The 112,623-nt window shown below is 60.0% G+C and carries 115 protein-coding genes, 3 tRNA genes and 2 pseudogenes; 95 read left to right on the top strand and 25 right to left on the bottom strand.

Annotated features, from left to right (window positions below; genetic code table 11):
- Window positions 1-47: 47 nt before the first annotated feature.
- From radA to mnmH, 3 genes are all read left to right on the top strand, one after another.
- Complete coding sequence (gene radA, locus ACUN9V_RS17190; protein WP_445512291.1) at window positions 48-1,427, top strand: DNA repair protein RadA; 1,380 nt, start codon at window positions 48-50, stop codon at window positions 1,425-1,427.
- 145 nt (window positions 1,428-1,572) lie between these two features.
- Entirely contained in the window at window positions 1,573-2,613 is a 1,041-nt protein-coding gene (gene selD, locus ACUN9V_RS17185; protein WP_445512290.1) for a selenide, water dikinase SelD, read from the top strand.
- A 56-nt stretch (window positions 2,614-2,669) separates the two neighbouring features.
- On the top strand, window positions 2,670-3,776 hold the full coding sequence (gene mnmH, locus ACUN9V_RS17180) for a tRNA 2-selenouridine(34) synthase MnmH (protein ID WP_445512296.1): 1,107 nt from the start codon (window positions 2,670-2,672) through the stop codon (window positions 3,774-3,776).
- Between the two features lie 21 nt (window positions 3,777-3,797).
- On the opposite strand, the gene ACUN9V_RS17175 is transcribed toward mnmH, so the two are convergent.
- Window positions 3,798-4,469, bottom strand: a complete 672-nt coding sequence (locus ACUN9V_RS17175) for a type 1 glutamine amidotransferase (RefSeq protein WP_445512289.1) — start codon at window positions 4,467-4,469, stop codon at window positions 3,798-3,800.
- A 59-nt stretch (window positions 4,470-4,528) separates the two neighbouring features.
- Here ACUN9V_RS17175 and ACUN9V_RS17170 point away from each other — a divergent pair, with 59 nt between their 5' ends.
- The 3 genes from ACUN9V_RS17170 (at window position 4,529) to ACUN9V_RS17160 (ending at window position 6,344) form a co-directional block, all read left to right on the top strand.
- Window positions 4,529-4,831, top strand: a complete 303-nt coding sequence (locus tag ACUN9V_RS17170) for an MGMT family protein (protein ID WP_075563482.1) — start codon at window positions 4,529-4,531, stop codon at window positions 4,829-4,831.
- Between the two features lie 7 nt (window positions 4,832-4,838).
- Window positions 4,839-5,429, top strand: coding sequence for a YjaG family protein (locus tag ACUN9V_RS17165; protein ID WP_445512288.1), 591 nt, complete (start codon window positions 4,839-4,841; stop codon window positions 5,427-5,429).
- Between the two features lie 105 nt (window positions 5,430-5,534).
- Entirely contained in the window at window positions 5,535-6,344 is an 810-nt protein-coding gene (locus ACUN9V_RS17160; RefSeq protein WP_445512287.1) for a DUF3298 domain-containing protein, read from the top strand.
- Window positions 6,345-6,471: 127 nt separating this feature from the next.
- Here the strand turns inward: ACUN9V_RS17160 and hisF are convergent, their stop codons facing one another.
- The 4 genes from hisF to hisB form a co-directional block, all read right to left on the bottom strand.
- On the bottom strand, window positions 6,472-7,245 hold the full coding sequence (gene hisF, locus ACUN9V_RS17155; protein ID WP_075563480.1) for an imidazole glycerol phosphate synthase subunit HisF: 774 nt from the start codon (window positions 7,243-7,245) through the stop codon (window positions 6,472-6,474).
- On the bottom strand, window positions 7,242-8,042 hold the full coding sequence (hisA, locus tag ACUN9V_RS17150) for a 1-(5-phosphoribosyl)-5-[(5-phosphoribosylamino)methylideneamino]imidazole-4-carboxamide isomerase (RefSeq protein WP_445512286.1): 801 nt from the start codon (window positions 8,040-8,042) through the stop codon (window positions 7,242-7,244). The genes hisF and hisA overlap by 4 nt, the downstream gene beginning before the upstream one ends.
- Before the next feature lie 71 nt (window positions 8,043-8,113).
- Entirely contained in the window at window positions 8,114-8,755 is a 642-nt protein-coding gene (gene hisH, locus ACUN9V_RS17145; RefSeq protein ID WP_075563478.1) for an imidazole glycerol phosphate synthase subunit HisH, read from the bottom strand.
- Window positions 8,756-8,795: 40 nt separating this feature from the next.
- Window positions 8,796-9,389 (bottom strand): imidazoleglycerol-phosphate dehydratase HisB, encoded by a 594-nt coding sequence (gene hisB, locus ACUN9V_RS17140; RefSeq protein ID WP_110693866.1) that lies wholly within the window; start codon window positions 9,387-9,389, stop codon window positions 8,796-8,798.
- A gap of 203 nt (window positions 9,390-9,592) precedes the next feature.
- Between hisB and ACUN9V_RS17135 the strand changes: the two genes are divergently transcribed.
- From ACUN9V_RS17135 to ACUN9V_RS16905, 47 genes are all read left to right on the top strand, one after another.
- Complete coding sequence (locus ACUN9V_RS17135; RefSeq protein WP_445512285.1) at window positions 9,593-12,025, top strand: AsmA family protein; 2,433 nt, start codon at window positions 9,593-9,595, stop codon at window positions 12,023-12,025.
- Window positions 12,026-12,136: 111 nt separating this feature from the next.
- Window positions 12,137-13,222: an A/G-specific adenine glycosylase gene (gene mutY / locus ACUN9V_RS17130; protein ID WP_445512284.1), complete on the top strand. Its 1,086-nt coding sequence runs from the start codon at window positions 12,137-12,139 to the stop codon at window positions 13,220-13,222.
- A gap of 12 nt (window positions 13,223-13,234) precedes the next feature.
- Window positions 13,235-13,507 carry an oxidative damage protection protein gene (locus ACUN9V_RS17125; protein ID WP_075563474.1) on the top strand — a complete coding sequence of 91 codons (273 nt, stop codon included), beginning with the start codon at window positions 13,235-13,237 and terminating at the stop codon, window positions 13,505-13,507.
- 92 nt (window positions 13,508-13,599) lie between these two features.
- Window positions 13,600-13,675 (top strand) — tRNA-Phe (locus tag ACUN9V_RS17120).
- Window positions 13,676-13,682: 7 nt separating this feature from the next.
- Window positions 13,683-13,757 (top strand) — tRNA-Gln (locus tag ACUN9V_RS17115).
- Between the two features lie 20 nt (window positions 13,758-13,777).
- Window positions 13,778-13,853 (top strand) — tRNA-Thr (locus ACUN9V_RS17110).
- 160 nt (window positions 13,854-14,013) lie between these two features.
- Window positions 14,014-14,904, top strand: a complete 891-nt coding sequence (locus ACUN9V_RS17105; RefSeq protein WP_075563473.1) for a ParA family protein — start codon at window positions 14,014-14,016, stop codon at window positions 14,902-14,904.
- Window positions 14,894-16,303, top strand: a complete 1,410-nt coding sequence (gene dnaB / locus ACUN9V_RS17100; RefSeq protein ID WP_075563472.1) for a replicative DNA helicase — start codon at window positions 14,894-14,896, stop codon at window positions 16,301-16,303. The genes ACUN9V_RS17105 and dnaB overlap by 11 nt, the downstream gene beginning before the upstream one ends.
- On the top strand, window positions 16,300-16,854 hold the full coding sequence (locus ACUN9V_RS17095) for a hypothetical protein (protein ID WP_445512283.1): 555 nt from the start codon (window positions 16,300-16,302) through the stop codon (window positions 16,852-16,854). The genes dnaB and ACUN9V_RS17095 overlap by 4 nt, the downstream gene beginning before the upstream one ends.
- The gene (locus ACUN9V_RS17090) at window positions 16,851-17,720 is read left to right on the top strand and encodes a DNA adenine methylase (protein WP_445512282.1); all 870 of its coding nucleotides are present in this window, start codon (window positions 16,851-16,853) and stop codon (window positions 17,718-17,720) included. The genes ACUN9V_RS17095 and ACUN9V_RS17090 overlap by 4 nt, the downstream gene beginning before the upstream one ends.
- Window positions 17,713-17,943 carry a type II toxin-antitoxin system HicA family toxin gene (locus tag ACUN9V_RS17085; protein ID WP_445512281.1) on the top strand — a complete coding sequence of 77 codons (231 nt, stop codon included), beginning with the start codon at window positions 17,713-17,715 and terminating at the stop codon, window positions 17,941-17,943. The genes ACUN9V_RS17090 and ACUN9V_RS17085 overlap by 8 nt, the downstream gene beginning before the upstream one ends.
- Window positions 17,940-18,653 (top strand): DUF2786 domain-containing protein, encoded by a 714-nt coding sequence (locus ACUN9V_RS17080; RefSeq protein ID WP_332780289.1) that lies wholly within the window; start codon window positions 17,940-17,942, stop codon window positions 18,651-18,653. The genes ACUN9V_RS17085 and ACUN9V_RS17080 overlap by 4 nt, the downstream gene beginning before the upstream one ends.
- The gene (locus ACUN9V_RS17075; protein WP_445512280.1) at window positions 18,622-19,119 is read left to right on the top strand and encodes a hypothetical protein; all 498 of its coding nucleotides are present in this window, start codon (window positions 18,622-18,624) and stop codon (window positions 19,117-19,119) included. Before ACUN9V_RS17080 ends, ACUN9V_RS17075 begins: the two co-directional genes overlap by 32 nt.
- A 5-nt stretch (window positions 19,120-19,124) precedes the next feature.
- Window positions 19,125-21,167, top strand: coding sequence for a ParB family protein (locus ACUN9V_RS17070; protein WP_445512279.1), 2,043 nt, complete (start codon window positions 19,125-19,127; stop codon window positions 21,165-21,167).
- Complete coding sequence (locus tag ACUN9V_RS17065) at window positions 21,167-21,778, top strand: DUF2857 domain-containing protein (RefSeq protein WP_087721101.1); 612 nt, start codon at window positions 21,167-21,169, stop codon at window positions 21,776-21,778. Before ACUN9V_RS17070 ends, ACUN9V_RS17065 begins: the two co-directional genes overlap by 1 nt.
- Complete coding sequence (locus ACUN9V_RS17060; RefSeq protein WP_445512278.1) at window positions 21,778-23,025, top strand: STY4528 family pathogenicity island replication protein; 1,248 nt, start codon at window positions 21,778-21,780, stop codon at window positions 23,023-23,025. The genes ACUN9V_RS17065 and ACUN9V_RS17060 overlap by 1 nt, the downstream gene beginning before the upstream one ends.
- Window positions 23,026-23,123: 98 nt before the next feature.
- A complete protein-coding gene (locus ACUN9V_RS17055; RefSeq protein ID WP_445512277.1) occupies window positions 23,124-23,891 on the top strand; it encodes a PFL_4669 family integrating conjugative element protein in 768 nt (255 codons plus the stop codon).
- Between the two features lie 178 nt (window positions 23,892-24,069).
- Window positions 24,070-24,516 (top strand): DUF3158 family protein, encoded by a 447-nt coding sequence (locus tag ACUN9V_RS17050; protein WP_246837770.1) that lies wholly within the window; start codon window positions 24,070-24,072, stop codon window positions 24,514-24,516.
- 110 nt (window positions 24,517-24,626) lie between these two features.
- Window positions 24,627-25,121 (top strand): single-stranded DNA-binding protein, encoded by a 495-nt coding sequence (locus ACUN9V_RS17045; RefSeq protein WP_445512276.1) that lies wholly within the window; start codon window positions 24,627-24,629, stop codon window positions 25,119-25,121.
- A gap of 56 nt (window positions 25,122-25,177) precedes the next feature.
- On the top strand, window positions 25,178-25,750 hold the full coding sequence (locus ACUN9V_RS17040; protein ID WP_445512275.1) for a hypothetical protein: 573 nt from the start codon (window positions 25,178-25,180) through the stop codon (window positions 25,748-25,750).
- 6 nt (window positions 25,751-25,756) lie between these two features.
- Entirely contained in the window at window positions 25,757-25,963 is a 207-nt protein-coding gene (locus tag ACUN9V_RS17035; protein WP_075563459.1) for a hypothetical protein, read from the top strand.
- Window positions 25,950-26,369 carry a hypothetical protein gene (locus ACUN9V_RS17030; RefSeq protein WP_087721068.1) on the top strand — a complete coding sequence of 140 codons (420 nt, stop codon included), beginning with the start codon at window positions 25,950-25,952 and terminating at the stop codon, window positions 26,367-26,369. The genes ACUN9V_RS17035 and ACUN9V_RS17030 overlap by 14 nt, the downstream gene beginning before the upstream one ends.
- A gap of 70 nt (window positions 26,370-26,439) precedes the next feature.
- Entirely contained in the window at window positions 26,440-28,473 is a 2,034-nt protein-coding gene (locus ACUN9V_RS17025; RefSeq protein ID WP_445512274.1) for a DNA topoisomerase III, read from the top strand.
- Window positions 28,474-28,576: 103 nt separating this feature from the next.
- Window positions 28,577-28,948, top strand: a complete 372-nt coding sequence (locus ACUN9V_RS17020; RefSeq protein WP_445512273.1) for a histone-like nucleoid-structuring protein, MvaT/MvaU family — start codon at window positions 28,577-28,579, stop codon at window positions 28,946-28,948.
- A gap of 863 nt (window positions 28,949-29,811) precedes the next feature.
- Window positions 29,812-30,348 (top strand): STY4534 family ICE replication protein, encoded by a 537-nt coding sequence (locus tag ACUN9V_RS17015; RefSeq protein ID WP_445512272.1) that lies wholly within the window; start codon window positions 29,812-29,814, stop codon window positions 30,346-30,348.
- Between the two features lie 89 nt (window positions 30,349-30,437).
- Window positions 30,438-30,728 carry a hypothetical protein gene (locus tag ACUN9V_RS17010; protein WP_445512271.1) on the top strand — a complete coding sequence of 97 codons (291 nt, stop codon included), beginning with the start codon at window positions 30,438-30,440 and terminating at the stop codon, window positions 30,726-30,728.
- Between the two features lie 298 nt (window positions 30,729-31,026).
- Entirely contained in the window at window positions 31,027-31,269 is a 243-nt protein-coding gene (locus ACUN9V_RS17005; protein ID WP_139313687.1) for a hypothetical protein, read from the top strand.
- A gap of 84 nt (window positions 31,270-31,353) precedes the next feature.
- Window positions 31,354-32,148, top strand: a complete 795-nt coding sequence (locus ACUN9V_RS17000) for a hypothetical protein (RefSeq protein ID WP_445512270.1) — start codon at window positions 31,354-31,356, stop codon at window positions 32,146-32,148.
- Between the two features lie 146 nt (window positions 32,149-32,294).
- A complete protein-coding gene (gene pilL2 / locus ACUN9V_RS16995; RefSeq protein ID WP_445512269.1) occupies window positions 32,295-32,921 on the top strand; it encodes a PFGI-1 class ICE element type IV pilus protein PilL2 in 627 nt (208 codons plus the stop codon).
- The gene (locus ACUN9V_RS16990) at window positions 32,911-33,816 is read left to right on the top strand and encodes a hypothetical protein (protein WP_445512268.1); all 906 of its coding nucleotides are present in this window, start codon (window positions 32,911-32,913) and stop codon (window positions 33,814-33,816) included. The genes pilL2 and ACUN9V_RS16990 overlap by 11 nt, the downstream gene beginning before the upstream one ends.
- Window positions 33,817-33,826: 10 nt before the next feature.
- Window positions 33,827-34,549, top strand: a complete 723-nt coding sequence (locus ACUN9V_RS16985; RefSeq protein ID WP_445512267.1) for a TIGR03759 family integrating conjugative element protein — start codon at window positions 33,827-33,829, stop codon at window positions 34,547-34,549.
- Between the two features lie 11 nt (window positions 34,550-34,560).
- Window positions 34,561-35,319 carry a hypothetical protein gene (locus tag ACUN9V_RS16980; RefSeq protein ID WP_445512266.1) on the top strand — a complete coding sequence of 253 codons (759 nt, stop codon included), beginning with the start codon at window positions 34,561-34,563 and terminating at the stop codon, window positions 35,317-35,319.
- Between the two features lie 75 nt (window positions 35,320-35,394).
- Window positions 35,395-35,901 (top strand): integrating conjugative element protein, encoded by a 507-nt coding sequence (locus ACUN9V_RS16975; protein WP_445512265.1) that lies wholly within the window; start codon window positions 35,395-35,397, stop codon window positions 35,899-35,901.
- Window positions 35,898-38,081 (top strand): type IV conjugative transfer system coupling protein TraD, encoded by a 2,184-nt coding sequence (traD, locus tag ACUN9V_RS16970; protein ID WP_445512264.1) that lies wholly within the window; start codon window positions 35,898-35,900, stop codon window positions 38,079-38,081. The genes ACUN9V_RS16975 and traD overlap by 4 nt, the downstream gene beginning before the upstream one ends.
- Entirely contained in the window at window positions 38,068-38,772 is a 705-nt protein-coding gene (locus ACUN9V_RS16965; protein ID WP_445512263.1) for a TIGR03747 family integrating conjugative element membrane protein, read from the top strand. Before traD ends, ACUN9V_RS16965 begins: the two co-directional genes overlap by 14 nt.
- A 1,141-nt stretch (window positions 38,773-39,913) precedes the next feature.
- On the top strand, window positions 39,914-40,261 hold the full coding sequence (locus ACUN9V_RS16960) for an integrative conjugative element protein, RAQPRD family (protein WP_445512262.1): 348 nt from the start codon (window positions 39,914-39,916) through the stop codon (window positions 40,259-40,261).
- Complete coding sequence (locus ACUN9V_RS16955) at window positions 40,261-40,494, top strand: TIGR03758 family integrating conjugative element protein (RefSeq protein WP_445512261.1); 234 nt, start codon at window positions 40,261-40,263, stop codon at window positions 40,492-40,494. Before ACUN9V_RS16960 ends, ACUN9V_RS16955 begins: the two co-directional genes overlap by 1 nt.
- A gap of 101 nt (window positions 40,495-40,595) precedes the next feature.
- Window positions 40,596-40,961: a DUF2976 domain-containing protein gene (locus ACUN9V_RS16950; RefSeq protein WP_445512260.1), complete on the top strand. Its 366-nt coding sequence runs from the start codon at window positions 40,596-40,598 to the stop codon at window positions 40,959-40,961.
- 15 nt (window positions 40,962-40,976) lie between these two features.
- A complete protein-coding gene (locus ACUN9V_RS16945; RefSeq protein WP_342595583.1) occupies window positions 40,977-41,399 on the top strand; it encodes a TIGR03750 family conjugal transfer protein in 423 nt (140 codons plus the stop codon).
- The gene (locus ACUN9V_RS16940) at window positions 41,389-42,084 is read left to right on the top strand and encodes a PFL_4703 family integrating conjugative element protein (protein ID WP_445512259.1); all 696 of its coding nucleotides are present in this window, start codon (window positions 41,389-41,391) and stop codon (window positions 42,082-42,084) included. Before ACUN9V_RS16945 ends, ACUN9V_RS16940 begins: the two co-directional genes overlap by 11 nt.
- Window positions 42,081-42,983, top strand: coding sequence for a TIGR03749 family integrating conjugative element protein (locus ACUN9V_RS16935; RefSeq protein WP_445512258.1), 903 nt, complete (start codon window positions 42,081-42,083; stop codon window positions 42,981-42,983). The genes ACUN9V_RS16940 and ACUN9V_RS16935 overlap by 4 nt, the downstream gene beginning before the upstream one ends.
- Complete coding sequence (locus tag ACUN9V_RS16930; protein ID WP_445512257.1) at window positions 42,980-44,473, top strand: TIGR03752 family integrating conjugative element protein; 1,494 nt, start codon at window positions 42,980-42,982, stop codon at window positions 44,471-44,473. The genes ACUN9V_RS16935 and ACUN9V_RS16930 overlap by 4 nt, the downstream gene beginning before the upstream one ends.
- Complete coding sequence (locus ACUN9V_RS16925; protein WP_445512256.1) at window positions 44,436-44,930, top strand: TIGR03751 family conjugal transfer lipoprotein; 495 nt, start codon at window positions 44,436-44,438, stop codon at window positions 44,928-44,930. Before ACUN9V_RS16930 ends, ACUN9V_RS16925 begins: the two co-directional genes overlap by 38 nt.
- The gene (locus tag ACUN9V_RS16920; protein ID WP_445512255.1) at window positions 44,930-47,884 is read left to right on the top strand and encodes a conjugative transfer ATPase; all 2,955 of its coding nucleotides are present in this window, start codon (window positions 44,930-44,932) and stop codon (window positions 47,882-47,884) included. The genes ACUN9V_RS16925 and ACUN9V_RS16920 overlap by 1 nt, the downstream gene beginning before the upstream one ends.
- Complete coding sequence (locus ACUN9V_RS16915; RefSeq protein ID WP_445512254.1) at window positions 47,881-48,462, top strand: DUF2726 domain-containing protein; 582 nt, start codon at window positions 47,881-47,883, stop codon at window positions 48,460-48,462. The genes ACUN9V_RS16920 and ACUN9V_RS16915 overlap by 4 nt, the downstream gene beginning before the upstream one ends.
- Entirely contained in the window at window positions 48,432-49,085 is a 654-nt protein-coding gene (locus ACUN9V_RS16910; RefSeq protein ID WP_445512253.1) for a hypothetical protein, read from the top strand. Before ACUN9V_RS16915 ends, ACUN9V_RS16910 begins: the two co-directional genes overlap by 31 nt.
- Entirely contained in the window at window positions 49,082-49,855 is a 774-nt protein-coding gene (locus ACUN9V_RS16905; RefSeq protein ID WP_445512252.1) for a DsbC family protein, read from the top strand. Before ACUN9V_RS16910 ends, ACUN9V_RS16905 begins: the two co-directional genes overlap by 4 nt.
- A 21-nt stretch (window positions 49,856-49,876) precedes the next feature.
- On the opposite strand, the gene ACUN9V_RS16900 is transcribed toward ACUN9V_RS16905, so the two are convergent.
- Window positions 49,877-50,299 (bottom strand): hypothetical protein, encoded by a 423-nt coding sequence (locus ACUN9V_RS16900; protein ID WP_445512251.1) that lies wholly within the window; start codon window positions 50,297-50,299, stop codon window positions 49,877-49,879.
- A 155-nt stretch (window positions 50,300-50,454) separates the two neighbouring features.
- Between ACUN9V_RS16900 and ACUN9V_RS16895 the strand changes: the two genes are divergently transcribed.
- From ACUN9V_RS16895 to ACUN9V_RS16875, 5 genes are read left to right on the top strand one after another with little or no spacing between them, the layout of a single operon-like run.
- Window positions 50,455-50,883, top strand: a complete 429-nt coding sequence (locus ACUN9V_RS16895) for a TIGR03757 family integrating conjugative element protein (RefSeq protein WP_445512250.1) — start codon at window positions 50,455-50,457, stop codon at window positions 50,881-50,883.
- Window positions 50,880-51,833, top strand: a complete 954-nt coding sequence (locus tag ACUN9V_RS16890) for a TIGR03756 family integrating conjugative element protein (protein ID WP_445512249.1) — start codon at window positions 50,880-50,882, stop codon at window positions 51,831-51,833. The genes ACUN9V_RS16895 and ACUN9V_RS16890 overlap by 4 nt, the downstream gene beginning before the upstream one ends.
- A 3-nt stretch (window positions 51,834-51,836) precedes the next feature.
- Window positions 51,837-53,261, top strand: a complete 1,425-nt coding sequence (locus tag ACUN9V_RS16885; RefSeq protein WP_445512248.1) for a hypothetical protein — start codon at window positions 51,837-51,839, stop codon at window positions 53,259-53,261.
- A 12-nt stretch (window positions 53,262-53,273) separates the two neighbouring features.
- Window positions 53,274-53,627 (top strand): hypothetical protein, encoded by a 354-nt coding sequence (locus ACUN9V_RS16880; RefSeq protein ID WP_445512247.1) that lies wholly within the window; start codon window positions 53,274-53,276, stop codon window positions 53,625-53,627.
- 1 nt (window position 53,628) lies between these two features.
- Window positions 53,629-55,131, top strand: a complete 1,503-nt coding sequence (locus ACUN9V_RS16875) for a conjugal transfer protein TraG N-terminal domain-containing protein (protein WP_445512246.1) — start codon at window positions 53,629-53,631, stop codon at window positions 55,129-55,131.
- A gap of 30 nt (window positions 55,132-55,161) precedes the next feature.
- On the opposite strand, the gene ACUN9V_RS16870 is transcribed toward ACUN9V_RS16875, so the two are convergent.
- Window positions 55,162-55,500 carry a hypothetical protein gene (locus ACUN9V_RS16870; protein WP_445512245.1) on the bottom strand — a complete coding sequence of 113 codons (339 nt, stop codon included), beginning with the start codon at window positions 55,498-55,500 and terminating at the stop codon, window positions 55,162-55,164.
- A gap of 341 nt (window positions 55,501-55,841) precedes the next feature.
- Between ACUN9V_RS16870 and ACUN9V_RS16865 the strand changes: the two genes are divergently transcribed.
- From ACUN9V_RS16865 to ACUN9V_RS16855, 3 genes are all read left to right on the top strand, one after another.
- A complete protein-coding gene (locus ACUN9V_RS16865) occupies window positions 55,842-56,243 on the top strand; it encodes an antitoxin Xre-like helix-turn-helix domain-containing protein (RefSeq protein WP_445512244.1) in 402 nt (133 codons plus the stop codon).
- Window positions 56,240-56,929 carry an RES family NAD+ phosphorylase gene (locus ACUN9V_RS16860; protein ID WP_445512243.1) on the top strand — a complete coding sequence of 230 codons (690 nt, stop codon included), beginning with the start codon at window positions 56,240-56,242 and terminating at the stop codon, window positions 56,927-56,929. The genes ACUN9V_RS16865 and ACUN9V_RS16860 overlap by 4 nt, the downstream gene beginning before the upstream one ends.
- 332 nt (window positions 56,930-57,261) lie before the next feature.
- Complete coding sequence (locus ACUN9V_RS16855) at window positions 57,262-58,215, top strand: hypothetical protein (protein ID WP_445512242.1); 954 nt, start codon at window positions 57,262-57,264, stop codon at window positions 58,213-58,215.
- Window positions 58,216-58,411: 196 nt separating this feature from the next.
- Here the strand turns inward: ACUN9V_RS16855 and ACUN9V_RS16850 are convergent, their stop codons facing one another.
- Window positions 58,412-61,036 carry an AAA family ATPase gene (locus tag ACUN9V_RS16850; RefSeq protein ID WP_445512241.1) on the bottom strand — a complete coding sequence of 875 codons (2,625 nt, stop codon included), beginning with the start codon at window positions 61,034-61,036 and terminating at the stop codon, window positions 58,412-58,414.
- A 705-nt stretch (window positions 61,037-61,741) separates the two neighbouring features.
- Between ACUN9V_RS16850 and ACUN9V_RS16845 the strand changes: the two genes are divergently transcribed.
- From ACUN9V_RS16845 to ACUN9V_RS16820, 6 genes are all read left to right on the top strand, one after another.
- Complete coding sequence (locus ACUN9V_RS16845; protein ID WP_445512240.1) at window positions 61,742-62,284, top strand: hypothetical protein; 543 nt, start codon at window positions 61,742-61,744, stop codon at window positions 62,282-62,284.
- Between the two features lie 85 nt (window positions 62,285-62,369).
- Window positions 62,370-62,768, top strand: coding sequence for a hypothetical protein (locus ACUN9V_RS16840; RefSeq protein WP_445512239.1), 399 nt, complete (start codon window positions 62,370-62,372; stop codon window positions 62,766-62,768).
- Window positions 62,769-62,876: 108 nt separating this feature from the next.
- Window positions 62,877-64,028 carry a DUF3275 family protein gene (locus ACUN9V_RS16835; RefSeq protein WP_445512238.1) on the top strand — a complete coding sequence of 384 codons (1,152 nt, stop codon included), beginning with the start codon at window positions 62,877-62,879 and terminating at the stop codon, window positions 64,026-64,028.
- Window positions 64,029-64,104: 76 nt separating this feature from the next.
- Window positions 64,105-64,701, top strand: a complete 597-nt coding sequence (locus ACUN9V_RS16830) for a hypothetical protein (RefSeq protein WP_445512237.1) — start codon at window positions 64,105-64,107, stop codon at window positions 64,699-64,701.
- A 15-nt stretch (window positions 64,702-64,716) separates the two neighbouring features.
- Complete coding sequence (locus ACUN9V_RS16825; protein WP_445512236.1) at window positions 64,717-65,895, top strand: DUF6094 domain-containing protein; 1,179 nt, start codon at window positions 64,717-64,719, stop codon at window positions 65,893-65,895.
- A gap of 90 nt (window positions 65,896-65,985) precedes the next feature.
- A complete protein-coding gene (locus ACUN9V_RS16820) occupies window positions 65,986-68,211 on the top strand; it encodes an SNF2-related protein (protein ID WP_445512235.1) in 2,226 nt (741 codons plus the stop codon).
- A gap of 39 nt (window positions 68,212-68,250) precedes the next feature.
- On the opposite strand, the gene ACUN9V_RS16815 is transcribed toward ACUN9V_RS16820, so the two are convergent.
- The 10 genes from ACUN9V_RS16815 to ACUN9V_RS16770 all read right to left on the bottom strand — a co-directional run bounded on the left by ACUN9V_RS16815 (window position 68,251) and on the right by ACUN9V_RS16770 (window position 77,203).
- Window positions 68,251-68,595, bottom strand: coding sequence for a YqaA family protein (locus ACUN9V_RS16815; protein WP_445512234.1), 345 nt, complete (start codon window positions 68,593-68,595; stop codon window positions 68,251-68,253).
- 249 nt (window positions 68,596-68,844) lie between these two features.
- Window positions 68,845-69,258: a hypothetical protein gene (locus ACUN9V_RS16810; protein WP_445512233.1), complete on the bottom strand. Its 414-nt coding sequence runs from the start codon at window positions 69,256-69,258 to the stop codon at window positions 68,845-68,847.
- A gap of 129 nt (window positions 69,259-69,387) precedes the next feature.
- The gene (locus ACUN9V_RS16805; protein ID WP_445512232.1) at window positions 69,388-70,116 is read right to left on the bottom strand and encodes a DUF4396 domain-containing protein; all 729 of its coding nucleotides are present in this window, start codon (window positions 70,114-70,116) and stop codon (window positions 69,388-69,390) included.
- 583 nt (window positions 70,117-70,699) lie between these two features.
- Window positions 70,700-71,254, bottom strand: coding sequence for a cytochrome b (locus ACUN9V_RS16800; RefSeq protein WP_445512231.1), 555 nt, complete (start codon window positions 71,252-71,254; stop codon window positions 70,700-70,702).
- A 33-nt stretch (window positions 71,255-71,287) separates the two neighbouring features.
- A complete protein-coding gene (locus tag ACUN9V_RS16795) occupies window positions 71,288-72,070 on the bottom strand; it encodes a copper resistance protein B (RefSeq protein ID WP_445512230.1) in 783 nt (260 codons plus the stop codon).
- Window positions 72,063-74,027, bottom strand: a complete 1,965-nt coding sequence (locus ACUN9V_RS16790) for a copper resistance system multicopper oxidase (protein ID WP_445512229.1) — start codon at window positions 74,025-74,027, stop codon at window positions 72,063-72,065. Before ACUN9V_RS16790 ends, ACUN9V_RS16795 begins: the two co-directional genes overlap by 8 nt.
- A gap of 60 nt (window positions 74,028-74,087) precedes the next feature.
- Window positions 74,088-74,597, bottom strand: a complete 510-nt coding sequence (locus ACUN9V_RS16785) for a cupredoxin domain-containing protein (protein ID WP_445512228.1) — start codon at window positions 74,595-74,597, stop codon at window positions 74,088-74,090.
- A 91-nt stretch (window positions 74,598-74,688) separates the two neighbouring features.
- Window positions 74,689-75,144, bottom strand: coding sequence for a DUF411 domain-containing protein (locus tag ACUN9V_RS16780; protein WP_445512227.1), 456 nt, complete (start codon window positions 75,142-75,144; stop codon window positions 74,689-74,691).
- Window positions 75,145-75,240: 96 nt separating this feature from the next.
- Window positions 75,241-76,392, bottom strand: coding sequence for an ATP-binding protein (locus ACUN9V_RS16775; RefSeq protein WP_445512226.1), 1,152 nt, complete (start codon window positions 76,390-76,392; stop codon window positions 75,241-75,243).
- Window positions 76,393-76,537: 145 nt separating this feature from the next.
- Window positions 76,538-77,203 carry a response regulator gene (locus ACUN9V_RS16770; protein WP_445512225.1) on the bottom strand — a complete coding sequence of 222 codons (666 nt, stop codon included), beginning with the start codon at window positions 77,201-77,203 and terminating at the stop codon, window positions 76,538-76,540.
- 593 nt (window positions 77,204-77,796) lie between these two features.
- Here ACUN9V_RS16770 and ACUN9V_RS16765 point away from each other — a divergent pair.
- From ACUN9V_RS16765 to ACUN9V_RS16710, 12 genes are all read left to right on the top strand, one after another.
- The gene (locus ACUN9V_RS16765) at window positions 77,797-78,036 is read left to right on the top strand and encodes an NADH-quinone oxidoreductase subunit A (RefSeq protein ID WP_246837775.1); all 240 of its coding nucleotides are present in this window, start codon (window positions 77,797-77,799) and stop codon (window positions 78,034-78,036) included.
- On the top strand, window positions 78,027-79,337 hold the full coding sequence (locus ACUN9V_RS16760; RefSeq protein ID WP_139313695.1) for a hypothetical protein: 1,311 nt from the start codon (window positions 78,027-78,029) through the stop codon (window positions 79,335-79,337). The genes ACUN9V_RS16765 and ACUN9V_RS16760 overlap by 10 nt, the downstream gene beginning before the upstream one ends.
- A complete protein-coding gene (locus ACUN9V_RS16755) occupies window positions 79,330-80,253 on the top strand; it encodes an NADH-quinone oxidoreductase subunit H (protein WP_445512224.1) in 924 nt (307 codons plus the stop codon). The genes ACUN9V_RS16760 and ACUN9V_RS16755 overlap by 8 nt, the downstream gene beginning before the upstream one ends.
- Complete coding sequence (locus ACUN9V_RS16750; protein WP_445512223.1) at window positions 80,253-80,885, top strand: NADH-quinone oxidoreductase subunit J; 633 nt, start codon at window positions 80,253-80,255, stop codon at window positions 80,883-80,885. Before ACUN9V_RS16755 ends, ACUN9V_RS16750 begins: the two co-directional genes overlap by 1 nt.
- Window positions 80,886-80,912: 27 nt before the next feature.
- Complete coding sequence (gene nuoK / locus ACUN9V_RS16745) at window positions 80,913-81,218, top strand: NADH-quinone oxidoreductase subunit NuoK (RefSeq protein ID WP_035413666.1); 306 nt, start codon at window positions 80,913-80,915, stop codon at window positions 81,216-81,218.
- Window positions 81,218-83,104, top strand: a complete 1,887-nt coding sequence (locus tag ACUN9V_RS16740) for an NADH-quinone oxidoreductase subunit 5 family protein (protein WP_445512222.1) — start codon at window positions 81,218-81,220, stop codon at window positions 83,102-83,104. The genes nuoK and ACUN9V_RS16740 overlap by 1 nt, the downstream gene beginning before the upstream one ends.
- Window positions 83,101-84,588 carry a complex I subunit 4 family protein gene (locus ACUN9V_RS16735; protein WP_445512221.1) on the top strand — a complete coding sequence of 496 codons (1,488 nt, stop codon included), beginning with the start codon at window positions 83,101-83,103 and terminating at the stop codon, window positions 84,586-84,588. The genes ACUN9V_RS16740 and ACUN9V_RS16735 overlap by 4 nt, the downstream gene beginning before the upstream one ends.
- On the top strand, window positions 84,588-85,997 hold the full coding sequence (locus tag ACUN9V_RS16730; protein WP_445512220.1) for an NADH-quinone oxidoreductase subunit N: 1,410 nt from the start codon (window positions 84,588-84,590) through the stop codon (window positions 85,995-85,997). The genes ACUN9V_RS16735 and ACUN9V_RS16730 overlap by 1 nt, the downstream gene beginning before the upstream one ends.
- 63 nt (window positions 85,998-86,060) lie before the next feature.
- Window positions 86,061-87,362 (top strand): ergothioneine biosynthesis protein EgtB, encoded by a 1,302-nt coding sequence (gene egtB, locus ACUN9V_RS16725; protein ID WP_445512219.1) that lies wholly within the window; start codon window positions 86,061-86,063, stop codon window positions 87,360-87,362.
- A 2-nt stretch (window positions 87,363-87,364) separates the two neighbouring features.
- Window positions 87,365-88,327: an L-histidine N(alpha)-methyltransferase gene (gene egtD / locus ACUN9V_RS16720; protein ID WP_445512218.1), complete on the top strand. Its 963-nt coding sequence runs from the start codon at window positions 87,365-87,367 to the stop codon at window positions 88,325-88,327.
- A gap of 631 nt (window positions 88,328-88,958) precedes the next feature.
- A complete protein-coding gene (locus ACUN9V_RS16715) occupies window positions 88,959-91,556 on the top strand; it encodes a heavy metal translocating P-type ATPase (RefSeq protein ID WP_342595548.1) in 2,598 nt (865 codons plus the stop codon).
- 50 nt (window positions 91,557-91,606) lie between these two features.
- On the top strand, window positions 91,607-92,365 hold the full coding sequence (locus ACUN9V_RS16710) for a ZIP family metal transporter (protein ID WP_071231949.1): 759 nt from the start codon (window positions 91,607-91,609) through the stop codon (window positions 92,363-92,365).
- Window positions 92,366-92,559: 194 nt separating this feature from the next.
- Here ACUN9V_RS16710 and ACUN9V_RS16705 read toward each other — a convergent pair whose 3' ends face one another.
- The gene (locus ACUN9V_RS16705) at window positions 92,560-93,996 is read right to left on the bottom strand and encodes a multicopper oxidase family protein (RefSeq protein WP_071231948.1); all 1,437 of its coding nucleotides are present in this window, start codon (window positions 93,994-93,996) and stop codon (window positions 92,560-92,562) included.
- A gap of 361 nt (window positions 93,997-94,357) precedes the next feature.
- On the opposite strand from ACUN9V_RS16705, the gene ACUN9V_RS16700 reads away from it, so the two are divergent.
- From ACUN9V_RS16700 to ACUN9V_RS16680, 5 genes are all read left to right on the top strand, one after another.
- Window positions 94,358-94,990 (top strand): peroxiredoxin, encoded by a 633-nt coding sequence (locus ACUN9V_RS16700; RefSeq protein WP_071231947.1) that lies wholly within the window; start codon window positions 94,358-94,360, stop codon window positions 94,988-94,990.
- A gap of 64 nt (window positions 94,991-95,054) precedes the next feature.
- Window positions 95,055-95,459 carry a heavy metal-responsive transcriptional regulator gene (locus tag ACUN9V_RS16695; protein ID WP_071231946.1) on the top strand — a complete coding sequence of 135 codons (405 nt, stop codon included), beginning with the start codon at window positions 95,055-95,057 and terminating at the stop codon, window positions 95,457-95,459.
- Window positions 95,460-95,548: 89 nt separating this feature from the next.
- Window positions 95,549-98,017, top strand: a complete 2,469-nt coding sequence (locus ACUN9V_RS16690; protein ID WP_445512217.1) for a heavy metal translocating P-type ATPase — start codon at window positions 95,549-95,551, stop codon at window positions 98,015-98,017.
- Window positions 98,018-98,176: 159 nt separating this feature from the next.
- Window positions 98,177-98,989: a prolipoprotein diacylglyceryl transferase gene (gene lgt / locus ACUN9V_RS16685; RefSeq protein WP_445512216.1), complete on the top strand. Its 813-nt coding sequence runs from the start codon at window positions 98,177-98,179 to the stop codon at window positions 98,987-98,989.
- Window positions 98,986-99,540: a protein-disulfide reductase DsbD domain-containing protein gene (locus ACUN9V_RS16680; RefSeq protein WP_425356044.1), complete on the top strand. Its 555-nt coding sequence runs from the start codon at window positions 98,986-98,988 to the stop codon at window positions 99,538-99,540. The genes lgt and ACUN9V_RS16680 overlap by 4 nt, the downstream gene beginning before the upstream one ends.
- On the opposite strand, the gene ACUN9V_RS16675 is transcribed toward ACUN9V_RS16680, so the two are convergent.
- Entirely contained in the window at window positions 99,432-100,097 is a 666-nt protein-coding gene (locus ACUN9V_RS16675; protein ID WP_342595544.1) for a class I SAM-dependent methyltransferase, read from the bottom strand. The genes ACUN9V_RS16680 and ACUN9V_RS16675 overlap by 109 nt on opposite strands.
- A 440-nt stretch (window positions 100,098-100,537) precedes the next feature.
- Between ACUN9V_RS16675 and ACUN9V_RS16670 the strand changes: the two genes are divergently transcribed.
- The 4 genes from ACUN9V_RS16670 to ACUN9V_RS16655 all read left to right on the top strand — a co-directional run bounded on the left by ACUN9V_RS16670 (window position 100,538) and on the right by ACUN9V_RS16655 (window position 102,976).
- Entirely contained in the window at window positions 100,538-100,783 is a 246-nt protein-coding gene (locus ACUN9V_RS16670) for a hypothetical protein (protein ID WP_342595543.1), read from the top strand.
- Window positions 100,784-100,878: 95 nt separating this feature from the next.
- On the top strand, window positions 100,879-101,319 hold the full coding sequence (locus ACUN9V_RS16665) for a DUF411 domain-containing protein (RefSeq protein WP_445512215.1): 441 nt from the start codon (window positions 100,879-100,881) through the stop codon (window positions 101,317-101,319).
- Between the two features lie 18 nt (window positions 101,320-101,337).
- Complete coding sequence (locus tag ACUN9V_RS16660) at window positions 101,338-101,901, top strand: TlpA family protein disulfide reductase (protein WP_445512214.1); 564 nt, start codon at window positions 101,338-101,340, stop codon at window positions 101,899-101,901.
- Window positions 101,902-102,232: 331 nt separating this feature from the next.
- Window positions 102,233-102,976 (top strand): cytochrome c biogenesis CcdA family protein, encoded by a 744-nt coding sequence (locus ACUN9V_RS16655; protein WP_445512213.1) that lies wholly within the window; start codon window positions 102,233-102,235, stop codon window positions 102,974-102,976.
- A 347-nt stretch (window positions 102,977-103,323) separates the two neighbouring features.
- Here the strand turns inward: ACUN9V_RS16655 and dmeF are convergent, their stop codons facing one another.
- The 4 genes and pseudogenes from dmeF to ACUN9V_RS16635 form a co-directional block, all read right to left on the bottom strand.
- Window positions 103,324-104,286 carry a CDF family Co(II)/Ni(II) efflux transporter DmeF gene (dmeF, locus tag ACUN9V_RS16650; protein ID WP_445512212.1) on the bottom strand — a complete coding sequence of 321 codons (963 nt, stop codon included), beginning with the start codon at window positions 104,284-104,286 and terminating at the stop codon, window positions 103,324-103,326.
- A gap of 90 nt (window positions 104,287-104,376) precedes the next feature.
- Window positions 104,377-104,706: pseudogene (locus ACUN9V_RS16645) on the bottom strand (YkvA family protein); the annotation flags it as partial.
- Between the two features lie 109 nt (window positions 104,707-104,815).
- Window positions 104,816-105,085 carry a metal/formaldehyde-sensitive transcriptional repressor gene (locus ACUN9V_RS16640; protein ID WP_071231934.1) on the bottom strand — a complete coding sequence of 90 codons (270 nt, stop codon included), beginning with the start codon at window positions 105,083-105,085 and terminating at the stop codon, window positions 104,816-104,818.
- Window positions 105,086-105,352: 267 nt separating this feature from the next.
- Window positions 105,353-105,523 (bottom strand): annotated as a pseudogene (locus tag ACUN9V_RS16635) (Na+/H+ antiporter NhaA); the annotation flags it as partial.
- A 237-nt stretch (window positions 105,524-105,760) separates the two neighbouring features.
- Here ACUN9V_RS16635 and ACUN9V_RS16630 point away from each other — a divergent pair.
- The 5 genes from ACUN9V_RS16630 (at window position 105,761) to ACUN9V_RS16610 (ending at window position 109,387) form a co-directional block, all read left to right on the top strand.
- A complete protein-coding gene (locus ACUN9V_RS16630) occupies window positions 105,761-106,111 on the top strand; it encodes an ArsR/SmtB family transcription factor (protein WP_071231933.1) in 351 nt (116 codons plus the stop codon).
- A gap of 7 nt (window positions 106,112-106,118) precedes the next feature.
- Complete coding sequence (arsC, locus tag ACUN9V_RS16625; protein ID WP_071231932.1) at window positions 106,119-106,535, top strand: arsenate reductase (glutaredoxin); 417 nt, start codon at window positions 106,119-106,121, stop codon at window positions 106,533-106,535.
- Window positions 106,528-107,280: an arsenical resistance protein ArsH gene (gene arsH, locus ACUN9V_RS16620; RefSeq protein ID WP_247643265.1), complete on the top strand. Its 753-nt coding sequence runs from the start codon at window positions 106,528-106,530 to the stop codon at window positions 107,278-107,280. The genes arsC and arsH overlap by 8 nt, the downstream gene beginning before the upstream one ends.
- A 70-nt stretch (window positions 107,281-107,350) precedes the next feature.
- On the top strand, window positions 107,351-108,661 hold the full coding sequence (locus tag ACUN9V_RS16615) for an arsenic transporter (protein WP_071231931.1): 1,311 nt from the start codon (window positions 107,351-107,353) through the stop codon (window positions 108,659-108,661).
- A 63-nt stretch (window positions 108,662-108,724) separates the two neighbouring features.
- Window positions 108,725-109,387: an NADPH-dependent FMN reductase gene (locus ACUN9V_RS16610; RefSeq protein WP_071231930.1), complete on the top strand. Its 663-nt coding sequence runs from the start codon at window positions 108,725-108,727 to the stop codon at window positions 109,385-109,387.
- Window positions 109,388-109,444: 57 nt separating this feature from the next.
- Here ACUN9V_RS16610 and ACUN9V_RS16605 read toward each other — a convergent pair whose 3' ends face one another.
- Window positions 109,445-109,804, bottom strand: a complete 360-nt coding sequence (locus ACUN9V_RS16605; protein ID WP_247643264.1) for a hypothetical protein — start codon at window positions 109,802-109,804, stop codon at window positions 109,445-109,447.
- A 291-nt stretch (window positions 109,805-110,095) separates the two neighbouring features.
- Here ACUN9V_RS16605 and mobH point away from each other — a divergent pair, with 291 nt between their 5' ends.
- Both mobH and ACUN9V_RS16595 read left to right on the top strand, forming a co-directional pair.
- The gene (gene mobH / locus ACUN9V_RS16600; RefSeq protein WP_075563524.1) at window positions 110,096-111,889 is read left to right on the top strand and encodes a MobH family relaxase; all 1,794 of its coding nucleotides are present in this window, start codon (window positions 110,096-110,098) and stop codon (window positions 111,887-111,889) included.
- Complete coding sequence (locus tag ACUN9V_RS16595) at window positions 111,882-112,577, top strand: tyrosine-type recombinase/integrase (protein ID WP_445512211.1); 696 nt, start codon at window positions 111,882-111,884, stop codon at window positions 112,575-112,577. Before mobH ends, ACUN9V_RS16595 begins: the two co-directional genes overlap by 8 nt.
- Window positions 112,578-112,623: the final 46 nt, after the last annotated feature.

The raw sequence follows: 112,623 nt of genomic DNA, 5'->3' as shown, positions 1-112,623 counted from the left end.
ATACGCATCACGCTGACTTCTATTGAACCTGATGGAGACCGCCGCGCGTGGCAAAAGCGAAAAGCGCTTTCGTCTGCACCGAATGCGGTGCGGATTACAGCAAATGGCAGGGGCAGTGCAGCAACTGCCGTGAATGGAACACCCTTAGCGAAGTTCGGCTTGGCGCCGCCCGGCCCGGTGCGGCGACGACATCCGGCGGCGGGTCACGGGGCGGCTACTCGGGGGCACTCTCGCGGGAAGTCGTCGATCTTTCCGGCGTCGATCTCACCGAGGTGCCGCGTTTCAGCACCACGTTCGAGGAGTTCGATCGCGTACTCGGCGGCGGCCTGGTGCCCGGCTCGGCGGTGCTGCTGGGCGGCCATCCCGGGGCCGGCAAGTCGACGTTGCTGCTGCAGACCGCCTGCCGTCTGGCCCAGAGCAAGCGTGTCCTCTATGTCACCGGTGAAGAGTCGCTCTCCCAGGTGGCGATGCGCGCCCACCGCCTGCAGCTGCCGACGCAAGGTCTCAAGATGCTCGCTGAGACCAGCATCGAAACGCTGCTGGCCGTGTCCGAGCGCGAGCACCCCGAGGTGCTGATCATCGACTCCATCCAGACCATGCATCTGGAGGATATCGGTTCGGCCCCCGGCGGCGTCGCTCAGGTGCGGGAATCGGCGGCGGCGCTGACGCGCTTCGCCAAGCAGAGCAACACCGTGCTGATGCTGGTCGGCCATGTCACCAAAGATGGCTCGCTGGCCGGTCCCAAGGTGCTCGAGCACATGATCGATGCCTCGCTGCTGCTCGAGGGCGGCAGCGACTCCCGCTTCCGCACTCTGCGCGGCCAGAAAAACCGCTTCGGCGCGATCAACGAGCTCGGCGTGTTCGCGATGGTCGAACTCGGCCTCAAGGAGGTCAAGAATCCCAGTGCGATCTTCCTCTCGAGGAGCGAAGAGCTCGCCTCCGGTAGCCTGGTCATGGTGGTGTGGGAAGGCACGCGTCCGATTCTGGTCGAGGTACAGGCGCTGCTCGACGAATCCGCGCTGGGCAATCCGCGCCGCGTGGCGGTAGGGATCGACCACAATCGCCTGGCGATGCTGCTGGCCGTGCTGCACAAGCATGGTGGGCTGTTTACCGGTGACCAGGACGTCTTCCTCAACGTCGTGGGCGGGGTCAAAGTGCTTGAGACCAGTGCGGATCTCGCGGTGCTGCTGGCCGTGGTCTCCAGTCTTCAGAATCGGCCGCTGCCGCGGGAGCTGGTGGTGTTCGGCGAAGTGGGGCTATCCGGCGAGATTCGACCGGTCCCCAGCGGCCAGGAACGCATCGTCGAAGCCGCCAAGCATGGTTTCACGCGCGCCATCGTGCCGCGGGGCAACGCGCCCAAGAAGGCGCCCGCCGGGATGCAGGTGGTGGCGGTCGATAAACTGTCCGAGGCGCTGGAAGCGTTATGACCGCGGAGCGCTCTCGCCTCTTGTCATCCGGTAAGTCCGATCAAGCTATCACAGGCGCTGAGTCTCGTCGCCGCGTCGGTTAAACTGTCCGGCAATGATCGATATCACCCGTAATATCTCCAGCCATGGGACGAGGAGCCAGACCATGAGTGCCATTCGCCTGACGCAATACAGCCATGGGGCCGGCTGCGGCTGCAAGATCGCCCCCGACGTGCTCGATCGGATCCTCGCCAAGGCAGGCCCCGGCACCAGCAGCAAGCAGCTGATCGTCGGCAACCAGGGCCGTGAAGATGCCGCCGTCTACGATCTCGGCGATGGCCGCGGGCTGATCTCCACCACCGATTTTTTCATGCCGATCGTCGACGATCCGTTCGACTTCGGCCGTATCGCCGCCACCAACGCCATCAGCGACGTCTACGCCATGGGCGGCAAGCCGATCATGGCGCTGGGCATTCTCGGCTGGCCGCTGGACAAGCTGCCGGCGGAAATCGCCGGCGACGTCATGTCCGGTGCCCAGGCCGTCTGTCGCGAGCTGGGTGTCGCCCTGGCAGGCGGCCACTCGATCGACGCGCCGGAGCCGATCTTCGGGCTTTCGGTCAACGGCCTGGTCGATCTCGACGATCTCAAGCTCAATAGCGGCGCCAAGCCGGGCGACCTGCTGTATCTGACCAAACCGCTGGGCGTCGGCTTGCTGACCACGGCCGAAAAACAGGGGCTGCTGAAAGCCGGGCATCACGGTCTGGCGCGCGAGACGATGCTGATCGCTAACGACATCGGCGTCGAACTGGCCAAGATTCAGGGCGTGCACGCCATGACCGACGTCACCGGTTTCGGTCTGGCCGGTCACCTGAGCGAAGTGTGCGCCGCCAGTGGCGTCGAGGCGTGGGTCGATTTCGCCAAGCTACCCAAGCTCGCCGAAGCCGAAGCCTATCGTCGCCAGGGCGCGGTGCCCGGCGGCACCGGGCGCAACCGCGAAGCGATCGGCAAGGCGCTGCCGGAAATGGACGCCGCGCACTGGCAATGGCTGTGCGATCCGCAAACCTCCGGCGGGCTGCTGCTGGCGGTGGATCCCGCGTGGGCGGATGACGTCGAACGCGTCGGCCGCCAGCACCGGCTCAAGCTGGAAGCCTTCGGCGAGTGCGTCAGCAAACGCGATGGTCCCGGCCTGATCGAGGTGCGCGGTTGAAAGACGATCTGAAGAGCGGTGCGAAAGGCGGTGCGAAGGACGATGCGCAGGGTGATGTGAGAGAGCCGCATGAACTGATCGACGCCGATCTGGCGCTGCTGGATCGACCGTTGATCGACGTGCGGGCGCCGATCGAGTTCGCGGCCGGTGCCTTGCCGGGCGCGATCAATCTGCCATTGATGGACGACGACGAGCGCCGGGAAGTCGGCATTCGCTACAAACACGCCGGCCAGGCTTCCGCCGTCGAGCTCGGCAACGATCTGGTCTCCGGCGATCATCGGGAATCGCGTCTGATCGCCTGGGAGCAGGCGATCGCGGCGGCGCCGGATAGCGTGATCTACTGTTTCCGGGGCGGCATGCGCTCGAAAATCTCGCAGCAATGGCTCGCCGAGCGTGGCTTGTCATTGCCGCGAATTCGTGGCGGCTGGAAGGCGATGCGCAACCGGCTGATCGAGGCGCTCGAAGCCCATAGTCAGGCGCCCCTGCTGCTGGTCGCCGGCCTCACTGGCTGCGCCAAGACGGCGCTGATCAACTCGCTCGACGCCGGCGTCGATCTGGAAGGGCACGCACGTCACAAGGGCTCGGCCTTCGGTCAGCATCCGATGGTCGGTCCGTCGCAGATCGATTTCGAACACGGCCTGACGCTGGATCTGATGCGCCTGCCCAGGGCGCGCGTGGTCGAGGATGAATCGCAGCGTATCGGTCGTCTGGCGATCCCGGCCACTTTCTGGCAGTCGATGAAGGCCGCGCCCTGTATCCGCGTGGAGATGCCGCTGGAATGGCGCCTCGAGCAGATCCGCAAGGATTACATCGAGGATCTGAGCACGATCTACCATCGCGACTACGGCTCGCATCTGGGCGAGGTGCTGTTTCGCAAGCAGCTCTCGGGCGCCTTGAAGCGGCTCGGCAAGCGCCTGGGCGGCGAACGGCTGGCGCGGCTGATGGAGGCCCAGCAGCGGGCATTCTCGGCTCAGGGCCAGGGCAACGTGCAGGCGCACGACGCGTGGCTGGCGCCGCTGCTGCAGGAGTACTACGACCCGATGTATCGTCATCAGCTGGAGCGTCACCAGCTCGAGGGCCAGTCTCGACCGACACTGCATGTCGGCGACTGGGATAGTTGCCTGGCGGTGGCCCGGGACTGGGAGCGCGAGCACGCCGGCTAGCCGGTCCTGGATGAAACGGAATTACCGGTCTTCGAGCCACTGGGTCATGATTCGGTCCAGCAGCGCCGCCTGACGGTCGAAGCGTTTCGGGTCGCGCAGAACCTCGTCACGGCTCTGCACGTAGGGTGATTCACCGGCCGGTGGCGGAGCGTGATCGTAAAGCGCTGCGCTATCTCGAGCCGTCAGCTCCAGGTGGCACTGAAGCGCAACGACACGCCCCAGATCCCAGGCGAACCCCTGGACCGGGCCGGCCGGGGTGCTGCCCAAGGGCAGAGAGCCATCCGGCAAACCGAAGATGTCGCGATGCCAGAGCAGCGCCTCGAAGGTTTCCGGCAGATCGAAGGGGCTCTCATCGGCCAGTGTCAGCGGCTGCCAGCCAATCTCCGGCTGTACCGCGGATGAGACGATGGCGCCGAGCGCCTCGGCGATCAAACCTGCGCCGAAGCCGATGCCCAGCACCGGCTTGTTGCTCTTCAGGGCGCGGTCGGTCAGCTTGCGTTCACGCTTGAGTAGCCCTGCATCGGGCGGCCCGAAAGCGTCGAGCAATACCAGTGCGTCGCAATTGGCCAGAGGCGGCGGCAGTTCGCCCTCGTCCAGTCGACAGTGATTGTGGCTATGCCCCATGCCGGTGAGCCAGTCCGCCATGCGGGCCGGGCCAAACAACGGGCTATGCTGGAGAAAATAGATATGCATGATGGGTTCACCATGGGGATGACCGGATCGCTCCACAAGCGTGAAACGGAGTTTTAGCGATGGCCATTCGTGCCCAGATCCTCGAGCAGATCTACACCATCGTGGCGCAGATACCGCCGGGTCGTGTTACCACCTACGGTCGGATTGCCCAGATGACGGAAGGTGCCACGGCGCGTCTGGTCGGCACGGCCATGCGGCAACTGCCGACCGGGCACGACTTGCCCTGGTACCGGGTGATCGGCGCCAGCCGACGAATCGCGGACCACGGCGGCGCCCAGCGCCAGCACGAAAAATTACGCGCGGAGGGCATCGTTTTCGATGCCAGTGGTCGCGTACCGACGCATTTAATGTGGCCCGAATGAGGAATTCATGACCCAGCCCACGGCTAGTTTCAACGCCAGACTGCGCCAGCTCGACACGCGCCGGCAGATCGCATTCATGGCCGCGCTGAGCGAGCGCCTGGTACCCAACTATGTGCTCTATGCCGGTATGAGCGGTCAGGGGAACCCAACCGTACTGAACAATGTGCTGGACCTGGTATGGGAGCGGCTCAAGGTCCCCTCGGCGAAGATCGACTTCGACAAGCAAGCCGAGAAGCTGGCCGAGGTCGAGCCGCCGGAAGCCGACGACAGCTTCGGTGCGCGGCGGGCGACGGAGAGCGTCATGGCGCTGACCACGCTACTCGATACCCTGCGCGGTGAGGCCCCGGAGGCGGCGCTGGAGGTCAGCCGGGTCTCGCGCAATGGGGTGCGCGCCTATGTCGAGATGACCGAGGGCGGCGAGGACGCCGAACGTCTCGATGCACTGTTCCGCGAGCATGGGCTGACGCAGGATGAGCACGATTTCCAGGATGCCGTGCTCGAAGCGCTCGAGGCCGATCCCAGGCTCGGCGATCTTGCGGCCCTGCGTGCGTTGGGCCGCAACCAGGGAGTCAGCAACCTGGGGCTAAGTCTCGACTGACCCTTCGTATCAACCGGCTGTGGATAAATTGGCTACGCTGAGGGACGAGAAAGGTCGACTGCGGCACGGAGCAGTGCGCAGGAATAACGTTCAAGGAGGAGCAACATGCAAAGACGCTGGTGGGTGAGTAGCACGATGCGGGGAACCCTGGCGCTGGGAACCCTAGCACTGGGAACTGCAGTGCTGTTGGCGGGTTGTCAGAGCCTGCCGGGCTGGGGGAGTGATCCATTGCGCGCCGAGCCGGTAGTGAAGAGCGTGCACGAGCCCGACTGCGAAGGTGCCAACTGCGCCAACGTCAATGCCGCTTATCTGCGTTTCCCCGATTCGCCGCAACTTTCCGCCGAACTCGAGCGACGCCTGTTCGGGCTGGCCAGCGGGCTGAGCGATAGTCCCGATGGCAACGCCATAGGGCAGGCGACTTCGTTCGATGTGTTTGCCGATCAGGTGTTCGCGGCCTCGCGCAGTGCTCGCCGGAGTGTCCCGGAGATGCCCGGCTTCGAAGCCGACCTCAAGGCCGAGGTGGTGGCGGATCACGATGATCTGCTGGTCATCGAGCTCGATGGCTACCTGTATAGCGGTGGCGCTCACGGCATGCCGTTGACCTCCTACATGGTAATCGAGCGCAATACACAGCGGGTTGTGGACCTCGATGACATGCTGTTGCCGGGACAGCGTCCGGCCTATGAGGCCGCTCTCGAGCGCGCCCACCGGCGCTGGCTCCAGACCGATCAGGCATCCGGATTGTCCGAGTTGCAGTGGCCGTTTACGACATCCGATAATGCGGCACCGCTGAACGAAGGTCTGGCGATCAAGTATCAGGTCTATGATCTGGCGCCATACGCCGTGGGCCAGCCGACGTTGATGATTCCCTACGCGGAACTCGAAGGGGTCGTGAAGCCGCAGTACTTGCCCTGATGCCCACCTGGCGTGACGTATGACCATCGCCAGGCGGCCAGCACTTTCGGCATTGCCGACTCGTAAACGAGACCGCCGCGCCTTGAACAGGGCGCGGCGGTCTGGTTACGGGCATCCGGATTCGGCTTTATAGCCGCATTTCGATGCCATGTTCGGCCATGTAGCGCTTGGCGTCGGGAATCGTGTATTCACCGAAGTGGAAGATGCTGGCGGCGAGGACCGCATCGGCACCGCCTTCCTTGACCCCGGCCACCAGGTGGTCGAGATTGCCGACGCCGCCGGAAGCGATCACCGGCACCTCGACCGCATCGCTGATCGCGCGGGTCACGCCGAGATCGAACCCCACCTTGGTGCCGTCGCGGTCCATGCTGGTCAGCAGCAGCTCGCCGGCGCCGTACTCGACCATCTTGCGCGCCCAGTCCACCGCATCCAGCCCGGTGGGGCGTCGCCCGCCGTGGGTGAAGATCTCCCAGCGCGGCGGTTCGCCTTCGGCGCTGACCTTCTTGGCGTCGATCGCCACCACAATGCACTGGCTGCCGAAGCGCTCGGCGGCTTCGCGCACGAAGTCCGGATTGGTGACGGCGGCGGTGTTGATCGAGACCTTGTCCGCCCCGGCATTGAGCATGGTGCGGATATCCTCGCAGCGACGGATGCCGCCGCCCACGGTCAGCGGGATGAACACCTCGCCGGCGATGCGCTCGACCATCTCGACGGTGGTATCGCGGTCTTCGTGGCTGGCGGTAATGTCGAGAAAGGTGATCTCGTCGGCGCCCTGCTGGTTGTAGCGCTTGGCGATCTCGACCGGGTCGCCGGCGTCGCGGATTCCGACGAAATTGACGCCCTTGACCACGCGGCCGGCGTCGACGTCGAGACACGGGATGATGCGTTTGGCCAGTGTCATGAGACATCTCCCTTGGCGGCGCCAATCCGGTCGGCCCCGATCGAATCACCCTGAACCGAATCGCCCCGAATCGAATCACTTAGCGCCTGAGCCTCGGCCACATCGAGCGAGCCTTCGTAGATGGCACGGCCGGTGATGGCACCGATGATGCCGCTGTCGGCAACCTGGGCCAGCGCGCGGATATCCTCCAGGTCGGTCACGCCGCCGGAGGCGATCACCGGCAGGCCGCCGTCACGGGCGAGCTGCGCGGTGGCCTCGACGTTGACGCCCTGCATCATGCCGTCGCGGGCAATGTCGGTGTAGACGATCGAGGAGACGCCATCGTCGGCAAAGCGCCTGGCCAGATCCACGGCCTTGACCGTCGAGACCTCGGCCCAGCCGTCGGTGGCGACGAAGCCGTCGCGGGCATCCAGGCCGACGATCACGTGGCCGGGAAACCGGCGACACATCTCGCCGACGAAATCCGGCTCCTTGACCGCCTTGGTGCCGATGATCACGTAGCTGACGCCGGCGGCGAGATAGTGCTCGATGGTCTCCGCGCTACGGATACCGCCGCCGATCTGGATCGGCAGGTCCGGGAAGGCGCGGGCGATGGCGGTAACGGCTTCGCCATTGACCGGCTTGCCCTCGAAGGCGCCATTGAGATCGACCAGATGTAGCCGACGCGCGCCGGCCTCGACCCAGCGTGCGGCCATCGCCACCGGGTCGTCGCCGTAGGACGTGGCGTCGTCCATGCGGCCCTGCTTGAGGCGCACGCACTGGCCGTCCTTGAGATCGATGGCGGGAATTACCAGCATGGTTTCGAGTCCTTTGAGTCAGTCAGGTGCCGTCTGAAAAGCCGGCGCGGCAGCCACTTTTCGGATGATGCCTAGGGCGCCCAGTTGACGAAATTTTCCAGCAATTGCAGGCCGTCCTTGGCGCTCTTCTCCGGATGGAACTGGACGGCGAAGACGGTACCGCGACCGGTGACCACATGGGCGTCGATGCCGGCGTATTCGGTCGACCCGAAGACATCCTGGTCATTGTCGGCTTCGACGTAGTAGCTGTGCACGAAGTAGAACCGCGCGCCGTCCTCGATGCCATTCCAGAGCGGATGTTGGTGATGCTGCGTCACTCGATTCCAGCCCATGTGCGGCACCTTGAGGCGCTCGCCCTCGGGCGTGGTCAGCTTATGCCCGAAACGACGTACCTTGCCGGGGAGAAAGCTCAGACAGTCGACACCGCCGTTCTCCTCGCTGCGATCGAACAGCATCTGCTGACCGACGCAGATACCCAGCAGCGGCTTGGCCTGCTCTTCGAGCAGATCCTTGACCAGGCCTTCGAGTTCGGTGCGCTGCAATTCGCCCATACAGTCGCGAATCGCGCCCTGTCCGGGCAGTACCAGGCGCGAGGCACCGCGAATCGAACGCGGATCGCGGGTCACCATGACGTTTTCATGGGTGACGTGCTCGAGCGCCTTGGCCACGGAGTGCAGGTTGCCCATTCCGTAATCGATCACGGCGATCGTCATTGCGGTTCCCTCGCTGATTCGGTGGTATCGATGGACGGTATCACAGACTGCCTTTGGTCGACGGCATCTGGCCGGCCATGCGTGGATCTTCCTCGACGGCGGCGCGCAGTGCCCGGCCGAACGCCTTGAATATGGTTTCCGCCTGATGGTGAGCGTTGAAGCCCTTGAGGTTGTCGATATGCAGCGTGACTTGGGCGTGGTTGACGAAGCCCTGGAAGAACTCCCAGAAAAGCTGGGTATCCAGCCGACCGATAGTCGCCCGGGTGAATTCGACATCCATGAACAGGCCGGAACGGCCGGAGAAATCGATCACCACGCGGGACAGCGCTTCGTCGAGCGGCACATAGGCATGGCCGTAACGACGGATGCCGCGCTTGTCGCCGATCGCCTGGGCGAATGCCTGGCCGAGCGTGATGCCGAGATCCTCGACGGTATGGTGCTCGTCGATCTCGAGATCGCCCTTGGCGTCGATCGTCAGATCGAGCATGCCGTGGCGAGCCACCTGATCCAGCATGTGATCGAGGAAGGGAACGCCGGTCTGGCAATCCAGGCGGCCGCTGCCGTCCAGGTTCACCGTGACCGTGATCTGGGTCTCGTTGGTGTTGCGTGACACCGTGGCAATGCGCTCGGACATGCGGGGGGAGTCTCCCGATACGGTTGGCGAGAATCCGCCATTATAGTGAATCGGGCCCGGCATCCGCTACAATGGCAGCGTTTATCGAGCGGCCATCATCGTATCGCCATCGGGTCCGGTCTAAATGGTCGCTTCAAGATGCTGGCGTGCACCACTTGCCGTCCGCAGGTGGCTGTCGATGGCCGCGCACAGGGAGGATTCGAATGAAGGGGCTGTTCAGAGCGTTGCTGGCGGCAGTCGGGGTGCTGGGGATTCTTGTCGTGGTGGCGGTGGTTTATATCACCACGTTCTTCGACCCGAATGACCTCAAGCCGCGCCTGATCGAGGCGGTTCGCAATCAAAGCGGCCTCGAGCTGCGACTCGACGGGCCGCTATCCTGGTCTTTCTATCCGCGCATCGGTGTCAGCGTCAAGGATGCCGAGGCTTGGCTCCCCGCCCAGTCCCCGGACGACGCGCCCTTCGTCGGCTTCGACAATGCCGAAGTCAGCGTGGCTTTTACGCCGTTGCTGACTGGAGACGTCTCCATCGACGGCCTGATTCTCGACGGCATGCGCCTCAATCTGGCCCGCGATACGCAGGGCCAGGGCAACTGGCAGGCGCTGCTGGATCGGCTGGCCGAGAACGACAACGCTGACGGCTCGAGCGCCGAAGCACAGACGGAACAGCCAGCCCAGACGGAAAAGCCGGCGCTGGCGGAGAAATCCGCGCCAGCGAAATCTGAGAAAAAGGGCCCGGGCCTGAAGCAGGGCGACGATCAGGCGGTGGCGTTCGACATCGCCAGTATCCAGGTCTCCAACAGCCAGGTGAATTACGTCGACCGCCAGAAGTCGCTGGATATCACCCTGTCTAACCTCGGCCTGCAGAGCCGCAACGTCAGCCCCCAGGCGTCGTTCCCGGTGCAGCTCTCGTTCGATGTCGACGGGCGCCAGCCGAACCTCAACGGCAATGTGCAGTTCAAGAGCCAGATGCGCATGGATCTCGGCGCCAAGCGTTACTCTTTCGAGAACGTGACGCTCGATGGCAAGGCCCAGATGCCGGCGCTGGCCGAGCAGGCGCAGACGCTCAACCTGAAGGTCGCCACGCTCGTCGCCGATACCCAGGCGAAGCAGTACCGCGCCGACGGGATCAAGCTCGGTGCTTCGCTCTACCACTCCGCCATGCAGGAAACGCCGCTGTCGCTGGATCTGCAGGGCAATGCCGTGGCCGATCTCGAGGCCCAAACCGCCACGCTCAACGACGTTTCCCTGAGCGGAGACGATGGCCTGGATCTCGACGGCAGCGTGAATATCACGCGGCTGGACGACGCGCCTCGCTACCAGGGACGAATGGAGCTGGCGCCGCTGTCGATTCGAGACTGGCTGACCCGATTCGGCGTCGACGTGAACAGCGCCGACGACAAGGTACTTACCGCATTCTCGATGAGCGGGCCGTTTTCCGGCGACGCGCAGCACATCGATTTCGACGATCTGCAGATGACGCTGGACGACACGCAGCTGCGTGGCTCGCTGGGCGCCGCGTTCGACGGTCAGGCGCTGAATTTCGACCTTGCCGGAGACAAGCTCGATCTGGACCGTTATCTGGCGCCGCGGGCGCAGGGTGCCGGCGAGGATGTGCAGAGTGACGACGCCAAGGACACCGCCTGGCTCTCGACGCTCGGCATCGCGCCGGCACTGGCGGCAGCGGAGGGAGCCGAGCTGCTGCCCGTCGATTGGCTGGCGGGGCTCAAGCAGGAAGGGCACCTGACGCTCGACTCTCTCAAGGTCAAGGGCATCGACTTGAGCGGCGTCGCACTGACCACCAGCGGCAGCGGCGGGCGCCAGCGCATCGATTCCCTCGACGCCAGCCTCTATGACGGCTCGCTGCAGGCTTCCAGCGCCCTGGACCTGCGACAGCCGCCGATCAAGCTCTCCTTCACCGAACGCATGAACGGTGTTGATATCGCGCCACTGTATCAGGGCTTCAGCGGCAAGACGTCGCCGCTGCGCGGCAAGCTCAACCTCCAGGGCGACTTCGATTCGCGCACCAATACTGCCGAAGGTCTCAAGCAGAACCTCGACGGTCAGGCCGCGCTGCGGATCGACGACGGCGCGATGCTCGACGTCAACGTGTCGCGTCAGCTTTGCACGGCCGTGGCGACCCTGGAAGGCCGTGAATCGACCCGCGAGTGGAGCGAGGACACCGCCTTCGACCGCCTGCAGGCCAGCGTGACGATCGACAACGGCGTGGTACACAACGACGATCTCGACATCGCCATCCCGGGCATCGACGTGACCGGCAAGGGCGACGTCAATCTGGTGACCAATCGCCTCGACTACCGTGCCGCGGCGCGCTTCACCGATACCGCCGACGAGGCGGCCTGCGGGGTCAACCCGCGGCTGGCCAAGGTCGACTTCCCGATCCGCTGTCAGGGCAGTCTGAACGATGCGCCGGGCCAATGGTGCGGATTCGACCGCGAGGCGTTCCAGAGTTCGCTCGGCGAGCTTGCCAAGGACGAAGCCAAGCGCAAAGCCGGTGATCGCGTCGACGAGGAACTCGACAAGCAGCTCGACGACGAGACCCGCCAGAAGATCGACGACAAGCTGGGAGAGGGCGCGGCCGACAAGATCGGCAACAAGATTCGCGATCTATTCCAGTAAACCCGGGCAAAGGCCAGTCTCGGCGCCGACGCAATGTCGGCGCCGTTTCATTCGATCCGCTTTCCTCACCCAGATTTTTCGCTGAGTCCCATCATTCATAAGAGGTGTCGTTTGGCAGAAATAGCGCTCTCGGCCGAGGCCTTTCGTCAGCGCGTGTTCGACTGGTTCGACGCTCATGGGCGCAAGTCGTTGCCGTGGCAGTACGACAAGACGGCTTATCGGGTCTGGGTGTCGGAAATCATGCTGCAGCAGACCCAGGTCACTACCGTCATCCCCTATTTCGAACGTTTCATGGCGCGGTTCCCGGACGTTCAGACGCTGGCGGATGCGCCCCAGGACGATGTGCTGCACCTGTGGACCGGGCTCGGTTACTACGCCCGGGCGCGTAACCTGCACAAGGCCGCCAAGGTCGTCGTCGACGAGCACGATGGCGAGTTCCCGACCCACGATCTCGAGGCGATGACCGCCTTGCCGGGGATCGGGCGCTCCACGGCTGGCGCGATCGTCAGCATCAGTACCGGCCAGCGTGCCGCGATTCTCGATGGCAACGTCAAACGCGTGCTGGCCCGCCTGCATGCGGTAGAGGGCTGGCCGGGCAGGAGCGACGTTCTGGCAAGGCTATGGGCGCTGGCGGAGCGCTATACCCCGGAAGAGCGACTGCCCGATTACACCCAGGCGATGATGGATCTCGGCGCCATGATCTGCACGCGCGGCAAGCCGAGCTGCCTGCTGTGCCCGTTCGAGGATGTCTGTGCGGCGCACGCCCAGGGCGAGGAGCGCCGCTACCCCGGTTCCAAGCCCAAGCGCGAGTTGCCGACGCGCCAGACTCAGATGTTACTGTTGCGGGACGACGCGGGACGGGTGCTGCTCGAAAGACGCCCGCCCAGCGGCCTGTGGGGCGGCCTGTGGGGCTTTCCGCAGTTCGATGGCGACGATGAGCTGCACGAGTGGCTGGAACGGCACTGTCGGGGCGTACACCTCGAATCCGCCTGGCGACCGTTCACCCACACATTCACCCATTTCCGGCTGGAGATCACGCCCCGGCCGGCGCGACTCCCGGATCGGAACGCCGTTACCGCCGTGGCGGAATCGAATCGCCAATGGGTCGACCCCGCCGAGCCCGCCAACGTCGGCCTGGCCGCGCCGGTCAAAACCCTGTTGGCGACACTGGCCCAGACCCACGCACTCAACGCATGACAGGAGGTTTACATGGTGCAGACCGTATTCTGCCGTAAATACCAGCAGGAGCTCGAAGCTCTGGCGTTCCCGCCGCTGCCCGGCCCCAAGGGCCAGGAAATCCAGCAGACCGTCTCCAAGCGCGCCTGGGAGGAGTGGCAGGCCCAACAGACCCGGCTGATCAACGAGAAGCATCTCAACATGCTGGACCCGGAATCACGGGCGTATCTGATGGCCCAGATGAACCGTTTTTTCGACAACGAAGAAACCGATCACGCCGAGGGCTACGTACCGCCCAGCCAGTGATTTTTCGATGTCGCGAAGGGAGCTCATCTTTTTGAAATAAAAAGGCTTGACCCCAAAACGGCTTGCTGGTTAAATGCGTCCCCGTTGGCGAAGGCCAGATAGCTCAGTCGGTAGAGCAGGGGATTGAAAATCCCCGTGTCGGCGGTTCGATTCCGTCTCTGGCCACCATCAATGCTGGGGCATCGCCAAGTGGTAAGGCACCGCTTTTTGGTAGCGGTATGCGCAGGTTCGAATCCTGCTGCCCCAGCCATCGCTAACGTCTCTATGCTCGCCGACATAGCTCAGTTGGTAGAGCAACTGACTTGTAATCAGTAGGTCCCGGGTTCGACTCCTGGTGTCGGCACCAGAGCTTAGAGATGGTGGAATAGCTGAATTGCGATGAGCAGGTCCGGGGTAAACACCTTGGCACCTGCATCAGCGAAAGCCTCAGCATCATGTAGCCTCGAAAATCGTCCCGCCCAGCATCTATTGCACTCATTCCGCTTACCACTGGATGAGGTGCAGTTATGCGTGTTTCAGCAACGGTTTGCTCCAAGGGCGGCGTCGGCAAGACGACCACGACGGCCAACCTCGGCGGTCTCCTGGCAGATGCCGGTCTCCGGGTTCTCCTCATAGATCTGGATTCCCAGCCAACCCTCTCTTCCTACTACGAGCTGTCACAGCCGGCCCCCGGCGGTGTGTACGAGCTACTCGCGACAGAGCTGGTCGACCTCGACCAGATCATCTCTCATACCGCTGTCTCCAATCTCGACATCATCGTCTCCAACGACTATCGGAATCAGTTGCAGCAGCTGTTGCTCAACGCCCCGAATGGTCGCTTCCGCCTGATCGACCTCCTCGATCGCTTCGCCGATCGCTATGACGCCATCCTCATCGATACCCAGGGCGCGCGCTCAGTGATTCTCGAGATGGCCGTCATGGCCGCCGATCGGCTGATCTCTCCCATCGTTCCCGAACTGCTCACCGCCCGCGAATTCGTGCGCGGCACTCAGGGCATGCTCAACGAGCTACGCGAGCTGGCACGTTATACCCGTTTCGAGGTGCCGCCGGTCTCCATCCTGCTCAACAAGATGACCGACCAGCTCCGTGATGCCCGTGACATCGCCGACAGCATTCGCACCATGTATGCCGAGGTAGAAGATCACGGCATCAGCGTGCTCGAGACGCCGCTGGTCAATCTCTCCGCTTACCGTTCGGCCGCGCTCCAGGGCTTGCCCGTCCATCGGGTCGAGCCGCGAAAGCCCTACAGTCGCAAGGCGCCGGCCTGCGCCGATCAGCTCAAGGCAGTGGCCATTGATCTCTATCCCGAGTGGGCCGACGCCATCCACGCGGTAGGCGCTGTCATCTCCAACGGTAAATCCGGCACCGGGAAATCGGGGGTGGGCCATGTCCATTGAGACCCAATCCCCTGCACCCGTCGGGGCAGAAGCCATGGGGCTTCTGCCGCCGCACAGTATCGAGGGTGAGCAGTCCACGCTTGGCGCGTTGATGCTCGACAACACGAAGTGGGAGGACATCTGCGAGATCGTCGACGCGTCAGCGTTCTATCACTATCCGCATCGGCTGATCTTCAAGGCGATGGAAGAGCTTTCCCATGATGAGAAGCCGCTCGATGTCGTGACACTCTCCGAGCTGCTCGAGCGCGATGGTCATATCGAGACCTGTGGGGGTCTGCCCTATCTGGCCGAGCTGGCTCGCAACACGCCTTCAGCGACGAATGTTGTCGCCTATGCGGGCATCGTACGAGAGCATCAGCGCCGTCGTCAGTTGGCCAACATGGGCCGCGACCTCTGCCAGCGGGCGCTGGATGGACAGCAACTCAGCCAGGCATTGATCGAGGCCACTGAACACCAGCTGTTCGCGTTGGCCGAGAACCGGCAAGGCAAGGAGACCGGCATACGTCACGCCTTGACGGCGGCGATCGATACTATCGACCGCGCTTTCAATGCCAAGGACGGCATCACCGGCACGCCGACTGGCTACAAGGATCTCGACGAACTCACTTGCGGCTGGCAGGACTCCGACTTGATCGTCATCGCCGGTCGCCCCTCGATGGGCAAGACCACGCTGGGCATGAACCTCGTCGAGAATGCGCTGGTCGCCACGGCCGGTCGCACCGAGCTGGCCACCGCGCCGATCTTCGTCTTCTCGCTCGAGATGCCCGAGGAGCAGTTGATGCTGCGTCTCATGGCCAGCATGGGGCGTCTGGATTTGAGCAAGCTGCGCTCAGGCCAGCTCGATGACGGTGGCTGGGAAAAGCTGACCTCGGCCACGAACCGCATACTCGGCTTCGAGGAACGTCTGTTCGTCGATGACTCCAGCGGCATCTCCGCGACCTCTCTCAAGTCACGCGCCCGCCGGCTGGTGCGCCGCCACGGCAAGCCCGCCCTGATCCTGATCGACTATCTGCAGCTGCTTGAGGAGCCAGGCTCCGAGAACCGCAACAACGAAATCTCTGCGATTTCTCGCATCCTCAAGGCTACTGCCAAGGATCTCAACTGCCCGGTGGTGGCGCTTTCGCAACTCAACCGCACGCTGGAGAACCGTCCCAACAAACGTCCCTGCATGGCCGATCTGCGCGACTCCGGCGCGATCGAGCAGGATGCCGATGTCATCGGGTTCGTCTATCGCGACGAGGTCTATAACCCCGACAACCCTGACAACAAGGGACTCGCCGAGCTGATCATCGGCAAGCAGCGCAACGGGCCTACCGGCGCGGTGCATTTGACGTTCGTAGGCTCGAGCACGCGGTTCGAGTCGTTGGCGTGGAAGCAGGTACAGGAGGGACGGTCATGAGCTTCATTACCACCCACTCAGGCCACTCTGTTCACATGGCCAGCCCAACGCCACGGATGATCGACCCCGTGGACATCGGACGCTCACTGAGCCGCATCTGCCGATTCGGCGGGCATACCCGTCAGCATTACAGCGTCGCGCAGCACTGTGTGCTCGCGAGCCAGTTCGTGCCTGCCGAACATCAGCTTACGGCCTTGATGCACGACGCCACCGAAGCCTATATCGGGGACATGGTGTCGCCGCTGAAAGCGCTGATGCCGGAGTTCAAGCGTATCGAAGGTCGGTTTTGGGCAGCGATTGCAGAGCGTTTCGGGCTCCCCGGTGCCATGGATCCCTGCATTAAGAAGATCGACCTGATCCTGCTCGCAACGGAACGCCGGGACTTGCTGTGCGAAGGGGATTCCTGGGATTGCCTAGAAGGGGTGGTACCACTGCCAATGCGCACCCAGCCCTGGTCGATGGATCATGCCTTTGGGCAATGGATGGCGCGTTATGAATATCTAGCTTCTCAGCGAGAGGCAGAGGTGGAGTTCAGGAGGGTCGCGTCATGACAGTGAGGATTCCTCTGATGCGCTACCACGGCGGCAAGTTCCGTCTGGCCCCGTGGATCATGGCGCACTTTCCTCCAATCTCCGCCTTCGATGTCTACGTCGAGTCCTTTGGTGGCGCTGCAGGTGTCCTCCTGCAGAAGCCGCGCAACTACGCCGAGGTCTACAACGATCTGGATGGCGATGTCGTCAATCTGTTCGAGGTGCTGCGCAGTTCCGAGCAGCGCCAGTGCCTCATTGAACAGATCGCGCTCACCCCCTATGCGCGTGTCGAGTTCGAGCGTGCTTGGGACGACACCCCGGATCCGGTAGAGCGCGCTCGACGGCTGCTGATCCGTGCCCACATGGGCTTTGGTTCCGCCGGCGCGACCCGAGGCAATTCCGGCTTCCGCACCGATACCCGACGTGCCCACGGCACGACACAGCATCACTGGCAGCGGTTGCCGACCGTGATTGGTCTGGTGGCCGAGCGGCTGTCGGGTGTGCTGATCGAGAACCGCGACGCCCTGACCGTCATCGCCCAGCATGACTCCCCGCGCACGCTTCACTACGTCGATCCCCCTTATCTCGAGGAGACCCGAGAGAAGGGGCATCGGCGCGTTTACAGCCATGAGCTGAGCGACCAGCGTCACATTGAATTGCTAGAGCGCCTCCGGCTCGCTCAGGGCTACGTGATTCTCTCCGGCTACGACGCCGACCTCTATCGTGACGTGCTCAGGGGTTGGCGCATGGCTCGACGGCATGTGCAGGCATCGGCCCAGCGTGGTTCTGGGCAGCGTACCGAGTGTCTGTGGCTAAATCCGCGGGCGGCGGAATGGGCCGGTCAGATGGAACTCAATCTTCCCTACCAGGAGGTGGCCCATGTCTGACGCACTGCCGATTCGCTGCTCGACGCGCGCCCTGAAGCGCGTGGTGCGTTATGCCGTGACTCATGGCTGGATTGTCGAACGCACCCGTGGCGGCCACGTTCGCTTCATCAAGCCGGGCTGCCCGCCCGTGTTCACCGGATTTTCACCCAGCGACGCACGAGCCGAGAAGAACGTGCTGGCACGGCTGCGCCGGATGGAGCGACAAGAGGAGGACGAAGCATGATTCCCGATCGCATTCTTCGCAAGATCGAGCGCTGCCTGGCGCTGTCACGCTCGGCCAATGAGCACGAAGCTGGTACGGCGCTGCGCCAGGCGCAGCACCTCATGGACGAGTACGGCGTCAGCGAGATCGACGTAGCGGCGTCAACCATCGACCGGGTGGTCGTCAAGTCGCCGACCGGACGCAAGCCACCGCGCTGGCTCGACCATCTGGCCACCTTGGTCAACGCCGCCTTCGGCACCGCCACCATCTACGAGCCCCGGCCGGCGTTCGAAGGCTGGCATGGCTACTTCGCCTTCCTGGGCGAGGCGAGTCAGGTGCGCATCGCGGCCTATGCCTTCGAGGTGCTCCAGCGTCAGCTGATCGCCGATCGCAAGGCCTTCCTGAACGGCATGAACAAGCGCGCGAAACGCATCACCAAGATTCGCCGGGCCGATGCCTATGCCCTGGCATGGGTTGCGGGCGCGTTCGAACACATCGTGCCGGTGGAGAAGACAGAGGAGGCCATCGTGGGGATCGAGCACTTCCAACAGCGCTTCTATCCCCAGCTCGAGGCGATGAACGCCATCGATCGCGGTCAACGCCGTGACGATCGGCGAGCGATGGCCAGAGGTTATGCCGCCGGCCGCAATGCGCGCCTGCACAGCGGCGTCGATCGTGATCAATATAAGGAGCTGCCCCATGGCCGAGATCTATTCCTTTCCGGCGCGTGAGGCCACTGGCCAGGGCATGGAGCGGTATCTGCAGGGGCGAGAGTGTCTGGCCCTGGGTCTGCTCGATCCGTTCGCCGGGTGGTTAGAAACGCTGGACACCTGGTTCGACGCTCATCTCCAGGCGCACAACAAGCGCAACGACGCGCTGCGCGCGTTGCTCGCCGATACCTGGCTGGTGTTCCACATGGCGTGCGACCAGACCAGCCGACTCGAGATGCAGCCGCATCACAGCCTGCGTTGGTCGCAGCTCCAGTATTTCGACCTCAGCGATTTCGAGCTGCTGGTGATCGTCAACGACAACTTGCTTGATCTACGTCGCGGTCTGCTGGCGCTGTGCCAGCAGTATCCGCCGAAGACTCGCAGCGATCTAAGCCTCCAAGGGCTCACGCAAAGCATCGGTCGTTTAAACGAGCAGTTGAACCATTTCTTCGATTCTGAAGGCTGCGACTCGCGGCAGCCGGAGTGAACCTCATGAGTAAACCATCCGTTACCCCTGATCAGATCACGGCGAAGCTGAACCAGCCAGGACCGGCGCTCAGGAGTCAGCCCACCGACCGGCTGCCGGCGCCGACCCGCGAGCAGGCTATGTCGTTGACGTTGGATCAGCTGCGTCCCTATGACCGCAACCCGCGTACTCACCACAATCCGAAGTACGAGGAGATCAAGGATTCGATCCGTGCCGTTGGGCTCAAGCAGAAACTGACCGTCACTCAACGACCGGGCGATGATCGCTATATGATCTCCGACGGCGGCAATACCCGCCTGATGATCCTCAACGAGCTGTACCAGGAGACTGACGACAAACAGTTCTACCACCAGGATTGCCACTTCATCCCGTGGCAGGGCGAGATCAACGTGCTAGCCGGGCACTTGGCCGAGAACGATAACCGGGGCCAGCTCAGTTGGATCGAGCGGGCACGTGGCATCTACGAGGCCAAGCGCATGATCGAGGAGGACGCTGGCGAGACCATCTCCCAGCGTGAGTTGACCAAGCGGCTGCGCGCACTGGGTTACACAATCAGCCAAAGCAATATCTCGAAGATGCTCTATAGCATTGAGCACTTTCTGCCGACCCTGCCGCTGACCCTGGACGCCGGCATGGGCCGTCCTCAGATCGAGAAGCTGATCTCCTATCGTCAGTTCTGCGACGAGTGCTGGACCCGGTGCGCCGACTACTGGGTCGAACACGCCGACGATCTCGGCGAGGGCGAGCCGTGGGCCAGCAACGTCGTCGACAGCAACTTCGCCCAGGCCTGGCATGAGGAGATGGCGCAGCTCGATCACGAGGGCCAAACCGAGTTTCGCTGGAACATCGTCGAGGATCGCCTCAAGGGCATGCTCAACGAGCACACCGGACTGCACTTCAACCCCATCGACATGGCCTGGAAGAACTGGTTCACCGTGCGCAAGTACGCCCGGGCGGCGACGGAAGACGAGCGCGCCGACATTTGGACCACGGTCGACAGCGAACTGGAACGCCTGCGTCATCCCCAGGAGCGCCACCTCTACCCGCCGAAACCGGACACCTCCCAGGGTGGCTTGTCATCCGGCAAGTCGCCGGGTTCACCTTCGCTGCCATCAACCTCTAAAGCTTCTCAGGGCGCCGGTCAGTCAGCCGATGGCGAGGGTGATTCCGATCCGAATGATCTGATGTTCGGCGATGGCCAGACCGATCTCGACACCTCGCCGGCACCGTTGCCCACCGAACGCGGCGTGCCGGAATCCGGCGGCGCGGGTGAGTCTGTTGCCATGAAGCAGATGCGCGCCCAGCTTGAACAGCTCGAGCAGCGCAATGCCGCACTCGAGGCCCAGACTCAACGGACGCCGGCGGCACCGCAAGGGTTTGGCGCTGGTGAAGATGACAACGATGGCCTCGGCGGACTGCTGGATACCGACGGCCTTCTACAGGAACACACACCTCAGCCCACTCGCTCTCCCGAGGAGCAGGCCACGATCGCTGCCGATCTGACACTCTCGCCTCACCGTGAAACCGAGGGGCATCGCCAGTTGCGTCACTGGCAGGCGAAGGAGCACGGCGAGGAAGCGATCGACTTCGAAGCGGCGGCGCTCAAGAGCGTGCCGCTCCAGGACGGCGGCCGCATTGCCCCGATCACCGATCTCTGGCACGTCCCGACCTGGCGTCGCAACGCCCAGGATCTGCGCATGCAGATCGGCGAGGTGGTTCAGCTGCTAGCCAGATGGGCGGGAATCGAGGTGAGCGGATCCAGCGAGGTAATCCGCCTCAATGCCCGCGACGGTCTCGGCTATGAACTCGGTCCCCTCGAGGGGGCTCCCAGCCGGCGTGCTCAGCTCGTCTGGCAACTGCTCGCCGGCCTCGAGGGCAACATCGACCCGGTGATGCCAAGTGATATCTCATTGTTGGGTGAGCTGGTGGGCAGTCACGGTAACGACACCGACGTGCGCTTTCCCGATGGTCTTTTCGTTCGTGTGTTCTGGCTGACCCGGTTAATCCGGGTCTTGCGTGACGGTCTCGATGCAGAGGGGGATTCGTGATGGCAACACCGCAACTCAATCATGCGCTGTTCAACCAGGCGCTGGTTCTGATCCGCGAGGGTGACATGCGTCGCGCCCGGGCGCTGGGTTTTCGCGATGACGAGCTGCAGAGTCTCAGTCGCCTGCGGGCCAGCGAGATCGAATCCCTGATCAATGAGTTTCCGGGCGTGGCCCGGTTCGAGCTGGATCACGACACGTTCAAGGCGGCATTGCGCCGTGTCGATCGCGACCAGGATCGCGACGGGCTGGTCGATCACTGTATTCGTCACGGGGCTAGCGTGCAGATGCTGGCTACCTTCTTTGGCCTGACCCCGAATGACTGCTCAGCGCGACGTACCCTGCTAGGCGTGCCGAGCCGACAGGGGCGACTGCCCATGCCGGAGGAGAAGGTCGAACACGAAGCCTATCATCGCTGGCAGACCATCTCCGACGATCCGGCCAGTCCTGGTGCCGTGGAAGACATTCGCGGCATGCTGGTACTAGCAGAGGAGGTCGAGCTGCCCCTAGCCGTGATCTGGACGCTGATCAAACAGTGGACCCTACCGGAGCAGGCGCGTCAGCAGAGCCTACCTGCCGAGGACGAGGGCGCGGTGCGTGAAGGGGTGGCGTGATGAAACATTTTGACGCGCTCATCGGGCGCGCCGCGTCATCCCTGACCCAACGCCGAGGCCAAGCCGCCTCGGCGTCGAGCGTTCAGGAAGACGCTCTGGACGGCCTACTGTTCATGGGCAATCCCCATGAAACTGTTCCTCGAGCGCTGCTGCTCGATCAGCGGCTGGGCGCGGTCGACGTGCTGGGCTGGCAGATGATCCGGCTACTGTCGAATGCCGATCGCACCACGGCATTCCCTACTTACGACGAACTGGAGCCATTGCTGCGCTCCGGCGCGAATCGCAAGGCGTCACGCAAGACCGTGGCGCGGGTCATCGCGATCCTCAGACTGACCCGCTGGATGACGCTGGGTATGAAAGCGCGCAACACCGACAACGGCCGCATGATCGGCAACGTCTACGTGCTGCATGACGAGCCGCTGGCACCAGCCGAGTCGCTGTCGCTCGATGCCGAATACATTGAGTACGTCATCCGCTGTACTCGTCACCACAACCGCGACGTCGCCGAGGTGGCTCAGCTGGTGCGAGACGAGCTGGCCGAAAGCGGTGTGCTCGAGATGCCGTCCCGATTGGAGGTTATCGATCAGCGTGCCCAGCGGCAGAGCCGTGCCGAGTTTCCAGCGGAAACTCAGGCAACGCCCGCCCAGTTTCCGGCGGAAATTCAGGGCAATTCGCCCGGCTTTCAGCGGAAACTTGGGCAGTTTCCCGAGGCCAACGACCCCAGTTTCCAGCGGAAACTCATGCGTGAATCAGCTACTTACGACACAGTTCCCGATGCATCCGGTCCTACAGTACGTAGTTATACAAACAGTGTGTGTAAAACCACCGCGCGCGAGCGGGACGCCGCCTCGCTGATCTGGAGCTGGCCGCTCGAACTGACTGCCGACGAGCGTGAATCGGTCACGTTCCTGCTAACGGGGTTGTCGACCGACATGCAGCAGGCGGTGATCGACGAAGCCGCCGGTCGGGTCGACGCCGGTAAGGTGAAGAACACCCTGGGGTTCCTGCACACTCTGGCGAAGCGTGCCGCCTCGGACAATTTTCAGCTGACGCGCTACGGACGCGGCGTTGCCGATAAGCGGCGTGACAATGTGGAAACGAGTGCCGAACTGAGCCGGGTCGTCACCTCGCCGGTCGTGCCGATGCCAACGCCGTCATCGACTGCTGAGCCGGAACCGCAGCCAATCTCGGCGGAGACCGAACAAGCGCGAGAGCAGATGTTCAAGCGACTGGGGCTACGGCGCTAGAAACCCTTGCGATCGCGTTTAACGTTTTCGATAGGGCGACGCTCGTCGAGCCTTGATGCTGGCATCCCATCCAGTGCATCGACGATTCAGGAGTGATTATGGCCAGCGCTGAGCCCCGTGTAGGGCAGCTACGCAGCAAAATCGAGATGACTCTGCATACCTATCCGGCAGTGCTTGCCTGGCACGGACGCGGTGTCGAAAGCGGCAAGCCACAGGTGGTCGGTCTTAAACAGTTTCTGTCGCTCACCGGACGTGTCCATCAGGCAGCAGGCCGGGACGATCCCTACGCCGACAGCTGGCTGCTCATGCTCGAGGAGAAGATCGACGAGACCCGACAATCGCTCCATCAACTGGAAAAGCGAGTGAGCCAGGTTCTAAAGCAGATCCCGGAGGGGCTCGATGTCAGCCGCAACGTCAGCCAGCAACCGTTCGTGAGCCCCGTGTTCACCGGAGGTCAGATGGGCTGGCAGGCGGTCATGCTGCTGATGCAGTACGACAGCATCGTTCGCGATGTGCTGCTGGCCCATCACATTGGACTGCTGGGCAACAAGCAGCGTGGCGCGATGATTCGCGATCAGGGCGGCCACGCCCTGCGATCGCTATGTTACGCGCCGGTCAAGTTTCCGGGGTTCAGCGGGGCGACGCGTGATGACTTCGCAGCCAATAACGCCAAGGCCCGAAACGCTCTCGAGAAGTACGGCGAGCTACCGCAGGACATCTTTGAAGGGGCGCGCCGCAGTGAGTTTGCACCGACGATCCGACGCCAGGGAGCCGAGCTGGCCGGCAGTGATCAGGATCACAAGCTCGAAGGCGCGGATCTGGACGACGCTCAGTTGCTGCCCCAGCTCGGAGAATCCGAGGACTAATGCTGCAAGGTGATGCCGGGGGAATCACTCCACCAAGAGCAGGTTAGGGTGATTCCACTGTAATCACTCCACCAAGAGCAGATCAGGGTGATTCCACTGTAATCACTCCGCCAATAGCAGGTTAGGGTGTTGGGGCGGCCAGTATCTGCAACGAATACAAGATGGGACCGTGAGCGCGATGACTGCACTGGAACAGCGTCAGGACTTTGCACTGAATCAGTACGCAAAGGGCCTTTTAAAACCCTTTAAGGGTAAGGGGGAGATGATCCGATTTCGGGACGAGCTAGACGTGGAGTGTCGGCGGATGTGGCAAGAGGCAGCGGACTTCGCCAACCATTACAACCGAACCGTGGTCCAGGCAGGTCTCTGGCTGAAGCCTCACAACAACAGTGGTGGGCGCGTTCGCGCAGTGCAGTGGCGAGACAAGGCGCAGACCCAGATGGGACGACGCTTGCTCGAAGCCGTGCTCCAGTTCGGCGATATATCGGTGGGGATGAAGCGTCAACTGGTCGAGATCGAGACCGAGCGCGCGATCTTCAATGCCAAAGTTGCGGCGGCGACTCGACAGGTCGATCGCCTAAATCGCCTGCTGAGCGATCTCGGCGAGATCGAGGCCATGGTCTGACATCTGCAACGGTCCGGAATAGTTCGCAACCGGCCTTAACGTTTCTCGCTGACGTCCTTTGCCGCTCCCGGCCACTGTAGTCGGGCATACATTCGATTCAGGAGATTCAGATGAGCACGCATTTCATGGGCGAGGGGAACATTGGTTCGGATCCAGAAGTGAAAATGTTTTCCCCCAATGGCAATCAGCCATCGCGTGGCGTCATGCGACTGAACGTCCGATTCGATAATCCGGTGCCGACCGATACCGGCAACGTCGACAAGGGTGGCTTCTGGGCGAACGTCGAGATATGGCATCGCGATGTCGAGCAATGGGCTCGGCTGTATCAGAAGGGACTGCGCGTCATGGTATCGGGCCGAATGGTGCTGGACGAATGGCGGGACGGAGGAGGTAATAACCGGTCGCAGTTCAAGGTGCAGGCCGTACGCATCGGCATCCTGCCTTTCCGCGTCACCCAGGTTCAGCTCGAGCCGGCACAGGGCCAGCAAGCGCCACGGCAGCCTTCATCGTCCCAGGCTCCGCAACAGGGAGCTTATCCTAAAGCCGCTGGACCGGAAGGTGAATGGGATAACCCGGCGGGGTCTGATCCGAGCTATTCGGAATGAGCGGGCTCGCTGACTCGAAGGAAGGCTCTATCATCAAACAGACAAGGAGTGCTGGGATGAAGCACTGGGTGATGGCAGTGGGGATGGTGGCACTGGCAGGCTGCGCGGCGCAGGATCATTACTACTCGAACGGCGTCTGCGTGACCTGTTTTAATAATCCGGTGACGGGTGAGCCGCTGAACTACGATCCCAGCGAGACGCCGCAGGAAGTGGCAACCAATGCCGAGGGAGAAACGGCCGATGCGACAAGTCTGGGTAGCCAGAGCGGATCGGTCGACATCGATTCCCGTGTCGACGTCGATACCGCTTACGCTCGGATCAAGTCGGCGATGGGGTTCCGATCCCCTAATGACTTCGAGAGTCCGGAGAGCACCACTGCAAAAATGCAGATGGGCGATATAGCCTGGAAGCACGACCGCACCCCGGGGGCCTACTACAATCTCGGTGATTACGGACGGCAGACCGTTGGAGGGACACGATACTCGATCCTGCAGCGGGTTCAGATCGAGAAGAGTGGCGCGGGCTCGCGCATCCACTACAGTTGGGCACCGGCTGACAAGCGAACTCTATTCGATGGCAATGCCATGGAGTCTGCGCTGACACAGCGTCTCAAGGCCGCGTTAGACTGATTGCTCATGCCCAACATCTTCACCATCAAGGATGGTTGGAGCCTGGATGAACAGCTGGGCAACATGCTCCGGGAACTCGACGATACGCAGGCGACTGGCCGTGTCGTCGAGTTTCGTATTCAGCTCAGAGCGCTGATGCGAGAGTACGGTATCAGCGCCGATACGATCGTCGAATGGATCGACCTGGGGATGCTCAAGGATGAAAGAGACTGAGGCAGCGGTCTATCAACGGTTCTTCATTCGCCCGCGCCTGGGACATCGCCCGCTGATCGAGTCGGACATTCAGGCTGTCATCGACGGTGCGGTCACATGTCGTTTCGCCCCCGATGGCACGTTGCTCAAACCGACCATTCTCAAGCCCGGTCAGGGGCGTTACCTGATCCCCATGCGCTGGCTCAGCGGTGAGGTCATCACCATCGATAACGCCTCCACGGCGCAGTGGTTCTGGCTCGATGCTGACATTCCGTTCAATGGACCGTTGGCTCAGCGAATGGCCCTGGCGCTGACACGACACTCTGAGATCGCCTGTGTGGCCGAAGACAACACGCGCGGTGCTGCCCATGGCAATGCGGAAGCCTGGATCATCGACGACGCGCATTATCTGCTCCAGCTCGATTAACATTCCCAGCTGAATCCCCTGATCCAGCTCGTCACGCTGAGGCCATACACATTCTGTGAGGCCCGGTGTCATGTCTCGATTGTTCCTCTGCGAAAAACCCTCTCAGGCGCGCGATATTGGTGCGGTCCTGGGGGCAACCCGTAAAGCCAATGGCTGTCTGCAGGGCGATGGCGTCGTCGTCACCTGGGCCTTTGGTCATCTCCTCGAACAGGTCCCTCCCGAAGCCTACGATCCGGCGCTCAAGCGCTGGTCATTAGACACGCTGCCGATCCGGCCGACGCAGTGGAAGAACACGGTGCGCAAGGATGCCGGCAAGCAGTTCAAGGTGATTCAGGGGCTGCTCAAGCAGTGCAGCGAGGTGATCGTCTCCACCGACGCCGATCGGGAGGGCGAGACCATCGGGCGCGAGATCCTCGACGCTTGTCGCTACCAGGGCCGCGTCTCCCGCCTCTGGCTGTCGGCGCTGGATGAAGCGTCGATTCGCAAGGCCCTGAGCAACATCCGCCCTGGGGAGTCGACCTGGCCGCTGTACCAGGCGGGCCTGGGTCGTTCCCGTGCGGACTGGCTGGTTGGCATGAATCTGACTCGTGCGTTTTCGGTGCTGGCTCAGCAACAGGGCCATCAGGGCGTGTTGTCGGTGGGCCGCGTACAGACGCCGACGCTGGCTCTGGTCGTGAGACGGGATCAGGAGATCGCTAGCTTTGTGCCCAAGCCGTTCTGGGATGTGGTGGCGAACCTACAGGCGCAGGGTGGTCCGTTCCAGGCGAAGTGGCTGCCTGCCAACGCTGACTGGCTCGACGAGGAAGGCCGTTGCATCAATCAAGAGGCGGCGCGGACGATCGCGGCCCGGTGCCAGAGCGGCCAGGCCACGGTGGCGTCCGTCGAGACATCGCGCAAGCGTGAGGCCCAGCCACTGGTCATGGACCTCGGCACGCTGCAGCAGGAGTGCTCGAAGCGTTTCGGCTTCGGCGCCCAGCAGGTGCTCGACATCGCCCAGTCCCTCTACGAGACCCACAAGGCCACGAGCTATCCGCGTACCGACTGCCGCTACCTGCCGACGTCGATGCTGTCCGAGGTCGGGACCGTCGTGACGGCGCTCCTGTATTCGGAGGAGAAGCTCGCGCCGGTTATCGAGCGCCTGGATCAGAATTTCCAAAGCCGAGTCTGGAACGACAGCAAGATCACGGCCCACCACGGGATCATTCCCACCACGGCACCCTGCCGGATCGAGCGAATGAGCGAAGAAGAGTTCCGGGTCTACGATCTCGTCCGTCGCCATTATCTGGCGCAGTTCTTGCCCGCCCATGAGTACGACCAGACCGATGCGCGTCTGGATCTCGTTGGTGAGACGTTCGTGGCCTCGGGACGACAGGTGCGGGTCGAGGGCTGGAAAGCGCTATTCCCCCGAGGGAAGGGCAAAGGGCAGGACGGTGATGACGAGGAGGAGGAAGCGTCCGGCGCGCAGGCGCTCCCGCCTCTCCGTCAGGGGGAAAGCTGTACGGTCGTGGATCTCCTGGTGAAGGATCGCCAGACCCAGCCGCCGAAGCCATTCGCTGAAGGCACGTTGATCTCGGCGATGAAGAACGCGGCCCGATTCGTCACTGACGAACGTCTGCGCGCTAGGCTGCGAGAGAGCGCCGGTATTGGCACAGAGGCGACTCGTGCCGGCATCATCGAGATACTGCTCAAGCGAGGGTTCATTCGCAAGAAGGGGCGTACGATCGTTTCGACCCCGGTGGGGCAGGGGCTGATCGCGGCGCTACCGCCGCAGATCAGCAACCCTGGGATGACCGCATTGTGGGAACAGGCGCTGGACCAGGTGGCCGAGGGGACAATGACGCTGGATGATTTCATGGAGCGACAGAGCATGCTGCTCGATAAGCTTATTGAGATCGCGCTCCAGCAGCCTCAGTTGAATCTGCCCGAGGCACCCGGCGAAACCTGTCCCAAGTGTCAGGCGAAAATGCGCCAGCGCAAGAGCAGCAATGGCCCCTTCTGGTCATGCTCCCGCTATCCCGAGTGCGATGGAACAAAGGCAATTTTGAAAACAACGCGTCGTCATGGCACGAAGCAAACAGTGAAAAGAAAAAGGAACTCCAATTGAATAACGTTGTATATGAATACCATGTTTTCAACTATCAGAGCATTTGATGTTTACCGTGGTATAATTCTTGTCGTTTAAATCGATAAATGTGAGGTTATGACCAGTGTCGTTATTGAGTGAGTACACGAAGAAAGAGCAACTACTCAAGCAGCTTTCGGAAGAACTCAAAGTCTTGGAAAGCGATCAACGCTTGAAGAACGAGCTCGAGTTCAAAGGCAAGCTCGAAGCACTGATGGCGGAGTATGACAAGAAGGCGAAAGACGTTATCGATTTATTATCGCCGGATGACACTCGTTATGTGCCTCAGTCGTCAACAGCAAATGGGCGGCGAAAGCGAAAGCTGAAGATCTACAAGAATCCCAACACCGGAGAGGTGATCGAGACCCGTGGTGGGAATCATAAAGCACTCAAGGCCTGGAAGGATGAGCATGGCAGTGAAACCGTTGAGGGTTGGGTAGTTCGCGAAGAGCAATGAGGTTAACCGCGGCGTGACAAGGCATGCCAGCCTCGGCACACGACTTGATGAAGCGGGAGGACTAACTGATAATGGTCAGGCACCCCGTTGCCAACTGACGGTTATCAGTTGGTCCCTTTGGACTCTCCTTGGGTCCGAACCCAAAGCGCAAACACCTGGTGAGAATGCGCACCCCTTCGCAAGGCTCTCTTGCACTACATTGGCGTGTATGCGGGTTCCAGGTTCCCTATGTTTCAGGTCGACCGGTCGTCGACCCCTTCTTCAAGCCCATCTCGACCGGCCAGCGAGTCATTTTTTCAAAGGATGACTCGCTGGCCGGTTGGACTTTGTTTCACTGTGGCGGCGCCCACCGCCTGACCCCTGGGCTCCCTTTGTGCGGGGATCCGCGCACAATCGTATCGGTCCAACGCCATGATTCGGGACCGGATGCAGTGGCAATCGAACCATGACTACGAGGGGCATGGCCGATGGCCGGCATGATGGCTAATTTCATACTTGCTACCCAAACCGGTATCGGTAGCCGACTGGACGCGCAGTTCTGGTCCTCAATCCCAAGGCGAGGCGGCGATGTGTTCGCTGCCTCGGCTTGCGATTGACGATCGATGATAGGGGGTTGACGCCGTGAAAAAGTGGCGCAATCCTGTCGATGTAAGCCGCTGGTCACTGACGGTCATCAGTGACGCCTTTTTGCCTTCGGGCAATTCCCGAAGCCGTTAACGCATCCCGAGAGACGGCGCTCACCTGAGCTGGATGCCACTTCCGAATTCTCGGCCTCGCGCCGAACCACCCATCCGGGGGAACACTTTCCCGGATGGGATGGTGTGTCTCCTGGAGTCCTACGACTCGATCCAAGGAGTAACACCATGTCCAACTCGACCGATAATCAGTTCTTCGACCTTCACATTACTGGCGTTGGCTATGTCAATCGGATCCGCAAGATCACGCCCAAGCGTGGCGAAGCCTTCTGGGCTTGCGACATATCCGCGTTGAATGGTCCTGCCAATGATGTTGAATATCGCCGTTTCGACTGCCGCGTTAGCGGTGCCAAAGCGGAAAAGCTGGTCAAGAAATTTGCCGCAACCGTGGCCGATCGCAAGGAGAAGGGTACCAACGAGCCCAAGATCCTGATCGGCTTCAAGCTCGGCGACCTCTATCCCGATCTGTTCACGCGGACCAAGGGTGATCGCGCTGGCGAAACAGCCGTGAGCCTCAAGGCGCGTCTACTGTTCGTCAATTGGGCCAAGGTGGATGGCGACAAGGTTTATGAATCGCCACGGCGTGACGAAACCCCATCAATCGATATCAGTGCCCAGGCTGACGATACAGCGTCGCAGGGAACCGGTGTGCCTGCCCAACCCGCCGTCAGCGGATCGGTCGGTGCCGCCGAAGCGGTCGTCTGATTCCACCTCAACCACCTCACCATCCGGGAAAGCGTTAGCTTCCCGGGGGTGTGGTTTAACCCACCCGCTCGCAGGGAGATCTCTCCCTCATGGGCGACATCTCTCTTGCAGCATTGACTGGAGATGTCATGTCCTACTCTTCTCGACTTCGCATCGCTCGCGCGATATTTGACGCGGCTGATCGAATCAGCAGCAGTATTACCGCTGCGTGCGTTGTTGCAGCTCTTCTGGGTCCAGCACTCAAGACACAGCCCGACGGCTATCTCACTGCTTTCGTGGCAGGTGCGATTTTTCTCGTCCTGACCCTGATCGCTGGGATTGCCAAAGGCATGCTAGACTCACTGATAACCAAGGCCGAAACCGATGGAGGTGATGCCTGATGGACTCTGCAAACCTGCTGTTGGGTACAATTTTTGTCGTGCTGACCGTATCGATGACGGTTGCTGGTGGTTATGCCTATACCGTCCATCGCAAGCTGGAAGCGCGACGGAAACGCTGACACAGGCCGATCCTTACATGTCATGAGCTGCCTCCTTCGGGAGGCAGTTTTCGTTCCAGCGGGATAAACCTCCCGGAACCCTTCAAAACAGCTCCGTCGTCAGACGGACTTAACGTTTCTTCTCCCACCCGGGGCCATTTCCCGGTGGGATGGCTCCATTCCTTCAAGGAGCCATCGACATGAAACCGTACTGCTTGCAACCGGGGTCCGCCGGTGATTCTCACAGTGTCTATGAGGGCAATCCAGCCTGGCCAGCGTGTCCGATGGGGCATTTGCGCCCGGCTTTCGACATCGAGCGTGACTACGGCCACGGTCCCTGGATCGTGTTCGACACGTTGGGGCGGCCCTTTTCCGGTGACTCACCGGAGACGGCGCTCGATGCCTTCACCACTCGTCCAATGACGCGGGTCACGCTGACCTGAGCGTCTTCTCAACCCACTCACCCAATCGGGGCCACGCCCCGAGGGGGTGGCTCCGATCACACCGATACACAGAGGAGCGATCCCATGAGTGATTGCCTGGATTATCAGCTTTCCAATGAAGACATTGGCGTCATCTTAGCGGGTCTGAGGTTGCTTCAACGCACCGCCGAGGGAGACGTGTCTGATTGGGATATTCCCGACGAGATAAAAGAGCTTGCCGGCGAGAGCCTGGATGCCGAAAACGTCGATCGGTTACGCGAGCGACTCAACTTAGGTGGCTCTTCGAATGAAAGCGACGAGGATGAACGTGACGTTCTGATAAAGCGGGTACGAGCGGAGCTTTCGCGTCCGGAGTGGGACTCCGACACGGCTGCCAATTTGGCAACGGCGCTAGCCGATGCCGGATGGCCGACCTTTTTCCCTGAGCATGAGGGGTGGTGTCTCGACGTCGAGGATGGAGTTTACGTCGTCATCGCTCGAGAAGACGGTCCGTTCCGGTCCAATGCTGAAGTCATGAAGTCGATTGCGCTTCAATTCGCCAGTGGTAGCCGATGGCATGGCCAAGTGTTGGACACGATCGGTATGACAGCATGCGGACAGGGTTTGCCACTGATGAAAATCGTCGGCTTAGGACCCACCTCGATCGACGTGATGGTATGCAACGAATTCAGGCCCGAGAGCTGTCTCGAGATCGGTTACCGACCGGATCCGTTTGCGCCTAGCTCGTGGTCGATATTCAGTCGAGATCCGGCTACCGGGGAAGCCAGCTGGGTTGCAGACAAGAAGGATTGTCGTAGTGCCTTGGCATTTTCTGCCGATCAACTGGGCGTGACCATCAACGAAGAGGTCGTTGCAACGTTCTCCAAATACTTCCAGTGATCTGAATTCTGAACGTCCTACGGGGCGTTTTTTTTGGCCCGTCGAAAGCGTCACGAGCGCAATTAACATTTCCCGTCGCGAGTGCGGTTGGCCTTCGGCACGGTGATTACGATCATTCAGGTTCCCCGCGCGCGAGGCCAAGCTCGATGTATCCCTACCAGAAAACCCGTGTCATTCCCTTAGCATTCCTGATTGCGCTCACCGCTGGGTGCGCCCATCAGCAGCAGGCACCGCAGCCGAGCGAGAGCGAACGCCTAGCTGCCGACTATCCCAACGCCGACAAGATGACTATCGCTCGAGGCGATGGGGCGGGTCAGTCCCGCGTGGTGGCGACCGGGTTGGATCAGCCCTCGCACGAGGTCGAGCCGGACGTCTACCGCAATCGCGATGCGTCTCGAGTCGAGGTGATGCGGGGCGGGCGCTATGCCCTGGTCACGGCCAATGCCACGTTGCAACAGCGCAATCTACTCGAACAGACCGTCAATATCTCGATCCCCGCGTCGATGACCCCATCCGTTGAGGATGGGTTGCGCTACACCCTGCAGCATACCGGCTACAGCCTCTGCGCTCCTCAGGAAGAACCCCAAGAATTGCTCTATAGCCGGCCACTGCCAGCGGCGCACTTCCGCCTGGGTCCGATGCCGCTTCGCGAGGCGCTTCAGGTGCTCGCCGGCAGTGCTTTCGAGGTCCAGACCGACCCCATCGCGCGGACCATCTGCTACCAGGTGCGCGACCAGCGTCTAATCGAGGAGAAGACCGGCCATGACGGATGAACGCCAGACTCACGGAGATTCCGGCGAGCCGAAACAGGAATCCCACCTGGGAACGCCGATCGACTCGGACGCCGGACGTCGTGAGCCCTCATTCTCCCATCACGATGATGTCGGTGAGCAGGGCCCCGGGGACGCCCATCGCGAGGGTGCCATTGACGAGGAGCCAGGCTACACGCCCTATGTGGAGCGGCGCAGACGCTGGAGCCCGTTGCGTCTGGCATTGCTGGTGCTGGGTGCTGTCATCATCTTGGCCGTTGTCTATCTCGTCGTCTTTGTCGACAGTGAGCCGGAGGGTCCGACTGTGGAATCTCGCCTGCAGTCACAGCAGCAGGTCATCGATCAGCTGCGTGTGCGCATCGAGGAACTGCAGAGCGGTCAGGACGAACGCCGTAGTCAGACCGAGGGTACCAGCAACCGCCTCGGCGAGATCTACTCTCGCATGGACGATCTCGAGGCACGTCGCCAGACATCTCCGCTGCAGGCGCTGCCCGAGCGTCTTCAAGCGCTTTCCGATCGGGTCGATGAGCTGTCCAGCTCCGTGGACGTGCGATTCAGTGCCGCGCAGGAGGAGGAGCAGTCGCTCGAGGCGTCAATCGAGGAGGTGCGCAAACTGCGGGCGAATCAGAAGACCAGTGCCCAGCAGAGTCAGCTCAAGCGTCAACGTCAGGTCCGTCGAGAGCCCGAGCCGCCGTCACCGCCATTTTCGGTGTCGGGCGTCGAGTTGCGCGGTGGGCGCAGCTATCTCGCCGTGGCATCTGGGGCCGCAGGGCGCTTGAGCGATCTGCGCCTGATAGGTGAAGGGCAGAGCATCGGGCAGTGGCACCTCTCGTCGATCGAGAGCCACTCGGCGGCGTTCACCATCAACGGCCAGACCGTGGTCGTCCCGGTTCCTTGAGGAGAGACCCATGATGATGATTCGTGACCGACGCTTGGGCATTGCGCTCCTGCTGTTCGCTGCCTTACCGGTCTGGGCGCAAGAGGGGCAGGAGAGCGAGTCGACTCGGATCGATCAGACACGGGTCGAGCAGAGCAGCCAGCGGGCTGCCGAAGCCTGGGGCCTGAACCAGCAGGAGTATCAACGCTACGAGTCAATCATGGAGGGGCCGCGTGGAACCTGGTCCCCCAACCTGGATCCGCTGATCGCGCTGGGCCTGGAAGCGCGTAGCCAAGCCGAGCGCCAGAAGTACGCCGAGAAGCTGGTCGAGACCGAGCGTGCCCGCGTCGAAGCGGAACTCGCGTTCCAGCGCGCCTACGACGACGCCTGGCAGCGGCTCTATCCCAACGACATGCCGGTCAACTCGTTCACCACGAAAGGGGGCGAGGACGCGCCGCAATCGGTATTCGGCAATAACCCGTCAACGTCCAGCCAGCGCCTGAATGTGGTGGTGGCTACCGAGGGCTGCAGCCAGTGTGAGACCACCGTGAAGCGGCTACTGAGCACCGGCGCGGCCATGGACATCTGGGTCGTGGATTCCAACGGCAACGATGACCGCATCCGCAGCTGGGCGGCCGAGATGGGCATTCCGCCGGCGAAGGTTCGCGCCGGCACGATCACGCTCAACCATGGCGGCTCGCTGAACGTCGACAGCAGCGATCTGCCGCGCGTTGCGCCGAGGGTTGACCCATGATCCCTCGGGGGTTGAAAGCAGCGACAACTGGGCTGGTCGCGGTGCTGGTCGTCGGGATCGCGCACGCCGGGCAACCCGACATTCCGTCCGCTTACGTGGTCGCCGCCGAGGACCATGGCGTGCCGCCGGCGGTGCTGTACGCGGTGGCCAGCGCCGAGTCGGTGGTCAGCCTCAATGCCGGACGTCGTCCCTGGCCCTGGACGTTGAACGTCGCTGGCAAGTCGATGCGTTTCGGCGATCGGGGCTCGGCTTGCCAGGCGCTCACCGATGCGCTCGAGACAACGAAGATCGTCGACGTCGGGATCGCCCAATTGAACGTGCGCTGGCAGCCACAACTGTTTGGTGACGGCCAGCGTTTCGCGGATCCCTGCGAAGGCCTCGACCCCTACGCCAATCTCGATGAAGCGGCGGCGCTGATTCGTCACCATTTCGACGAGGCCGGCGACTGGTTGATCGCGGCGGGGCGCTATCACCGTCCGGCAGGCGGTCGTCCTGCCGAGCGATATCGGGCCGTGGTCAGCGAGGAGCTAGCCCGACTCGGCGCGTCTCCGTCTCTCGAAGCGGCGTCGCCGGCACTGATGGCTGCGCGCCAGACACCCGCCCTGAAGCGTGCTCATCGACCTGCCGTATCGTCGGTCGTGAGCACCACCGCAGCCGCGACGGATGAGGCGTTGACGTGGGTTACGCCGAGCCCACGGACACCAGAATCCGACGTCACCTGGGTGACGCCCGAGCAGCGGCCCTGGATGGCTGAAGTCGCGATTCGATAGGAGACCTCGATGAAAAAATCACTCTGCCTCAGCCTGCTAACGGGATGCGCAGTGACGCTCATGTCGATAGCAGCAATGGCACAAGCCCCCGTCGAGCGACCGCCGGGGCTGCCTCAACTGATGGTGGTTGCCGACCACGGTGGTGAATCCGCGCGACCCTATTACGTGGCCATCAAGGGCGCGGGGGTCGACGAGGAAGAGGGCTATGCGACCCAGTTAGGCGGAACACCACGTCCGTCCCGCCCCTACGGGGAGCAAGACATGCTGCCGCTCGAGAGCGAGCAGCTGACCCCCGGCACCGTGGCGCCGCGTCAGCTGGATCTGCCCGGCGGATTTACGCCGATCTTTTTGATTGGCGATGACGATCTGTCCCGGCAGTGGCTCGCCCAGCGTGGTGACATCCTGCGCGAGATGAACGCGGTGGGGTTGGTCGTGCAGGTCCGGGACGAGCAGGCTTTGCAGGCGCTTCGCAACGCCGCCCAGGGGCTCGAACTGCGGCCAGTGTCCGGCGATGGCCTGGCCGAGCGGCTGGGACTTCGTCACTACCCTACGCTGATCAGTCAGCGAGGTATCGAGCAATGAGCAGCAACCATCCCCTCGAATCTCTCCTGCGGCCCGCGGTCGAGCTTTACACCGTCTGGATCTGCGCCGGGTGCGCGGTCTTGTGTATCTGGGCGCCCTGGTCGCTCGCACTGGCGCCAAGTGTGGGCATTACCATGGCGGGCGGTTTTGCGGCGTTCGGGGCCTGGCGCTTTCGTCAGGCATGGACCGTGCTGCGCTATCGCCGCAACATGCGCCGTCTGCCGCGCTTCGCGCTGCCGGCGCGCAAGGTGCCGTTGAGCCGCCGTAGCCTCTGGCTGGGTAAGGGTTTCAAATGGGACGCCCAGCATACCCAACGCCTGCATGAAGCAGCGCAGCCCGGGGCCAAGAGCTACGTCCTGCCGAGTCCCTGGTATCAGCGAGCGCGCCGGCTGGAACAGTCGATGGAAGGCGGCGCTGTTGGCCAGCATATCGCGGCGCTGCTGCGGTGGGACTCTTTCCTGAACCCAGTGAGGCCGCTGCCGCCGGTGGGCGGGCGTCCCGCGCTGCATGCCGTCGAGTGGAGAGAGCACGACGTCTGGATGCCGCTGGGCGAGCGGGTGGGGCACACCCTGGTCGAGGGGACGACTCGCGTGGGCAAGACGCGCCTGGCCGAGATCCTGATCACCCAGGACATTCGCCGTGGCGACATCACCATCTGCTTCGACCCCAAGGGCGATGCGGACCTGATGATACGCATGTATGCCGAGGCGCAGAAGGCTGGTCGCGGCGACGAATTCTATATATTTCATTTGGGTTGGCCGGACGTGTCATGCCGCTACAACGCTGTGGGGCGTTTCTCGCGGCTCTCCGAGGTATCGACACGCGTGACAGGCCAACTCTCCGGCGAAGGCAACTCTGCTGCGTTTCGGCAGTTCGCCTGGCGCTTCGTCAACATCGTCGCTCGGGCGCGCCACGCCCTGGGCGAGCGGCCAAGCTACGGTCAGATCCTGGCCGACGTGGTGAACATCGATGCGCTGCTGATGCAGTACGTCCAGGAGACGCTGGAACAGCAGATGCCAGGCTCGAACCAACAGATCACGGAGATCGAGGGCAAGCTCAATGACCGCAATATGCCGCGCAATATGGTGGGGCGTCACAAGCGGGTTGTGGCGATCGTCCAATACCTGCAACAGCCCGAAGTCATCGAGACACTGACCGATCCTGTCCTGGATGGTCTGCTGTCGGCGGTACGTTACGACAAGACCTACTTTGACAAGATTGTGGCCTCGCTGTTGCCGCTGCTCGAGAAGCTAACAAGCGGCAAGATCGCGGAGCTGCTGTCACCGGACTACAACGACATTGAGGACGAGCGCCCGATCATCGACTGGCAGCAGATCATTCGCAAGAAGGGGGTGGTCTACGTCGGGCTCGACGCGCTCTCCGACTTCGAAGTCGCGCAGGCCGTTGGCAATAGCATGTTCGCTGACATCGTGTCGGTGGCCGGTCACATCTACAAGTTTGGCTCCGAGGATGGGTTGCCGGGGCAGGGCGGGAGCCATAAACAGCCCATCAACCTGCATTGTGATGAGTTCAACGAACTGATGGGCGACGAGTTCATCCCACTGATCAACAAGGGCGGCGGTGCCGGCATCCAAGTAACGGCCTACACCCAGACGCTGTCGGACATTGAGGCGCGTATCGGTTCCCCGGCCAAGGCGGGTCAGGTGGTGGGCAACTTCAATAACCTGATCATGCTGCGTGTACGCGAGGAGCGCACCGCGCGGCTGCTCACCGATCAGCTCGCCAAGGTCAACGTGGCGACCCGGCTGATGGTCTCGATGGCCAGCGATAACGCTGACGTCAATTCCGATCAGGACTTCAGCTCCTCAGCCGGCGATCGTATTGGTACCGAGTCGGTGGAAATGCTGACCTCCAACGACGTGATCAACCTGCCCAAGGGCCAAGCGTTCGCGCTGCTTGAAGGCGGGCAGCTGTGGAAGATCCGCATGCCGCTGCCGTTGCCGGACAAGACCGAGGACGTGCCGAAGGACGTGGCGGACATTGCCGCGCGAATGCGAGCGAAGTACGCGACGGGCGATCAGTGGTGGGAAGGGGTCATGCCGCCGCCGATCCACGTGGATTTCAGCGTGCTGGCGAGCCGTCAGGATGCATCCGATCGCCACGGTGGTGGCAGCATGTCTCATGGCGAGGCCGGGGAGGTGAACGATGGCGAGGGATGACGCGCCGGCGCAGCGCGCCGAGAAAAAACGCAGTGGCCTCATCGGCACGCTGCTGAAGTTGCCGTTCACGCTTATTGCCATCGTCGTGGTCTCGATCTTCTGCTCGATCGTGATCGAGTGGGTGGGAATCTACTTCGGCTGGTTCAGTCAGACGGGATCGGACCACGCCTATCAGACCATGCTTTCCGAGATGGGCTATCTGGACAGCCAGTTCACTCGCTCGCTATTGGTCTCGGCACCCATGGAGTTTGCCAATCGGATCGTGGACACCTGCTATCAGTGGTTGTTCGTGAAGTCGGGGATTGCCGCATGGGCCGAGTCGGGTAGCGATTCGGAAGGCTGGATCGACGTGATCAAGACCTATCTGCAGGCGGGTATGTACGTCACCCTGATGACACTGACGCGTTGCGTCATCCTGATCCTGACCTCACCGCTGTTCATACTGGCCGCCCTGGTCGGCTTCATCGACGGGCTGGTGAGCCGGGATCTGCGCCGCTTTGGCGCGGGGCGCGAGTCGGCGTTCATCTACCATCACGCCAAGCGGATGGTGACACCGATTTTCTTGGCCGGCTGGCTGATCTACCTGTCATTGCCGTTCTCGATCCACCCGAATTTGTTCTTGCTGCCGTGCGCGCTGCTGTTCGGGCTGATGATCGCCATCGCGACATCAAGCTTCAAGAAGTATCTATAGCCTTGATTTTAATGTGGAATTTTTTCCTTTAATTAGTCACCCTATATAAGGATTTTTCACAAAATGGACTTGAAATGGAAGATTCGTCGCTATACTCGCTGATGGCTGCGCTAGCTACCTGCTTACTTGTTTTAGTAGGTTTAGCGCAAATTGCGCTAATGGCCTCGCAGAGAAAACAGCAACGTCTGGTGTTCGTAGAGTTTTTTGGTGATAGGTGGCGGGATTCCCAAAGAAGTTGGGAGGTGGTCGTGTTCATCGGGAGAGAACGAGGGGAATACTACCAAGTCGCTGATAAAGTTCGGTTGACCGCGATCGATGACGTAGTTCAAAGCTATTCTTCGAGTAGGAGAGATACCCAGTGTGTTCTTGCTTTGCAATCCGTGTGCAATTTGCTAGCCGACGTCTGTCTAAAGATAATGCAGGGACAGGTCCAGGTTGGCGATGTGTATCCAATATTTGGTACGGAAGTTTTGAGGCAAGGTAGACCTCTCAGGGCCTTGCTTGATAACGAGAGCTCCCTGTGGAGATACGGGAGAATAGGCCCCGATGACGAAGAAATGCGGCATCTCAATGTAAGAGATAGTTTGCAGACTTGGCTCATTTATCATGACGGGGTGAGAAGAAGGTGTTTGATTTTAATAGATTTGCTTTGGGCTGAAGCCGTCCGGCTTGAAGATCTACCTCCCGCAGAAATGAAGCAAGCGGCGGATGTCAAGAAGCAAACGGGTGTAAGAAATAGAAGTAGGCTGAAATTTGAGATTATGCGGCTAAGGGGAACGTTATCTTTTCTTGCTGCTTGGAAGCTGGCTTTTTTCTTGAAGTACTCAGAGTACCGCTCTTTCTTAGGCTTACGGGGTGTGAATAAAAAAAGGTTGAGTGTTCTGGAGAAAGAGTGGACCGACCGTCTCCTTAGACGGCGATGATCGCAAGCTAATGAACAGTCCATAAGCATGCCCGCAACCAAGTTTCTCTCTAGCTAAGTCGAAGTTTTACGAACTCTCTCCCGGCTAACAGCCGGGGTGCCCACTGCAATTTTCTTCCAAGAATACCCACCTGTTTCGCTTAACGTTTTCGGCTGATCCCTGCGTGAGTTGCCTCGACCATGAGGCCATGTCGTCACCACTCACGACGGGACTCAACCATGACGGTGCGCCAACGTTTTTCCCTCTTCTCTCTGTTCACGAGCCTCGTGCTGTCCAGCGGCCTGTCGGCACCTGTACAGGCCGATGACATCGACGAGATTCAGCGCCGCGATCTGGCGCTCATCCAGACCCAGATCGAGCAGATCAAGGTCATGGTCGATCGCATCAATGCGAGGCAGCAAAACGCGGATCCCGAGTCCACGCGGATCTACTTCGATATCCCGCGTCTGCGCGATGACTTGCACGCCATCACCAGCGGCATCGATGCCTATCTCGCGCCGGACCGTCTGCTGCCACGCCAGCCCCAGGCGCTAGATGGCGACTACCTCGAGGACCGGGGGCAGTAATGGCTGTTTCGACCAGCACCGCCTTCGAAGCCGGCGCGGGCGCAAGCCCCGATACCGTCTACCTACTGATCGCCAGCGTCGGCTGCGCGCTCGCCATTCTATGGCTCACCTGGCTGACTATCAGCGCCTGGCGCGGCTGGACGGGCGGCCGCTTCGGCGAGTGGATCATGACCTGGAGCTTCATCCGGGGCGTGATGGTCGTGGTGATTCTTTTCTGGCTGCTTCTGCGGTAGCGGGCGCAGCAGAACGCCCCATCCGGGGCAATGCCGGCCACCCACGCCATGGTGGGCGGATGGCAAGCAACCCCAGCAAGTGACCCAAGGAGAATCGAGCGATGAAATCCTTCATGAACCTCTTCCGCCGCGCCCGAGGCGCGTTCGCGCCATCCGCTGCCGTCCTCATGGCCTTGCCCTCGGTGGCCATGGCTGCACTACCGCAGCAGGAGAGCATTACCGAGGGTGCCGACGGCGATCTCTTCGGCACCATCCAGGGGGTGGGGCAGGAAGGCTTCAGCCTGGGCTTCATTGCCTTGGCGGCGTTCGCCATCCTCGTCTACATCGTCGGCCTCATCTGGGCCTTCAACGAGTCCAAGAAACGCGGGGAGTGGAGTGTGCTTGGGGCCGTGCTCGGCTTCGGCGTTCTCATGATCGTGGTCGTCATCTGGCTGGCGAACTACGGCGACCCGATCATGGGCGGCTGAGGGAGACGTCGGACCATGACCATCGAGTTCATTCCCTCTCGTCTGAACGCCACGCCCGTGGTTTTTCGCGGCATGACCGGCAAGGAGCTGGTGATCTGTGCCGCGTCGGGACTGGTGTTCTTCATTCCCGTCGGGATCGTCGGCTGGGCGATCGTGGGCATGGGGGCCATGGTTCCGACCTGCATGTTCCTGGGCGCGGCCCTGTTCCTGTGGTTCGGCGGCACTTTCATGCGCCGCCTGCGACGGGGCCGTCCCACCTCCTGGGTCTACCGCCGCATTCAATGGCAGCTCGAGACGTTCGGGATTCCGGTACCCGGGGGTAGTGAGTTGATCCAGAAATCGATTCGCTGGCGAATTCGCCGCGATCCGGTGCGACGCCCGGTAGTGAAGAAATCCCGTCGTCGCCAGCGTCATCAGGGGGGCCATCATGAGTCGTAAGCGCCATGCCTTGTCGGCGCGCGACGCGCACATTACGTCGCTGCGCGCCGCGATCGGCATTCTCGTCTTGGTCTGCGCCGGGCTTTTCTGGGGCTGGAAGACCGCGCCGGACCGGCTGACGGTCTACACGCCTCCCGATCTGCGCACGGGCAGCACGCGCGAGTGGTGGAAAGTTCCCGAGCCCAACATCTACACCTTCGCCGTCTACGTCTGGCAGACCATCAACCGCTGGCCGGCCAACGGCGAGGCCGACTACAAGCGCAATATCAACGCCTACAGCACCTTCCTGACACCGGCCTGCAAGAACTATCTCCAAAACGAGTACGAGCAGCGCCGCTCCCGTGGCGAACTCAAGGGGCGAGTCAGGGGCATCTACGAAATCCCGGGTCGCGGGTTCCAGAACGCGTCGCCCAACGGACCCGGCGGTGTGCGGGTGATCGATCGCGATCACTGGATCGCCACCCTCGATATGGGCGTCAGCGAGTCCTATGCCGGCACGTCCGTCAGGGACGCCTACGTCCGCTATCCCGTCTACGTGAGTCGTGTGGACAACGATCCCGACAGCAATCCTTGGGGTCTGCAGATTGGTTCCAGTGAAGGCTGTTTCGCCGGCGTGCCTCAGCGACTGGGATATGCCGACGACGATAGCGACGCCGATTCATCCAGCGAGGTAGCCCAGCCATGAACCCACTGTCGATCATTCGCCACGGCATCGTCCTGTTGGCGCTTCTCGTGGCGACCCAGGCGCAGGCTGTCGAGATCCTGCACTGGGATCGCAAGCCACTTCCCATCGACCTGCCTGTAGGCAGCGAGCGTGTCATCGTGCTCGATCGTAATGTCCGGGTCGGGCTGCCGCATGAGATCGCCGGTGCCGATACGCTGCGCGTGCAGAGTGCCGGCGGCGCGATCTATCTCAAGGCCAACAAGCCGTTCGATACGCAGCGAGTGCGCATTCAGGACGTCGAAACCAATGAGGTGGTCCTGTTCGATTTGACCGCCAAGGAGAGCGGTGCCAGCGACGAGGAGATCCAGGTAGTCTTCCCGGGTGGCGAATCCGCCGACGCCAGCGATAGGGCCTCTGCCGCCTCCTCGTCGTCCGGCAAGGCCGAGCGGCAGGCCGGTGAGGCGGCGCAGGCTCACACGCCGGTACCGGTAGTGCTGACCCGCTACGCGGCGCAGTCGCTTTACGCGCCGACCCGCACCCTCGAGCCCGTCCGGGGCATCAATCGCGTGGCAATGCGCTTACCCGAGCGTATGCCGTCGCTGCTGCCATCGCTGCCGGTCACGCCCACGCCCATGGCCGCGTGGAAGCTCAACGGCTGGGTGGTCACGGCGGTCCGACTCTCGAATCGCGACCCGTCGCGCGCCTTCGAACTCGATCCGCGCTGGCTGCAGGGCGATCTATACAGCGCGACCTTCATGCACCCGACGCTCGGTCAGCGCGGCAGCGTCAGGGATACCACGACCGCGTTCATCGTGACGCGTGGGCAGCCTTTGGCGCAGGCCCTGCCGCTCTCCGATTCGGCAGACGGTGGCACGTCCACATCCTTCGAAGACGGCATCCGGGTAGGAGGTGACTCATGAAGCTGCAGGGCAACGGCCTGTTGAAGGTACTCGTGCCGCTGTTTCTGGCGCTGGCGTTGGCCATCGTCGTGATGTGGCCGAGTTCGGATTCGGATCGGCCGACACAGCAGGGTTCGCTCGACAAGAAGGATCCTTCGCTGACGCTCAGTCAGGACGAACTCAAAGCGCTGGGCATCGAGGGGGACACGCCGGAGGACACCGTGGCCACCCTGGTGGGCCAGACGCGGGCGATGCGCGAGGACATGAACCGGATTCTCGATGCCAACGACAAGCTGCGCGAACAGAATCAGGAGCTGGCCGAGCGTAACGATAATGTGGATGGGCGTATCCGCAGTGCCTTGCGCGACCAGCAGCATGGGTTCACGCAAGAGCGTCGACAGAATCAGAGCTTGCTCAACAACCTCCAGGGCCAGATCCGCAACCTCAAGGACGGCTTCACCGGCGACGAAGAAGAGAGCGGTGATGACGACATGCCGATCGGGCTCGGTCTCGAGGGCGGCGGTGGCCCTACCGGCAGCTATGGCGGGGGCGGCAACCTGGCGTGGGTCGAGCCGATGGATCAGCGTCAGGATACCGGGCGTGCCAACTCGCGCCGCGACGAGGGGCCGGCGTTCCCGACCTCTTTCAAGGCGGCGGCGAGCGATGTCGGTGACGCGGCCTCCCGTGCCAATAGCGCGATCAAGGCGAGCGCTACCGGCCAGCCGGACGAGGCTACGGTCGAGCCGATCTACACCATCCCCGAGAACTCGACTCTGATGGGCTCGCTGGCGATGACGGCGCTACTGGGACGAGTGCCGGTCGATGGCACGGTCAACGATCCCTATCCGTTCAAGGTGATGATCGGTAAGGACAACCTCACGGCCAACGGCATCGAGCTGCCCGAAGTGCAGGCCGCCGTCGCCAGTGGCACGGCGACCGGCGACTGGACGCTCTCCTGCGTACGCGGAAACATCACCAGTCTCACCTTCGTGTTCGAGGACGGCACGATCCGTACCGTGCCCTCACCGGAAGACGTCAACCAGGGCGGTGGCGGTAACGACAACCGCAGCAACCAGAACCAGACCATCGGTGGCGGGGACGCCATCGGCTGGATCAGCGACCAGGCGGGTCTTCCCTGCATCAGCGGCATGCGCCGCAGCAATGCACAGCAGTATCTCGGCACCCAGGGGCTGCTGACGGCCGCCGGCGCTGGCGCGGCAACGATGCTCTCCGACGACGACTCGACCTCGATCACTTCGTTCGGCAGCGACGGCTCGATCTCCCAGGCCATGAGCGGTAACCAGGCCGTGGGCCAGATCCTGAGCCAGGGCGTCAACGACATGAGCGAGTGGGTCAACAAGCTCTACGGCGAAGCGTTCGCAGCGGTCTATGTCCCCCCGGGGCAGAACGTGGCCATCCACATCAACAAGCAGCTGCCGATCGATTACGAGACCGAAGGGAGGAAGGTGCGCTATGACACGTCAACCGCAACCACAGTCGGGCTCGACTGAGCGCCGCGCGACGGCGCGAGTCGCGATCGCCGCGCTGGGATTGATCAGCATCGCGCTGCTGTCGGGCTGTGCGACCTCCAAGCCCGAGCTGATGCCGACCAACGGCATGACCATGCAGGAGCTCTGGGAGCAGGGTTCCACGGTCGGTGGCGAAAGCCACCATACCGGTAGCCTGGGTCAGCGTGCGGTGGACGACGCTCGCGGTGCGCTTCGCCGCCCGATCGGAGACGGCGAGATGCGAGCCGAGCAGACGCGCTATACCCGGGATGCGGCCAACGAGATTTACAGTCAATTTTCGCGCCTGCCCAATCCCGATCTGGTGATGTTCGTCTATCCCCATCTCGCCGGCGGCGAGTCGGTGCCGGTCCCGGGCTACTCAACGGTGTTCCCACTCTACAACAAGCCGCAATACGCCATGCCCGGGGAGGGTGCGCGACCGGCAGGGAGGACGCGCTGATGTCGTTCAATGCGCTCATGAACCGCTGGTTCGGCAATGCCGGCCAGCCTGACTTCGAAGCGGTAGGGGATCATCCCGACACACCACGCGGCGGGCGTTCGACATCGGTGCCGCGCGGAAAGCCGATCACTGAACGCGACGTCGACAAGCTCTACGAGCGTGCGCCGTCGTTCGCCAACTATTTGCCATTCATCGAATACCTGCCGTCGTCGCAGAGCTTTCTGATGGATGACTGCCGCTCGGTGGGGATCGTGGCAGAGATCGTGCCGCTGGCGACGGAAGGGCGCTCCGAGGAATGGTTAACCGCCAAGCGCGACCTGATCGAGGGGGCGTTCCAGGACGCGCTCCCGCAGCACGACAACTCGCCCTGGGTGGCGCAGATATATGCCCAGGATGAGGTCGACTACCGCGACATCATGGAGCGCCTGAAAGCCTATATCGACTGTCCGGACCCGGAGTCGACCCGGACATCCAGCGGCCTGTTGGAGACGGCCTACACCCAGGAGTGGCTGGGACAGTTCGAGCGCCATCTAAAGTCGATCTCCCAAGAAGGCGGCGTCTTCCACGACGACGTCGTGACACAGACCCATTGGAAGGGCCAGACACGTCGCACGCGGCTGGTACTCTATCGTCGCCTCAACAAGCAGGCCCAGTCCGGGCGCGGGCAACCGCTGACGCCGGAGGAGGAGGCCAACATGGTCTACGACCGGCTGGCCTCGGCGCTGGAGGGTGTGGGCCTGACGCTGCGCCGCTACGACGGACGCGATTTCCATCGTTGGATGGTCGTGTGGCTCAACCCGCGACCGGCGATGTCGCCCGAGGATCCGCAGGCGTTCTACGACCTGGTGGAGTATCCCGGCGACGATAACCTGCCGTATGACTACGACCTGGGCGGTGACGTGCTGTTCAAGGCCCCTGAGTCCGACGCGGACAAGGGTCTCTGGTACTTCGATGGCCTGCCGCACCGCTGCCTGGTCGTCGATGAGCTGCGCCGGCGTCCCGACATCGGGCATATCACCGGTGAGGTCAAACGCCAGGGGAGCAAATCCAAGGTTTCCAACGCGTTGATGGACGTGCTTCCCGAGGGGACGGTCATGGTGCTGACCATCGTCGCGTCTCCCCAGGAACCGCTCGAGGACCACATCAACCGGCTCAAGGACAAGGCCCACGGCGACAGCGTGCTCGCGGTCAGCGTGCGCCGCGATTGCGAGAAGGCCAAGGAATTCATGGCCGAGCGTCATTACCTGTACCAGTCGTCGCTGGTGTTCTACGTGCGTGGAGAAGACGAAACGGATCTGCGCCAGAAGTGCCAAGCGCTGAGCACCAAGCTGTATCAGTCGAGCCTGAAACCCGTGGAGCCGGAAGACGAGATCGCTTCGCTCAATACCTATCTGCGCTGGATGCCGATGGCGTTCGATCCCGACAAGGACGCGCGCAACCGCTGGTATACGGCCTACAACTACGTCCAGCATCTGGCTAACCTGAGCCCGTTTTTCGGGCGTGCCCGGGGCACCGGCCGTCCGGGCCTGACGATGTTCAACCGGGGCGGTGAAACCCTTTCCTTCGATCCCTTCCATCTGGCCGATCGCGAGAAAAACGCCCACGCGTTCATTAGCGGGCCGACCGGAGCGGGTAAGTCGGCGTCACTCACCGCCATGTGCGCTCAGCTCATGGCGGTACGCCGGCCGCGCCTGTTCATTCTGGAGGTCGGCAACAGCTTCGGGCTGCTCGCCGACTACTTCGAGCGCAATGGCCTGAGCGTCAACAAGGTCAAGCTGTCGCCCGGATCCGGCGTGTCACTGGCCCCGTTCCTGGAAGCCCATCGACTGCTCGAGGACGAGCACGCTCGCCGCCGCGCTGCCGAAGACGCCGAGGCGCGTGCCCGAGGAGAAAGCGTCGACGACGCGTTGCCGGCACCGATCGAGGACGAAGACGAGGAGGAGAGCCTCGACGAGGACAAGCGCGATCTGCTCGGCGAGATGGAGATTACCGCGCGGCTGATGGTCACCGGCGGCGAGGAGGAGGAAGAGCGCCGCTTTCGGCGTGCCGACCGGCGCATGGTACGCGATGCCATCATGCGCGCCGCGCGCCTGACCTTCGAGGAGGGGCGGCCGTGCAAGACCGAAGACGTGCGAGAAGCGTTCTTCGCGATCTCCCGCGACCCCGACGTCCACGAGGAAACCCAACGCCGTGCCAACGAGATGGGCATGAACATCGGGCTGTTCTGCGATGGTTTCGATGGCGAGGTGTTCAACTCCACCGGCGAGCCCTGGCCGGAGTGCGACGTGACGCTGGTCGACCTGGCAACCTATGCCCGCGAGGGCTACGGCGCGCAACTGGCCCTGTCGGTCATCTCGATCACCAACATGATCACCAATCTGGCCGAGCGCACCCAGTACGACGGTCGCCACATCGTCCAGATCATCGACGAGAGCCACGTCGTGACGGTCAATCCGCTGCTGAGCCCGTTCTTCGTCAAGGTCGGCAAGATGGGCCGCAAGCTCATGTACTGGCTGTGGTTCGCCACTCAAAACGTGGAGGATTTTCCCGCCGCCGCCGAGAAACTGCTCAACATGATCGAGTTCTGGATCTGTCTAGTGATGCCGCCCGACGAGGTTCAGAAGATCAAGCGCTTCAAGTCGCTGTCGCCAGCACAGGAGGAGCTGCTGCTGTCAGCCTCGAAGATCTCTAAGAAGTACACCGAGGGCGTGGTGCTCTCCTCGACGGTGGAATCGCTGTTCCGCGTGGTCCAGCCGAGCCTGTATCTTGCGCTCTCCGGTACCGAAGGGGACGAGAAGAAGGCGCGGCGCAGCATCATGCTCGAGAATCGTTGCTCCGAGCTGGAGGCGGCGATTTACATCGCCAAGGAAATGGATGCCAAACGCGGCTTCATCGACGAAGCCGCGTTCGAGTCCTGTGGCCTGCCTCCGCGGGACGAGGACGTCGCGGTATGAGCCAAAGCGGCATCAACGAAGTGATGAGCCTTGTCGGCGTGGTCGTATTGGGGCTACTGGCACTCGGGGTCATCGGCGCGGTTCTCACGAAACTGTCCGTCCGCCGTGGTCGCTCGCTCCCCTATGTAGTGCAAACCTCCCTCAACACACCCGCCGAGCAGGCATTCCTGGGGGCCGTTCAGCGCGCCGTGGGTTCGACGTCGCTGATCGCCTGCAAGGTCCGCATCGCCGACGTACTCCAAGTGCGCTTTCGCAAGCGTCACGGACGCGATCAGCGTTGGTGGCGTTACTTCCGTTTGATCAGCGCCAAGCACGTCGATCTCGTGCTATGCGAGCCACGCGGTGGGCGCATCCTCGCCGCGATCGAACTCGACGATCGCAGTCATCGCCGTGGCGATCGCAAGCGTCGCGACCGTTTCGTGGACCGGGCCTTTGCCTCGGCGGGGGTGCCGCTTCTGCGTTTCGCGGCCAGCGGCCGCTACGACGCTCACGAGATTCATGAACGCCTGGCGACTTACCTCACGACCTCGGAAGAAGGATCGGTTATATGCCCCAACCCCAGATCGACAACGCGATGAGCCTTGACGCGCGAGAGCGAACACTGCACCTGCTCCCGGTCCTGCAGGTCGACCCTTTCGATGGCGTCGCGCTCGAGGACGTTGCGCTATCGGTATCGGTGAGCTGGCTCGAGGAGCCCATTGTCCCCCAGACAGGCTGGACCCTCCGTCAGCCTTACCCCAACCGGCTCTACTTCGTGGGAGGATCCGCTGACTGTCATTTGGGTCACTTCATCACGCTGCCGGACGGGCAGCAGGCAGGCGAAGTCACCTTCCACTGGGCAGTGGATGTATCGGCGTTGCCCCCCGGACATTTCCAGATCACGCATCGGCTCGACCTGACGTTCGACGAGGGGGAGGGCCGCACCTGGTCGATGGATGTCGCCAACTGGTGGTGCCACAGCGAGTTCGCCACCGAGGAACATGCGATGCCTGAGATCGGGCGCAATCGGTTCTCCCGACTCAAGCGGCAGGGGATTTCGCCGACCCGGCGTGCGCATGTCAGTGAGGCGTTGCGGGACGGGTGTCGCTACCTCGACATCCACGAATCGCTCTCACTGCCGGCGATCACCCTGAATGACTGCTGGACCATCGACACCTATGGCGGAGACGCCGTCCACGCATGCCTGGAGGCGCTGAGATGAAATTTACCACTCTGGGATGTGCCGTTGGGCTGAACCTGGTGTCGGCGGTACCGGCACTGGCCACCGACATCCCGGTCCCTGACGTCTTGGATGCGACCCCGCCAGCAGCGCTGCAGGAACTGGTGATCAACGGTCAACCCGTCACTCCGGAGTCGATCCGTCGCGTCGACCTCGAGGGGCCAATCTACGAGGTGAGACTGCGCAACGGCGACACCTTCTACAGTGATGCCCAGGGGCGTCACATGGTCGTGGGTAGCCTCTACGACAACGCCCCCGAGGGGCTCGTCAACGTCACCGAGCAGCATGACCGTCAGGATCGGCTGGACCAACTGGATGCCATTCCGGAAGGTGGTACTGTGAACTATCCCGCCCAGGGCGAAGAGATCGGGCGCATCACCGTCTTCACCGATACGACCTGTCCCTATTGTCAGAGGCTACATCAGGACATTGATCAGCTGACACAGGCCGGTGTCGCCGTGCGTTATGTGCCATTCCCGCGCGCCGGCAGCCACTCTCCAGCTGCCAATCAGCTGGCTCAGGTGCTCTGTTCAGAATCACCCAACGATGCCATGACCCGTGCGTTTCATGGCGAAGCCCTTGCGTCCAGACCGTCGAAGAGTTGTCAGTCAGCCGTCGATGACGGGCTTCAGTTGGGACAGCGATTTGGAATGCAGGGAACGCCCTCGATCGTGCTGCCGAATGGCGAGATGGGCGAGGGCTACGTACCCGCGCAGCAGCTGATTAGGGAGGTTAAAAGGGAAATTCAATGATCCAAGCAACCATCGGTTCGTTTATAACAGTGTTTTTAGGTTTATTACTGCCATCGCAAAGTTTACCAGCATGGCGGTCTGGAATAGGGCGAAAATCAATGCACCCAACAGCGTATATCGCCTTTCTTGAGATAGGGCTTTGAGGAACCCACCAAACCAGTCTAATGACTTTGGTCCTCTCGCCTTATGATAAGGAAGTATGGACTCTGGGGTTGGGTTTTTGATGATGCTATCGATGAATCGCCAGTGATTCAGAATCATTGCGCAAACTGTTAAAAATAGAAATATGATTGCTGGGATTGTTGCTATAATATGAAAGGGCCGAGTTGCAGAGAATAAAGACAATGCTAACAGTATCGAAGTTGTTAGGAAGTTATTCAAGAAAGGGAATATCGACTCGATAAATTTCTCTCGATCAAAAAGGTCCAAAGTTTCTTTTGCCATCGTAATTTTCCACGTGTTATTAAAAATCTCATGTGATGTTATGAAGACGTCGGTATCACGTCAAAAACCCTATCCGATTGACTTAACATTCTCTACTGCCTCCCAGCCCCTCGCCCGGTAAACCTGTCTGCTGATACCGCCGTGGGAGCCGATGCATGTCCTTCGCCCATCAGCTGCGGCCAGGCGCCGTGTTGCTATCAATCTGCCTGCTGGCCTGGAGCCACAATGCCTCCGCCGGCGTTGAGGTGTTCACAACCGCCGGTGAGCCGGTCGTCAACGTGCCCAGCTCTGCCGCCGTGGTCGAGCTGGATGCGCCGGCGCGTCTCGACGCTCGGCTGTCGCAGAATCTTCCCGCTGATCCCTCACGCGCGAAGCAGGTGCTGCAAGCACGCATGAACGATCCCGAGTGGCAGCGAACGCTCCAGGACTATGGCCAGCTCTATCAGGGTGTGGCCCGCGCCTGGATGCTAGGCGTCGAGACGGTGCCGGCGGTCGTGGTCGACAGCCGGTATGTCGTGTACGGCGAGCCGGACGTCGAGCGCGCGCTCGAGGAGATCGAGCAGGCGAGGGGAGATCAACGATGATGCGTTCCCTCACCACGCTGCCGGTGGCCATTGCCTTTGCGCTGTTGGTTGGGCTGGCCAGCATGACGAGCGCACCGCGCGTGCAGGCGATCACCACGCCTGAGATCCTGCAGTCGTCGATGAGCACGCAGTGCCTCGACTACCAAGTCATAGGCATGTGCGCCTGGCTTCACTGCTCGGCCTGGGGTTGTACGGTGCGCACTTCGATCCGTGTCAAGCACTACATTCCCGAGCTGGTCGTGAGCGCCTACGAAAACACCGGCGATAACCCCTGGACCGAGATCGCGATGCTGCCACCACCGACGGGCGACGCCCTGGGCGGCGGGTCCGCACGGGAGTCGGTCGCGCAGCAGCACTCGAATACGCATTTCAAGAACGTGGATGTGATCGGCCATCCCTCGGAGCTGTTCTACCAGTTCGCCAGCGGTTTCGGCTGGTTCTGTAAAAGCAACTCGCAGCCGCTCATGCCGTACTTCATCTCCACGCTCGATGCGCTGGCCTGGCGATCGGGCGTGCCGGAGATGGCCTACCCCGAGGCACTGACACCGGGCATGCGCGAGATGGGTGACGTCGGCGATCTGTGGAGCCCGATCTACCCACGTAGCGGCTTCGTCTCCCAGACCCACGATTACAAGGTCGCCGCATCGGCGGCGCAGCGTGCCGCCGATGTCGTGACCCGCAGCGGTCAGCCCCACGTCTACCAGCCGCTCGTCGCACGCAATTCTCCCAGCAGCGGCATCTGGGGGCCGGATCCCGTCAAGGAAGGCAATCCCGAGACCCACGAATGGCAGGAGCTGGCCCCCAACATGCGCATGTCCTGCTCGACCTTCCCCGATGGTGGCGAGAACGATCAGCTGCAGGATCCGGGCGACTATGCGTGGGCGCTGTGGCGACCCTATCGCTGTTGCAAGAAACGGGGCCAGGAACTGCTGTACTTCACCGGAGAGTAAGCCATGAAACGAACACTACTTCCTCTGACCCTCTCGGTGACCCTGGCGACACCGATGCTGGCTCAGGCGCAATCGGCGGACAGCCTCTACTACGACATCGGTGGTGCCGCCCCCTTCGGCGCCTCGGCGGGGCTCAGCCACAGTCCGCGCATGACCGGCATGGGCGTCAGCTGGGACGTCAATGCGACCTGCGGCAATTTCGACGTGGGGTCGACGGTGAGCAATCAGCTCAACGGTGTCACCAACGGATTCCAGAACATGATGGGCAGCGTGGTCTCCAACGCCACCGGTGCGGTGGCCAGCCTGCCGGCGATGATCATCCAGCGATCCAACCCTGCGCTCTACGATCTGTTGACCAATGGTGTCATGCAGGGGCGGCTCGATTTCGACAAGTCAAAGCTCTCCTGCCAGCGTATGTCAGAGCAACTGGCCGATGCCACGGTCGGCGGCCAGATGCAACAGGGCGCGATGGCCGAAAACTGGCGGGACATCGCGGCCGGCAACACCGATGCGGTCGCGGCCCAGGAGGAAGCCGAGGCGCAGGCCGGCAACGCCGGCCGGACCTGGGTGGGTGGCCAGAAACGCGGCGGCAGTGGCCAGCAGCCGATGCGCGTGGTCGAGGACACGGCCAAGGCGGGCTACAACCTGCTTTATGGCCGCACCGATCCGACGAGCGACGAGTCGGTATCCGGTGGCGGCGATGGTTGGGGATCGGCCGCAACCTCGAGCGGGGATTGGGTCGGCGGCGGTGGTATCGCCGGCGGCAACGGCGGTTCAGACAGCAGCGGCAACGACTGTCAGGGCGGCATGTGTACCGTTTGGGGTTCACCGAGCGATGCCGCCGAGTGGACCAAGAAGATCGTCGGCGACACCGAGCTGCGTTCCTGTGATGGCTGCGAGAAATCGGAGACCATCGCGGGCACTGGGCTGATCCGCGAACTCGAGGAGGAGCAGAGCAATATCCACGAGACCCTCGTCGGGATGATCAATGGTGGTGAGATTACCCAGTCGAAGCTCAACGACGTCTCTGCAGGCAACGGCCTGGCCGTGTCGCGTGGCGTGATCGAGTCCCTGCGTACCGACCCGCAGGGACCGCTGCTGGCTCAGCGTTTGTCCAGCGAGATGGCACTGGCCCGAACACTGACCAAGTCGATGTGGGCGCGGCGCGCGCTGATCGCCGGGTCCAGCGATCCTGGCATCGAAAACAATCCCGAAGGCATTACTGCGCTGGATCGCAAGGTAGACGCCTTCAACCGCGACATCGAACTGCTGCAGAGCGAGATGGAGATCCGCAAATCGCTGGCCAGCAGCGCCGCGATGTCGGCCCTCCGCCGAGCCTCCAATCGGGCAAGCGGCTCGGTGCAAGACGAGTTCAGCACGCCACGTAGCCAGCTGGACGGTCGCGGCGCGCCCGTCGACACCGAGTAAGGGGGAGCGGTGATGTCGATGCTCAAACGCCACCCCCTCCTTCTGGGTCTGGTCGGATTGGTGGCTGCGTTCATCGCCGGCGGTGTGGTCGTCTCCGTGGGCATGCGGCTCTACGGTGGCATTCAGGAATTTCGGGTGGCGCTGGGAGAGCATCGCGCCTGGCTGCTGATCTGGCGTCTGGCCTTCTACGGCACGCTCGCCTATTTCTGGATCCGCTATGGTCGCCGACGCCTCCTCGAGCGCGTCGCCGAGGATCGCGACGGCGGCGAACAGGGGCGGCTGCTCCTGCGCAAACTCGAGCGCATGATCCTGATCGTCGTCGTGCTGATTGAGGGATACAACCTGTTCATCTGGTGGGGAGTCTGACATGGCGACGTTTGCGGTCAATGACTATATGGAAGGCACCATGCTCACTCTGGGGTGGGTGGTGAACAATGGTATCTGGGATGCCCTGACCACTACCGGCATCGCGGTGGTGCCGTTCATCGCGCTCGTCGCCGGCGAATGGTTCCGGGCACGCCAGGAGGGCGACGACGAAGGGAACAAGGGCGTGCTCTCGCTCAACCGGATCGAGTCTCGCCTCTACGTCATGCTGCTGGTGCTGGCTTTCACCTGCGTGCCGGTGTTCACACTCAACGTGGATCCAGTGAACGTGAACCAGGAGCATGCCGATCAGTGCGGCACGGTCATGATGTCGTCCGGGCAATGGGGCGAGTCGACCATGACGTCGATCGACGGCCAGCAGGCAAGGGTGCCCATGTGGTGGGCGCTGACGCATTCGATCTCCAAGGGGATCACCAATGTCGCGGTCTCGAAGATCCCCTGCTCGACGGATTATCAGTCCGTGCGCACGGCCCTCGATCTGACCTCGATCTCCGACCCCGGGCTAAAGCGTGAAGTGGGCGAGTTCCAACTGGCGTGCTTCGGCCCGGCACGCAACAAGCTGTTCCAGAGCGGGACGAGCCTGGATCAAGCGGCAAGCGAGGACGTCGACTGGATCGGATCGGACTACTTCCTCGATACCGCCGGATACTACGACAGCTTCTACGCACCCCGACCGATGCCAGGCTTTCCCTACCAGGCGAGTCGGGACGAAGCGCGACCGAGTACCGGTCCTGGGGATCCTGGCTATCCTAGTTGCCGGGAATGGTGGAGCGATAGCTCTGAGGGGATTGCCGCACGGCTTGTCGACCAGGTCGACACCACGCTCTGGTCGCGCATGCAAAGTTTCTTCCCGACGGGATCGTCCCCCGAGGAGTACATGATCCGTCGGATGGTGAGTCCACGCTCGGGCGCGGCCAACGGCAACACTGAGCAGGCCTCGATCGGCTATCGCAGTCTCGATGGCGGGATCACCGATGATGTTTCGTCAACTGCCGCCATGGTCGGGAATGCCCTCGGAACCATCCCGTTCCAGGCGGGTATGGATAGCCTGAGACAGTCACTGCCGATGATCCAGGGCATCATGCTGATGGCCATCATCATCTGCCTGCCGTTCGTCTCGGTGGCCTCGGGCTATTCGGTGAAGGTCGCAGGACTTGCGATGTTCGGCCTATTCGGATTGTTCTTCCTGACGTTCTGGTGGGAACTGGCCCGATGGCTCGACTCGCACCTAATCGATCTCATGTACGGCAGTGATGCCGCCAAAATGAGCTGGCTGGCCGGCGTGGAGAACGCCAATGACAAGATGGTGCTACGGTTCGTGAACGGAATGATGTTTGTAGTGCTACCCGGACTATGGGTAGGTGTTATGGGATGGGCCGGCGCAGGCGCGGGGAATGCAATATCGAGTGGGATGAATCAGGCCACGAAGCCCGGTCGCGAAGCTGGCAGCAAGGCAGCGGATAAGGTCCAGAGTAAGGCAACGTGATACGAAAGAGGGTCGTCAATGACGGCCCTCTTAATCTTCGACCTCTACCCCAAATGAATCGTAGTAGTCACCGAAGTATGTGTTTGTGCGACTGTCGTTCAAATTAGCTTCTGGTGGAGCAAATGCAGGTCGATCATGATTGCCATCAGAGTGCTTGGACGATTCTCCCAGAGTCCGCAACAGCCCCTGAGACTCGTTGGTCCCAAACAGTAAGGCAGACGTGAACGCTGCAGAACCCTTGGCCAGCTTTCTTGCTTGGACCTTGCCACGCCGTCCAGACGTCGGCTGGTCTGCATTGTCGCCAGATGCCTCACGAGCGCGGAAGAGTTCTCGTGCGTTGTCGTTCCAGAGCCAGTTTTTGAGACTCATGAGAGCCTCCATTTGGTTGTGGAGCTATAGCTTTACAGTAGCGCCGTCGCTGTTCTAGTGCAATTTTCTATATGCCTATACACGTGTCTTACTTGCATCTATCTCGTCGCCCTAGCGTTATGGTGCCACGATGCCTGTTCTTGTTCCGAAACGAGCCTATCAGCACCTTTGATTACCAGACTGCGGAGCAGTTGGTCAGCGATGGCCGCAGCGAAGATCTGCTGCGTTACATCCGAGCCCTGCAGGCTGGGGTTGTTGGGTGATCGAGCCAGATGTCCGGTCTGGATCCTAAGAAACAATAGTATTATTATTGTGTCTTGGGACTCAGGAGGGTATCGCCAATGGCCATCGCAACACATCCTGCAGCGAACAAGACTCGCGACACAGCGGGCCTGCGCGCAGCGATCCGTATCCTGGAAAACTGGGGAGCGACTCAGGAGCAGGGTGTAGAAGTACTTCGGATCTCACGCAGCACCTACAATCGCGCGAAGAGATCAGAGCCGGGTTGGGAAGCCACCATCGACCGCGATCAGCTGACTCGGATCAGCATGGTCTTGAACATTCATGCGGCGCTACGAACCGTCTTTGAGAACCCCGCGAACCTCTACGGTTTCATGACCATGCCCAATCACAATCAATGGTTCGAAGGCCGTACGCCGCTCGACACCATGATCAGCGGCGGTTTTCCTGGATTGTATGAAACCTTCAAGCGGATTGACGGCTTGCGAGGCGCTCAGTGGTGAACCTCGATCCGCTCCCGATCCGCCCCGATGCAGTGTGTCGGGCATATCGGTTGGTGAGCTCCAAGTTTCCTCCGATAAGCCTTTTCGACGATGTCGCGGACGAGCAGGAGTTCGAGGCGCTGCATGAGCTACAGGCACTGACCAACCCTAGGATGCTGGCCGAAGCCGGTGACCTGCGGCTCGTTCCCAGGGAGGAAATCCCGTTTGGCATACCAGGATGCTCGTATGCCGTTGCCCCTTTTACTCACGTCAATCCTGAGGGATCGCGCTTCAGCGATGGTAGCTTCGGCATCTTGTATTTGGCGGATAGCATGGATACTGCCATCGCCGAAGTGCACTACCATCAGGAGGCCTACTGGAGCAATGTGCCCGACTTGCAGTACGAGCGATTCGTCTTCCGCGGGCTGGTCTGCGAGTTCTCGGAAGCCGAGCTTATCGACCTTTGTCAGCTACCGGTGACCGATCCGATCTTCGCACCGGACGATTACATCGCTAGTCGTGCGCTGGGCACTGCGGTCAAACAGAAGCAGGCGCCAGGCCTCAGGTATCACTCCGTCAGGCACGCTGGAGCACATTGTTGGGGACTCATGACACCCCGCCCCGTTCGCTCAATCATCCAGTCCACCCACCTGGAAATGATCTGGAGCGATGGCATTGTCGCCGTGAATGAAGTGAGCCAACCCTAGAAGTCGCTTTCTCGAGGGAAAGGGGAAAGGGCCCGCCAAAAAGGCAGGAAGGGAAGGGGGAGTAAGGGGAAGGGGCTTACCCGTCTGTTTGCCAGGGGAAAACCCAAAAGGCTGGACGAGGGAAAGGGCCGAGCGGGGAAAAGGCCAAAAGGCTGCTCTTACACTGGTAGCTCCGTCCCGGACCGGTTTTCCCTCTCTGTCAAAAAGAAGCAGGTCTACCCCAACGACAGCTATCGGCCAAAAGCGGACATCGGTGCAAGTGGCTCTCATATCAGATAACTTGACTGAGTAACTAGTAAAAGTCGACCTCCAACGAAGCCAAGGTGGCGCATATGACAGACGATGTTGTTAAGCCAAATGCACTCTTCGAAGCAGAAGACGACTGCGTGCTGCCACCTGACCATCCGGTTCCTGCCGAAATCCTTCGTCGCTACTCGGTTGAACGCGATCCGTTCGCCGAGCAAGACATTGCTGACTATGTCCATAGTCAAGCGCGTGACGAGATTGTCACTCACGTAGAGCGCGTGAAGCGCGAGGTCGTGATGGGCGAGTCATACGAGATGTGGGACGTGACTACTGACCAAGGCAGGTGGTGGGTCATCACGAACCCTACTAACCTCTATTCGCAGCAGCACTTTCCGAGTCTGGACTACACACTTTCGTTCCATGTTGGGCTAATGGCGAGAGTTCGTAGCCGCTCGGGTTCGCCCGACGGAAACGACCCGACACCTTTTGATGAGGTTTTGAGAAGATTTGAACAAGCGAGCGAAAGCTTTGGGCATGCGATCGAAGTTGAGGACTTGCAGGCTGTCGGGATGCTTCTACGCGAGGGCCTAATCTCACTTACTACCGCAGTGCACCGACGGGTTGTCCTGCCTCAGGGTGTGGAAGTCCCGCAAGTCGCTAACTTCGTAAGCTGGGCGGATACGCTCCTGAATGTTCTATGTGGCGGCGGAAGTAACGAACGCCTGCGCCAGTATCTGAAGGGTCAAGCCAAGGAAACATGGCAACTCGTGAACTGGCTAACACATTCCCGAAGCGCGGACAAGGTAGCAACAGAGATTGCGGTAAGCGGTTGCGAAGCTACGCTGCGCACGTTCATTCAACTTCTGCAACGTCAAAGAACGGGAAGGATGGAAGAATGCCCTTCCTGTCGGTCAAGAAACATCCGTACCTATTTCGATATCGACATCCCGCCAGATGGCGATTACTTCCTCAGTTGCGGTGCGTGCGACTGGCACAACCATCCGAATGTAACGATGGACTCCGATAGCGAAGAAGTTTGATTCCCCGCAAGAGATGCCATGCTGCCCGACGTCCGCCTTGGGTCACATTCGGCCAATGGCGGTCGCTCGCCGAAGCCCGCTTCCGACCTCAAGAGGACTACGATCAGAGTTCATCCCAGTGACGTTTTCGAATCGTTAGAAATAGAGCGGCATGCTCCAGAGTATCTTTCGCATGAAGTGTAGTGAGACCATCCAATCATCGTTTGATTAGCGTTTCCAACGCTGTGTCCAACTCCCTGACAGATTCGACAATTGTCCGTACGGTCGCACGATCGAATTCATGGTCACGCTGCGAGTCGTGAACACCGCTGTTGAGGTAACCCCACTCGATGCTTCCCGCACCGACGCCTAGCAGTTGGTCGAGTGTGGTCACGACATCAGTAGCGCCGTCGTGATGACTTGCGATGCGGCCAATAGCCGACCTCAGCTTGACGCATTTGTTGTTCAGTTCCCACGGCGAGCGTGGTCCTCCGAGCTTGAGCTCGATGCGGCCATCCGCGCGCCGACCTAGCCAGGTCCAGATACGATCGGTGAGGCTCTCCAACGCCGGCCGTGCCTGACGCAGCGCCTCGCGCTTCTCGTCGTATGCCAATGCCTGCTGAGCCAGCAGAACATAATTCTTTGCCGGCGGGTTGCTATCAACACGGAGTTCATGCTCTCCGTAATGCGGCAAGAACTTGTAGCGCTTGATGGCTGTCGCGCGCCGCGCACCCAGTTCCTGCTGAATGCGATGTAAGAACTCCTCGGCGTGGGAGGTCAGAATGACCTGCTTGCCATCCAGCAGACCATCCTCAAAGAAAGTACGCCAGATGCCATCACGGTGCTCATCGTCGATGGCATTGACGACGTCATCGAAGATGACCACGGGGCAACCCTGCGCGATGTTCTTGGCCAGTAGAATCGCCAAGCCCAAGCACTTGATGTGTCCTTCACTGAAGACGATCAGCGCATCATACCTCACGCTCGGTTCGCCAACGAATTCCACTTCGATCTTGCCGTTCTCTGCCACAGGCAGCCACAGCGCATGCAGCAGACCGCCGGGAGGATCACGGCGATTGAATGAGTTGTAAAGATCTCGGGCCTGTTCCCCCAGCCCCTGTAGCAGCATTCCCGGCAGCGCGGCCAGGTAGCTCTGAATCTCTGGCAGAAACCCCTCATAAGCGGTCTTGATCCGCTGGTGGTGCATGACCACCGGCTCTTCTGCCTCAACGGCCTGGATCAGTTCGTGGTTCGCCTCGTCGAACTGAGCAACGGTCTGCTGGGCTGCTGCCAGTTCCTGGTCGGCTGTCGTTCGCATTGTCCGAAGCCGTTCGATCTCTAACCGATGCTGGTCAAGCGTGACTCGCTCTTGGGCCAGCTCTGCGCGCTGATTATGAACTCCGCGGGCATGCGAATCGAAGCGTTCGATGATCTCGGCGATCCGCAGTAGACCGTTCCAAGCATGCCGCTCACCGTCGACCCACGCGTTTAGCCAGTCGCCCGCAGAGGCCGGAGGCAGCTGAGGCAGGCCAGCAGCTTGCAACTCTGCTGAACAAACGTTGGTAGCAGCCGCAACCACGCGCCGCATCTCTTCCCAAAGCGATCGCACTGCCTCGCTTAACTGTACCCGAAGGCTGGCTTCGTGCTGCTGAAGGGCGGCCAGTTGTTCAAGCTGCTCCAGACCTGCGCGCGCTTTGGCGAAAGGGTCTTGCGCCACAGCGGCCAGCCCTGTCCCGCAGGCAGGACACGCCGTAGCTCCATCGGCCAAGGCCAACACCGCCTCATAAAGCTTGGCGTACTGTACTTCACCGGCGCGGGCTGCGAGCTGAACGGACGACTCGTGCCACAGGCCCTGAAGGCGGTAGGCCTCTGCTAGCGGTGCCTGCAGCCGGGCCTGGGTCACTTCGTGGATGGTAGGCGGAACCGCATCAAGCTGATCTTGCACATACGGCAGCCGTCCTTGTTGTTGCGAAGTTCCTAGCAGCCAGTCAACGCAAGCCTGATACGTCGCACCCGGCGACATGCGCTGTGCTAAATCGCGCTCTTGGCCTTCGACTCCTGTGATCTTTTGTTGGTAAGCAGCAATCACCTGTTCGGAATTTGCCAGCAGTAGGCGACGCTGTGCCAGTTGTGACGCTTGGACCCCGACAAGCATCAGGTTTTGATCGAGCGATGGATTGAAGCCACGTACGAATTCGCTGAACTGATCCACACCGAACAAGGTTGCGATGAGTTGCCGCTGATCGCCCGGGGTCCGTGCTGCAATGCGAGCGAAATCGTCGAGGCGGTTTTTTTCGATGAAGCAGAAGCGGTACTCCGACTCGTCCGGCTGCACGACCTCGACTTCTTCTGGTCCCCTAGCCGACAGCATCGGCGTGACATGGCGACGCAGGCGGGCGTTGTTACAGTAGGTGCGCTGGTCCACCCGTTTGACCTGCGCTTCGCTGATGGAGCCGAGCATCGCCACTTCCAGTGCTTCGCAGAAACTGCTCTTGCCGGTACCGTTGGCACCGTAGACTAGGGTGATGTCATGGCTGAGATCGAATGTTTCCTGCCGCATGAACCCGCGAAATGGCCCCACCACAAGCTGGTGCAGGCGTCCGAAAGCTGGTCCGGCTTCAAGCCCGTGAGCATTTTCGTTGTACGTAACAGGCATTTGCGCCAGATGCGCCACGGCCAGCGGCGCGAGGCGCGTTGACCGCCCGCGACGTGCGGCGCCGACCTCGGCAAGTGACTGCAGATGGTTAAGCACCAAGTGCGCGAGCTGGCGCACGTCGTCATGCACTTCTTGCTGCGCCAGGTGTGAGAGGAAGCGGTGGTACTCCGAATAAATGCTTGCCATGCAGTCCTCTCTCAATAGAACGACGCCTTCGATCAGGCGTCGGGCTTGGTCATCGTCGATGGCAGTGGCTTTCGCCCTTTTGGAACTGCTGCTCAGGGTTCAGCAGGTCGAAGCCGGTGTAACCGCTTTCGTCGATTCGAAAGCATTCCACCTACAAGTTCCGTCATGCGGCCGGAAGAATTCATCAGATAAGACAGCTAGAGACGGGCCCAAGGCTGCAAGCTGTTTCTCAGCAGCTTTGCCAATTTGTCGGACGTCCGCTTTGGGCCGAAAGCGGCCTCAGCTGATGCAGATCGTCAGCCCATAGCATCTGATGGCCAACCAGCCCTATATTCTTTGCCGAATATTAAGAATGTAAATAAATGTTTGCTCAAGTGCCAGTCACTTAGACTATCGACTCAGCCAAAGGGCGTGCTTGATATCCAGCGAGGGCAGGGCGGAGCTAGCTGGATTACTGGCTCTTGCAGCTCCTTGTCCAGTCCGGCTATCCTCAAGATGCAAGCCGCTGGTCACTGACGGTCATCAGTGACGCCTTTTGCCTTCGGGCAATTCCCGAAGCCGTTAACGCATCCCGAAAGACGGCGCTCATCTGAGCTGGATGCCACTTCCGAATACTCGGCCTCGCGCCGAACCACCCATCCGGGAAATCACTTTCCCCGGATGGGAATGGTGTATCTCCCGGACCCGATCCACTGGAGCTGCACCATGAATCCTTTCCAAGGCTCTCGAGCCCTGCTGTTCTCCGTTCTGATTCCGCTCATGCTGCCACAGGTCATTCCTGATCCACTCCGATGGATCTGGCTGACGCTGGTCGCCTTGGTGGTGCTAAAGCGCCTTGGCCTCATCAGCTTTGGCTTTGGCTTCGGCAGCGGTGCGGCCGGCAATGAGAATGAAGCGTTAGGTTCCGTCAAGACGGGATCGACCTCTCATCGCCGTGGCGCGACACACGAGGGAGAGATCGTTGCCCATGGCAGCGCGCCCTATCAGTTCGACGAGGCCAACCGCCTCAGCTACTACATCACGCTGCGGCCCGAGCGTGGTGACGACAAGACCGTGTGGGGGATCGATCTCAAGCGCGTGGCGCGAGAGACCCCGCTGGCTGTTGGCGATGCCGTGGCGCTCGAGTTTCTCGGGCGTGAAGCGGTCGTCGTCAAGGAGCCGGTTCGCAATGACCAGGGCAAGGTCGTGGATCACCATCAGGTGAACACGCACCGTCATACCTGGAAGGCACACGTTCTGCCGGCATAAACCAAGCGGTATCCACCCATGGGGAAGTTTCCTTCTCCCTGGGGCGAGGTGCTTCCCCTTTTTTCGTTCTTAAGGAGAAGCCCCCATGAATCGCAACACGCACAACGCCAACGTCCGTATCGATCTCACCGCCAAGGCGCAACGTCTGGGGCTTTGCCCCGATCGTCGCGACGTGATGGTGCAGATGGAGCAGCCCCTCATCAACGAGGTGGTCGCGCTGTTCGAGACGGCAGGCACATCGCATCCGGCTCTTGAGGACCTGCACTGGATCGAACGCCTCGATGCGTTTCTGGCGCAGGCTCGAGACGAGCTGATAAAGGCGCCTGCAGGAAGCCGGTCGCTCGATCTCGACATGCCGGCACCGCATCGCACTGGTGGCTTACTGCTACCGCTGTTCGTCGGTGTCCATGTCGAGCTGGAGCATCAGCTTGGCAAGCAGGCGCTGGTGTTCTCACTGTCCGGACGTGATCGTCTGGCTGCCTGAATACACGCTATTCCACCCATAAGCCCGTTTCGATGGGCTTTTCTCTTCCACCCCGACCGGGATTCGCTCCCGGTGGGGCATCTCGGTCGTCATCATGAGGTTTCGACGATGGCCGACATCTACCAGGCAATCACTGATCGGATTCTGGAAAGTCTTGAGCAGGGGCACTTGCCCGGTATCGGGCAGCCCTGGGATCCGTCCCGCCGAACGCCACTCATACCCTGTAACGCCGTCTCCGGTCGCCAGTACAGCGGCATCAATGTGCCTCTGCTCTGGGACATGGCCGATAAGCGGGGATTTTCACAGGACCGCTGGCTCACCTTTCGCCAAGCGAAAGAGGCCGGGGGCACAGTACGCAAGGGTGAGAAAAGCACTCTCGCGTGCTTCTACAAACCCATGAAGCGCGAGATCGTCGATGACGCCGGCGAACCCGTGCTGGACGAGGAGGGCAATCCTAGGGAGAAGCATTTCGCCATCCTGCGGGGATTCAATCTCTTCAATGTGGACCAGTGTGACGGTCTGCCCGGTGAGATCACGAATCCGCCGGCGACGTCGGTCGAGGGATTCGACAGCGTGGATGCGCTGGACGACTTCATCGACGACTGTGGCATCAAGGTCACGCACTCGCTGGATCGCGAGATCGCAGGGTATTACCCCCGGCAGGACAGGGTATTGATGCCCGCGAAGGAGCGATTCCACGACGGGGATAGCTACTACAGCGTGGCACTGCATGAACTCACCCATGCCACCGGGCACGAATCGCGCCTGGCACGCATTGGGATCACTGACCCCGAGCCGTTCGGTTCCGAACGCTACGCGCTCGAGGAGCTGGTCGCGCAGCTGGGCTCGGCCTTTCTGTGCGGACACTTCGGTATTCGCAACGAGGCATTCGACGCTGCCTACATCGCCAGTTGGATCGGCGTATTGAAGGCGGATAAGAAGGCCATCTTTCGCGCCACCGGCGCGGCACGTCTGGCAGCGGAATTCCTGAAGCAGACGCATCAGGAAAACCGCACGCCGGCATCGACGGATCAACCGCAAGAGGAGAGCGCCAAGGCCACATCGAAGCGCCGACCGCAGGCGGACGATCAGGACATCGAGCTGTTCGGGCACCAATGGCCGCTGGGCGATAGCGTCAAGCTGGATCCCACGGTCGACCGGGGCACCTTCCGTGCCCAGGTCGTTCGCCTGAAGCAGATGGGCTACGCCTTCGATGCCACGTCACAAACCTGGACCTATTCGGCTGCGGCAGCGGCTTGAATCTGACACTCAACCCTCGGGGGCGATGACTGCCCCTCGGGGGTAGCTTGCCCCCATTCTGTTTGATGGAGGCAGCATGTCAACTACAACTCCGCTCTGGCGTCTCGAAGAGGCGCCAGAGCTTTTTCTGGACAGCTACGTCGCCGATGGCGACCACGCGGTCTTTCTGTCCCTATGGGGGCGAGATACCGCCATTCACGAACTGATGGCAAAGCTGACCCTGCCGATCGCCGAAGGCGGCTGGAACGGGATCACGCTGCAGCGGGACGATCAGACGGTCGCCCTGCATCTGGATCGCGATCGCCTGGCGAAGCGGACGACGCGGACCTATCGGCAGACGCGGTTCGGCAGCCTGCTGAACCTCTGGCTGTTCGACCAGCGCTGTCAGGATCCCGATCGGGCCAACCGTCAGTGCTACGCCATCTTCAACGAGCGCGACTCTCGTCAGGACAAGAGCGCGATGCTCTGGTCACGTCTGCGGGATCTCGCCGCGTTTCCACTGCTCGATCACTGGCGACCCATGGTCGTTCAGCTGCTCCTCGAGCACGGTGCGATACGCATGCTCGATCGAACGTCTGAGCGCCTGTCCGGCGTCTGGATCGATCTCTCACTGACCAACGTCCAGGACGCTATTGGTCAGCTCATCCACTCCGGCGATCTCGCCACGCAATGAACCCGGGAGGCCATCATGGCTCTGATGTTTCCGCGACTGGCGCGCAACTTCGCCAAGAACGGCTACTACCCAACCGACGAGGACACGATCGAACGTGTCCTCCAGGCACTGGGCACCTCGCATGACCAGCGGGTGCGCATTCTGGATCCGTGCGCCGGCGAAGGGCACGCGATTCTGGAAAGCGCTCACCGGCTGGGCCGGGAACGAACTGATGCCTATGGCATCGAGTACGATCTCGAGCGCGCGCGCCACATGCAGCGCCTGGTCGATGTCGGCATCCAGTCGGACTTGATGGACACCGTCATCTCGCCGCGCTCGTTCGGCATGATGTTCTTCAACCCACCCTACGGCGATCTCGTCAGCGAAACCGGCGGCAGCAAGGGGTATGCCGGCAAGGGCCGGCAGCGGCTGGAAAAGCTGTTCTACCAGCGCTGTGTCCACCTGCTGCAGTACGGCGGGATCATGGTGATGATCGTGCCGCACTACGTCTTCGACGATGAGCTGTCGAGCTGGGTCAGCCAACACTTCGATCGCGTCACTGCGTTCGAGGCCGCGGTCGATACCTTCAAGCAGGTCGTCATCTTTGGCGTTCGCACGAAGCGCAATGCACTACTGGCCAATGATAGGGCCAAAACGATCAGGAAGATGTTGCAGCAAATCGGGCTGGGAGAGTTCAAGCCCGAGCCGCTGCCATCGATCTGGTGTGATGGTCTTTATGACGTGCCGCCGGCGATCGGCAGCGCGCCACACTGCTACCGCGTGTCGCTGGAACCCGAGCAGCTGGAGCAGGAGATCGATCAGCTGGGCGGGCTATGGCCCGATTTCAACCTCGCGTTCTGGACCGATGGGGTTACACAACGACGTCCGCTGCGCCGGCTTTCGAGCTGGCACCTCGCGCTGTCGCTGGCAGCGGGAGGCATATCGGGCATCGTGACCTCGCGGTCGGGACGTCAACTGGTCGTGAAGGGCGACACCTTCAAGGAGAAGTGCTCGAAGGTCGAGTTCGACGAAGACGCCGATGGCAACATCAGCGAGCGTCGGATTCTGACCGATCGTTTCGTGCCGGCCATCATGGCCTGGGACGTGACGCCGGACTCTCCCGACAAGGGTCGACTGTTCAAGATCACCTCGACGCCGGCGCAGGATGCTCCGGCACAATCTGAATCTACCGACTCGGACGCCGAGACGGCATAACCAAACAAGCTCGCCCCAGGGCGAGCCAACCCCTACGGGCAGAATACCGCCCGTAGGGGCGTGTTCTGTCCGTTTTCTTTGGAGATGGACATGAACATGCCATGCACAGCACCGGATAACGTCATCGCGCTCAACGATTTCATCGATGAGTTCGGCGACGGACTTCTGGATACGCTCAACAACACCTACCCGCCGGTCTACGATGGACGGGCCAACCCTGCTCGCCAGGCGGTGATGGGCGGCCTGGCGCGACAGCCATTCGACGCCCAGGCGGAAGTCGTCCAGGCGATCTGTGCCTTGCTGCTCGATCAGAACGAGCGTGCCGGCGTGATCAACGCCGAGATGGGGACCGGCAAGACCATGATGGCGATCGCCGTCGCCGCCGTGATGGCGACCGAAGGCTATCGTCGATCGTTGATCGTGTCTCCGCCGCACCTGGTCTACAAGTGGCGGCGCGAGATCCTCGAGACGGTGCCCGAAGCTCGGGTATGGGTACTCAACGGACCGGATACGCTGGCGAAGCTGCTCAAACTGCGCGAGCAGTTGGGGCCGCCAGACGATGGCTGGCCGGAGTTCTTCGTGCTGGGTCGCGTGCGGATGCGGATGGGGTTCCATTGGGTACCGGTGGCCACCCCGAAGCGTACCATTGCCGGTCGCCTCGCCGCGTGTCCGGATTGCGGCCGCATGATCCTCGACAACGACAATGAGCCGATTCGGTTCGAGTTGTTTCAGCAGACCGAGCGTCAGCAGTCGTGCGCGGGATGCGGTGGCCAGCTCTGGACACTCATACGACAGCGGCAGCCCGAAGGGGATGCCCGCCATCGTTCGGTGCTCAAGGCGCTGCAGCGCATTCCGACGATCGGCAAGGTGACATCGGAGAAGCTGATCGACCAGTTCGGCGAGGCGTTTCTCTCGTCGATGCTTGCCGACAACGTGCACGAGTTCATCAACCTGATGGACGAGAACGGCGACCTGGTGTTCAACGATCGACAGGCGACGAGAATGGAGCGGGCGATGGCGAATATCGAGTTCGGTTTCGGTGAGGGCGGTTTCCAGCCGAGCGAATTCGTGAAGCGCTACCTGCCCGATCAGTTCTTCGACCTGCTGATCGTCGACGAGGGGCATGAGTACAAGAACGCAGGATCGGCCCAAGGCCAGGCCATGGGAGTTCTGGCAGCGAAGGCACGCAAGACGCTTTTGCTGACCGGCACGCTGATGGGCGGCTACGCCGACGACCTGTTCTATCTGCTCTTCCGGATCCTGACGCCGGTGATGATCGAGGACGGCTACCGTCCCCAGCGTAACTCTCTGGGAGCGGCCTCCATGGCCTTCATGCGCGAGCACGGTGTTCTCAAGGACATCTACTCGGAGCGCGAGGGCGCTGGACACAAGACGGCGAAGGGCCGGAAAACCTCGGTGCGCACGGTGAAAGCACCAGGCTTCGGCCCCAAGGGCATACTGCGCTACGTGTTGCCCTTCACCGTCTTTCTCAAGCTCAAGGACATCGGTGGCGATGTACTGCCACCGTATGACGAGGAGTTCGTGGAAGTCCCGATGTCGTCCGGCCAGGCCAGCGCCTATGAGAGGCTCTCTAGAGAGCTGACACAGGCGTTGAAAGAGGCGCTGGCACGCAAGGACACCACACTGCTGGGCGTGGTGCTCAACGTGTTGCTGGCGTGGCCTGACTGCTGCTTTCGGCCGGAGGCGGTCAAGCACCCGCGCTCGCGGGAGCTGATCAGCTTCGCGAAGTCGATCTTTGACGAGACGTCGACGATGCCCAAGGAGGACGAGCTGGTTGAACTATGCCGGTCGGAGAAGGCCGAGGACCGCAAGGTGCTGGTCTACTCCACCTACACTGGCAAGCGCGACACGACGAGTCGCCTGAAGCGGGTGCTCGAGCAGGCGGGGCTGAAGGCGGCCGTGCTGCGCTCGAGCGTCGATACCAGTCGGCGCGAGGACTGGATCGCGGATCAGGTCGAGAAGGGGATCGATGTACTGATCACCAACCCGGAACTGGTAAAGACCGGCTTGGATCTTCTCGACTTTCCGACGATCGCGTTCATGCAGACGGGCTGGAACGTCTACACGCTGCAGCAGGCGGCGCGGCGTTCCTGGCGTATCGGTCAGCACCGGGCGGTGCGTGTGCTGTTCTTCGGCTACGCCGAGACGTCACAGATCGCCTGTCTGCGGCTGATGGCCAGCAAGATCGCCGTGGCACAGAGCACGTCCGGGGACATCCCCGAGTCTGGGCTGGATTCGCTCAATAGCGATGGCGAGTCGGTCGAGATGGAGCTGGCCCGTCAGTTGGTCGCTTGACGTTCACATTGACCTCAACCCAACCCCTCTTCGGAGGGGTCACGTTGTTGCAATAGCTGCGATTACGAGGTAGCGCAGACCTTTGGCAAATGTGACGATCAAAAGGAAACTCCAAAGAGGTTCACGCATGAAGCCCGCTACTATAGTTAAGGGATCACCAATGACTGGCAGCCAACTTAGCACAAGAATCCATCGTCCATGGCGTAGATAGACAGCTCGGGTCTTATCAAGTTTTTCTTTTTTACATGGGAACCATCGTCTATGGCTATACTGGTCTATGTGGCGACCTATGTACCAATTGATAGCGGAGCCAAGCACATTTCCTAATGTTGCGACCAGTAGCAAAATTGGGGTGAGGTATTTATTTGAAAATAACATGGCCATAAGCACTACCTCTGATTGCATTGGCAGTAGTGTTGCTGCCCCCAAAGCCGTAAAAAAAAGGCCGAGATAGCTGGTTATTTCAAATATAATAGTTGCTCCATATGTCGTCTTGGAAAAGCCGGTGCTGTATCATAAATAATTTGTGTTGTTTTCTCTAAGGGCAGGTTGTTTTTTCAATAATGTAAGCCGGGCATTTTTAATGCCAGACCCTTCTGGAGCCTGGCGAAAATGCTTTTGACTTTTTAGACGCTATTTGATGCCCATGTGGATATTGTAACGATTGTCAGAATCGTTAACGCTACCAAGAGACGATCCTTTTATATCCAAGTAATAGGTTCCGGGGTCCACACTTTCATTGAGTGTGAAGTGCCCTTTGCTGTCAGAATCTTTAGCAAGAAGTTGGCCAGAAGGCGAGTACAAAGAGGCTTCTATGGCCATCGTCCGATTTGATTCGCTCGCAAGATGTTCACTGCTCAAATACAGTTGTCCTGTTCTGGCGACGGGAATCTGATAGCGGACTGGGCTACCTCCCAGTTGCTGAGAAGATGAGACGCCCTCTTTGAGTATTTTGCCTTCGGCTTCTTCGTGTCCCGGTGCAGCAAAAACCGGAGCGGTAGCGGCTACCGCAATTGCTAGGATCAACACTTTGATTCTGCTTTTCATGATATACTCCTAAATGATTGGTGCAGTACAAGTGTGTGCGATGAGCCTGAAAAAAAGCTGAATCATTATCTTGTTTTTCACTCCGCTGTTGCTTGGTGATTAAATAATATTGTTATGCGGAGGCTACATTTATCCTTTGATTTCGAGCTTTATTAGCCACCAGTTGACCGGATATGAGATGATAAAACCAAAAGCCATGGCGACTTGTATCATAAACCAAAATTCAATTGTATTAATCCGCAATGGATGGCCCAAGACTGAAGGAAAGAGGTAAAAATGGGCGAAGGCCATGAACCCATACACCCCCACTTGCCAAAAAGTTAGGGGCAAAAAGTCAGCTTTTATCGCTTGGATGATACCATTGCCAAATGAAGAGTTACGCGTCTTTTGGATAGTGAGGTATTGAAATGATATCGCTAGCAAAAAAGCTAAGAAATAACTCAATATCCATACTGAAAATATTTCCTTATCAAATAGTGTTTGCCAGCCTAACCAAATGGAAATCGATGGAAAAAGTGATATCAAGGCTATGGCAGCTATATCGCCGAGCACGCAGCCACTGCCACATTGCAAGGTCCCTTTTGCCACCTTGAGAGGGAAGGAGGTATAACGATCATATGAAGGTTTGTCGTTATTTGCTATTGTCCTTAGAGGAGCTTTTCGCGCTGCTAAAGGATCATTTTTTCGGTAGAGAACAATAGTTAATAAATGACCTAAAAACGAGAAGGTTTGCCAGATATGATTCATGAGGCTGATATTGCGTGGGTACCTTCGCACGACCATGATGATATAGATAACGCACAAAATACCTAGTGCAACAGAAAGCCAGGAAAGAGCCGTAGGCCAGTGTGGTATCATGTGTACTACCTTTTAGTGCTTAAATTCCTAGCTGCTGCCTGTTGAGCCCAAAAGACTTAATTGAGTAAGCAGGCTCGTTATTGCCATCGGCATGCGAATTGGCGTCCATAAATTATCAGTATCGTTATCTGGTTCTCGATAGGGGCTAAGTATTGCTTTTGCACTATTGCATGCTTGAATTTACATTTGTCTATTTGTGTTGCCTTGAATACTTGGGTGCGTCCTAGGTGTTCATAAATAGGACCATGAGTACGATAAGCAAGAAGCAAGGATAAGAGTAAGCTTGCTGCATCTGTTCTGCGTAAGGAAGCCATCTTCTATTTTGGCATCTTTGTGCTCCAATAATGCCTTGTTCTTACGTCCGAAGAAAGAGCTACAATGCTCACTTATTAACATTCGATAAAATATGGTTTTGTTGGTTGATGTCGATGCCACCCCTGGTTTTTTCTGGGCTCATAAGATATCTCTTGGTGATCGATGACGTGGGTCGAAACTGACGCGCCGTTATCGAAAATATACACAAGTTGAATGAAAGCCATCGGATTCATGTCGTACAGCCTATTCTCAGCCTAGATGATGAAGTTTAGCCTTGTCGGCGGCCAGCCATGCGGGCAAGAATCCCGTCACGCCGTATTAGCCCGTGCCAAAGAAGTGCCATGCCAGCATGAACAACAATCAGCGTCAGCAGGGTCCAACCAAGCCAGACATGCCACTGGCGAGCTATCATCATGCGACCGCTTTCGGGGCTGCTGCCATCGAATAGAGGTATGCCAAATGGCGTGAATGGCTGGCCGCCGAGCCATGTCATGTAGAGCCCGAGAGCCGGTATTCCCAGCATAAGCAGATAGAGCAGCAGATGAGACATTACGGCTGTGCGCGCCAGTCCACCGGTATGAGTCGGGCGGTGGGGTAGGCTGATTAGAGCCCAAAGCGCTCGAGCCATAATCAGCCCCATCAGTAGCGTTCCTAGTGGCCGATGAGTCGAAAGCCAAGCCTGTATCCATTGCGAGTGCCCCCATAATACCTTGGCCGTCATACCGCCCAGTTGCCATAGCAACAGAGCACCAATACCCCAGTGTAGCCAGCGGCTGATTCGACCGTAGTAAGCAGGTGTATCCCTCCATGGAAAAGATGACATCGTGATCCTCCCTTAATGTATAACTTTGGACTTTTAGTACCAGGCGCGCAGACCCATTACCAAGGCAGTTGTTGACTCATCATCATCGTAATTACGTTCGTAGCTAACCCCCACGTATGGGCTTAGCTCCCTCATCAGGTCGTAGCGCAGACGAAGACCGATCTCACTACTGTTAAAACCGCGCTCAATGTCGTACTCGGGAACATCCTGGAAAGATGCTGAGAGCTCCAGTCGTGGTTGCAGGATCAATCGCTGAGTGAGTAGCATCTCGTATTCGAACTCGGCGCTTGCACTGACATCACCTTCGTCACTGAGATATAGCGCAGTATCGGTTTCCAGCAGCAGCGGCACCAAACCCTGGAAGCCCACGACCGCGAAGCGTCGGTCGGGATCAGGGTTGAAGCTCTGGCGTACGCCGGCCTGCAAGTTCCAGAAAGGTGAGACCAGGCGACTATAGAGTAGCTGTAGATCACTACTCTCGGGGCTTCCACCGTTGATTGGTCCCTCTCCCTCGCTTTTCCACCAGAATCGGTTGATATCGTTACCGATCCAGCCCTGGGCGTCCCATAGCCAGGCATTGGGCGCGCCGTTGCTATCTCGGTATTCGAATCGGTCGATCAGTATTTGGCTGAATACCGCGTCGTCATGTACCGGTTCGTTCCATTCGGTGGGAGAGCCGCTACGAGCATTCAGGGGCTCTTCGGGAACGACATCGTCTACATTGGCACGACCGTGATGGTCGCCGAAGGCGACGGAGGGCAGCCAGAGAGCTGCGATCAAAAATGCACCACAGTGAATGAGTTTGTTGTTAAACATTATCGAATGCCTCCGCCGGGGCTACCCGTACCACCCGGAACATCCCGGCATCCATGTGGTATAGCAGATGGCAGTGGAACGCCCAGCGTCCTGGTTCATCGGCAGTGAACAACAGCGAAGCACGTGAGGCGGGTAGTACGCTGAGGGTGTGCTTGAATGGGAGATAATCTCCCTGGCCGTTTTCCAGTTCCATGAACATGCCATGTAAGTGGATGGGGTGTTCCATCATGGTGTCATTGACCAGGATCAGACGAATGCGCTCACCCAGCACGATGTCGATCGGCGTGGATTCGGAGTATGTCAGGCCATCGAACGACCACATGTAGCGATCCATATTGCCGGTCAGGTGTAACTCGATGTTCCGCGAGGGCGCCCGCCGGTCGCGCATTGGTTTGACGTTGCGCAGCTGCGTGTAAGTGAGTACACGATGGTCGACAGCCTCTAGCCCGGTACCTGGCTCATCGAGGCGGTCGCGTTGCACCTCGGCGACGTTGAAGTTGCCGGGCCCATGGCCGCCGGGCTCATGGCGCGCCACGACCGGCCCGGGATCGCCTGCACCCATGCCCGCCATCCCGGCCATGGCTCCGCGTCCGCCGTCTTGGTTCATACTCGACATGGTGCTGTGATTCATGCCCGACATGGCACCATCGTTCATGCCACCCATGGCGCCGTGTCCATCGCCGTGGCCCATACCCGACGTGATGCCATTGTGCATGCCGCCCATGGCACCGGACTCTTCCTTGCCGTGGTCCATATCGGTCATGGCATCGGCGGACATGCCGCCCATGGCCCCGTGCGTCATGTCCATGCCCATATCCACCATCGTGCGCTGGGGTGGTTCTCTCAGCGCCGGTATCGCCGCGCGCATTCCGCCGCGAGGCGCCAAAGTGCCCAGGGCGTAGCCGCTGCGATCCATCGACTCCGCCATCAGCGTATAGGCGATGCTGGCTTGGGGTTCGACAATGACGTCGAGAGTTTCCGCCACGCCAATCTGAAACTCGTCGGTCTCTACCGGCTCCACTTCCTGGCCGTCAGCACCGACTACCGTCATCGGCAGGCCGGGAATGCGAAAGTTGAAGTAGGTCATGGCCGAGGCATTGATGACACGCAGGCGTACGCGTTCCCCGGGCTGGAATAGTCCTTCCCACCCCGTCACTGGATGGCGTCCATTCATCAGGTAGGTGTAGGTGGAGCCGGTCACATCGGCGATGTCGTTGGGGCTCATGCGCATGTTATTCCATGCGAGCCGGTCACGAAGCGTCGACATCCAGCCATCCTTCTCCACGGCCTCGAGAAAATCGCCTGCCGTGCGTTCGTTGTAGTTGTAATAGTCGCTCTGACTTTTCAGCCGTGCCATTACCCGATGCGGATCTTCAAAGGTCCAGTCGTTGAGCATGATCACGTATTCGCGATCGGCCTGTATCCGATGGGGTGTTGCGGGATGAACGACAAGCGGCCCGGTCAGACCGATCTGCTCCTGCATACCGGAGTGACTGTGATACCAATAAGTCCCACTCTGGCGCACGGGAAATGCGGCTTCAAAACTTTCGCCCGGGGCGATGCCGGGAAAGGAAACGCCTGGTACACCGTCCATTTCAAACGGCAGCATCAAACCGTGCCAGTGAATAGAGGTATCCTGATCGAGGTGGTTGTGAATGCGCAGGCGCGCTCCTTGCCCCTCCCACAGTTCGATGAGCGGCGCGGGGATCGAACGATTGATGGTGATGCCGCTGCCGTGGCCACCGGCGATGGCGACCCGTTCGCGGCGTACGTCGAAATCCAGCGAGACTGGGCGGGGCGGGCCGCCTGCGACCTGCGCCGCGATTCCGCTCCGGGGGGAAAGCGTTTCTCCCCGCGCATAGCTTGGTAACAGTGACTCCAGCCCTGCCAGCGCGCCAGTTCCGGCTAACGCGACCAGAAGACGGCGACGATCATTATCGATCGAACGATGTTTCATGAGTTTCTTTCCTGGAGTTCTAGTGACGTGCCTGAAGTGCTTGTGACGCGTGGCCAAGGCTCAAGAATTCGAATTTAACGTGACCGTCCCTTTCATCCCGGCTTCGTAGTGGCCTGGCAAGAAGCAAGCGTATTCAATGGCGTCGCCTTGCTGGGGCGCGGTCCAAGTCAATGTCTCGGTCTCGCCCGGCGCTATCGTGATGGCAGCACTCTGACGGCTCATCTCGTTTTGGTTCATCATGCCGTCGTGATGATTGTCCGCCATGGCATTGCTGTCGGTAGCACCGTGGTGATCACCACCCTGCTGCATCATGTCACGGTGCATCTGCTGCATACCGCTACTGCCGATAGCAAATTCGTGAGGAATCATGGAAACGTTTTCGACACGAAAACGTACCGTCGTGCCTGGCGCGATCTGCAGTTCATCGGCATCAAACCACATGCTCCCAGCCTGGATATCGATCGTTCGATCAGGTTCGGGGTCAATTGTTTTCCCCTGGTCATGGCCGGTGTCGGCCATTGCAGAGGTGGTGACGGCAGCAAAGGTGAAAAGCAAAAACAAAAATTTCATAAAAGCTCCACGGAAAGAGAGGGGCGACACGTTTGTCCGATTGCCCGAGGAAGACGAAATACGAAAGGGCCAGATGTTGCGGTCGGAAGTATCACCCGGCCGATGTCGGCAATGTCATGAACAGTTGGGTTTCATCATTACCGAATTGATGCACGGTCAGTGCCTGAACCTGATCGCCGGGCATACCTGGGGTCCCAGCGGGCATGCCGGGCAGCGATATACCTTTCACGTCCGGACGTTCGGTGAAGAGCCGGCTGAGCGCCACGCCGGGTACATGGCCCTCGACGATGTAGCCGCCCATCTCCAGGGTATGGCAGCTTCCGAGTCCATATGGAACTCCGAGACGCGCTTTGGTATCACTGAGACTCGTTGTTTCTATTACTTCGACTTCAACGCCACGCTCCTCCAAATATTCCCCATAAGCTGCACAACAACCGCAGGAAGGGCTTTTATAAAGTATGGCTTTATCGGGCAGCGCGGCGTTTGCGAACTGAGCACTCAGCGTGAGTGTTGCGGATAACAGCAGTGTGATAGTCCTACGTGGCATGGCAGATATCCTGAGGGCTGTTGAATTCCTATCGCCAGTAGACGCCGGTAATCTGAAATAACGCTGAAAGGAAAATGCTACTGAGAGGAGATATTTTCAGGGTGTTCCGCGAGGGACAAAAGTTATCTCGACCCTCAGTCCACCCAGGCTGGATCGGTCATAGGTTACGTGGCCGGCGTAGCGCGCGGCTAGCTGCGCTAAAATGGAGAGCCCGAGACCGTGCCCTCGATACTGTTCATCGAGCCTCATACCTCGCTGGCCGAGCTGCCCAAGCATGTCGTTAGGCACCCCCGGTCCGTCATCCTCTATTCGCAGGCGGCATGGCGCGGCGAGCAAAGTCAGCTCGACTCTCTGTCGCGCCCACTTTCCCGCGTTATCGAGCACGATGCCCAGCAATTCCATCCCGTCTTGACGCTCCAGTGGCATCCTAAAGTCGGTGATAGATGTGTCATCGAGAATAAAAAATCGATTGGGATATAGAGTTTGAAACATTTCCAGCATGGAGGTGATCTCTTTCATCCCCGTGTGTTGCTGGCCAGTAGATTGACCGACGATACGTGACTGTCGTAGCTCACTTTCCAGTTTTTCGTCGATATCATTGAGCCGTTCGAGCATACGCATGCGGCGTTTCTCATCCATGGCCCGCTTCGAACGCAGAGCCTGCATGACCGCGGTGAGCGGGGTTCTGATAGCATGAGAGAGGTTAGCAAGTGACTCTCGCGAGCGTTGCTGACGCCGTTCATGCTCATCGAGAAGCGTGTTCAGCTGGGCTATTGGCGCTTCTAACTCGGAGACGGTCTTGATTTGAAGGCGACGGCGCTCGCCGCGTTGAAGCTCGATGAGTTGTCGCGACAACTGACTGAAAGGACGCAGGGCACGGTTAACCGCAAATAGGTTAAGTAATATCAGCAACAGCAGTAATGCCACTGCCACTGCGCCGATCCACCAGTGCAGCCGTGTCAACCCCTGTTCGATACCGGTGAAATCCTCTCCCACAATCAGTGTGGCCGATTCGCCGCCGAGAAAGAATCGAGTCCGCCATAGGAGCAAGCGATGATTACGCCAGTTTATTAATTCGGCGCCTTCACCCGACTCTTCAATCGGTAATGACTTGAGCGCATCGTGGGTACTGAAAACGCGTCCATTCATATGCAATTGATAGAAGTGGTGAAAAGTTTCGGCGGGATTGGCATCGGGGGGCAACGACAATGCCTTCAGGCCGTCGGTGCGCAGACGACCAATGACCAACGCAGATTCCTGCTTCAAGCGATCAGCGAGAAAGTTATGTGCCAATCGGTCTAATAGAAGTCCGTGTAGTATCCAGGTGCTGCCCACCACTATTAGGGCTGCTACGCCTAACCCCCCGAGTAAGCGTAGTCGCAGACTTCGCGAATTAGGCCGTAACAAGCATGTACCCCTGGCCGCGGCGGGTTACAATTCGTTCGCGACCAAGCCGAGAGCGTAATCTACCGATATAGACCTCGACTAGATTGGGCTCGGCAGCGTCTTGCTCAAGAGCATAAAGTTGATCTAGCAAATGCCTCTTGGAGTGGATGCGGTCGGGGTTGCGCATCAAATAGCGTAATAACCGGAATTCGGTAGAGGTCAAAGTCTGCCATTCTTGGTGCATCAAACTGAACTGTTGCCGCGCCTCATCGAGACGAATGTCGTTGACCTCCAATAATGAGGAGAAGGTATTTGCTTGCCTTCGTAATAGCGCTTGTAGTCGGGCTAGCAGTTCCTCCTCATGATAAGGCTTGGTCATATAATCATCGGCGCCTATGCGAAGACCCTCCACTTTATCGACCCAGCTATCTCTAGCAGTCAAAATCAGTATTGGCACCGACCATTGCGCCTGCCTCCAATTAGCGAGAAGATTCAATCCGGCACCATCAGGTAGGCCGAGATCGAGAATCACCAGCGCATACACCTCCGTAGTTGATAGAGCCATCGCCGTTCTCATGGTGAGGGCTATGTCGGTGCGGTATCCAGCGTCATCGAGAAGTTCGGCTAGGCTTTCCGCCAGTAGTTCGTCATCTTCAATCAGTAAAATTTTCATATTTGCAGGGGTTTGCTTTAGCTTTCGGAGCTTTACCTTTCAGAATAGCTGATTTTCCTGAACAGATCCTGAATGCGTTGTACGCGATATCATCATGGGGCGCCAGCTTTATCCTCTCTCATCTATTACGCCACTCACCCTAACTTCCTGGAGTTCGGCTTAGCCCAGTAAACGAAGAAATGGCGAATTTTAGATTACTAATCTCTCTTGTGTAAGTTGTGTAGATCACTGGCGCCGCCTCCTTAAACCGGCGCCTATTATTTATTAATAATGCCAAGCGCAGAGTGCCGGGTTGCTGGAGCGATTAGGGCCTGGCAATCCGGCTTCTATTAACCTACTTTAACCGAGGGGCTAAATAGGGACATTCATTCAGCTTGCGTTCAGAAAAGCCGCCTAGTTTTTAGAAACGAACGGGCTAGAAGCCCTAAGGTCAGAGCCCTTGGTACGGGCTGAGGATTGTTGAGTCAGCGACGCGAGGGATACGCATGGAGCTGTTCGCTCTTCTAATCATTCTAATTCTTGCTCTGAGCGCCGGCTTGTTGGTGCAGTGGTTGCCCATACGTCACCGGCCACGGCCTAGCTGGTCTCAACGCGTGCCGTTTTTGGGCGGGGGGACGCCCGACAGCCACGCCTGGAGCCGCTATCACGTTCGCTATTACTCCATGACACTGCTGTTGATCGCCTTCGAAATGGAAATGATGTTCATGTACCCGTGGGCAGTCGTATTCGTCGAGAAGGGCATGAAAGCCATGATGGAGATGGGCATGTTTCTCGCCATCCTGTCGGTGGGCATCGTCTATGCCTGGCGTGAGGGGGTGTTCAAGTGGCAGTGAACTGGCTGCATAAGCTCGCGGCGCGTGGCAGCGTTCCCGTGTTTCCCGTATTGGGGATCAATGGCGCTGGCGCGTTGAGACACCTTGTGCTTTCACCACACATCGAACTGGTCGACTCACCGCGCCACGCCAGCGTGCTGCTGGTGGCGGGGGAGATTCCGGCCGACCGCTTCGAGCCCCTGCGCCGGGTGCATGACCAATTGCCATACCCCTTCACGACGCTGTGGTTTCGCAGCGAACCCTGGCCCCATCTGGAACGCGTGGCCCGTATCGACGCTCTCGATGACCTGCCCGGCGCACTGGTCAAAGCGCATCGCGAGCTGATGGAAGGCCGCCGCGGCAGCGCCCATCGTCTCCTGCCGGATGAGCCGCCCAATCCTTGGGAAGGCGAGGGCGATTTCGGCCAGGGCGGTGAAGGCATGATGGGTGGGGTGCCCTACGGGCGACCCATGGCCATGAACATGGAGGATGACATCCGCGACGGGTTGACGCTGGATTCACTGACTTTCCGGCTGGGGCCATTCTTTTTCGCGTTTCCGCCCGGCATGGCGGCGGAGATCACCCTCCAGGGGGATCTTGTGGAGACATGGAAAACGCAGTTTGCACCGTATCCACAATTTCTCGACGAGGTCTTTTTCAACGCGCACGAGCGCCCCGTCCCCATTGCGGAGGTCGAGCTTGCCCGGGTTCGCCATCATCTGCAGCGTTTGTTTCATGCGTTACACCTGGCGGGCCTGGAGAGCGTGAGCCTGAGAGCCTTGCGCTTGGCGCATGGATTGTCGACGTCGAGCACCCTCGACGGATTGCGGCGTGCGCTATCGCGTAGTGGCTTCTTTCGCCTGACGGCGGGCGGAGGCGCGCTCGGCCCCGAGCAGGCACGCATGATCGGCGGGCCTGCCGCCCGAGCTGCCGGAATGGCTGATGATCTGCGCTCGGAGGACGCCGGCTATCGACGGCTGGGGTTCTCCCCCGTCTGTCAGGCCGAAGGCGATACCCATGCTCGCTGGCGGCAGCTTCTGGATGAAATCGATCAATCCCTCCATCTGGCCCGTCTGGCCGAACGTGACAACGTACACACGGAGCGAGCAGACAGCATCGAGACGCCGCGTGGCCCCTGGTCGGAGCGGCGGCCGGCGGATGCGAGTGCGCTCTTCGATGAGCTGTTGCCCGGGCTGGAGTGGGGCGACGCCCTGGCAACGGTCGCCAGTCTGGATGTCGCGGCGTTGGCCGACCAGCCTGTCGGCACACAGCCATCCGGTGAGTCCCGCGCGGCGCGGGGAGGCAACGGAAACGATGTTTAGCGAGCTATTTCTGCCGGTTCTCATGGTGATCTTCATGCTGGTTGTCGGCGGCTATGCCGTTGCCGTGCTTGATCGCCTGGTTGCCAGCGCTCTTGGCATCCCTCAGGCCGGGCGTATCTGGCTGGCGCCGATGGCGCGCGGAGCCTGGTTGCTGACCCAGCACGCCAATGCCACCGAAGCGCCGGACTGGCGCGCCTGGCGACTGGCACCGGCCCTGTATCTGGCGTTGGCGGCGAGCGGACTGGCGGTGGTGCCATGGTCGGCCTCACTGGTTGCCACGGATCTGGTCACCAGCGTGGTGCTGTGGGGCAGCGTGGAAGCGCTGGCGACCGTCGTCATCTTCTTGCATGGCTGGTCGGCGAATTCGTTACTGGCCTTGATCGGCGGATACCGGTATGTGGCGCTGGGGCTCTCCTACATCCTGATCAGCATGTTCGTGTTGATCGGTGTGGCATTGCCGGCCGAATCGCTGCAGTTCACCCAGGTGGTGGCTTCGCAGGAAGAGCTGTGGAATGTCATCCGCCAGCCGCTGGGACTACCACTGTTTCTCATCGTCGGCCTGGGCATGACCTTCTGGGGGCCGTTGAACCTGGCCGATTCGACGGATCTGGCTGGCGGCACGGCCTCGGAGATCTCGGGTGCGCCACGGTTGGTCTGGGACATGGCCCGAGCGGCCATGCTGGTCGCGTTTAGCGGCGTGGCAGCGACTGCCTTCCTGGGTGGCTGGGCGGGGCCCTGGCTGCCCGGCCCGTTATGGATGTCCATCAAGATGCTGGCGGTATTGATCGTGCTGCTGTTGCTCGGGCGGCTACTGCCGCGACTGGCGCCGGAGCGCTGCGTCACCTTGATGTGGGTCGTGTTGCTGCCGCTGTCGTTTATCGATCTGGTGTGGGCCGGGATAGGAGCGCTGTTGTGATGGAGAGCATGAATCACGGCATCGGTGTCGATATCGCGTTTCTGTTGCTGGCCACGCTGGCGGTGGTTACCGGGTGGCGCGTGTTTCGCACCGACTCGATGGTACGGGCCTCCTTTTTTTTGCTGGTGTCGTTCATTGCCGTAGGCGTGATCATGATCCTATTGGCGGCGGAATACCTGGGCGTCGCCATGTTCTTCATGATGGCCGTGGAAATGACGGTCATGGCGCTGTTCATGGTCATGTTCATGATGAACCCGGCCGGCCTGAATCCCATGAACATGGTTCATCAGGAACGTATCTCCATCGGGGCCGGCATCGTCGGCTTCCTGGTACTCGGCGCCATGGCGCTGTTGGCGACCTTTCCCGACCAGCCGGTGCCGGCAAGCCTCGATCCCGTCAGGTCACTGGGCAACGAAATGCTCGGTGATTCGATGCTGATCTTCGAATCGGCGGGCCTCGTGCTGCTGACCACCATGATCGGCGTGGTGGTGCTATCGAGCCATCGCGGACGCTATGGCGCGGCGACGGAGGGGTCGATGCCGCCGAGGCTGGCACCGGGCGGCGACCCGGCAGGCAAGCCCGAGGAGGACGAAGAGGGCGAGCATGGCGGCCATCACCATCATCACCACTGACCAAAACAGACAGGCAGGGGGGCTTGCATGACACTCACCACACTTTTGCTATTGGCAGCGGCACTGATCGGTATCGGGATCTATGGAGCGCTTTCCCAGCAGTCTTTCGTGATGCTGATGATGGGGCTGGAGCTGATCCTCAACGGTGTCATGCTGGCGGCTGTGGCGTTCTGGGCTTTCAGCGGGGCCGGGGCGCCGGAAGGGCAACTACTGACGATCATCGTCATGGCCGTGATGGCCATCGAGATGGCGATGGGATTTGCCCTGGTGGTCGCAGTCTTCCGCGGTAAGCAGGCCGACATGACCGAATCGCTGACCGGGCTGAAGCACTGATGCTGTGGTCCGTTCCTCTCTTGCCGCTGCTGGCCGCCCCCGTCATCTATGGGCTCGGCAAGCGTTGGCTGGGCGAAGATAGGGGCCGCGCCGCGCTGGCCCTGGCGGGGGTGGCGATCACTGTCGCTACTTTGCTGCTCGTGAGCGTCGCGGTAACGGCGGATTGGGGCGGCACCTATCGCTGGAGTTCCCGAATCATCTTGTCGATTGGGATGACGTCCGCGAGCACCGTGTTCGCCATCGTCGTGCCACTGGTCGCCGCTCCGATCATCATCTACAGCGCCTACCATGAAGCATCGCCTGTCAGTGACGGGGGAACAGCGGGCCCGCCCATCGGACTGGTGGCGCTGCTGACGGCGTTCGTCGGGGCGATGGAACTGCTCGTCCTGGCCGAGGATTTCGTCACCCTATTGATCGCGTGGGAGCTGGTCGGGGCGTGTTCGTGGGCGCTGATCGCCCATGAGTGGCAGAAGGCCGGCAACCTGCGGGATGCCGCCTGGGCATTCCTGGTGACTCGATTCGGGGATCTGGGGTTGTACATTGCCGCGGCGGCGGCGTTCGCCGGCACGGGCTCGTTTGCCTTTGCAGACCTGGCCCAACTCGATGGGTGGCTGCTGGACGTGTTCGTTGCCGGCGCGGTGCTGGCCGCCGCCGCAAAGTCCGCCCAGGTGCCGTTCTCTCCATGGCTATTTGCCGCCATGTCCGGGCCGACACCGGTGTCGGCATTGCTCCATGCGGCGACCATGGTCGCGGCAGGGATCTACCTGGTGATTCGGCTGCATGCGGAACTATCCGCAGTCGCCTGGTTTGCGCCGGTCGCCATCACGCTTGGAATGGCCACCGCCCTGGCAGGGGGGCTCGTGGCCTGTCTTCAGGACCATGCCAAGAAGCTGCTGGCCGCCTCGACGTCGGCCCAGTATGGCCTGATGTGGCTGGCGGCAGGGGCAGGCTTTCCCGGTGTCGCCCTGGTGCATTTCGTCACGCATGCGTTCACGAAAGCGGCCCTGTTTCTGGCGGCCGGCATCGCCGAACGCCATGTCGGCAGCTATTCGCTTCACGCGATGCGCCTGGGCCGCCTGCTTCCGGGCGTCGCGGCAGCCGCCATGGTGGCCAGCCTGGCACTGGCGGGGGTCGTTCCGCTGAGTGCGGCGTGGAGCAAGGAGAAGATCGTCACGGCCGCCGGCCATCAGGCGTCCTGGCTGGCCGTGATTGCCGCCGTGGCGGGAGGCCTCAGTGCGCTATACGCCACACGCTTTCAACTGCTGGCGTTCGGGCGGGGGCGGCAGGACCGTACGAGTACCGCTTCCTCCCGGTCCGGGCACTCCCGGGCGGAGGCCATCTCGCTCTACCTGCTGGCGGCAGGCACGCTGGCGCTATCGCTACTCTGGTGGCCCGGTGTCGGAAATAGCCTTGCTGATTTGCTGTCTGTGCACTTCCCCAAGACCAAGCTATGGGAACTGATCGTATCGCTACTGCTGGTGGCGCTGGGTGTGGGCCTCGGCGCCTGGGCGGTGCGTCGTGAGGTGTCGAGCCAGCAGAGCGAAAAGCGTTCCGATATGGCGGACTGGCTGGGCCTGCCCACGTTGACGGCGCGAGGTGCGGATGCCGTGATGATGTTCAGCCATGGCCTGGCACGTTTCGACGATCGCGCCGTGGATGCCGGGATCCGTGGCAGTGCCCGCTTCGGTGTGTGGCTGGCCAGGCTGGGAGAGCGGCGTGGCGAAGGCGCGTTCGATGGCGCCACAAGCCAGCTCGCGAAGGGTGTCGACTGGGCGGGGCAGGTGGCACGTCGGGCGCACACCGGGCAGATGCATCACTACTACACCGGTATCGCGGCAGGACTCGCCGCGATCCTGATCATTCTGAGCATAGGAGTGCTCCTTTGATTTTGACTGCAGCCTTGGGGCTTCCCATGCTGGGGGCCCTCGTACTCGCCGTTTCAAGCCGTTGGACCGAGGTCACGGCTCGTCGATTTGCCATTGCGGTCTCGGTGTTGCCGGTGCTGTTGCTGGCTTGGGCGTGGCGACAGTTCGATCCGCAAGGTGCGCTATTCCAGTTCGTCGAGGAGGTACCCTGGGTACCCAGCCTGGGCATGGGCTACAGGTTGGGCGTGGATGGCATTGCGTTGGCTGTCGCGACGATGAGCGCCCTGGTTTTCTCGGCGAGTATCGCCTACCCCGTGGACACGAAGCATCAGCCTCGCCAGTACTACGCCTGGATGCTCTTCCTGCAGTCCGTGTCACTGGGTGTCTTCCTGGCGCTGGATCTGCTGCTCTTCTATGTCTTCTTCGATCTGAGCCTAGTGGGGATGTTCTTCCTGATCGGCCGCTGGGGGCATGGCCAGGCGCAGCTCGCCGCGTTCAAGTTCTTTCTATACACCTTCTTTGGCTCACTATTGCTGCTGCTGGCGATCATCGGGCTTTACCTGTCGGTCGAACCGCATACCTTCGACATGCGCGTGCTTATCGAACAGCAGCCACTGGCCGGTACCGGGCTCTACGCCGGGCTGGTATTTCTGGCACTGATGCTGGGCTTTGCGATCAAGACGCCGATGGTGCCCGTGCATACCTGGCTGCCGCAGGCGCATGTCGATGCACCGGGGCCGGTCTCGGCAATATTGGCGGGTGTGCTGCTCAAGATGGGCACCTACGGGATCATCCGCATTCCGTTCGCCATGATGGCGGAGACGTTCGCTCGCTATGCCCTGGTCATCGCCGTGCTCGCCGTCGTTTCGATACTCTACGGCGCCCTGGTCGCGCTCGCACAGCGTAATCTCAAGCGACGCATCGCCTACACCTCGATCAACCACATGGGCTACACGGTACTGGGGATCGCCGTAGCCGCCGCGGTGCTAAGCGATGACACTGTCGCCCGGCAAATAGCGCTGACCGGGGCAACGGTGCAAATGGTGGCGCATGGTCTGATCACTGGCACGCTATTCCTGATCTGTGGCTCATTCTGGCAGCGCACCGAGGAGTACGACCTGGACAGCTACGGTGGATTGCTTCGTCAGGCTCCGTGGTTGACCGCTTTCGCCGTGCTCGCATCGTTTGCCAGTCTGGGCCTGCCTGGCCTGGCCGGCTTCGTGGCGGAATTCCATATCTTTGTCGGCACCTTTGGTGTCTATCCGTGGCTCGCCGTCATCGGCGTGCTGGGCATCCTGGTGACGGCAGCATTGTTCCTGCAGATGCTGCAGAAGGTGTTCTTCGGGGCGATGCCGGAGCGCTGGGCGCAGTTCGAGGATCTGCGTCCCATCGAGTGGGGCGTGCTCGCGGTGTTGTCGGCAGGCTTCGTGATCATCGGCGTGGCGCCGGCGTTTCTGCTGACACTGGTCGAGGCATCGGCGACGCTGTTGATGGGAGGCCACTGATGCCTATCGGTGACGTATTGCCGGAAATCAGCCTGACGCTGGGCGCGGTGGCGATCGTCCTGTTCGCCAGCTTCGTCCGTCAGCGGCAGCATCACTGGGCAGCTGTGCTGGCCCTGCTCGCTATCGGTCTCGGTGCGGGGCTGACCTTCGCGCAATGGGGCGGGACGCCGCGGCTGACGTTTTCCGGTGTCTGGGCCCTGGATGGCGTGGCGCTCGCCAGCAAGCTGGTCGTGCTGGCCGCCGGTGCGCTGGTCGTTGCGATGTCGCCTGAATGGATGCGGGCCGATCGCCGCCATGGCGAGTACTACGCACTGGTGCTGTTCGCCCTGCTGGGCGTGATCATGATGGCATCGGCCAGCGATACCATGGAGTTGGTGTTGGGCGTGCTGTTATCCTCGGTGGCCAGTTACCCGCTGGCCGCCTACCACCGTGGCTGGGCGCCCGCGCTGGAAGCCGGGATGAAGTATTTCCTGATCGGCGCCTTGACCAATACGTTGCTGACGATCGGGGTGGTGGTGCTGTTCGGCCTGACCGGCAGTACCGGGTATCCGGACATTACCCAGGCGCTGGCCACGAACAGCGACCGCCTGGCGCTGACCATCGCCACGGCCTGCGTCGTGCTGGGTCTGACCTTCAAGCTGGCGGCGTTTCCGGCCCATGCCTGGATGCCGGACGTGGCGCAGGGTTCCCCGGTACCGGCGGCGGCCTTTCTGACCGTCATCCCCAAGATCGGCGCCGCGGTAGCGCTGGCCCGCTTTGTTTCCTTGCTGCCACCGGATGTCGTCTGGCGGGCGATCGTGGCATCGATCTCCGTCGCCACCATGACGCTGGGCAACGTGGCGGCATTGCGACAGACGGATGTGCGCCGTCTGCTGGGCTGGTCATCGGTTTCCCAGTCAGGATATGCCCTGATGGCCATTGTGGTGATGGGCATCAGCGATCAGGCCCTGCCGGCACTGGTGTTCTTCCTGGCAACCTATGCCATGGCCAACCTGGCTGCCTTCGCCGTGGTCACGCACCTGCGGGGACGTACCGCACTGGACGATTACCGGGGGCTGGCCCGACACGCACCGATCACGGCAACGATACTGATCGTGTCGCTGTTATCCCTGGTGGGTATCCCACCTTTGGTCGGCTTCTTCGGCAAACTGATGCTGTTTCGCGTCACGATCGAGGGCGGTTACGCCTGGCTGGCGCTCGTGGCGGTGATCAATACCGTCATCTCGCTGTTCTATTACCTGCGCATCGTCGCGCCGATGATGTTCGGCAGTAACCATTCCGCCGTGCATGTGCTGTCGGGCCAGTGGGCTCGATCCACAATGATCGTGTCTGGCGTGCTGCTGATCGTCGGAGGGCTTGGCGCAGAAGTGCTCTCATTATTTACAGGCTCGATACGCTTTGCACTATAGGCCCCGGCGGGCCTAGCCTGCCGGATCCACATCAATGGAGTGATACTGAGAAAGGAGTCGTCCATGTCAACTGCTCAAGGTTTGGCAATTGAAACGCCAGACAACCTGCACGCCAAGGAATGGCTGCGCGCGTACCAGCGGATCCGTGCCGTCACCGAGGCCATCTGTGCACCTCTGCACAAGGAAGACTATATGGTGCAGAGCATGCCGGATGTCAGCCCGCCGAAATGGCACATCGCCCATGTCAGCTGGTTCTTCGAAGCCTTCATTCTGAAACCGTTTCATTCCACCTATCAGACCCTCGACTCCGCGTACGACCACCTCTTCAATTCCTATTACGTGACCCACGGCACGCCGTTTCCCCGGCCCGAGCGCGGCATGATCTCGCGGCCGACCGTGGACGATGTCTATTGCTATCGCGCGCACATCGACCGGGCCATGGAAGAATTGCTTAACGATCCACCTCAGGAACATCTCCAGGAGATTCTCCGACGTCTCGAGCTGGGCCTACCGCACGAACAGCAGCATCAGGAACTGCTGCTGATGGATATCAAGCACATCCTGGCCCAGAACCCGCTATGCCCGGTCTACCGGGGCGACCTGGCGCCGACGCCTGCGCATGACGTCGCTGCGCTCGGCTGGCATGCCTATCCCGCCGGCGTTCGGCACATCGGCCATGACGACACCGAGGGGGGCTTTGCCTACGACAACGAGATGGGGCGTCACCGCCAGTTCGTCGAGGCTTTCCAGATCGCCGACCGTCCGGTGACCAACGGCGAGTTTCTCGAGTTCATGCAGGCGGGCGGATACGACAAGCCCGATCACTGGCTGTCGGACGGTTGGGCCACGGTCAAGGCCGAAGGCTGGCAGGCGCCGCTTTACTGGGTCGAGCGCGACGGTGTCTGGCATCACTACACTCTGGGCGGCCTGGTGCCGGTCGACAAGAACGCGCCGGTCTGCCATGTCAGCTTCTTTGAGGCCGATGCCTATGCGCAGTGGGCCGGCGCCCGTCTGCCCACAGAGGCCGAGTGGGAGACGGTGGCCCATGATGCCTCCATTCAGGGCAACTTCGTCGTGCAGGACCATTTGCAGCCGGTCGCCGCTGCCGGGGACACAGATGCGCCGGGCCAGATGTTCGGCGATGTCTGGGAGTGGACGGGCAGCGCCTATCGCCCCTATCCGGGGTTTCGCAAGTTGCCGGGCAGCCTGGGCGAATACAACGGCAAGTTCATGTCCGACCAGATGGTGTTGCGAGGCGGCTGTTGTGCGACGCCGGCCGATCATATCCGCGCCACCTATCGCAACTTCTTCCCGCCTCATGCCCGCTGGGCATTTTCCGGCTTCCGTCTTGCCAAGGAGAGCTGATCATGACCCTGGCCGTACAATTCCATGACCTGCACACGACCCCTGCCAAAACGTCGCTTCGCGATGAGATATTGATGGGGTTCAGCGCCGACCAGAAATTCGCCTCGCCAAAGTTCTTCTACGATCAGCGGGGTTCCGAGCTGTTCGACCGGATCTGCGCACAGCCGGAGTACTACCCGACACGAACCGAGGAGCTGATCTTGGCCAACGCCGCCGGTGAGATAGCGGACATCGCCGGGATTGAGGCGACGTTGATCGAGCTCGGCAGCGGAGCAAGTCGCAAGGTACGGTTACTGCTGGAAGCCATGCGACCGTCAAGCTATCTCGGCATCGATATATCCCGAGACTTCCTGCTCGAAAGCACGCGTCGCCTGGCTGCCGATTATCCATGGCTCGAGGTACACGCCGCCTGTGCCGACTTCTCTTGCAACATGGTCCTGCCGGAGGGGCTGGGATGCGAACGGCCGGTCGGCTTCTTTCCGGGATCGAGCATCGGCAATTTCGATCCCCAGGCCGCCGAAGATTTCCTGCGCGGCTTGCGCTCCTTGCTGCCCATAGGCAGCGGGTTGTTGATAGGTGTCGACCTGCTCAAGGACAAGGCGACACTCGAAGCCGCCTACAACGATGCGGCGGGCGTGACGGCAGCGTTCAACCTGAACCTGCTGGATCGGCTGCGCGCAGAGCTAAACACCGCAATCGATCCCGGGCATTTCGCCCACCGGGCTTTCTTCAACGAGGCGCAATCCCGCATCGAGATGCACCTGGTCAGCCAGTTACCCCAGTTCGTCGCGATCGAGGGCGAGCGCTTCCATTTTCTGGAAGGCGAGACCATCCATACAGAAAATTCCTACAAATATACGGTCGAGGGCTTTCAGGCACTGGCAGATCGTGCAGGATTTGAAGCGATTTCCTGCTGGACTGATACTCAAGGCTTGTTTAGCGTGCACTATCTGGGTCGTGCCTAAAAAAGAAGTGGGATTCACTAAAGTATTTGAGGCTTTATGTCATTTTTAATTGGATAAAGTTGAGCGGGAATTCGTTAAGATAATTACAATAATTTCGATGCGCAGCGAGATTAATCCAGTACGACTGGCGAGTAATACCATCGATTCCGTACCCAGATATGCATCATTAAGGTTCAACTTTCGGCGGAGCGGGGGCTTTGGGCAAACTGCCCTCTGACTTTCACGCACCGCTACGCTCCGTTCGAAACCGTTCGACCCAGCGTCTCAAGGGCTGGCACGGATATTGACGGCTTGAGCGGCTTCCGCGATCAAATACCCCTAGTCGAGTACGAGCCCGCCAAACTCAGGGGGAAATATGCCGCTATCTTGCCATGGATCAACTCGTGCAGGATGGCGAATGCCACTTTTATACGGATGTCGATTTCATCGGATCACAACAATAGGGGCATTTTTAGCTTAAAGAGCGAGCGATTACACGATCCGCAGGCCATCGCTAAACAGGACAACGAACATGGCAGCTAACCAGCAGCCCGCCTCGCATGCCTCCTTACCAGTAAGACGATGCGGTTTGACTCTATAGCCACTAGAAGGTTTAGAGTTTGAGCAGAGAAATTGAACTAGGTAACTTTTCATGCCAGCTACACATACCGAAGCATCCGGTAACACATACCAGTGGACCGTTCAAGGCATGGACTGTCCAAGCTGTGCCGGTAAGATCCGTGGTGCGGTGGAACGCTTGAAAGGCGTTTCCGACGTTCAGGTTTCGGTGATGAAGGAGACGCTGAGGCTTGGGCTGGACACGCAACAAACCTCGATGGAGCGTGTCGCGAAGACCGTCGAGCGACTTGGCTATTCCGTCCAATTCATGCCTGATTCTGATACTGCCAGTCCAGAAAACTCATCCGAATGTCATTCACCTTGCTGTGACGGTAACGCTCAAGACAACGACGCGGAAACGGTGACGGTACCTGATCGGGCCGACGCCGAGAGCACGCTCAGCTGGAAGGTCGGCGGCATGGACTGCGCCAGTTGCGCGGCGAAAATTCGTGGCGGTGTGGAGAACCTGCCGGGAGTCTCCGACGTCAAAGTGTCGGTCATGAACGAGACGCTCACGCTGAAGCTCGACGAACAGCAAACCTCGCCGGACAGCGTCGAGAAATCGATCAAGCGGCTCGGTTACAGTGTAACGCCGCGCACCGCCATAACCGGTAATGGCTCCAATGGCGCCAGCTCCACAGCTGACGAAGGCGTCGCCGAGGCAGTGTCGGCCTCACCGAAACGCTGGTTTCTGCATGGCAAGGGCCGGCTGGTGGTCATGACCGGGGCTGTCCTGCTGGCCGCCGTGGCGGTGCGCCTGGTGGCCTCGGAGTCTCTGGCTTATTGGGGCTTCATCCTGGCGTGTCTGGTCGGGCTGGTTCCCGTAGCGAAACGTGCTTTTTCCGCTGCACGAGCGGGCATGCCATTCACGATAGAAATGCTGATGACCATCGCTGCCGGTGGCGCGCTGATCATCGGTGCCGCCGAGGAGGCGGCGCTGGTGGTCTTCCTGTTCGCCGTCGGCGAAGTGCTTGAAGGGGTGGCCGCGGATCGTGCCCGCTCGAGTATTCGCGCGCTGGGTGATCTAGTGCCCAAGAGCGCGCTGGTCGAAGACGCACAGAGGGCGACTCGCAAGGTCAATGCCGCGAATCTGAAGATTGGTCAGATCGTCGTCGCGCGACCCGGCGACCGGATTCCTGCCGATGGGCAGATCATTGAAGGAACGTCTTCTATCGATGAATCGCCGGTGACCGGTGAATCGGTGCCCAAGAGCAAGACCCTCGACGAGTCGGTCTTCGCCGGGTCCATCAATAATGATGCCGTGCTGCGTATTCGCGTCACCAAGGCGCCCGAAGACAATACCATCGCGCGGATCATCCGCTTGGTGGAAGAAGCACAGGAAGCCCGTGCGCCCACCGAGCGTTTCATTGATCGCTTCAGCCGTGTCTATATGCCCGCTGTGGTCGGTACCGCGCTACTCGTTGCGATCATTCCTCCGCTACTTTTCGGCGGCGCTTGGGGTGAATGGACTTATCGAGCCCTGGCGCTGCTGTTGATTGGCTGCCCGTGTGCGCTGGTAATTTCGGTACCGGCTTCGATCGCCTCGTCGCTGTCTACCGGGGCACGCCGCGGGCTATTGTTGAAGGGGGGCGCGGTGATCGAGTCCACCGCCAAGGCTAGCCTCGTGACCTTCGACAAGACCGGCACCCTGACCGCCGGGAAACCAGTCGTTACCGACGTGCAAGCGGCTGCCGATGACCACGATGAGGCTGATGTCGTTGCCTTGGCCGCCAGTGTCGAGGCCGGCTCCAGCCACCCGCTCGCCGAGGCGGTGTTAAGTCATGCCGAATCGCGTCATATCGCGTTTTCTCAAGGGGCGGACGCACGCGTCATCGCCGGCCATGGTGTCGAGGCAAGCGTGGACGGTCATCGTAGCTATGTCGGTTCGCCACGCTACGCTGAAGACCAGGGCGTACTGACAGAGGCTCTGAAGACGCGGATCGCTGCGCTGGAGGAGCAGGGCAAGACGGCCGTCGTGGTGTTTAGGGACGGCGCGATCGTCGGACTGATTGCCATGCGTGACGAGCCGCGCACGGACGCCATCGACGGCATCAAGGATCTCCAGGCACTGGGCATCCGCTCGGTGATGCTGACCGGTGACAACCCCCGTACCGCGAAAGCGATTGCCGATCCGCTGGGCATCGAGTTCCAGGCAGGCTTGCTGCCTGACGACAAGGTCACGGCAATCAAGGGAATGGTCGCCAAGGACCGGGTGATCATGGTGGGCGACGGGATCAACGACGCGCCTGCACTCGCCACCGCCGACGTCGGCGTGGCCATGGGCTCGGGCACCGATGTCGCCCTGGAAACGGCCGATGGCGCCTTGCTGCGTAATCGCGTGACCGACATAGCGACCATGATTCGTCTGGCTCGCGCCACCATGAACAATATTCGCCAGAACATCACCATCGCGCTGGGCCTGAAGGCGGTATTCCTGTTGACGACCATGTTTGGTCTGACCGGGTTGTGGGTAGCTATCATGGCTGATACCGGCGCCACCGTACTAGTGACGCTGAATGCGCTGCGTCTGTTACGGTTCGAGAATCGACAGGGCCCGACACGCGGCGGTGGAGCCTCCGTCAATGTGCCGCCGGAAAGCTCGGGCCAGGCCGCTTCGCCGGCGAGTGCTTGAAGGCGAGTGCTAGAAGGCGGATAGCTAGACATCGACCAGGGAAGGTGATCATGGATAGCATTTGGATGGTGCTCGGCCTGGCATTGCTTCCCGCGTTGGGAAACTTCGGTGGTGGGCTGGTTGCGGAGGTCTCGCGGACGACCGGGCGCCGTCTCAATTACGCCCTGCATGGCGCCGCCGGTCTGGTCATTGCGGTGGTGGCGGTGGAGATCATGCCGCGCGTGCTGGAAAGTCTCTCAGCCTGGCTGATCGCACTCTCCTTCGCCTTGGGCGGCATTGCTTACGTAGGTATCGAGAAACTCGTAGAGGGCATTCAAAGGCGGCAAGGCCAGCAGAGAGAAAGCGGCCAGACGAGCGTCTGGATGATCTATATTGCCGTGTCCATCGACTTGTTCAGCGACGGTCTCCTGATCGGAGCGGGATCGGCGGTCTCGCTGTCAGTCGCTTTGATCCTGGCGGTGGGCCAGGTTCTCGCGGATATTCCCGAGGGCTTCGCGGCAATTGCCAACATGAAGGACAAGGGGATTCCGCGCAGCAAGCGCCTGCTGCTTTCTGCCTCCTTTGCCATCCCCGTCCTCTCGGCAGCCGTTTTTGCTTATTTCGTGCTCAGAAGCCAACCGGAGTCGTTCAAACTCGCAGCATTGACGTTTACGGCAGGCCTTCTTACGGTCGCCGCCATTGAGGACATGATATCCGAGGCTCATGAAAGCGGCGAAGATACGCACGTCTCGCCGCTGGCTTTTGTGGGTGGCTTCGTCCTGTTCACGCTGGTATCGGCGGGCTTAGAGGGGGTATTGGTGCAAAGCTAACGTGCCGTGCTAGCTCCTGTTGTATGCCAGTTGTTGTGGTCAACTCGTCCCGGGCAGTAATTTACGATTTGTTTCGATCAACGCAGACGGGCCTCCCTCATTAACGTATGGACCGAGGTCGGTTCCGTTTATGACGCGTAGCTTTATCAGCAAAATACACTGTTTTGAGGGGTGAAGCTGCCCTTATGATTTGATTAGGCTGTCACAACGAACTGGCCCATCATGCCTGTGTCCTCATGTTCAAGATTATGGCAGTGGTACATATAAGGCAGATATGGATCACTGTAATCCGTAAAGCTCAGAAGCACGCGTACCCGCTCAGCAGGATTAACGACCACCGTATCCTTTAGTCCCATCTCGTTCAGCGCAGGAGGCGAGCCATTGCGATCGAGTATTCGGAACTGGACATCATGTACATGGAACGGGTGGGGTACCATGCTAGTGTTACTTATCTCCCAGATCTCTGTGCTTCCTAAACGGACAGTTTCATCGATACGGTTGCGATCCATCCGTTTTCCATTGATCGTCATGCCCATTCCCAATACGAACGGGCGAGTCCCGATCGCCTGAGCAGGATCGGGCTGATCCAGCGTGACGAGACGACTGGGCAGCGGCGCGACACGAGCACGTTCGAGGTCGGGCTGGATACGTAAGACATCGAACACCTGTTCACTGCCCACCGGACCGCTTCCGGAAGAGACGGCGCGTAGCACGACGGGGCGACCATCACTTAGATCAACAATGACCTGAGCGCGCTCGCCAGGTGCGAGACTAATGCGCGAGACATCAATCGGGCGCTCCAAAAGCCCACCATCAGTGCCTATCTGACTGAATACGCGCTCGTCACTGAAACCCAGCGAGTAGAAACGGGCATTGGACCCATTGAGAATTCGCAAGCGTAGCTTTTGGGATTTTGATTCAAAATACGGATTCAAGCTGCCATTAACGAGCATGACGTCACCCATCACACCCATCATCATGCCGGAATAGAATAGCGAACCATCATCGTCGAACGTGCGATCCTGTAGCATCAGTGGAATGTCGTCCACGCCGTATTCGCTCGGCAGGTCCAAGCGCCCGGTCTCCTCGTCGTCCACATAAATCAGCCCGGCAAGACCCTGGTACACCTGCGGGCCGGTGACGGGCGGCAAATGGGAGTGGTACCAGAACATCGAGGCACGCTGTTTCACCTCAAATTGTGGCGACCACGTAGCACCATCCTTGATGATCTGATGAGGCCCCCCATCGGCATAGGCCGGTAGATGAAAGCCATGCCAATGCAGCGTGCTGTTCTGGCCGAGTTGATTGGTGACGTTGAGTCGCACGGTATCCCCGGCCCGCATCTTTAGCGTCGGGCCGAGATAGCTTCCGTTGATACCCAGCGTGGGCGTATTCATCCCATCGTAGAATTGGGTAGTGCCCTTCTGTAGGTTGAGGTCGTACACCCTTATCCCGTCCCGGCTTTCTCCGCCAAGCAGTGGCGGAACAGCAAGCGGTTTGAGAGAGGCGGCAAAAGCGGGTCTTCCCAACAGTAACTGCTGTAAACCACTGTAACCGGCCATGCCTGTGACCAGCGTTGCCGTGCTTCCGCCAAGAATCAAGTTCTTGACGAGGGCTCTTCTTGTAAGCATCCGTTTATCCACTGATTAATGTATGCGGTTTTAACGAGAACTACTATGTAGGCAGGATTCGCTGAGAGCCGTTGAGGTCAACCAGACCGAGACAGCGATGAAAGGCCGCTTATCCCAGGGAGGGGAAACAGGCCGATTAAGCTGGGGCACCTGAGATAGTGAAGGGAGGAATGGCATCGGTCGATTAAGGCCGCTGATAGATCGGTAAAGTGCTAGCTTAAAACCTTTGCCTTGCCTGGAGGTCAAGTGCGTTGGGCGACTACTGTAATAACAAGCTTTTCATCATTGGGGTTGACCTTAAAGTTCACTTTAGGGCTATCGTAAACCATGCATCACCCAACCCCAACGTAAGGATAGCCCCATGACTTTGCAGCTTGGAGAAATAGCACCCGATTTTACGGTGGAATCAACGGAAGGCACTGTCAGCTTCCATGAGTGGCTTGGTGACAGTTGGGCCGTGCTGTTTTCTCACCCGGCCGATTATACCCCTGTCTGCACGACAGAGCTTGGCGCATTTGCCAAGCGCAAAGATGAGTTCGACAAGCGCGGCGCCAAGCTGATCGGTGTTTCCGTCGATCCGCTGGCTTCTCATGCCGGCTGGGCGAAGGATATCGAGACCACCCAAGGCGCGTCTCTCAACTATCCGCTACTGGCTGACGAGAATCGGTTGGTGGCAGAGCTTTACGGGATGATTCATCCCAAGGCCGATCCCAAGCTGACGGTACGCACCGTTTTTATCATAGACCCTGACAAGAAGATTCGTCTGACCCTGACCTACCCACCCAGCACGGGTCGCAATGTCGATGAAATCCTGCGGGTCATCGATTCGCTGCAACTGACCGGCAAGCACAAGGTGGCAACCCCGGTGGACTGGCAGAACGGCGAAGACGTCATCATCGTCCCCTCCGTGTCGGACGAGGAAGCCAAGGAGCGCTTTCCTGAAGGCTGGGATGAGCAGACACCGTACCTGCGTGTGGTCCGCCAGCCCAAGTAACCAACAGAACGATCAGGTGGTCCGGTTGCACCGGGCTACCTGAAGTGTCGCTGAGGAACTCTTGATGAAAACCTACAGTATCGGACAACTGGCCGAGCGCTGCGGCATTGCCACCCAGGCGATCCGATACTACGAGCAAGAGAGGCTCATGCCGAAGCCCCAGCGAACGGAATCCAACTACCGCCGCTATCCCGAGGAGCATGTGGCCAGGCTGCAGTTCATTCTTCAGGCCAAGCAATGGGGGTTCACACTCGATGAAATTCGTGAACTGCTGATCCTGCAGGATGCCAACGGCGACCGGGCACAAGCCAAGCGGATTGCCGAAGAGAAGCTGATCAAAGTTCGAGAGCAGATCAGGCATCTTTCGAAAATCGAGTCGGTGCTTTCGAAAACCCTCTCGGAGTGTTCCGGAGAGGGCCCCATGAAGGAAGGGTGCCCCATTGTCGAAGCGATCACCGACGGCAAGTAAATCCCCTTTATTCCCGCCTTCTGGCCTGGCGAAACAATCGCCAGCCATTCGAACCTTGTTAACGCGAGTGATGCCGCCAGGAGTTCTAAATGACCGAGCGTGTCGATATCAGTATTCGGGGCATGTCCTGTGCTTCCTGCGTCGGGCGCGTGGAGCGCGCCCTCAAGAAGCAGTCCGGTGTCACGGATGTGCAAGTGAACCTGGCGACTGAAAAGGCCACGGTTACTTTCGAAGCGCATGCCAATCCCAGCCAGGCAGTCCATGCCGTTGAAGAGGCTGGCTACCAGCCTGTCGTTGAAACCGCTGAGATTCCTATTATCGGCATGACCTGCGGTTCTTGTGTCTCACGGGTTGAACGTACCATTGAGAAGCTGCCAGGCATTGTCCAGGCCAGCGTGAATCTCACCACGCAAAAGGCTTTTGTGCGGTTCCTGCCCGCGGCGGTAACGTTGCCACGCATCCACCATGCCATTCGTGATGCGGGATATGAGCCGCAGGACCAAGGGGAGAGTACACAGACCGAGCGCGAGGACCAGGAGGGCGTCCAGCTTCGCAACAAGGTGCTGATTGCGGCAGCATTCACGATTCCGGTCGTGTTTATTGCCATGGGCAAGATGATCCCTGCGCTGGAAGCGATATTCACCAGCATCATGCCGCACCGAGGTTGGATGGGCATCGAGTGGTTGCTGACTACCCCAGTCCAGTTCTATGCCGGGGCACGTTTCTACCGAGCGGGCTTCGCTGAACTGCGACATGCGAACCCGGGGATGAATAGCTTGGTCATGATTGGCTCAAGCGCCGCCTATTTCTACTCTATGGCTGCGCTCTTGATTCCCGGCTTCTTCCCTGCGGGGACCGCCGGAAGCTACTTTGAGGCCGCGGCGGTCATCGTGACGCTCATCCTGCTGGGCCGTCACTTCGAGCATGTCGCCAAGGGCCGCACCTCCGAGGCGATCAAGAAGCTTTTGCAGCTACAGGCAAAAACGGCCCGCGTCATCCGCAACGGCGACACGGTTGAAGTGCCGATCGAGGCCGTCGTGCCGGGTGATCGTATCCTGGCTCGTCCGGGAGAGCGCATCCCCGTCGATGGCATTGTCGAGGAAGGTCACTCCTACGTCGACGAGTCGATGATCAGCGGGGAGCCGGTGCCGGTTGCCAAGCAGATGGATAATGAGGTCGTTGGCGGAACGATCAACAAGAACGGTGCTCTGACGTTCCGCGCCACCCGAGTAGGTGCCGACACGGTACTGTCGCAGATCGTTAAGATGGTGGAATCTGCCCAGGCGGAAAAACCGCCGATCCAGAAGCTGGCCGACAAGATTGCCGGAATCTTCGTACCGATCGTGCTCCTGATTGCGGCAATCACGTTTACTGTGTGGCTCGGTTTCGGGCCAGCCCCGGCGCTGGCTTTCGCCTTTGTCACCACCGTCAGTGTGCTGTTGATTGCCTGCCCCTGTGCGATGGGCCTGGCGACGCCCACTGCAATCATGGTGGGGACCGGTAAAGGGGCCGAGATGGGTGTGCTGTTTCGTAAAGGGGCAGCACTCGAGACCCTGGCTAGGGTGGACACGATCGTGCTGGACAAGACTGGCACGCTGACGATGGGACGCCCCGAGCTGACGGACTTCGTAGTGCTCGAAGGGCAGGAGAACGAAGTGCTTCGCTGGGTCGCCGCGGTCGAAGCGCAAAGTGAACACCCGATTGCCGAAGCGATTGTACGTGGTGCAAAAGACTTAGGCCTAGATCTGCCATCCATCAGCCGCTTCCAGGCCGAGCCTGGTTTTGGCATAGAAGCCGAGGTCGACGGCCATAAGCTCAATGTGGGGGCTGACCGCTATATGAGTCGGCTCGGCATCGACCTAGGCAAGGCGGAAGAGCGTGCCACTGCGCTTGCCAGAGAGGCCAAGAGCCCGCTGTATGCGGCAGTCGATGGCAGGCTTGCGGCGGTAATCGCTGTTGCCGATCCGCTCAAGGAGGGCTCGGTTGAGGCTATTGCGTCACTCAGGGCGCAGGGCCTGGATGTGGCCATGCTGACCGGTGATAACCGCGCCACGGCCGAGGCCATCGCTAGACAGGTGGGGATTCAGCAGGTGCTCGCCGAAGTGTTGCCGGATCAAAAGGCAAACGAGGTCAAGCGACTACAAACTGAAGGCCGCAATACTGCATTCGTCGGCGACGGCATCAATGATGCACCGGCATTGGCGCAAGCCGATGTGGGCATTGCTATTGGCACGGGTACCGACATCGCGATCGAGGCCGGTGACGTCGTGCTCATGCGTGGCGATCTGAGAGGCATCGTCAATGCTACAGCACTCTCCAAACGCACCCGCAAGACCATTTTGTCCAACTTCGCCTGGGCTTATGGCTATAACGTGGCGTTGATTCCGGTAGCGGCAGGGGCGCTGTATCCATTCACCGGCTTTTTGCTCAATCCAATACTGGCAGCTGCGGCCATGAGCCTATCCAGTATCTTCGTCCTGACGAATTCTTTGCGGCTGCGTCGTTTTCAGCCCGACAGCGTCGAGCCATCTCAGACACCAGCCGGCGAGCCCGGGTAGCCGCAAGCTCCCAGAGTAAGCCGCCCCTTTTACCGACGCCACCTTGCTGGATGACGTCGACGATCCCGGCTAGGCATTAACACATCTTGTTGAGTAAACAAGGCTTGTTGAGCGTTAAATCCGGCAACCGAATTGACCGCCGGAATATAAGGAAAAACCATGCTTCAGTACCCTAAAATCGATCCCATTGCCATCGCCATAGGCCCTTTGCAGATCCATTGGTATGGCCTTATGTACGTGGTCGGTCTCGCCGCTGCCTGGTGGCTTGGGCGTCGCCGCGCCCATCAACTGGGCATGAGCCGTGACGACATCGGCGATCTGATCTTCTATGGGGCCTTGGGCATCATATTGGGTGGTCGCATTGGTTATGTGCTGTTCTACGGGTTCGATAAATTACTGGCCAATCCCTTATGGCTCTTCAAGGTTTGGGAAGGAGGTATGAGCTTCCATGGCGGTTTGACCGGCGTGCTGGTTGCGGCTTGGTTGTTTGCCCGCAAGCATCGCCTGGCCTTTTTCCAGTTGACCGATTTCATCGCACCACTGGTGCCGATTGGTCTGGGTGCCGGGCGGCTTGGTAATTTCATCAATCATGAATTGCCGGGGCGCATAAGCGAGGTCCCTTGGGCAATGGTGTGGCCGCCCATGATGGGGCTGGGACCGGAGCCACGTCACCCTTCTTCGTTGTATGAGTTCGCCCTGGAAGGCATCGTGATGTTCGTTGTACTGTGGTGGTTCTCGAGCCGGCCACGTCAGCGCGGCATGACATCTGGCCTGTTCTTGTTACTTTACGGTATTTTCCGCTTTGCCGTGGAGTTCGTGCGCCTGCCTGATCCTCAGCTGGGCTTCATCGCCTTCGGCTGGCTAACCATGGGACAACTGCTGAGCTTGCCGATGGTCTTGGGGGGCCTTGCGTTGATCGCCTGGGCGAGACGCCAGTCGGTGGATATTGCAAAAACTATGGCCGCCTCATGAGAGCCGCCTCTCTTCTTCTCATGCTTCTGTTCCTCATCGTGGGACAATCAGCGGCCAGCGAGGAATTGTTCGCGGATAACGGTAAACACGGGCTCTTCAATGATCCCGTCCTAGGCAAGTTCTTGCCGGTCAATCAAGCCTTTCAGGCTAGCGCATGGCGAAGCGATAGTAGGATATTCGTTAGGTTCAAGAATGCCCCCGGCTATTATCTGCATCGACACCAGTTTGCACTGGAAAGCCTTGACCCGTCAGCCAGCTTCGGAGAGCTGGAGATACCCCCGGGCGAGCTTGTCATTCATCCCCAGTTGGGCAAGCTATACGTCTTTTATGACCAGATCGTGCTCAGCGCTCCCATCGTTTCGGAAAGCGAGGATATTGGCTCGGTGGCCATTTCAGTGACGTTTCAGGGTTGTTCTGACGAAGGGCTCTGTTACCCTCCAGCTCAAATAGAGCTGGAGGCATTCTTCGACTCGGCTCCTGCCACTGTTGACTCAGGTAACTTGGCTCGCCCCTCGGACATAAATGTCATGAGCTTTAGTGGACCGAGGTAACCTTTGACTACGCTGACGACCTCGAACCCCGCTATCTGCAACAAGATGTCTGCTTCGCGGTTCAGGTGACAGCCTCCAGCACAGCGCGTCCAGAGCGGTGTCATGCGGTGCTGCCAGCGAGCCACCCGAGATTCCGGTGAAAGGCCGTGTTCCGTGAACAGAAACTGTCCTCCAGGCTTGAGGACCCGGCGCGCTTCGAGGAGCGCCTGCTCAATATTAGGAATAGTGCAGAGTGTCCAAGTACAGAGTACGGTATCGATGCTCTGATCCGGAAGCGGAATCCGCTCGGCCCCGGCCTGCAGCACTTCTACCGGAAACGCCGCTTTGGTAATAGGTGCCCGAGCCAATTCGAGCATGCCTTCCTCGGGCTCTAGTGCATAGAACTGCCGGACCTTTTCAACGTCGTAGAAAGGCAAGTTGAGCCCTGACCCAAAGCCAAGTTCTAGCACGACTCCCTGAGCCTGTGATGCCAAGCGCTGGCGGTATGCTTCGAGCAAATGAGTACGCATTGCTAGATGCATGAGATGCGGCAATACATAGCGGTTATAAAGTCCCATGTCATTCCATTGTTTGCAGAGTTCAGCATTCGGGCCGTTGCCTCGGAACAGGGCTCTATCGATCGATACTGGCTAGTGCCGGTTACTGGCTGCCTCAGCATGTAGATAGAGCTAAATGATAACAGGTTGGAGCAGACAGGCAGTCCGTGGATCTCGTAGGCGGGCCCAAAGCCAAGAAGAAATTGCACAGGGTAGAAAAGAAAACGCTTGACCTTAAAGTTACCTTGAAGGATATGGTCATGCATATGCTGCTGAGCATGGGTGCTGGACGGATTATTCGTTTCTTGACCTATGGGTAAGGTCCAGATCCTAAGATGCTTTAATTGGCGATGTAAACGAGTATCGCGCTGAGATAGGCTCTAACAGCTCTAGGTACGCTGCAGTGCCAAGCGATAGCAAATAGATAAATTCAGTTTCTGATCCGACATGAGGAAAATACCATGCGAAAGTTCAGCAATATAATGCTCACCGCTACCATTATCACTGTGGGTACCTTTGGTGCCGGTTCTCTCTTCGCGCAGGAAAATGCGCGAAACGAAAAGTTGCAGACCAAGGACATGCCAGGAAACATGATGGATGAAGGCGGCGGCATGCATGAAAATATGGGCGCTCAGATGAGTTCCATGATGGAAAAATGTAATGCCATGATGGAAATGATGCAAAAAAAGCAGGTTGAAGGCGCTTGATAAACAGCCGCTGAAAATCACACGCTTATTTTGCGAGCTTGGCTAATTGATACCGAAGTCTAGCTGAGTAGCTATATGACACCAGAGAGGGAACGATGAAATACTTCAAGAAACTAATTTTCACTGCATTGCTTGCTTTCCCGCTTTCAGGTTTTGCTGCCGAAACTACAGCAACGCTTTATAAGAATCCTAATTGCGGGTGTTGCTCTGAACATGCTAAATATTTGGAAGCCAATGGGTTTGATGTAGAGGTCATCGATACTAATGACTTAGCGAAAATCAAGGCAGAACATGACGTTCCCAAAAAGCTTTATGGGTGTCACTCTACGCTGATCGGTGACTATATCTTCGAAGGCCATGTTGATGCCGAAAGCATCAAGCAGGTGTTGGAAGACAAGCCCTCTATAAAAGGTTTGAGCGTACCCGGTATGCCACTAGGATCGCCAGGTATGGGCAGAGAAAAGCAAGACCCTATCGAAGTCTATACCTTAACCCTTCAGCCAACCGATTCGCCTGAAGTTTACGCTACTTACTAATGCCAGTATTGGACAATTATGACACTGGTCACTATCAAACGGGGCGTGGCGTTTGCATGCCTGATGGTCTTGGCTTCAGTCGCTCCTGCCAGTCCGCCGGAAGGCATCGGTCCGCAGGGGGTCATGCTCTGGGAAAGCCCCCGCGATCTGCCGGAGCTAGCTTTCGAGGATGGTAAGGGAGAGCCACTGACTCTTGCCGATTTCCAGGGCCAGATGGTACTGCTGAATATCTGGGCGACATGGTGCGGTCCCTGCCGTGAGGAAATGCCCGCCCTGGATGCGCTACAGGCCTCGCTGGGCGGGAAAGCGTTCGAGGTCGTCGCGCTATCGATCGATCGCAGGGGAGTCGAGGCCGTGCAGGATTTTTATACGGATGTGGGTATAGAACACCTCCGCCAGTATATTGATACCACTGGCATGGCCGGAACCAAGCTTGGTGCTCTGGGAGTTCCAACGACGTTACTGATCGATTCCCGTGGAGACGAGATCGGGCGCCTCGTGGGTGCGACAGAATGGGACACCCCGGGAATGACCGCGTTTCTTGAAGAAACCATTGGACATTCGACAGAGGTATCTCTATGAGCTGCTGTGGTGACAACAAATCTAATCGAGGTCAAGAACCGTCCGGATTCAAAAGCCTGATGTCAGGCCCGCGCCGCTTATGGATCTTGGGTGCCGTAATCGTTACAGGTAGCCTCGCCATGGGCTGGGATCAACTGGTCATACTCGGCATTGCACCGATACTGGTGGCACTCTTGCCATGTCTGCTCATGTGTGGAGCGATGTGTTTGATGCACTGCAAGAAGGGCAAGAAAGACGAGTCTGCCAGCCAAAGTGAGACGATGACACAGCAGGCCCACGCTGACATACCCCCCTCTACCACCGAGAGAACGTTTTAGCGCGCACCTGAAACATGCTCGAAATCGCCAACATCGGCCTGCTAACGGCGTTTCTAGCGGGCCTCATCTCTTTCGTCTCTCCCTGTGTTCTACCGTTGGTGCCCGGCTATCTCTCCTTTGTAGCTGGTCGCTCGCTGGGTCAGATTCAGCAGGCGAGCCGTCGCGAACGACTCAGGGTGATCACCCAATCACTCTGGTTCGTGCTCGGGTTCTCCACGATATTTCTGATTCTTGGAGCCAGCGCCACAGCCATCGGCCGTTTCCTGCTGATCTACCGTCAGGAAGCGAACCTGATAGGTGGCGTCATCGTTATTCTGTTTGGGATTTTCATGACAGGCATATTCACGATGCCGTGGCTGCAACGGGAGTGGCGTTTCATAGGAAAGTTCAAGGATGAAGGTGACGGGCCCAGCGCGGCTTATTTGTTAGGCGTCGCGTTCGCTTTTGGTTGGACGCCCTGTATCGGCCCGATCCTGGGCGCCATTCTGACTGTTAGTGCCTCGACAGCCAATGTCTCTAGTGGCCTGGCATTACTTGCGGTCTATTCGCTGGGCCTTGGCATTCCATTTCTTCTCACGGCCATCTCGCTCGACCGATTCCTTCAGCATCAGAAACTCTTACGCCGCTGGGGGCGGCCCATGCATATCGTAGCTGGTCTCATAATGGTAGGTATGGGCGTGCTAATGGTTACCGGTCAGCTGACCGCATTGTCCTACTGGCTCCTGGCAGCGTTTCCTGTACTAGGCTACCTAGGATGACTCTATATTAAATAGATATTATTTTTAATAAGGCCGCTGCTTTTGTAGCCATGTTTTGGCAGGTCAGACAGACTTGTATTTGACAGGAACTATCGCTCCGTAATTTTAGGTGTTCGGAATGCTTGGTCCGTAGATATTACAGAAGGTCAGAATCCCCATCTTATTCGATTTCATTGTTTATATTTTGCCCAGACTACTGAGTGTCCCTATGAAAGACTGTGGCGGCTTGAGGCACTGAAAATAATGCCTCCATAATTGAGGGAAGACGGGGCGAGACCGAGTTGCATGCAAAACTAATTCTCGCCCGTACCAAGACCGATTACCATGTCTCTGTCGCGCTTAGCTGGCTAACCTTGCCCCAGCATCGGTTTCTCCGGATCAGTGACACAGCGCTGCGTCTCGACGGTAACGTGCACCAACGACGGACATCGAGTCTGTATACGTTGTTTGTAGACTTCAGGCGACTCCGGGTCATGCGAAACGATCGAGACGATGGCGGCGTGAATATCCGGACCAATGGCCCAGAGATGCAGGTCGCAGATAAGGGCATCGTCAGTCTCAATGGATTGTTTGACGTCGTGCTCCAAGTCGCTGCGCTGATGATCGAGCAGCACGCGGGAGGTGTCCTTCAACAGATGCCATGACCAGCGGGTGATAAGTGCTGCGCCGACGATACCCATGATCGGGTCCATCCAGTTCCAGCCCGCATACTTACCGGCCAACAGCGCGGCAATCGCCAGCAGTGAGGTCAAAGCATCGGCAAGTACGTGGAAGTAGGCAGCTCTATGGTTATGGTCATGATGTCCATGTCCATGTCCATGTCCATGTCCATGTCCATGTCCATGGTCGTGGTCTTCTCCGCCCAGTATCCAGGCCGATAACCCGTTGACGATCAAGCCGATCACGGCGACGAAAATAGCCCCATTGAACGAAATTGCGACGGGGTGGATGAAGCGATCGATGCTTTCGATCACCATGTACAGTGCGAAACCTGCCAGCAGGACCGCGCCGGTGAACCCGCCTAATGCATTGACCTTTCCGGTGCCAAATGAGAACTGCGAATTGCCTGCGTTTCGGCGAGCATAGACATAGGCGAAGGCCGCAATACCCAGAGCGACCGCATGAGAGCCCATGTGCAGGCCATCGGCCAGGAGGGCCATCGAACCGTATAGGACACCGGCCAGAATCTCCCAGACCATCATAGTGAGCGTCAATCCAACTATGATGAGAGAACGTGTTTCGCCGGATCGTTTTCGATCTTGACCGAAAACATGAGTGTGTTGCCAGGCTTCGAGTTGGTGATGGTGCATTCTGTATTGCTCCAGGTTGATTAGGTGTCGTAATCAGCACGATATGTAGAAGCCGGTTGTATCTGCCCGCCTGGCCATGCTTTGAAATATTCAGAGGAACAATCTGACCAGGAGGATGGCGCAGACGATCCAAATGGCGATAAACACGCCCGCAGCCATGCGGCTTGCCGGATGCACGGTCGCATTGGCAGCCGTTTCTCGATGCTCGTTCATTACCTCCGGCGGGATGAGCCTCACGACCAGCATGATGCCGAGTGGCACGACGATGATGTCATCGACGTAACCAAGCACGGGAATGAAGTCAGGGATCAAGTCGATCGGCGAGACGGCATAGGCCGCCACAATCAGCGCAAGCACCTTGGCGAACCACGGTGTCCGCGGGTCGCGTGCGGCTAACCAGACCGCATGTACATCACGCTTGATCGCGTGCGCCCATTTTTTGGCGCTCGAAATTAGTCGTCGTGTCATAGGGGCGTTTCAGTACGCTACTCGTTTTTGTGGCCTTCTGTGTGCCGGGTTTCTTTATGTCCTACTTGAGGTAGGACTTGATGACCTGTAGTACCGCGTCCAAGTCTTGTTGCCGCTGCGCCAGTTCGGGCTCCCTGACGACGTGATCAGTCAGGTGCCCCTCCATGACGGCGGCCATCAACCCATTCACCGCCCCGCGAATCGCAGCGATCTGTTGCAGCACTGCAGTACAGTCGCCTTCCTGGTCAAGCTGCCTTTCAAGTGCGGCCGCCTGTCCCTGAATGCGTCGAACGCGGGTTAACAGCTTCGCTTTGTCTTTGATGGTGTGCATGTGGCTGTCTCTTTAGAAACTGAAACTATACAGGAGGGTAGTATATATACTAGGGGAGAGTATAACAGTCTACCTGCTGATCGCAGACGAAAACGGGATAACCGCCAACGAGGAGATTCTATTGAGGTAGTGGGTGGTCAGCTCGGTAAGAAGGTATTTGGCTTTGTCAGAGGCCGCTTTCGAGTTCTCTGAGCATTCAGCCTAGCAGGATGTCGGCCTCCGCTGAGGCCGCCCCTTTTTGGGTTATCTGGCTCGAGGCAGCACCAGTTAGCCCACTATGCCGTTGGGGGTTGAACCGATCAAAATGCCAATCTTCAATTCATCCACGAGCATTGCATCGTCTGGGAAAGCGAGATTGCCAATGAATAAGCTCATGGTGAAGCCAATACCGCAGAGTAGGGCTACGTCGTAGAGGTGTTGCAGATTGGCTCCAACTGGCTGACCAGTCCATCGAGCTCATGAATGCGATGGACGAGAAAACGGCGGAGCGCGTCGTCACCGCCGTCGAGGCAACCGGTGCATCCGTATTCTGTATTTGCCGGCCCGTCTATTTCGGTCAGTTGAACGAAAGCAACGGCTGAGTCCGGTGCAGTGCGTGGCTCTCCTGGGAACCACTCCCTTCGATTTCTGCCTGACGGCGTTGCTGTATTTCCATATGTCTTATATTCTGGACATATGGAAACGAATAGTGTCATCACCAGTTTTGCCGCCTTGTCCCAGCAGACTCGCCTCGAGGCATTTCGGCTGCTCGTGCGTCACGAACCCGATGGACTGCCCGCCGGCGAGATCGCGCGCCAGCTCTCGGTACCCCACAACACGATGTCGGCCCATCTCTCGGTACTGGCGAGGGCCGGCTGGGTCGTCTCGCAACGCCAGAGCCGTTCGATCATCTATCGCGCCGATCTCTCGCACATGAAGGAGACGATCCAGTTCCTGGTACGCGACTGCTGTGCGGGGCATCCGGAGGTCTGCGAGCCGCTGATGGACGCGCTGGGGCAATGCCATCCCGAAAACAAGGAGACATGAGATCGTCATGAAGCCGTTGATCTACCACAACCCCGAGTGCGGTACGTCCCGCAACACGCTGGCGATGATCGAGGCCTCCGGCGAGACGCCGGACATCGTCGAATATCTGAAGACGCCGCCCTCACGCGAGCGGCTGGTCGAGCTGATCTCGATGATGGCGATCACCCCGCGAGCGCTGCTGCGCCGCAAGGGGACGCCGTTCGAGGAGCTTGGCCTCGACGATCCGGCCCTGAGCGATGACCAGTTGATCGACGCGATGATGGCGCACCCGATCCTGATCAATCGGCCGATCGTGGTCACCGACAAGGGCGCCCGGCTGTGTCGGCCTTCGGAGCGCGTGCTGGGGCTGCTGGCCAACCCGGTCGCCACGTTCACCAAGGAAGATGGCGAAGTCGTGCACGCCGAGGAGACGGGGCATGAATGACGGGAGCAAGAGTGAAATGAGCGATTCGGTCGATGTCGATGACCTGCCCAATATCGATCCGGCGAAACTGCAGCCGATCGATGTCGAGGCGCTGGTCGGCGCCGATGCGCCGCGTCATCCACCGAAGATCCTGGTGCTCTACGGTTCGCTGCGCGAGCGCTCCTTCTCGCGGCTGGCCTCCGAGGAAGCCGGCCGGCTGCTGCGCTGGTACGGCTGCGAGGTGCGAACCTTCAACCCTTCCGGCCTGCCGCTGCCGGACGATGCCGAGGCGGAACATCCCAAGGTGCAGGAGCTGCGTGAGCTCGCCGAGTGGTGCGACGGCATGCTGTGGGTCAGCCCGGAGCGCCACGGTGCCATGACCGGCATCATGAAGGCCCAGATCGACTGGATCCCGCTGTCGCTGGGCGGCGTTCGACCCACCCAGGGCAAGACGCTGGCGGTGATGGAAGTCTCCGGCGGCAGCCAGAGCTTCAACGCCGTCAATCAGCTGCGGATCCTGGGGCGCTGGATGCGGATGATCACGATCCCCAACCAGTCCTCCGTGCCCAAGGCGTTCAACGAGTTCGACGAAGCCGGACGCATGAAGCCGTCGCCGCTCTACATGCGAATCGTCGACGTCTGCGAGGAGCTCGTGAAGTTCACCTGGCTGACACGGGGCCGCTCGGCCTATCTCACCGATCGCTATTCCGAGCGGGTCGAGAGTGCCGAAGAACTCTCTCGCCGCGTCAATCAAAGCACTCACTAAAAGTACTCGCTAAAGAGCACTCGCTAAAAAGTACTCATTAAAAAGCACTCACTGAACTCAAGGTCATTCGATGCTGGCACTGGCTATTTTCGTCGTCACCCTGATCCTGGTGATCTGGCAGCCCAAGGGGCTTGGCATTGGCTGGAGCGCGCTGGGCGGCGCTCTGGTGGCGCTGCTCGCAGGCGTCGTGCAGCTATCCGACGTCGGCGTGGTATGGGATATCGTCTGGGACGCGACGTTCACCTTCGTCGCGCTGATCGTCATCTCGCTGATTCTCGACGAGGCGGGATTCTTCGCCTGGGCGGCGCTGCACGTGGCGCGCTGGGGCAACGGCCGGGGGCATCTGCTGTTTCCGCTGGTCGTGGTGCTGGGCGCGGTGATTGCGGCGTTCTTCGCCAACGATGGCGCGGCGCTGCTGCTGACGCCGATCGTGATCGCGATCCTGCTGCGGCTGGACTTCTCGCCGCCGGCGGCGCTGGCGTTCATCATCGCCACCGGCTTCGTCGCCGATACCACCAGCCTGCCGCTGGTGATCTCCAACCTGGTCAATATCGTCAGCGCCAACTACTTCGATATCGGCTTCGACCGTTATGCGGCAGTCATGGTGCCGGTCAACCTGGTGTCGCTGGCGGCGACGCTGGCCGTGCTCTGGATCGCCTTCGGCCGACGGATTCCCAGACGCTACTCGGTCGAGGAGCTCGACGCGCCGCGCTCGGCGATCAAGGATCTCCTGATCTTCCGCGCCGCGTTTCCGCTGCTGGCGGTGCTGCTCGTCGCCTATTTCGTCACCGCACCGCTGGGCATTCCCATCGCCTTCGTGACCGGCGCGGCGGCGATCGTGCTGATGGCGATCGCCGGTCGCTGGTGGCAGGGCGGCAGGGGCGCCGCCGTTTCGGTGACCGCGGCGCTGAAGGGTGCGCCGTGGCAGATCGTGCTGTTCTCCATCGGCATGTATCTGGTGGTCTACGGGCTGGGCAACGCGGGCCTGACCGACTACGGCGCCCGGGCGCTGCAGTGGCTGGCCGGGCAGGGCGACTTCGTCGCCACCATCGGCACCGGGTTTCTCTCCGCCATCGTCGCCTCGATGATGAACAACATGCCGTCGACGCTGGTGGGAGCGCTGGCGATCGATCAGGCGCAGGTGCCGGCGGTCACCCAGGAACTGATGGTCTATGCCAACGTGATCGGCAACGATCTGGGGCCGAAATTCACTCCCATCGGCAGCCTGGCGACGCTTCTGTGGTTGCACGTGCTGGCCGGCAAGGGCTACAGGATCGGCTGGGGGCAGTACATGAAGGTCGGCCTGCTGATCACCCCGCCGGTGCTGCTGGCGACCCTGGTGGCGCTGGCGTTGTGGTTGCCGGCCCTGCCGGCGGCCTGAACTCGGCAGCCCCACGAGAGCCGGCAGCCGTACGAGAACCGACAATCGGTCGAGAGGCACTGCATGAACATTCTGGTATTTCTGGGCTCGACGAGACAGAGCCAACCACCGAAACCGCCGCGCCTGGGAAGCCGGGTGGCGGCGGCGCTAGTTGCGCACTTCCGGGAGGCGTATCCGGACGACGAGATCGAGCTGATCGATCCGCTGGATTACGACCTCGGCGACGTGTTCAAGCCGCACTTCGCCTACGCTTCCGGCCGGGCGCCCGAGCCGCTGGACGCGCTGGCCGACAGGATCCGCGAGGCCGGCGCCTACGTGATGGTGAGCCCCGAGTACAACCACAGCCTCGGCCCGGCGCTGGCGCACCTGCTCAACCACTTCGGCAGTTCGCTCTACGCTTACAAGCCGAGCCTGATCGTGACCTACTCGGCGGGGCAGTGGGGCGGCGTCCGTGCCGCCGTGGGCATGCGTACCTTTCTCTCCGAGCTGGGCTGCCTGCCGGTGTCGGCGATGATTCACGTCCCGCACGCGGCGGAAGTGCTGGATGACGAAGGGTGGTATCGCGACAACGAGGGCGCCGGGCGCTGGCGGACCTACCTGCAGCGCGGCTCCACCCAGCTGCGCTGGTGGGCCGAGGCCGCCCACAGGCAGCGCGAGGAGGCCGATCCGCACACGCTGATCGGCGATTTCACTCGCGAGCCTCGGCAGCGCGATGCGCCCGGTTGAGCCGACGAAGCCCTGAAAGACTCGACAGTCTGCCCCTGCGGGAGCGGAGCGTGGGGATCAATCGGTCAGCGCCATGCGGGAACGCGCTTCGGCGGGGCGGATGACCAGCAGGGCGGCCAGCGCCAGCAGCATCAGCAGCGAAGTCAGCAGCAGCGCCTTGGCGCCGAATCGATCGATCAGCAGGCCGAAGGTCAGCGGCGAGGTCGCCTGGGCGATACGGGTCGGGGCGATGATGAGCCCCTGCCGCCGGCCGTAGCCCCGCGACCCGAACAGCGCCAGAGGGAGCGTGCCCGAGGCAATTGTCATCAGACCGTTGCCCGCGCCGTGGAAAATGGCGAAGCCTGCCGCGGGCAGTCCGAAGAAGCCAAGCAGTGCCGCGCCGAGGGGACGTAGAAGCGTCGCGAAGCGCGCGGACACGATCGGATGCAGACTCCGCAACAGACCGAATTTCGCTAGCCGTGCGATGGCCTGGGCAGGGCCGACCAGCGGCGGCGACGGCGGTCGTCAACCTGGGTCGACCCTGAGGAGGGGAGGCGACAGTGAGTGCCTAGGATCTAAGCGCAAATACTGGAAATAGGTCAAATTCATTTGGCACGATCGCTCGACCGTCGAAGTGGAAGATTCTCAAATCCATTTAACGTTTCCGCTTTCCCCCATCACCTGCTCCCTGTCACATCTATTGCTCGCGCAGCACGACAGGAATCATCAATGCTACGACCCTTATTCTCGCGATCCGGCCAGAAAGCCAAGCTGTCAGACGGTTTCACGGTACCGCTTTCTGGTAGGGCGCTGCTCGAGACCCCGCGTCGTCAGCGGATGGTAAAGATGCTCTGGGACATGACGTCGTTGACCCAGTTTGTATTCGACGAGTATCTGCTCGCACCGATCCGTCGTTATGCTGAGTTAGTGCAGCTCCTTCCAGCGTCAGAGTCCCATCACCATGCTTACCCGGGCGGCATGCTCGATCATGCCCTCGAGATGGCTTGCTACGGATTGAGACTGAGGCAGCGTCACCTCCTCCCATCTGGCGCAAAGCCGGAAGACCAAAGCTCCGCTGGTGAGTTGTGGAGTGCAGCCGTTATCTACGGGGCGCTCATGCACGACGTCGCCAAGACGCTGGTTGACATCGAGATTCATCTTGAGGATGGAAACGAGTGGCGGCTATGGCATGGCGCGATCCCTGCTCCTTACCGAGTTCGCTATCGATCTGGACGAGAATATCACCTGCATACTGCAGTTAACCCATTGCTAGGCGAGCAAGTCCTCGGAGCAAAAGTTCTTGACTGGATGATGACCCAACCCAAGCTCTTTTCACTGTTCATGTACACCATCACCGGGCATACCGAGCAAGGAGGGATCATCGCAGAGCTGATCCATCAGGCGGATCGTGCGAGCGTCGCCAAGGCGTTGGGCGGTGACCCGGTACAGGCCCTGTCAGCGCCCATGGAGTCCATTCAGAGAAAGTTGGCCGAGGGGCTGCGGTATTTGGTCAGGGAGCAGTTCAAGCTCAATCAGAAAGGAGGAACTGGCTGGCTGACAGAAGAGGCTCTGTGGCTGGTGTCGCCGAAAGCGGTCAATGAACTGAAGACGCATTTATACGCACAGGGCATCAAAAGCATTCCGGGAGATCTGAACAGGCTTTACGGCGAGCTTCAGGCGCATGGGTTGATCGAAGAGGTCAGCGAAGGGAAATCGGTCTGGAAGTGCGACATCGTAGATGGCGAGTGGAAGCAGTCTTTCAACATGATCAAGGTGCCCTCGACCTTGATCTGGGGGGTAGAGGGTAAGCCGGAGTCATTCAGGGGCAAGCTGACGATCAAAGGGGAGGGAGCGCCTGAGCCGAAGATGCAGCCTGAAGAGCTGTCGACCACCTCTAATGAGCCTGAAGCACCGGCTAAACCGCTCTCTAAGGTTAGCCCAAGCAGTGACACGCTGGACGACGACGTCATGGCGCTTTTCCCAGAGATAAGTGCCGAAGATATGCAAGAGTCAGAGAAGGTTCAGATTGCTGGTACGCCTGAACCAGCCAACTCATCCGAGCTAGATGCATCTGTATCTGCTAAAAATGACGATTCTCGACCAAAGTCGAGCACTCAAGACGTTAACAATAATTCGGATCTCGGTAAGCGGTTCTGGCAGTGGTTGAAGATGGGAGTTGCGGATCACTCTATCGTCATCAATGACACTAAGGCGCCTATCCATACAGTGGAAGGAACCTATTTCTTGGTCAGCCCCGGTATATTCAAACGTTTTAGCATCAAGGTGCTGGGCGAGGAAGATCAATGGAAAGCGGTTCAAAAACGCTTTCAGAAGCTGGGGTTGCACATCAGAACTCAGGGGCAAAATATTCATAACGTTTCCGTCGAGGGGCCGAACAAGACCCGACAGCTGAAGGGGTACTTGATCAAGGATCCGCGAGAGTTGAGTCAACGGATACCTCCCGATAATTGGGTATTGACTCTTTTAAAATCCCAAAAGAAGAAGGACGAAACGGATGAATGACGTGTCATTCATGGAGCTGGTAAGTCGGTACTCTGCAGACAAGCATCTGCGCCCCAAGAGTGTGAGCACCTATTCTGGGGTAGTGCGCCTCTTTCGGCGATACCTTGGATACCAAGCTTATCCCAGCATGGTATCCAGGGAGATGGTCATTGCATGGCGGGTATCGATTATACGGACCCAGGCTAAACCTGAGGGCATTGCCGAGTCCAGCTGGAATAATTACGCCAGACACCTCAAAGCACTCTACAGCTTTGGGATCAAGCACGAGCTGATAGCCAGTGTCAGCAACCCCTTTAAGGAAGTATCAGTAAAACAGCCGAAGCAGCCAAAAAAATCACTTCAGCCAATTCAAATACGGTATGCGCGGGAAGTGCTGAGCGTATGCAGGCGCTTTGAATCTTGCTACGACGAGTGTTCCAAGATCCATCCAGCTTGGTTCTGGCTGGGGCTGATGGAAACCTTTTTTTATACGGGAATTCGCCTGAATCAGCTCCTCCACATAGAGGCGGGTGACATAAATTTGAAAAAGCGGGTGTTTAGAGCTTCTGCTGTGGGCTCTAAAACTCATACCGAAACAATCCTGCCAATACCTGATGGCCTTTATCCTTGTAGTGGTCAACTAATCCCGGACAGTATTTTAAGTTTTTCTTCCGCCATCACGGGTGGCATGCCGCCATTGAAGGTATGAGGGCGCTGCCGGTTGTAGTAGTCCATCAGGTAGACGCCAATATCCT

The sequence above is a fragment of the Salinicola sp. V024 genome (assembly GCF_052645315.1).
This window is presented reverse-complemented; position numbering and strand designations above follow the sequence as displayed.

Coding starts and splice junctions, on each gene's coding strand:
- ACUN9V_RS16690 (WP_445512217.1), top strand. CDS start 95,549: ATGACCGAGCGTGTCGATATCAGTATTCGGGGCATGTCCTGTGCTTCC.
- ACUN9V_RS16795 (WP_445512230.1), bottom strand. CDS start 72,070: ATGTTTAACAACAAACTCATTCACTGTGGTGCATTTTTGATCGCAGCT.
- ACUN9V_RS17040 (WP_445512275.1), top strand. CDS start 25,178: ATGAAGCACTGGGTGATGGCAGTGGGGATGGTGGCACTGGCAGGCTGC.
- ACUN9V_RS16880 (WP_445512247.1), top strand. CDS start 53,274: ATGTCGATGCTCAAACGCCACCCCCTCCTTCTGGGTCTGGTCGGATTG.
- ACUN9V_RS17060 (WP_445512278.1), top strand. CDS start 21,778: ATGAAACATTTTGACGCGCTCATCGGGCGCGCCGCGTCATCCCTGACC.
- ACUN9V_RS16875 (WP_445512246.1), top strand. CDS start 53,629: ATGGCGACGTTTGCGGTCAATGACTATATGGAAGGCACCATGCTCACT.
- nuoK (WP_035413666.1), top strand. CDS start 80,913: ATGACACTCACCACACTTTTGCTATTGGCAGCGGCACTGATCGGTATC.
- ACUN9V_RS16940 (WP_445512259.1), top strand. CDS start 41,389: ATGAGTCGTAAGCGCCATGCCTTGTCGGCGCGCGACGCGCACATTACG.
- egtD (WP_445512218.1), top strand. CDS start 87,365: ATGACCCTGGCCGTACAATTCCATGACCTGCACACGACCCCTGCCAAA.
- ACUN9V_RS17000 (WP_445512270.1), top strand. CDS start 31,354: ATGAGTGATTGCCTGGATTATCAGCTTTCCAATGAAGACATTGGCGTC.
- ACUN9V_RS16815 (WP_445512234.1), bottom strand. CDS start 68,595: ATGGCCATGTTATTTTCAAATAAATACCTCACCCCAATTTTGCTACTG.
- dnaB (WP_075563472.1), top strand. CDS start 14,894: ATGTCCATTGAGACCCAATCCCCTGCACCCGTCGGGGCAGAAGCCATG.
- egtB (WP_445512219.1), top strand. CDS start 86,061: ATGTCAACTGCTCAAGGTTTGGCAATTGAAACGCCAGACAACCTGCAC.
- ACUN9V_RS17015 (WP_445512272.1), top strand. CDS start 29,812: ATGTCCAACTCGACCGATAATCAGTTCTTCGACCTTCACATTACTGGC.
- ACUN9V_RS16810 (WP_445512233.1), bottom strand. CDS start 69,258: ATGAAAAGCAGAATCAAAGTGTTGATCCTAGCAATTGCGGTAGCCGCT.
- traD (WP_445512264.1), top strand. CDS start 35,898: ATGAGCAGCAACCATCCCCTCGAATCTCTCCTGCGGCCCGCGGTCGAG.
- ACUN9V_RS17055 (WP_445512277.1), top strand. CDS start 23,124: ATGGCCAGCGCTGAGCCCCGTGTAGGGCAGCTACGCAGCAAAATCGAG.
- ACUN9V_RS16915 (WP_445512254.1), top strand. CDS start 47,881: ATGAGCCAAAGCGGCATCAACGAAGTGATGAGCCTTGTCGGCGTGGTC.
- ACUN9V_RS17170 (WP_075563482.1), top strand. CDS start 4,529: ATGGCCATTCGTGCCCAGATCCTCGAGCAGATCTACACCATCGTGGCG.
- ACUN9V_RS17070 (WP_445512279.1), top strand. CDS start 19,125: ATGAGTAAACCATCCGTTACCCCTGATCAGATCACGGCGAAGCTGAAC.
- ACUN9V_RS16870 (WP_445512245.1), bottom strand. CDS start 55,500: ATGAGTCTCAAAAACTGGCTCTGGAACGACAACGCACGAGAACTCTTC.
- ACUN9V_RS16920 (WP_445512255.1), top strand. CDS start 44,930: ATGTCGTTCAATGCGCTCATGAACCGCTGGTTCGGCAATGCCGGCCAG.
- ACUN9V_RS16820 (WP_445512235.1), top strand. CDS start 65,986: ATGAACATGCCATGCACAGCACCGGATAACGTCATCGCGCTCAACGAT.
- ACUN9V_RS16835 (WP_445512238.1), top strand. CDS start 62,877: ATGGCCGACATCTACCAGGCAATCACTGATCGGATTCTGGAAAGTCTT.
- ACUN9V_RS17035 (WP_075563459.1), top strand. CDS start 25,757: ATGCCCAACATCTTCACCATCAAGGATGGTTGGAGCCTGGATGAACAG.
- ACUN9V_RS16975 (WP_445512265.1), top strand. CDS start 35,395: ATGGCACAAGCCCCCGTCGAGCGACCGCCGGGGCTGCCTCAACTGATG.
- ACUN9V_RS17050 (WP_246837770.1), top strand. CDS start 24,070: ATGACTGCACTGGAACAGCGTCAGGACTTTGCACTGAATCAGTACGCA.
- ACUN9V_RS17125 (WP_075563474.1), top strand. CDS start 13,235: ATGGTGCAGACCGTATTCTGCCGTAAATACCAGCAGGAGCTCGAAGCT.
- ACUN9V_RS17075 (WP_445512280.1), top strand. CDS start 18,622: ATGGCCGAGATCTATTCCTTTCCGGCGCGTGAGGCCACTGGCCAGGGC.
- ACUN9V_RS16670 (WP_342595543.1), top strand. CDS start 100,538: ATGCGAAAGTTCAGCAATATAATGCTCACCGCTACCATTATCACTGTG.
- ACUN9V_RS17080 (WP_332780289.1), top strand. CDS start 17,940: ATGATTCCCGATCGCATTCTTCGCAAGATCGAGCGCTGCCTGGCGCTG.
- ACUN9V_RS17005 (WP_139313687.1), top strand. CDS start 31,027: ATGAAACCGTACTGCTTGCAACCGGGGTCCGCCGGTGATTCTCACAGT.
- ACUN9V_RS17095 (WP_445512283.1), top strand. CDS start 16,300: ATGAGCTTCATTACCACCCACTCAGGCCACTCTGTTCACATGGCCAGC.
- ACUN9V_RS16660 (WP_445512214.1), top strand. CDS start 101,338: ATGACACTGGTCACTATCAAACGGGGCGTGGCGTTTGCATGCCTGATG.
- ACUN9V_RS16850 (WP_445512241.1), bottom strand. CDS start 61,036: ATGGCAAGCATTTATTCGGAGTACCACCGCTTCCTCTCACACCTGGCG.
- ACUN9V_RS16770 (WP_445512225.1), bottom strand. CDS start 77,203: ATGAAAATTTTACTGATTGAAGATGACGAACTACTGGCGGAAAGCCTA.
- ACUN9V_RS16695 (WP_071231946.1), top strand. CDS start 95,055: ATGAAAACCTACAGTATCGGACAACTGGCCGAGCGCTGCGGCATTGCC.
- ACUN9V_RS16780 (WP_445512227.1), bottom strand. CDS start 75,144: ATGCCACGTAGGACTATCACACTGCTGTTATCCGCAACACTCACGCTG.
- ACUN9V_RS17165 (WP_445512288.1), top strand. CDS start 4,839: ATGACCCAGCCCACGGCTAGTTTCAACGCCAGACTGCGCCAGCTCGAC.
- ACUN9V_RS16595 (WP_445512211.1), top strand. CDS start 111,882: ATGAATGACGTGTCATTCATGGAGCTGGTAAGTCGGTACTCTGCAGAC.
- ACUN9V_RS17105 (WP_075563473.1), top strand. CDS start 14,014: ATGCGTGTTTCAGCAACGGTTTGCTCCAAGGGCGGCGTCGGCAAGACG.
- ACUN9V_RS16930 (WP_445512257.1), top strand. CDS start 42,980: ATGAAGCTGCAGGGCAACGGCCTGTTGAAGGTACTCGTGCCGCTGTTT.
- ACUN9V_RS16855 (WP_445512242.1), top strand. CDS start 57,262: ATGACAGACGATGTTGTTAAGCCAAATGCACTCTTCGAAGCAGAAGAC.
- hisF (WP_075563480.1), bottom strand. CDS start 7,245: ATGACACTGGCCAAACGCATCATCCCGTGTCTCGACGTCGACGCCGGC.
- ACUN9V_RS17045 (WP_445512276.1), top strand. CDS start 24,627: ATGAGCACGCATTTCATGGGCGAGGGGAACATTGGTTCGGATCCAGAA.
- ACUN9V_RS16900 (WP_445512251.1), bottom strand. CDS start 50,299: ATGGCAAAAGAAACTTTGGACCTTTTTGATCGAGAGAAATTTATCGAG.
- ACUN9V_RS16985 (WP_445512267.1), top strand. CDS start 33,827: ATGATGATGATTCGTGACCGACGCTTGGGCATTGCGCTCCTGCTGTTC.
- ACUN9V_RS17030 (WP_087721068.1), top strand. CDS start 25,950: ATGAAAGAGACTGAGGCAGCGGTCTATCAACGGTTCTTCATTCGCCCG.
- hisH (WP_075563478.1), bottom strand. CDS start 8,755: ATGACGATCGCCGTGATCGATTACGGAATGGGCAACCTGCACTCCGTG.
- ACUN9V_RS17085 (WP_445512281.1), top strand. CDS start 17,713: ATGTCTGACGCACTGCCGATTCGCTGCTCGACGCGCGCCCTGAAGCGC.
- ACUN9V_RS16755 (WP_445512224.1), top strand. CDS start 79,330: ATGTTTAGCGAGCTATTTCTGCCGGTTCTCATGGTGATCTTCATGCTG.
- ACUN9V_RS17160 (WP_445512287.1), top strand. CDS start 5,535: ATGCAAAGACGCTGGTGGGTGAGTAGCACGATGCGGGGAACCCTGGCG.
- ACUN9V_RS16885 (WP_445512248.1), top strand. CDS start 51,837: ATGAAACGAACACTACTTCCTCTGACCCTCTCGGTGACCCTGGCGACA.
- arsH (WP_247643265.1), top strand. CDS start 106,528: ATGAATGACGGGAGCAAGAGTGAAATGAGCGATTCGGTCGATGTCGAT.
- ACUN9V_RS17010 (WP_445512271.1), top strand. CDS start 30,438: ATGGGCGACATCTCTCTTGCAGCATTGACTGGAGATGTCATGTCCTAC.
- ACUN9V_RS16965 (WP_445512263.1), top strand. CDS start 38,068: ATGGCGAGGGATGACGCGCCGGCGCAGCGCGCCGAGAAAAAACGCAGT.
- ACUN9V_RS16925 (WP_445512256.1), top strand. CDS start 44,436: ATGACACGTCAACCGCAACCACAGTCGGGCTCGACTGAGCGCCGCGCG.
- ACUN9V_RS16825 (WP_445512236.1), top strand. CDS start 64,717: ATGGCTCTGATGTTTCCGCGACTGGCGCGCAACTTCGCCAAGAACGGC.
- ACUN9V_RS16640 (WP_071231934.1), bottom strand. CDS start 105,085: ATGCACACCATCAAAGACAAAGCGAAGCTGTTAACCCGCGTTCGACGC.
- ACUN9V_RS16865 (WP_445512244.1), top strand. CDS start 55,842: ATGGCCATCGCAACACATCCTGCAGCGAACAAGACTCGCGACACAGCG.
- ACUN9V_RS16890 (WP_445512249.1), top strand. CDS start 50,880: ATGATGCGTTCCCTCACCACGCTGCCGGTGGCCATTGCCTTTGCGCTG.
- ACUN9V_RS16610 (WP_071231930.1), top strand. CDS start 108,725: ATGAACATTCTGGTATTTCTGGGCTCGACGAGACAGAGCCAACCACCG.
- ACUN9V_RS16675 (WP_342595544.1), bottom strand. CDS start 100,097: ATGGGACTTTATAACCGCTATGTATTGCCGCATCTCATGCATCTAGCA.
- ACUN9V_RS16990 (WP_445512268.1), top strand. CDS start 32,911: ATGACGGATGAACGCCAGACTCACGGAGATTCCGGCGAGCCGAAACAG.
- ACUN9V_RS16945 (WP_342595583.1), top strand. CDS start 40,977: ATGACCATCGAGTTCATTCCCTCTCGTCTGAACGCCACGCCCGTGGTT.
- hisA (WP_445512286.1), bottom strand. CDS start 8,042: ATGCTGGTAATTCCCGCCATCGATCTCAAGGACGGCCAGTGCGTGCGC.
- ACUN9V_RS16840 (WP_445512239.1), top strand. CDS start 62,370: ATGAATCGCAACACGCACAACGCCAACGTCCGTATCGATCTCACCGCC.
- mobH (WP_075563524.1), top strand. CDS start 110,096: ATGCTACGACCCTTATTCTCGCGATCCGGCCAGAAAGCCAAGCTGTCA.
- selD (WP_445512290.1), top strand. CDS start 1,573: ATGAGTGCCATTCGCCTGACGCAATACAGCCATGGGGCCGGCTGCGGC.
- ACUN9V_RS16715 (WP_342595548.1), top strand. CDS start 88,959: ATGCCAGCTACACATACCGAAGCATCCGGTAACACATACCAGTGGACC.
- ACUN9V_RS16790 (WP_445512229.1), bottom strand. CDS start 74,027: ATGAAACATCGTTCGATCGATAATGATCGTCGCCGTCTTCTGGTCGCG.
- ACUN9V_RS17135 (WP_445512285.1), top strand. CDS start 9,593: ATGAAGGGGCTGTTCAGAGCGTTGCTGGCGGCAGTCGGGGTGCTGGGG.
- ACUN9V_RS16740 (WP_445512222.1), top strand. CDS start 81,218: ATGCTGTGGTCCGTTCCTCTCTTGCCGCTGCTGGCCGCCCCCGTCATC.
- ACUN9V_RS16910 (WP_445512253.1), top strand. CDS start 48,432: ATGCCCCAACCCCAGATCGACAACGCGATGAGCCTTGACGCGCGAGAG.
- hisB (WP_110693866.1), bottom strand. CDS start 9,389: ATGTCCGAGCGCATTGCCACGGTGTCACGCAACACCAACGAGACCCAG.
- ACUN9V_RS17065 (WP_087721101.1), top strand. CDS start 21,167: ATGGCAACACCGCAACTCAATCATGCGCTGTTCAACCAGGCGCTGGTT.
- ACUN9V_RS16665 (WP_445512215.1), top strand. CDS start 100,879: ATGAAATACTTCAAGAAACTAATTTTCACTGCATTGCTTGCTTTCCCG.
- ACUN9V_RS16750 (WP_445512223.1), top strand. CDS start 80,253: ATGGAGAGCATGAATCACGGCATCGGTGTCGATATCGCGTTTCTGTTG.
- ACUN9V_RS17090 (WP_445512282.1), top strand. CDS start 16,851: ATGACAGTGAGGATTCCTCTGATGCGCTACCACGGCGGCAAGTTCCGT.
- ACUN9V_RS16935 (WP_445512258.1), top strand. CDS start 42,081: ATGAACCCACTGTCGATCATTCGCCACGGCATCGTCCTGTTGGCGCTT.
- ACUN9V_RS16700 (WP_071231947.1), top strand. CDS start 94,358: ATGACTTTGCAGCTTGGAGAAATAGCACCCGATTTTACGGTGGAATCA.
- ACUN9V_RS16785 (WP_445512228.1), bottom strand. CDS start 74,597: ATGAAATTTTTGTTTTTGCTTTTCACCTTTGCTGCCGTCACCACCTCT.
- ACUN9V_RS16805 (WP_445512232.1), bottom strand. CDS start 70,116: ATGATACCACACTGGCCTACGGCTCTTTCCTGGCTTTCTGTTGCACTA.
- ACUN9V_RS16830 (WP_445512237.1), top strand. CDS start 64,105: ATGTCAACTACAACTCCGCTCTGGCGTCTCGAAGAGGCGCCAGAGCTT.
- ACUN9V_RS16710 (WP_071231949.1), top strand. CDS start 91,607: ATGGATAGCATTTGGATGGTGCTCGGCCTGGCATTGCTTCCCGCGTTG.
- ACUN9V_RS16630 (WP_071231933.1), top strand. CDS start 105,761: ATGGAAACGAATAGTGTCATCACCAGTTTTGCCGCCTTGTCCCAGCAG.
- dmeF (WP_445512212.1), bottom strand. CDS start 104,286: ATGCACCATCACCAACTCGAAGCCTGGCAACACACTCATGTTTTCGGT.
- ACUN9V_RS16680 (WP_425356044.1), top strand. CDS start 98,986: ATGAGAGCCGCCTCTCTTCTTCTCATGCTTCTGTTCCTCATCGTGGGA.
- ACUN9V_RS16955 (WP_445512261.1), top strand. CDS start 40,261: ATGGCTGTTTCGACCAGCACCGCCTTCGAAGCCGGCGCGGGCGCAAGC.
- ACUN9V_RS16800 (WP_445512231.1), bottom strand. CDS start 71,254: ATGTCATCTTTTCCATGGAGGGATACACCTGCTTACTACGGTCGAATC.
- ACUN9V_RS16730 (WP_445512220.1), top strand. CDS start 84,588: ATGCCTATCGGTGACGTATTGCCGGAAATCAGCCTGACGCTGGGCGCG.
- ACUN9V_RS16960 (WP_445512262.1), top strand. CDS start 39,914: ATGACGGTGCGCCAACGTTTTTCCCTCTTCTCTCTGTTCACGAGCCTC.
- ACUN9V_RS16615 (WP_071231931.1), top strand. CDS start 107,351: ATGCTGGCACTGGCTATTTTCGTCGTCACCCTGATCCTGGTGATCTGG.
- ACUN9V_RS16705 (WP_071231948.1), bottom strand. CDS start 93,996: ATGCTTACAAGAAGAGCCCTCGTCAAGAACTTGATTCTTGGCGGAAGC.
- arsC (WP_071231932.1), top strand. CDS start 106,119: ATGAAGCCGTTGATCTACCACAACCCCGAGTGCGGTACGTCCCGCAAC.
- ACUN9V_RS16895 (WP_445512250.1), top strand. CDS start 50,455: ATGTCCTTCGCCCATCAGCTGCGGCCAGGCGCCGTGTTGCTATCAATC.
- pilL2 (WP_445512269.1), top strand. CDS start 32,295: ATGTATCCCTACCAGAAAACCCGTGTCATTCCCTTAGCATTCCTGATT.
- ACUN9V_RS17025 (WP_445512274.1), top strand. CDS start 26,440: ATGTCTCGATTGTTCCTCTGCGAAAAACCCTCTCAGGCGCGCGATATT.
- lgt (WP_445512216.1), top strand. CDS start 98,177: ATGCTTCAGTACCCTAAAATCGATCCCATTGCCATCGCCATAGGCCCT.
- ACUN9V_RS16905 (WP_445512252.1), top strand. CDS start 49,082: ATGAAATTTACCACTCTGGGATGTGCCGTTGGGCTGAACCTGGTGTCG.
- ACUN9V_RS16845 (WP_445512240.1), top strand. CDS start 61,742: ATGAATCCTTTCCAAGGCTCTCGAGCCCTGCTGTTCTCCGTTCTGATT.
- ACUN9V_RS17175 (WP_445512289.1), bottom strand. CDS start 4,469: ATGCATATCTATTTTCTCCAGCATAGCCCGTTGTTTGGCCCGGCCCGC.
- ACUN9V_RS16655 (WP_445512213.1), top strand. CDS start 102,233: ATGCTCGAAATCGCCAACATCGGCCTGCTAACGGCGTTTCTAGCGGGC.
- ACUN9V_RS16950 (WP_445512260.1), top strand. CDS start 40,596: ATGAAATCCTTCATGAACCTCTTCCGCCGCGCCCGAGGCGCGTTCGCG.